112 protein-coding genes, 1 tRNA gene, 3 pseudogenes and 1 riboswitch (2 of these 117 running past the window's edge) are annotated in these 111,609 nt (G+C 71.1%); of the genes and pseudogenes, 50 read left to right on the forward strand and 66 right to left on the reverse strand.

The features are described from left to right. Positions 1-859 carry the 5' portion of an acyl-CoA dehydrogenase family protein gene (locus ACFY36_RS08140; RefSeq protein ID WP_499745202.1) on the reverse strand. It extends 284 nt beyond the left edge of the window, so only the first 859 of its 1,143 coding nucleotides appear in the window; the start codon lies at positions 857-859; its stop codon lies off the left edge, out of view. Between the two features lie 45 nt (positions 860-904). On the opposite strand from ACFY36_RS08140, the gene ACFY36_RS08145 reads away from it, so the two are divergent. Both ACFY36_RS08145 and ACFY36_RS08150 read left to right on the forward strand, forming a co-directional pair. Continuing rightward, entirely contained in the window at positions 905-3,844 is a 2,940-nt protein-coding gene (locus tag ACFY36_RS08145) for a glycine--tRNA ligase (RefSeq protein WP_499745203.1), read from the forward strand. A gap of 143 nt (positions 3,845-3,987) precedes the next feature. Then, a complete protein-coding gene (locus ACFY36_RS08150; protein WP_499745204.1) occupies positions 3,988-4,962 on the forward strand; it encodes a GNAT family N-acetyltransferase in 975 nt (324 codons plus the stop codon). Positions 4,963-4,988: 26 nt separating this feature from the next. On the opposite strand, the gene ACFY36_RS08155 is transcribed toward ACFY36_RS08150, so the two are convergent. Then, positions 4,989-5,618, reverse strand: a complete 630-nt coding sequence (locus tag ACFY36_RS08155; RefSeq protein ID WP_499745205.1) for an isochorismatase family protein — start codon at positions 5,616-5,618, stop codon at positions 4,989-4,991. 15 nt (positions 5,619-5,633) lie between these two features. Further along, positions 5,634-6,980, reverse strand: coding sequence for an FAD-binding oxidoreductase (locus ACFY36_RS08160; RefSeq protein WP_499745206.1), 1,347 nt, complete (start codon positions 6,978-6,980; stop codon positions 5,634-5,636). Between the two features lie 226 nt (positions 6,981-7,206). Here ACFY36_RS08160 and ACFY36_RS08165 point away from each other — a divergent pair, with 226 nt between their 5' ends. Next, on the forward strand, positions 7,207-7,785 hold the full coding sequence (locus tag ACFY36_RS08165; RefSeq protein WP_499745207.1) for a TetR/AcrR family transcriptional regulator: 579 nt from the start codon (positions 7,207-7,209) through the stop codon (positions 7,783-7,785). On the opposite strand, the gene ACFY36_RS08170 is transcribed toward ACFY36_RS08165, so the two are convergent. The 3 genes and pseudogenes from ACFY36_RS08170 to ACFY36_RS08180 all read right to left on the reverse strand — a co-directional run. Then, the gene (locus tag ACFY36_RS08170; protein WP_499745208.1) at positions 7,782-8,450 is read right to left on the reverse strand and encodes a DNA alkylation repair protein; all 669 of its coding nucleotides are present in this window, start codon (positions 8,448-8,450) and stop codon (positions 7,782-7,784) included. The two genes, ACFY36_RS08165 and ACFY36_RS08170, sit on opposite strands and share 4 nt — an antisense overlap. A gap of 24 nt (positions 8,451-8,474) precedes the next feature. Then, a complete protein-coding gene (locus ACFY36_RS08175; RefSeq protein WP_499745839.1) occupies positions 8,475-8,654 on the reverse strand; it encodes a mycothiol transferase in 180 nt (59 codons plus the stop codon). Next, a pseudogene (locus ACFY36_RS08180) lies at positions 8,637-8,981 on the reverse strand (mycothiol transferase); the annotation flags it as partial. The gene ACFY36_RS08175 and the pseudogene ACFY36_RS08180, both read right to left, overlap by 18 nt. Here ACFY36_RS08180 and ACFY36_RS08185 point away from each other — a divergent pair. Next, the gene (locus tag ACFY36_RS08185; RefSeq protein WP_499745209.1) at positions 8,901-9,740 is read left to right on the forward strand and encodes a S66 peptidase family protein; all 840 of its coding nucleotides are present in this window, start codon (positions 8,901-8,903) and stop codon (positions 9,738-9,740) included. The pseudogene ACFY36_RS08180 and the gene ACFY36_RS08185 overlap by 81 nt on opposite strands. Here ACFY36_RS08185 and ACFY36_RS08190 read toward each other — a convergent pair. Beyond that, the gene (locus ACFY36_RS08190; protein ID WP_499745840.1) at positions 9,703-10,017 is read right to left on the reverse strand and encodes a DMT family transporter; all 315 of its coding nucleotides are present in this window, start codon (positions 10,015-10,017) and stop codon (positions 9,703-9,705) included. The genes ACFY36_RS08185 and ACFY36_RS08190 overlap by 38 nt on opposite strands. Before the next feature lie 10 nt (positions 10,018-10,027). Further along, positions 10,028-10,091: riboswitch (guanidine-III (ykkC-III) riboswitch) on the reverse strand. Positions 10,092-10,201: 110 nt separating this feature from the next. On the opposite strand from ACFY36_RS08190, the gene ACFY36_RS08195 reads away from it, so the two are divergent. Then, positions 10,202-10,417, forward strand: a complete 216-nt coding sequence (locus ACFY36_RS08195) for a hypothetical protein (protein ID WP_499745210.1) — start codon at positions 10,202-10,204, stop codon at positions 10,415-10,417. Here ACFY36_RS08195 and ACFY36_RS08200 read toward each other — a convergent pair. From ACFY36_RS08200 to ACFY36_RS08215, 4 genes are read right to left on the reverse strand one after another with little or no spacing between them, the layout of a single operon-like run. Continuing rightward, positions 10,378-10,824, reverse strand: coding sequence for a hypothetical protein (locus tag ACFY36_RS08200; protein WP_499745211.1), 447 nt, complete (start codon positions 10,822-10,824; stop codon positions 10,378-10,380). The genes ACFY36_RS08195 and ACFY36_RS08200 overlap by 40 nt on opposite strands. Beyond that, positions 10,821-11,948 carry a tetratricopeptide repeat protein gene (locus ACFY36_RS08205; protein ID WP_499745212.1) on the reverse strand — a complete coding sequence of 376 codons (1,128 nt, stop codon included), beginning with the start codon at positions 11,946-11,948 and terminating at the stop codon, positions 10,821-10,823. The genes ACFY36_RS08200 and ACFY36_RS08205 overlap by 4 nt, the downstream gene beginning before the upstream one ends. After that, entirely contained in the window at positions 11,948-13,498 is a 1,551-nt protein-coding gene (fxsT, locus tag ACFY36_RS08210; protein WP_499745213.1) for an FxSxx-COOH system tetratricopeptide repeat protein, read from the reverse strand. Before fxsT ends, ACFY36_RS08205 begins: the two co-directional genes overlap by 1 nt. A gap of 55 nt (positions 13,499-13,553) precedes the next feature. Further along, positions 13,554-14,969, reverse strand: coding sequence for a tetratricopeptide repeat protein (locus ACFY36_RS08215; RefSeq protein WP_499745214.1), 1,416 nt, complete (start codon positions 14,967-14,969; stop codon positions 13,554-13,556). Positions 14,970-15,036: 67 nt separating this feature from the next. On the opposite strand from ACFY36_RS08215, the gene ACFY36_RS08220 reads away from it, so the two are divergent. Next, complete coding sequence (locus tag ACFY36_RS08220; protein ID WP_499745215.1) at positions 15,037-15,762, forward strand: helix-turn-helix domain-containing protein; 726 nt, start codon at positions 15,037-15,039, stop codon at positions 15,760-15,762. On the opposite strand, the gene ACFY36_RS08225 is transcribed toward ACFY36_RS08220, so the two are convergent. Both ACFY36_RS08225 and ACFY36_RS08230 read right to left on the reverse strand, forming a co-directional pair. Then, positions 15,729-16,439, reverse strand: a complete 711-nt coding sequence (locus ACFY36_RS08225; protein WP_499745216.1) for a Type 1 glutamine amidotransferase-like domain-containing protein — start codon at positions 16,437-16,439, stop codon at positions 15,729-15,731. The two genes, ACFY36_RS08220 and ACFY36_RS08225, sit on opposite strands and share 34 nt — an antisense overlap. Next, a complete protein-coding gene (locus tag ACFY36_RS08230) occupies positions 16,436-17,257 on the reverse strand; it encodes an SDR family NAD(P)-dependent oxidoreductase (RefSeq protein WP_499745217.1) in 822 nt (273 codons plus the stop codon). Before ACFY36_RS08230 ends, ACFY36_RS08225 begins: the two co-directional genes overlap by 4 nt. Before the next feature lie 62 nt (positions 17,258-17,319). Here ACFY36_RS08230 and ACFY36_RS08235 point away from each other — a divergent pair, with 62 nt between their 5' ends. Beyond that, complete coding sequence (locus ACFY36_RS08235) at positions 17,320-17,919, forward strand: TetR family transcriptional regulator (protein WP_499745218.1); 600 nt, start codon at positions 17,320-17,322, stop codon at positions 17,917-17,919. A gap of 18 nt (positions 17,920-17,937) precedes the next feature. On the opposite strand, the gene ACFY36_RS08240 is transcribed toward ACFY36_RS08235, so the two are convergent. Beyond that, entirely contained in the window at positions 17,938-19,044 is a 1,107-nt protein-coding gene (locus ACFY36_RS08240) for a glycerophosphodiester phosphodiesterase (RefSeq protein ID WP_499745219.1), read from the reverse strand. 192 nt (positions 19,045-19,236) lie between these two features. Between ACFY36_RS08240 and ACFY36_RS08245 the strand changes: the two genes are divergently transcribed. Both ACFY36_RS08245 and ACFY36_RS08250 read left to right on the forward strand, forming a co-directional pair. Further along, positions 19,237-19,623: a hypothetical protein gene (locus ACFY36_RS08245; protein WP_499745220.1), complete on the forward strand. Its 387-nt coding sequence runs from the start codon at positions 19,237-19,239 to the stop codon at positions 19,621-19,623. Positions 19,624-19,636: 13 nt separating this feature from the next. Then, entirely contained in the window at positions 19,637-20,314 is a 678-nt protein-coding gene (locus ACFY36_RS08250; protein WP_499745221.1) for a class I SAM-dependent methyltransferase, read from the forward strand. On the opposite strand, the gene ACFY36_RS08255 is transcribed toward ACFY36_RS08250, so the two are convergent. Beyond that, entirely contained in the window at positions 20,277-20,888 is a 612-nt protein-coding gene (locus ACFY36_RS08255) for a dihydrofolate reductase family protein (RefSeq protein WP_499745222.1), read from the reverse strand. The two genes, ACFY36_RS08250 and ACFY36_RS08255, sit on opposite strands and share 38 nt — an antisense overlap. A gap of 62 nt (positions 20,889-20,950) precedes the next feature. Between ACFY36_RS08255 and ACFY36_RS08260 the strand changes: the two genes are divergently transcribed. From ACFY36_RS08260 to ACFY36_RS08270, 3 genes are read left to right on the forward strand one after another with little or no spacing between them, the layout of a single operon-like run. Next, a complete protein-coding gene (locus ACFY36_RS08260; RefSeq protein WP_499745223.1) occupies positions 20,951-21,442 on the forward strand; it encodes a winged helix-turn-helix transcriptional regulator in 492 nt (163 codons plus the stop codon). 17 nt (positions 21,443-21,459) lie between these two features. Then, positions 21,460-22,230: a hypothetical protein gene (locus ACFY36_RS08265; RefSeq protein WP_499745224.1), complete on the forward strand. Its 771-nt coding sequence runs from the start codon at positions 21,460-21,462 to the stop codon at positions 22,228-22,230. Positions 22,231-22,283: 53 nt separating this feature from the next. Beyond that, positions 22,284-22,859, forward strand: a complete 576-nt coding sequence (locus ACFY36_RS08270; RefSeq protein WP_499745225.1) for a dihydrofolate reductase family protein — start codon at positions 22,284-22,286, stop codon at positions 22,857-22,859. A 165-nt stretch (positions 22,860-23,024) separates the two neighbouring features. On the opposite strand, the gene ACFY36_RS08275 is transcribed toward ACFY36_RS08270, so the two are convergent. From ACFY36_RS08275 to ACFY36_RS08295, 5 genes are all read right to left on the reverse strand, one after another. Beyond that, positions 23,025-23,684, reverse strand: coding sequence for a hypothetical protein (locus tag ACFY36_RS08275; protein WP_499745226.1), 660 nt, complete (start codon positions 23,682-23,684; stop codon positions 23,025-23,027). A 133-nt stretch (positions 23,685-23,817) separates the two neighbouring features. After that, positions 23,818-23,970 carry a hypothetical protein gene (locus tag ACFY36_RS08280; protein WP_499745854.1) on the reverse strand — a complete coding sequence of 51 codons (153 nt, stop codon included), beginning with the start codon at positions 23,968-23,970 and terminating at the stop codon, positions 23,818-23,820. Positions 23,971-24,265: 295 nt separating this feature from the next. Beyond that, positions 24,266-24,565, reverse strand: coding sequence for an SMI1/KNR4 family protein (locus ACFY36_RS08285; protein ID WP_499745227.1), 300 nt, complete (start codon positions 24,563-24,565; stop codon positions 24,266-24,268). Between the two features lie 123 nt (positions 24,566-24,688). Continuing rightward, complete coding sequence (locus ACFY36_RS08290; RefSeq protein WP_499745228.1) at positions 24,689-24,916, reverse strand: hypothetical protein; 228 nt, start codon at positions 24,914-24,916, stop codon at positions 24,689-24,691. A gap of 310 nt (positions 24,917-25,226) precedes the next feature. Beyond that, positions 25,227-25,352 carry a hypothetical protein gene (locus tag ACFY36_RS08295; RefSeq protein WP_499745229.1) on the reverse strand — a complete coding sequence of 42 codons (126 nt, stop codon included), beginning with the start codon at positions 25,350-25,352 and terminating at the stop codon, positions 25,227-25,229. Between the two features lie 72 nt (positions 25,353-25,424). Between ACFY36_RS08295 and ACFY36_RS08300 the strand changes: the two genes are divergently transcribed. Then, positions 25,425-26,150: a class I SAM-dependent methyltransferase gene (locus ACFY36_RS08300; RefSeq protein ID WP_499745230.1), complete on the forward strand. Its 726-nt coding sequence runs from the start codon at positions 25,425-25,427 to the stop codon at positions 26,148-26,150. On the opposite strand, the gene ACFY36_RS08305 is transcribed toward ACFY36_RS08300, so the two are convergent. The 7 genes from ACFY36_RS08305 to ACFY36_RS08335 form a co-directional block, all read right to left on the reverse strand. Further along, positions 26,147-26,470 (reverse strand): DUF3349 domain-containing protein, encoded by a 324-nt coding sequence (locus ACFY36_RS08305; protein ID WP_499745231.1) that lies wholly within the window; start codon positions 26,468-26,470, stop codon positions 26,147-26,149. The two genes, ACFY36_RS08300 and ACFY36_RS08305, sit on opposite strands and share 4 nt — an antisense overlap. Then, entirely contained in the window at positions 26,470-26,766 is a 297-nt protein-coding gene (locus tag ACFY36_RS08310; RefSeq protein WP_499745232.1) for a hypothetical protein, read from the reverse strand. Before ACFY36_RS08310 ends, ACFY36_RS08305 begins: the two co-directional genes overlap by 1 nt. 3 nt (positions 26,767-26,769) lie before the next feature. Further along, on the reverse strand, positions 26,770-27,993 hold the full coding sequence (locus tag ACFY36_RS08315; RefSeq protein ID WP_499745233.1) for an inorganic phosphate transporter: 1,224 nt from the start codon (positions 27,991-27,993) through the stop codon (positions 26,770-26,772). A gap of 158 nt (positions 27,994-28,151) precedes the next feature. Continuing rightward, positions 28,152-30,230, reverse strand: a complete 2,079-nt coding sequence (locus ACFY36_RS08320; RefSeq protein ID WP_499745234.1) for a PQQ-dependent sugar dehydrogenase — start codon at positions 30,228-30,230, stop codon at positions 28,152-28,154. Next, on the reverse strand, positions 30,230-31,141 hold the full coding sequence (locus tag ACFY36_RS08325; protein WP_499745235.1) for a sugar phosphate isomerase/epimerase family protein: 912 nt from the start codon (positions 31,139-31,141) through the stop codon (positions 30,230-30,232). Before ACFY36_RS08325 ends, ACFY36_RS08320 begins: the two co-directional genes overlap by 1 nt. A gap of 116 nt (positions 31,142-31,257) precedes the next feature. Continuing rightward, positions 31,258-32,556 carry an aspartate aminotransferase family protein gene (locus ACFY36_RS08330; protein ID WP_499745236.1) on the reverse strand — a complete coding sequence of 433 codons (1,299 nt, stop codon included), beginning with the start codon at positions 32,554-32,556 and terminating at the stop codon, positions 31,258-31,260. Positions 32,557-32,690: 134 nt separating this feature from the next. Then, complete coding sequence (locus tag ACFY36_RS08335; RefSeq protein ID WP_499745237.1) at positions 32,691-34,064, reverse strand: aminotransferase class I/II-fold pyridoxal phosphate-dependent enzyme; 1,374 nt, start codon at positions 34,062-34,064, stop codon at positions 32,691-32,693. 173 nt (positions 34,065-34,237) lie between these two features. On the opposite strand from ACFY36_RS08335, the gene ACFY36_RS08340 reads away from it, so the two are divergent. The 7 genes from ACFY36_RS08340 to ACFY36_RS08370 are packed head-to-tail and all read left to right on the forward strand — an operon-like array spanning position 34,238 to position 41,030. Further along, positions 34,238-35,077, forward strand: a complete 840-nt coding sequence (locus ACFY36_RS08340) for a nitrilase-related carbon-nitrogen hydrolase (protein ID WP_499745238.1) — start codon at positions 34,238-34,240, stop codon at positions 35,075-35,077. After that, entirely contained in the window at positions 35,074-36,474 is a 1,401-nt protein-coding gene (gene hydA, locus ACFY36_RS08345; protein WP_499745239.1) for a dihydropyrimidinase, read from the forward strand. Before ACFY36_RS08340 ends, hydA begins: the two co-directional genes overlap by 4 nt. 14 nt (positions 36,475-36,488) lie before the next feature. Continuing rightward, a complete protein-coding gene (locus ACFY36_RS08350) occupies positions 36,489-37,484 on the forward strand; it encodes a TIGR03842 family LLM class F420-dependent oxidoreductase (protein WP_499745240.1) in 996 nt (331 codons plus the stop codon). Beyond that, a complete protein-coding gene (locus tag ACFY36_RS08355; RefSeq protein ID WP_499745241.1) occupies positions 37,481-38,323 on the forward strand; it encodes an ABC transporter permease in 843 nt (280 codons plus the stop codon). The genes ACFY36_RS08350 and ACFY36_RS08355 overlap by 4 nt, the downstream gene beginning before the upstream one ends. Next, positions 38,320-39,099, forward strand: a complete 780-nt coding sequence (locus tag ACFY36_RS08360; RefSeq protein WP_499745242.1) for an ABC transporter ATP-binding protein — start codon at positions 38,320-38,322, stop codon at positions 39,097-39,099. Before ACFY36_RS08355 ends, ACFY36_RS08360 begins: the two co-directional genes overlap by 4 nt. Next, a complete protein-coding gene (locus ACFY36_RS08365; RefSeq protein ID WP_499745243.1) occupies positions 39,096-39,860 on the forward strand; it encodes an ABC transporter permease in 765 nt (254 codons plus the stop codon). Before ACFY36_RS08360 ends, ACFY36_RS08365 begins: the two co-directional genes overlap by 4 nt. Positions 39,861-39,893: 33 nt before the next feature. Continuing rightward, positions 39,894-41,030 carry an ABC transporter substrate-binding protein gene (locus tag ACFY36_RS08370; protein ID WP_499745244.1) on the forward strand — a complete coding sequence of 379 codons (1,137 nt, stop codon included), beginning with the start codon at positions 39,894-39,896 and terminating at the stop codon, positions 41,028-41,030. Here ACFY36_RS08370 and ACFY36_RS08375 read toward each other — a convergent pair whose 3' ends face one another. From ACFY36_RS08375 to ACFY36_RS08390, 4 genes are read right to left on the reverse strand one after another with little or no spacing between them, the layout of a single operon-like run. Further along, a complete protein-coding gene (locus ACFY36_RS08375; RefSeq protein ID WP_499745245.1) occupies positions 41,031-41,813 on the reverse strand; it encodes a hypothetical protein in 783 nt (260 codons plus the stop codon). Further along, positions 41,810-42,673, reverse strand: coding sequence for an SCO6745 family protein (locus ACFY36_RS08380; RefSeq protein ID WP_499745246.1), 864 nt, complete (start codon positions 42,671-42,673; stop codon positions 41,810-41,812). Before ACFY36_RS08380 ends, ACFY36_RS08375 begins: the two co-directional genes overlap by 4 nt. Continuing rightward, on the reverse strand, positions 42,670-43,161 hold the full coding sequence (locus ACFY36_RS08385) for a hypothetical protein (protein WP_499745247.1): 492 nt from the start codon (positions 43,159-43,161) through the stop codon (positions 42,670-42,672). Before ACFY36_RS08385 ends, ACFY36_RS08380 begins: the two co-directional genes overlap by 4 nt. Before the next feature lie 20 nt (positions 43,162-43,181). Beyond that, positions 43,182-45,452, reverse strand: a complete 2,271-nt coding sequence (locus ACFY36_RS08390) for a putative bifunctional diguanylate cyclase/phosphodiesterase (protein ID WP_499745248.1) — start codon at positions 45,450-45,452, stop codon at positions 43,182-43,184. Between the two features lie 88 nt (positions 45,453-45,540). On the opposite strand from ACFY36_RS08390, the gene ACFY36_RS08395 reads away from it, so the two are divergent. Further along, positions 45,541-45,918 (forward strand): Hpt domain-containing protein, encoded by a 378-nt coding sequence (locus ACFY36_RS08395; RefSeq protein WP_499745249.1) that lies wholly within the window; start codon positions 45,541-45,543, stop codon positions 45,916-45,918. Here the strand turns inward: ACFY36_RS08395 and ACFY36_RS08400 are convergent. The 4 genes from ACFY36_RS08400 to ACFY36_RS08415 are packed head-to-tail and all read right to left on the reverse strand — an operon-like array spanning position 45,915 to position 49,998. Continuing rightward, positions 45,915-47,114, reverse strand: a complete 1,200-nt coding sequence (locus ACFY36_RS08400) for a response regulator (protein ID WP_499745250.1) — start codon at positions 47,112-47,114, stop codon at positions 45,915-45,917. The two genes, ACFY36_RS08395 and ACFY36_RS08400, sit on opposite strands and share 4 nt — an antisense overlap. A 32-nt stretch (positions 47,115-47,146) precedes the next feature. Beyond that, positions 47,147-48,745: a sensor histidine kinase gene (locus ACFY36_RS08405; RefSeq protein WP_499745251.1), complete on the reverse strand. Its 1,599-nt coding sequence runs from the start codon at positions 48,743-48,745 to the stop codon at positions 47,147-47,149. Continuing rightward, positions 48,746-49,168 carry a response regulator gene (locus tag ACFY36_RS08410; protein ID WP_499745252.1) on the reverse strand — a complete coding sequence of 141 codons (423 nt, stop codon included), beginning with the start codon at positions 49,166-49,168 and terminating at the stop codon, positions 48,746-48,748. Between the two features lie 26 nt (positions 49,169-49,194). After that, positions 49,195-49,998: an SAM-dependent methyltransferase gene (locus tag ACFY36_RS08415; protein ID WP_499745253.1), complete on the reverse strand. Its 804-nt coding sequence runs from the start codon at positions 49,996-49,998 to the stop codon at positions 49,195-49,197. A 66-nt stretch (positions 49,999-50,064) separates the two neighbouring features. Here ACFY36_RS08415 and ACFY36_RS08420 point away from each other — a divergent pair, with 66 nt between their 5' ends. Continuing rightward, the gene (locus ACFY36_RS08420) at positions 50,065-51,993 is read left to right on the forward strand and encodes a hybrid sensor histidine kinase/response regulator (RefSeq protein ID WP_499745254.1); all 1,929 of its coding nucleotides are present in this window, start codon (positions 50,065-50,067) and stop codon (positions 51,991-51,993) included. Here the strand turns inward: ACFY36_RS08420 and ACFY36_RS08425 are convergent. Then, the gene (locus ACFY36_RS08425) at positions 51,990-54,704 is read right to left on the reverse strand and encodes an AAA family ATPase (protein ID WP_499745255.1); all 2,715 of its coding nucleotides are present in this window, start codon (positions 54,702-54,704) and stop codon (positions 51,990-51,992) included. The two genes, ACFY36_RS08420 and ACFY36_RS08425, sit on opposite strands and share 4 nt — an antisense overlap. Positions 54,705-54,758: 54 nt before the next feature. Then, positions 54,759-55,586 (reverse strand): hypothetical protein, encoded by an 828-nt coding sequence (locus tag ACFY36_RS08430; RefSeq protein WP_499745256.1) that lies wholly within the window; start codon positions 55,584-55,586, stop codon positions 54,759-54,761. Positions 55,587-55,714: 128 nt separating this feature from the next. On the opposite strand from ACFY36_RS08430, the gene ACFY36_RS08435 reads away from it, so the two are divergent. Next, positions 55,715-57,199 (forward strand): PP2C family protein-serine/threonine phosphatase, encoded by a 1,485-nt coding sequence (locus tag ACFY36_RS08435; RefSeq protein WP_499745257.1) that lies wholly within the window; start codon positions 55,715-55,717, stop codon positions 57,197-57,199. Here the strand turns inward: ACFY36_RS08435 and ACFY36_RS08440 are convergent. Both ACFY36_RS08440 and ACFY36_RS08445 read right to left on the reverse strand, forming a co-directional pair. Next, positions 57,186-57,563, reverse strand: a complete 378-nt coding sequence (locus ACFY36_RS08440; protein ID WP_499745258.1) for an ATP-binding protein — start codon at positions 57,561-57,563, stop codon at positions 57,186-57,188. The genes ACFY36_RS08435 and ACFY36_RS08440 overlap by 14 nt on opposite strands. After that, positions 57,560-57,901, reverse strand: coding sequence for an STAS domain-containing protein (locus tag ACFY36_RS08445; RefSeq protein ID WP_499745259.1), 342 nt, complete (start codon positions 57,899-57,901; stop codon positions 57,560-57,562). Before ACFY36_RS08445 ends, ACFY36_RS08440 begins: the two co-directional genes overlap by 4 nt. Positions 57,902-58,012: 111 nt before the next feature. Between ACFY36_RS08445 and ACFY36_RS08450 the strand changes: the two genes are divergently transcribed. Next, positions 58,013-58,732, forward strand: a complete 720-nt coding sequence (locus ACFY36_RS08450) for a laminin G domain-containing protein (RefSeq protein ID WP_499745260.1) — start codon at positions 58,013-58,015, stop codon at positions 58,730-58,732. Positions 58,733-58,784: 52 nt separating this feature from the next. Further along, positions 58,785-60,671: a protein kinase domain-containing protein gene (locus ACFY36_RS08455; RefSeq protein WP_499745261.1), complete on the forward strand. Its 1,887-nt coding sequence runs from the start codon at positions 58,785-58,787 to the stop codon at positions 60,669-60,671. 215 nt (positions 60,672-60,886) lie between these two features. Here ACFY36_RS08455 and ACFY36_RS08460 read toward each other — a convergent pair whose 3' ends face one another. Beyond that, positions 60,887-61,897, reverse strand: a complete 1,011-nt coding sequence (locus ACFY36_RS08460) for a LacI family DNA-binding transcriptional regulator (protein ID WP_499745262.1) — start codon at positions 61,895-61,897, stop codon at positions 60,887-60,889. Positions 61,898-62,013: 116 nt separating this feature from the next. Between ACFY36_RS08460 and ACFY36_RS08465 the strand changes: the two genes are divergently transcribed. Next, positions 62,014-62,502, forward strand: coding sequence for a GNAT family N-acetyltransferase (locus ACFY36_RS08465; RefSeq protein ID WP_499745263.1), 489 nt, complete (start codon positions 62,014-62,016; stop codon positions 62,500-62,502). A 3-nt stretch (positions 62,503-62,505) separates the two neighbouring features. On the opposite strand, the gene ACFY36_RS08470 is transcribed toward ACFY36_RS08465, so the two are convergent. From ACFY36_RS08470 to ACFY36_RS08495, 6 genes are all read right to left on the reverse strand, one after another. Next, positions 62,506-63,336, reverse strand: coding sequence for an ADP-ribosylglycohydrolase family protein (locus tag ACFY36_RS08470; protein ID WP_499745264.1), 831 nt, complete (start codon positions 63,334-63,336; stop codon positions 62,506-62,508). 440 nt (positions 63,337-63,776) lie between these two features. After that, positions 63,777-64,610: a hypothetical protein gene (locus tag ACFY36_RS08475; protein WP_499745265.1), complete on the reverse strand. Its 834-nt coding sequence runs from the start codon at positions 64,608-64,610 to the stop codon at positions 63,777-63,779. A gap of 309 nt (positions 64,611-64,919) precedes the next feature. Beyond that, on the reverse strand, positions 64,920-66,137 hold the full coding sequence (locus tag ACFY36_RS08480) for an MFS transporter (RefSeq protein ID WP_499745266.1): 1,218 nt from the start codon (positions 66,135-66,137) through the stop codon (positions 64,920-64,922). Further along, complete coding sequence (locus ACFY36_RS08485) at positions 66,134-66,598, reverse strand: MarR family transcriptional regulator (RefSeq protein WP_499745267.1); 465 nt, start codon at positions 66,596-66,598, stop codon at positions 66,134-66,136. The genes ACFY36_RS08480 and ACFY36_RS08485 overlap by 4 nt, the downstream gene beginning before the upstream one ends. A gap of 27 nt (positions 66,599-66,625) precedes the next feature. After that, positions 66,626-67,807 (reverse strand): GAF domain-containing sensor histidine kinase, encoded by a 1,182-nt coding sequence (locus ACFY36_RS08490; RefSeq protein ID WP_499745268.1) that lies wholly within the window; start codon positions 67,805-67,807, stop codon positions 66,626-66,628. 92 nt (positions 67,808-67,899) lie between these two features. Then, a complete protein-coding gene (locus ACFY36_RS08495; protein WP_499745269.1) occupies positions 67,900-68,370 on the reverse strand; it encodes an Lrp/AsnC family transcriptional regulator in 471 nt (156 codons plus the stop codon). A gap of 127 nt (positions 68,371-68,497) precedes the next feature. Between ACFY36_RS08495 and ald the strand changes: the two genes are divergently transcribed. Further along, positions 68,498-69,613: an alanine dehydrogenase gene (gene ald, locus ACFY36_RS08500; RefSeq protein ID WP_499745270.1), complete on the forward strand. Its 1,116-nt coding sequence runs from the start codon at positions 68,498-68,500 to the stop codon at positions 69,611-69,613. A gap of 117 nt (positions 69,614-69,730) precedes the next feature. Here the strand turns inward: ald and ACFY36_RS08505 are convergent, their stop codons facing one another. After that, on the reverse strand, positions 69,731-70,522 hold the full coding sequence (locus ACFY36_RS08505) for an SDR family NAD(P)-dependent oxidoreductase (protein ID WP_499745271.1): 792 nt from the start codon (positions 70,520-70,522) through the stop codon (positions 69,731-69,733). 72 nt (positions 70,523-70,594) lie between these two features. Here ACFY36_RS08505 and ACFY36_RS08510 point away from each other — a divergent pair, with 72 nt between their 5' ends. Continuing rightward, positions 70,595-71,179 carry a TetR/AcrR family transcriptional regulator gene (locus tag ACFY36_RS08510; RefSeq protein WP_499745272.1) on the forward strand — a complete coding sequence of 195 codons (585 nt, stop codon included), beginning with the start codon at positions 70,595-70,597 and terminating at the stop codon, positions 71,177-71,179. A 60-nt stretch (positions 71,180-71,239) separates the two neighbouring features. On the opposite strand, the gene ACFY36_RS08515 is transcribed toward ACFY36_RS08510, so the two are convergent. Next, positions 71,240-72,295: an aldo/keto reductase gene (locus ACFY36_RS08515; protein WP_499745273.1), complete on the reverse strand. Its 1,056-nt coding sequence runs from the start codon at positions 72,293-72,295 to the stop codon at positions 71,240-71,242. Between the two features lie 109 nt (positions 72,296-72,404). On the opposite strand from ACFY36_RS08515, the gene ACFY36_RS08520 reads away from it, so the two are divergent. Further along, positions 72,405-74,477, forward strand: coding sequence for a glycoside hydrolase family 15 protein (locus ACFY36_RS08520; protein ID WP_499745274.1), 2,073 nt, complete (start codon positions 72,405-72,407; stop codon positions 74,475-74,477). On the opposite strand, the gene ACFY36_RS08525 is transcribed toward ACFY36_RS08520, so the two are convergent. Further along, a complete protein-coding gene (locus ACFY36_RS08525; RefSeq protein WP_499745275.1) occupies positions 74,443-75,345 on the reverse strand; it encodes a helix-turn-helix domain-containing protein in 903 nt (300 codons plus the stop codon). The two genes, ACFY36_RS08520 and ACFY36_RS08525, sit on opposite strands and share 35 nt — an antisense overlap. Before the next feature lie 139 nt (positions 75,346-75,484). On the opposite strand from ACFY36_RS08525, the gene ACFY36_RS08530 reads away from it, so the two are divergent. Then, on the forward strand, positions 75,485-76,540 hold the full coding sequence (locus tag ACFY36_RS08530) for an alkene reductase (RefSeq protein ID WP_499745276.1): 1,056 nt from the start codon (positions 75,485-75,487) through the stop codon (positions 76,538-76,540). Here ACFY36_RS08530 and ACFY36_RS08535 read toward each other — a convergent pair. The 3 genes from ACFY36_RS08535 to ACFY36_RS08545 form a co-directional block, all read right to left on the reverse strand. Next, positions 76,537-76,938, reverse strand: coding sequence for an SRPBCC family protein (locus ACFY36_RS08535; protein ID WP_499745277.1), 402 nt, complete (start codon positions 76,936-76,938; stop codon positions 76,537-76,539). The genes ACFY36_RS08530 and ACFY36_RS08535 overlap by 4 nt on opposite strands. A 4-nt stretch (positions 76,939-76,942) precedes the next feature. Next, positions 76,943-78,265, reverse strand: a complete 1,323-nt coding sequence (locus tag ACFY36_RS08540; protein WP_499745278.1) for a ferredoxin reductase family protein — start codon at positions 78,263-78,265, stop codon at positions 76,943-76,945. A 1,120-nt stretch (positions 78,266-79,385) separates the two neighbouring features. Further along, the gene (locus tag ACFY36_RS08545) at positions 79,386-79,562 is read right to left on the reverse strand and encodes a hypothetical protein (RefSeq protein WP_499745279.1); all 177 of its coding nucleotides are present in this window, start codon (positions 79,560-79,562) and stop codon (positions 79,386-79,388) included. 775 nt (positions 79,563-80,337) lie between these two features. Between ACFY36_RS08545 and ACFY36_RS08550 the strand changes: the two genes are divergently transcribed. Continuing rightward, positions 80,338-81,414 carry a D-alanyl-D-alanine carboxypeptidase family protein gene (locus ACFY36_RS08550; protein ID WP_499745280.1) on the forward strand — a complete coding sequence of 359 codons (1,077 nt, stop codon included), beginning with the start codon at positions 80,338-80,340 and terminating at the stop codon, positions 81,412-81,414. Here ACFY36_RS08550 and ACFY36_RS08555 read toward each other — a convergent pair. After that, positions 81,409-82,185, reverse strand: coding sequence for an alpha/beta fold hydrolase (locus tag ACFY36_RS08555; protein WP_499745281.1), 777 nt, complete (start codon positions 82,183-82,185; stop codon positions 81,409-81,411). The two genes, ACFY36_RS08550 and ACFY36_RS08555, sit on opposite strands and share 6 nt — an antisense overlap. 101 nt (positions 82,186-82,286) lie before the next feature. Between ACFY36_RS08555 and ACFY36_RS08560 the strand changes: the two genes are divergently transcribed. After that, a complete protein-coding gene (locus ACFY36_RS08560; RefSeq protein ID WP_499745282.1) occupies positions 82,287-82,679 on the forward strand; it encodes a winged helix-turn-helix transcriptional regulator in 393 nt (130 codons plus the stop codon). Here the strand turns inward: ACFY36_RS08560 and ACFY36_RS08565 are convergent. After that, the gene (locus ACFY36_RS08565; RefSeq protein WP_499745283.1) at positions 82,633-83,526 is read right to left on the reverse strand and encodes a LysR family transcriptional regulator; all 894 of its coding nucleotides are present in this window, start codon (positions 83,524-83,526) and stop codon (positions 82,633-82,635) included. The two genes, ACFY36_RS08560 and ACFY36_RS08565, sit on opposite strands and share 47 nt — an antisense overlap. Positions 83,527-83,607: 81 nt before the next feature. On the opposite strand from ACFY36_RS08565, the gene ACFY36_RS08570 reads away from it, so the two are divergent. After that, positions 83,608-84,009 carry a RidA family protein gene (locus tag ACFY36_RS08570; protein ID WP_499745284.1) on the forward strand — a complete coding sequence of 134 codons (402 nt, stop codon included), beginning with the start codon at positions 83,608-83,610 and terminating at the stop codon, positions 84,007-84,009. On the opposite strand, the gene selB is transcribed toward ACFY36_RS08570, so the two are convergent. Both selB and selA read right to left on the reverse strand, forming a co-directional pair. Then, the gene (gene selB, locus ACFY36_RS08575; RefSeq protein ID WP_499745285.1) at positions 84,004-85,764 is read right to left on the reverse strand and encodes a selenocysteine-specific translation elongation factor; all 1,761 of its coding nucleotides are present in this window, start codon (positions 85,762-85,764) and stop codon (positions 84,004-84,006) included. The two genes, ACFY36_RS08570 and selB, sit on opposite strands and share 6 nt — an antisense overlap. A 3-nt stretch (positions 85,765-85,767) precedes the next feature. Further along, on the reverse strand, positions 85,768-87,096 hold the full coding sequence (gene selA, locus ACFY36_RS08580) for an L-seryl-tRNA(Sec) selenium transferase (RefSeq protein ID WP_499745286.1): 1,329 nt from the start codon (positions 87,094-87,096) through the stop codon (positions 85,768-85,770). Between the two features lie 64 nt (positions 87,097-87,160). Between selA and ACFY36_RS08585 the strand changes: the two genes are divergently transcribed. From ACFY36_RS08585 to ACFY36_RS08610, 6 genes are read left to right on the forward strand one after another with little or no spacing between them, the layout of a single operon-like run. Continuing rightward, complete coding sequence (locus tag ACFY36_RS08585) at positions 87,161-89,911, forward strand: AfsR/SARP family transcriptional regulator (protein ID WP_499745287.1); 2,751 nt, start codon at positions 87,161-87,163, stop codon at positions 89,909-89,911. A 5-nt stretch (positions 89,912-89,916) separates the two neighbouring features. Beyond that, on the forward strand, positions 89,917-90,972 hold the full coding sequence (locus ACFY36_RS08590; protein ID WP_499745288.1) for a class I SAM-dependent methyltransferase: 1,056 nt from the start codon (positions 89,917-89,919) through the stop codon (positions 90,970-90,972). Positions 90,973-91,018: 46 nt separating this feature from the next. Further along, positions 91,019-91,642: a dienelactone hydrolase family protein gene (locus ACFY36_RS08595; protein WP_499745289.1), complete on the forward strand. Its 624-nt coding sequence runs from the start codon at positions 91,019-91,021 to the stop codon at positions 91,640-91,642. Then, the gene (locus ACFY36_RS08600; RefSeq protein WP_499745290.1) at positions 91,618-92,304 is read left to right on the forward strand and encodes a phosphoribosyltransferase; all 687 of its coding nucleotides are present in this window, start codon (positions 91,618-91,620) and stop codon (positions 92,302-92,304) included. The genes ACFY36_RS08595 and ACFY36_RS08600 overlap by 25 nt, the downstream gene beginning before the upstream one ends. Positions 92,305-92,307: 3 nt before the next feature. Continuing rightward, positions 92,308-92,745, forward strand: coding sequence for a hypothetical protein (locus ACFY36_RS08605; protein ID WP_499745291.1), 438 nt, complete (start codon positions 92,308-92,310; stop codon positions 92,743-92,745). 15 nt (positions 92,746-92,760) lie between these two features. Then, positions 92,761-93,291 (forward strand): hypothetical protein, encoded by a 531-nt coding sequence (locus ACFY36_RS08610; RefSeq protein WP_499745292.1) that lies wholly within the window; start codon positions 92,761-92,763, stop codon positions 93,289-93,291. Positions 93,292-93,475: 184 nt separating this feature from the next. Here ACFY36_RS08610 and ACFY36_RS08615 read toward each other — a convergent pair whose 3' ends face one another. Further along, a complete protein-coding gene (locus ACFY36_RS08615) occupies positions 93,476-93,652 on the reverse strand; it encodes a hypothetical protein (RefSeq protein ID WP_499745293.1) in 177 nt (58 codons plus the stop codon). 37 nt (positions 93,653-93,689) lie between these two features. Continuing rightward, a tRNA-Sec gene (locus ACFY36_RS08620) sits at positions 93,690-93,783 on the reverse strand. Between the two features lie 41 nt (positions 93,784-93,824). Between ACFY36_RS08620 and selD the strand changes: the two genes are divergently transcribed. Continuing rightward, a complete protein-coding gene (selD, locus tag ACFY36_RS08625) occupies positions 93,825-94,817 on the forward strand; it encodes a selenide, water dikinase SelD (RefSeq protein WP_499745294.1) in 993 nt (330 codons plus the stop codon). Between the two features lie 34 nt (positions 94,818-94,851). Beyond that, positions 94,852-95,253, forward strand: a complete 402-nt coding sequence (locus ACFY36_RS08630; protein WP_499745295.1) for a MerR family transcriptional regulator — start codon at positions 94,852-94,854, stop codon at positions 95,251-95,253. Here the strand turns inward: ACFY36_RS08630 and nrfD are convergent. From nrfD to fdh, 3 genes and pseudogenes are all read right to left on the reverse strand, one after another. Further along, positions 95,230-96,159, reverse strand: coding sequence for an NrfD/PsrC family molybdoenzyme membrane anchor subunit (nrfD, locus tag ACFY36_RS08635; RefSeq protein ID WP_499745296.1), 930 nt, complete (start codon positions 96,157-96,159; stop codon positions 95,230-95,232). The two genes, ACFY36_RS08630 and nrfD, sit on opposite strands and share 24 nt — an antisense overlap. Next, positions 96,156-97,064, reverse strand: a complete 909-nt coding sequence (locus ACFY36_RS08640; protein ID WP_499745297.1) for a 4Fe-4S dicluster domain-containing protein — start codon at positions 97,062-97,064, stop codon at positions 96,156-96,158. The genes nrfD and ACFY36_RS08640 overlap by 4 nt, the downstream gene beginning before the upstream one ends. Beyond that, positions 97,063-100,275 (reverse strand): annotated as a pseudogene (gene fdh / locus ACFY36_RS08645) (formate dehydrogenase); the annotation flags it as partial. The pseudogene fdh and the gene ACFY36_RS08640, both read right to left, overlap by 2 nt. A 51-nt stretch (positions 100,276-100,326) precedes the next feature. Between fdh and ACFY36_RS08650 the strand changes: the two are divergent. From ACFY36_RS08650 to ACFY36_RS08660, 3 genes are all read left to right on the forward strand, one after another. Beyond that, positions 100,327-100,560 (forward strand): hypothetical protein, encoded by a 234-nt coding sequence (locus tag ACFY36_RS08650; protein WP_499745298.1) that lies wholly within the window; start codon positions 100,327-100,329, stop codon positions 100,558-100,560. Positions 100,561-100,569: 9 nt separating this feature from the next. After that, complete coding sequence (locus tag ACFY36_RS08655; protein WP_499745299.1) at positions 100,570-101,301, forward strand: hypothetical protein; 732 nt, start codon at positions 100,570-100,572, stop codon at positions 101,299-101,301. 1,049 nt (positions 101,302-102,350) lie between these two features. Further along, the gene (locus ACFY36_RS08660; protein WP_499745841.1) at positions 102,351-102,917 is read left to right on the forward strand and encodes an NUDIX hydrolase; all 567 of its coding nucleotides are present in this window, start codon (positions 102,351-102,353) and stop codon (positions 102,915-102,917) included. A gap of 64 nt (positions 102,918-102,981) precedes the next feature. On the opposite strand, the pseudogene ACFY36_RS08665 reads toward ACFY36_RS08660, so the two are convergent. Both ACFY36_RS08665 and ACFY36_RS08670 read right to left on the reverse strand, forming a co-directional pair. After that, positions 102,982-104,226, reverse strand: a pseudogene (locus ACFY36_RS08665) (helix-turn-helix domain-containing protein); the annotation flags it as partial. 106 nt (positions 104,227-104,332) lie between these two features. Continuing rightward, positions 104,333-104,455: a hypothetical protein gene (locus tag ACFY36_RS08670; protein WP_499745300.1), complete on the reverse strand. Its 123-nt coding sequence runs from the start codon at positions 104,453-104,455 to the stop codon at positions 104,333-104,335. 52 nt (positions 104,456-104,507) lie between these two features. Here ACFY36_RS08670 and ACFY36_RS08675 point away from each other — a divergent pair, with 52 nt between their 5' ends. The 6 genes from ACFY36_RS08675 to ACFY36_RS08700 all read left to right on the forward strand — a co-directional run bounded on the left by ACFY36_RS08675 (position 104,508) and on the right by ACFY36_RS08700 (position 109,306). Continuing rightward, the gene (locus ACFY36_RS08675) at positions 104,508-104,855 is read left to right on the forward strand and encodes an ArsR/SmtB family transcription factor (RefSeq protein WP_499745301.1); all 348 of its coding nucleotides are present in this window, start codon (positions 104,508-104,510) and stop codon (positions 104,853-104,855) included. After that, positions 104,845-105,309 carry an SRPBCC family protein gene (locus tag ACFY36_RS08680; protein WP_499745302.1) on the forward strand — a complete coding sequence of 155 codons (465 nt, stop codon included), beginning with the start codon at positions 104,845-104,847 and terminating at the stop codon, positions 105,307-105,309. Before ACFY36_RS08675 ends, ACFY36_RS08680 begins: the two co-directional genes overlap by 11 nt. Positions 105,310-105,364: 55 nt before the next feature. Beyond that, the gene (locus tag ACFY36_RS08685; RefSeq protein ID WP_499745303.1) at positions 105,365-106,075 is read left to right on the forward strand and encodes an ABC transporter ATP-binding protein; all 711 of its coding nucleotides are present in this window, start codon (positions 105,365-105,367) and stop codon (positions 106,073-106,075) included. After that, complete coding sequence (locus ACFY36_RS08690) at positions 106,072-107,391, forward strand: FtsX-like permease family protein (protein ID WP_499745304.1); 1,320 nt, start codon at positions 106,072-106,074, stop codon at positions 107,389-107,391. The genes ACFY36_RS08685 and ACFY36_RS08690 overlap by 4 nt, the downstream gene beginning before the upstream one ends. A gap of 80 nt (positions 107,392-107,471) precedes the next feature. Beyond that, on the forward strand, positions 107,472-108,659 hold the full coding sequence (locus ACFY36_RS08695) for a sensor histidine kinase (RefSeq protein ID WP_499745305.1): 1,188 nt from the start codon (positions 107,472-107,474) through the stop codon (positions 108,657-108,659). A gap of 2 nt (positions 108,660-108,661) precedes the next feature. Further along, positions 108,662-109,306 (forward strand): response regulator, encoded by a 645-nt coding sequence (locus ACFY36_RS08700; protein WP_499745306.1) that lies wholly within the window; start codon positions 108,662-108,664, stop codon positions 109,304-109,306. Here the strand turns inward: ACFY36_RS08700 and ACFY36_RS08705 are convergent. The 3 genes in view from ACFY36_RS08705 to ACFY36_RS08715 are tightly spaced (each overlapping or abutting the next) and all read right to left on the reverse strand, a layout consistent with a single transcriptional unit that may run on beyond the window. Next, entirely contained in the window at positions 109,301-110,803 is a 1,503-nt protein-coding gene (locus ACFY36_RS08705) for a tripartite tricarboxylate transporter permease (protein ID WP_499745307.1), read from the reverse strand. The genes ACFY36_RS08700 and ACFY36_RS08705 overlap by 6 nt on opposite strands. Continuing rightward, positions 110,803-111,243: a tripartite tricarboxylate transporter TctB family protein gene (locus ACFY36_RS08710; RefSeq protein WP_499745308.1), complete on the reverse strand. Its 441-nt coding sequence runs from the start codon at positions 111,241-111,243 to the stop codon at positions 110,803-110,805. The genes ACFY36_RS08705 and ACFY36_RS08710 overlap by 1 nt, the downstream gene beginning before the upstream one ends. Then, on the reverse strand, positions 111,244-111,609 hold the 3' portion of the coding sequence (locus ACFY36_RS08715; protein ID WP_499745309.1) for a tripartite tricarboxylate transporter substrate-binding protein. Its footprint extends 639 nt past the window's final position; the window shows 366 of its 1,005 coding nt (coding positions 640-1,005); its start codon lies beyond the right edge, outside the window — the gene reads right to left on this strand; it ends in the stop codon at positions 111,244-111,246.

Raw genomic sequence — 111,609 nt, forward strand, 5'->3', positions numbered from 1 at the left:
TGCCGACCATGCGGACGAGCAGGTCCTGCACGAGCTGGAAAGAGGCGATCGGCTTGCCGAACTGCAGACGATCCTTGGAATAGGACAGAGCGATTTCGTACGCCGCCAGCATGACCCCGACCGCCTCCCAGGCCACGCCGCTGCGGGTCTGGCGCAGCACCTTCGCGGTGTCCTTGAAGGAATTCGCGTTCTCGAGCTTGGAAGATGAAGGGACGCGAACACCTTCGAGAACGATGTCGGCGTTCTGGACCGTACGCAGGGCGATCTTGTTCTCGATCTTCGTCGCGGTGAGACCGGGCGTCTCCCGCGGCACCACGAAGCCCTTGACCTGGTCATCGTCGACGTCTCGGGCCCACACCACGATCAGGTCGGCGAAGGTGGCGTTGCCGATCCAGCGCTTCCGCCCGTCGAGGATCCAGGAATCGCCGTCGCGGCGGGCGGTCGTCCGCAGCCCGGCCGCCACGTCCGAGCCGCCGGTCGGCTCGGTCAGCGCGAACGCACCGACCTTGTCGAACGACGCCATCGCCGGCAGCCACCGCGCCTGCTGCTCCTCGGAACCGCACGTGCGGATGCTGCCCATGGCCAGCCCCGCGTGCACGCCGTAGAAGGTGGCCATCGACGCGTCGGCCCGGGCCATCTCCAGGGCGAGCCAGCCGCTGAGCAGATTCGAGCCGGGCCGGTCGGCGATGTCGAGGTCCGCGTACCTCTTGATCAGATGGTGGGGGAACTCGGCGCGGGCCCAGTGGTCGTTCGCGATGGGCACGACCTCGGCGTCGAGAAAGTCGCGGACGCGCCGCACGACGGCGGCCTCGTCGGTCGAAAGCAGGTCCTGAAAGGCGTAAAGATCACCGTCGAGCATAATCGCCTCCCTACCCTCATCGGGCGGGTCTTAGACTTTGCTCCCATGCTCACCATGCAGGACGCACTGGCCCGGTTGACCGCGTATTGGACCGCTCAGGGATGCCTGACCGTCCAGCCGATGAACACGGAGGTCGGTGCGGGGACGCTGAACCCGGCGACCTTCCTGCGCGTGCTCGGTCCCGAGCCCTGGCGGGTCGTCTACACCGAGCCCTCCGTGCGGCCCGACGACTCGCGCTACGGCGAAAATCCGAACCGCCTGCAGACGCACACCCAGCTCCAGGTGATCCTCAAGCCCGACCCGGGCAACCCGCAGGAGCTCTACCTGGGCAGCCTGGCCGCCATCGGCATCGACGTGAACGCGCACGACGTGCGCTTCGTCGAGGACAACTGGGCCTCCCCCGCGCTCGGCGCCTGGGGCCTGGGCTGGGAGGTCTGGCTCGACGGCCTCGAGATCACCCAGTTCACGTACTTCCAGCAGGCCGGCAACCTCAACCTCGACCCGGTGTCGGTCGAGATCACCTACGGCATCGAGCGCATCATCATGGCGCTTCAGGACAAGACCCACTTCAAGGACATCGAGTACGCCGACGGCATCTCGTACGGCGAGGTCTTCGGCCAGGGCGAGTACGAGATGTCCCGGTACTACCTGGACGACGCCGACGTGGCCGCCAACCGGCAGCTGCTGGAGATCTACGCGGGTGAGGCGCAGCGGCTGATCGACGCCGGCCTTCCGGTGCCCGCGCACACGTACGTGCTGAAGTGCTCCCAGGCTTTCAACGTCCTCGACTCGCGCGGCGCGGTCTCCACCGCCGACCGGGCCGCCGAGTTCGCCCGCATGCGCCGGCTCGCCGGTGAGGTGGCCAAGCTGTGGGTGGCCCGCCGCGAGGAGCTGGGCCATCCGCTCGGCCTGGCCGAGGCGCTGCCGCCGGCCACGCCGTTCTCCACCCCGGCCGAGCGGACCGAGCCGCGCACGCTGGTCTTCGAGATCGGCACCGAGGAGCTGCCGCCGTCCGAGGCCCGCGCCGCCCTGGCCTATCTCCAGCGCGCGGTCACCGACGGCCTGGCCGGCACCCGTCTCGAGCACGACGAGGTCCGGACCTTCGCGACACCCCGGCGGCTGGTCGCGGTGGTCGCCTCGGTCGCGGCCCGGGAGACCGATCATGTACGGACGGTGAAGGGCCCCAAGGTCGGCGCGCCCGCGAAGGCCGTCGAAGGGTTCGCCCGCAGCCAGGGCGTCGCCGTGGACGCTCTGGCGACCGGCGACGTCAACGGCGTACAGCACCATGTCGTGGAGAAGCACGAAGCCGGCGGCGCCGCCGCGACCGTGCTGGCCGGCGTGCTCGCGAAGGTCGTCGCCGGTCTGCGCGGGGCCAAGAACATGCGGTGGAACGACCCGCAGCTCTCGTTCAGCCGGCCGGTCCGCTGGCTGACCGCGCTGTGGGGCGACGACGTGGTGCCGGTGGCGCTGGGCACCCTGTCCGCCGGCCGGCAGACCCGGCTGCTGCGCACCTCTTCATCTCCGATCGCCGAGATCGCCTCGGCCGAGACGTTCATGGAGACCCTCGCCCTGGCCGGCATCGTGGCCGACCCGGAGGACCGGCACGACCTGATCGTGACCGGCGCCCAGGACCACGTCTATCCGGAGGGACGCATCGACGTCGCCGGCGAGGCTTCGCTGATCGAGCAGATCAGCTACCTGGTCGAGGCGCCGACGCCGCTGCTGGGCACCTTCGACGAGAGCTACCTGTCGCTGCCGGACGCCGTGCTGACCACCGTGATGCGCAAGCACCAGCGCTACCTGCCCGTGCGCGACGCCGACGGGCAGCTGCTGCCGATGTTCGTGACGGTCGCCAACGGCCCGGTCGACGTGGAGCTGGTGCGGGCCGGCAACGAGGCCGTGCTGCGGGCCCGGTACGAGGACGCGGCGTTCTTCTACCGCGCCGACCGTTCGGCGGATCCGGCCGCCATGCGCGAGCGCCTGACCCGGCTCACCTTCACCGACAAGCTGGGCTCGATGGCCGACCGGGCGGAGCGGATCGCCGCGCTGGCGCTCTCCGTCGCCGACGGGCTCGGCCTGGGCTCGGCCACGCTGGGCCGCGCGGCCCGGCTGGTGAAGTTCGACCTCGGCTCGCAGCTGGTCACCGAGATGACGTCGCTGGCCGGCGTCATGGCCCGGGACTACGCGCTGCACGCGGGCGAGCCGCGGGACGTGGCGGCGGCCGTCTACGAGGCCGAGCTGCCCCGCAACACCGGCGACGCCCTGCCGGCCTCGATCCCGGGCGCCCTGCTGTCGCTGGCCGACCGCCTCGACCTGGTGGCCGGCCTGGCCGCCACGGTGGGCCTGCCGACCGGCAGCAGCGACCCCTTCGCCGTCCGCCGGGCGGTCCTGGGCCTGCTCGCGGTGCACCGGGCCCACCCGGCCCTGTCCGACTTCTCGCTGACCGCGGGCCTGTCGGCGGCGGCCGCCCAGCAGCCGGTGCCGGTCTCGGCCGACGTGCTGACCGCGGCCGGCGAGTTCCTGGCCCGCCGCCTGGAGCAGGCCCTGACCGAGGAGGGCGCCGCGGTCGACCGGGTCCGCGCCGCCCTGATCCACTACGACCGCCCGTCGGTCGTCGACGGCCTGCTCACCCAGCTGTCCACTCTGGTCGGCAACCCCGACTTCGTGGCGGTGGCCGCGGCCATCCAGCGCGCCCGCCGCATCCTGCCGGACGGCACGGTGGCCGGCTACGACCCGGCGGCCCTGGCCGAGCCGGCCGAGCTGGCCCTGCACGAGGCGGTGTCCTCGGTGAAGGCCGACTTCGGCACCGACCTGACCGCCTTCACCTCGGCCGTCGGCCCGCTCGTGGAGCCGCTGGCCCGCTTCTTCGACGAGGTCTTCGTCATGGCCGACGACCCGGCTCTGCGCGCCGCCCGCCTGGGCCTGCTGGCCACGGTCCGCGACCTCGGCGCGGGCCTGCTCGACTGGCCGGAGCTGCGCCTCTGAACCCGGCACCGGTTCGTATCGGGCCGCGCTCGCCGGTTCACCTCGGGCCGCGCCCGCCGATCCGCATCGGGCCGCGCTCGCCCAGGGCGCGGCCCGGGGAAATGAGGCGACAGCCGGCACGCGCGGGAACTAGCCTCCGCCGAATGCATGAAGCATCGAGCACTCTCACGTGGCGGCCGCTCACCAGCGGGGACGCGAAGGTGTCGGCCGATCTCCTCAACGCGATGGAGAGCGCCGACCAGATCGGCGAGTACTACGACGAGGAGGACACCCTCCAGGAGCTGGTCGACCCGTACACCGATCTGGAGCGCGGGACGCTCGCGGCCTTCGACGGCGACGTGATGGCCGGCTTCATGAAGGTCAGATATCAGCCGGCCGCGGAAGAGGTCCACCGGATCGTCATGGACGGCGGCGTGGCCCCGGCCTATCGGCGCACCGGCCTCGGCACCCGGCTGGTGAGGGCCGGGGTGGCGGCGGCCAAGGAGCTGCACGCGCTGCACCAGCCGGCGCTGAAGCTCGCCATCGACATCCACAAACCAGAGACCATGGCCGGCCTGCCCGAGCTGATGCGCTCCGAGGGCTTCACGCCGGTGAGCTACTACCAGCACATGCAGCACCCGCTCGGCGACGCGATCCCCGAGACCGCGATCCCGGCCGGGCTGCGCCTCGAGCCGTGGTCGGAGCGGAACGACGAGGAGTTCCGGCTGATCCGCAACGAGGCGTTCCAGGACGACCGGCTGCGGGCGCCGATGACCGTGGAGTCCTGGAAGAGCAAGATCACCAACCAGACGTTCCGGCCGACGGTCAGTTTTCTGCTCCGCGACGTGGCCACCGGGGCACCGGCCGGCATGCTGGTGACGATGTCCTGGGACGCCGACACGGAGGCCACCGGCATCCGCGACGCGCGCTTCATGCTCATCGGGACCCAACCGGGCTATCGGAGGCGGGGCGTCGCCGGGGCGCTGATCGGGCACGCGCTGCGGGCCGCGGCCGGCGAGGGTTACGACCGGGCCCTGGTGGAGGCGGACTCGGAGAACCCCTACGAGGCGCTGAAGGTCTACGAGAAGGCCGGGTTCACGCCGAAGCTGCGCTTCGTGAACTGGACTCTCGAGGTCTGACAACGCACGGCCGCGGCCCTTGCCGGTTACCGCGTGGGTGAGAGGTCGGAGAGAACCTCGTTGAGACCGGCCGCGGTCAGGTTGGCGTCGAGGGCGAGGAGCTGCGGCAGGACACCCTTGCTGTCGTTGGCGTAGAGGCCGACCAGCTCGGTCGCCAGCGACATCCAGCTCGTGGTGGTGGCGCCGGCCTGCACCAGGCGGCCGATCGCCGCCTCGTGGGACGAGATCTCGGTGCCGCCGGTGGCGTCGACGACGATCGAGACCCCGTAGCCGCGGCGCAGGGCGCCCATCGCGGTGTGCAGGACGCACACGTCGGTGGTCAGGCCGGCGACGACCAGGTGCTTACGGCCGGTGGCCTCGATCGCCTCGGGGAAGCCGGGCGCGTCGAAGGCGTCGAAGGCGTCCCAGCGGGCCACGACCGGGTGGCCGTTCAGCTCCTCCAGCAGCTCCTTGTACATCGGCCCGCGCGGGTCGCCCTCGGGGCCGGCCGTGACGACCAGGGGGACGTCCAGGCCGAGGGCCGTCTTGGCCAGCGCCACGGCGCCGATCACGTTCGCCTCGGGGGTCTGGCTCTTGACGGTGTTCTTGAAGCTCTCGACGTAGTCGATCAGCACGATGGCGGTGTTCCCGGGGTTCCTGCGGTCGAGAAGGCTCATGTGGAGTCGTACCTCTCAGATCTCGTGGTTTGCTTGAAGGGTTTTGTGGGGGTCGACGCGGTGGCGCAGCTCCACCAGGCGCTGCCAGACGGCCGGGGCGAACGCGCGCGAGGTGTCACCCTGGGTCTGCTGGAAGTTCGTGTAGATGCGGTCGCGGGACCATTCGCGGAGCGAGCCGACGATCCGCTCGGACTCGGCGACGACGGCCGCCTGCACCTCGGGGCTGAAGACGACGCCCACGACGGCGAACAGATAGTGGCCGTCCAGGGCGGACAGTGCGCCGCCGCCGGCCGCCGGGCGGCCCAGCGCGCCGCCCAGGTGGCGCAGCTCGGTCGAGAAGAGCTGGTTGGTCGCGTCCGCTTCGAGGAGCCGGTCGGCCGCCTCCGGCGGGAGCGCGTCGAGCAGGCCGGTCGTGCCGTCGCCGGGGGTGGGCTCCTCCGGGTCCATGTGGATGCGGGAGACCACCGGCGAGGGCACCCGGGCGAACGTGTCGATCTCCGGCTTAAGCTCGCGCAGTGGCGCCAGGAGCTGCTCGGCCCGCTCGTCACCGGCCTGGACGGCCCCGTCGATCATCACCCAGTCGCGGCCCCGGAACGGCTCGGGCAGCTCGGGAACGGGCGGGAACCGCATGTGCCGATAGGCGGTGGTGACCTCGTCGGGCGCCTCGGCGGTCCACTCCAGCCAGCGCTTGAGCACCTGCGGCGCCTTGGTCAGATCCCAGGCCATGAAGCCCGCGTACGCCGTGGCGAAGTCCAGCAGGCGGAACTCCATCGCCGTCACCACGCCGAAGTTGCCGCCACCGCCGCGGACCGCCCAGAACAGGTCGGGCTCGTGGTCGGCGTCCACCCGCACCTGGGTGCCGTCGGCCAGCACGAGCTCGGCCGCGGTCACGTGGTTGGCGGCCAGCCCGTATTTGCGGCCGTACCAGCTCAGCCCGCCGCCGGCGGTGTAGCCGACGACGCTGACGTCGGGCGCCGACCCGTGCAGGGCGGAGTATCCGTGCCCGGCCGCCTGCTCGACGACCGGCGACCAGGTGGCGCCGGCCTGCACGCGGGCCCGGCGCGCGGCCGCGTCGATGGTGACGCCGGTGAGCCGCGAGGTGCGCAGCATGACCGTACGGCTGAGGTCGCGCAGCGGATGCGCGTTGTGGCCGGTGCCGACCGGCGTGACCCGCAGCCCGGCCTGACCGGCGGCCCGCAGGACCGCGCTGATCTCGTCCACACTCTCCGGGTGGACCACGGCCGCCGGCCGCAGGTCGGCCGCGAGGGACCAGGTGCTGCGCGCTTGGTCGTATCCGTCATCCCCCGGCAGGTGGACCGCCCTGGCGGCGGCCCGCAGAGATGCCGCCCCGTTGTCGTTCACGATTTTCCCCTTCCATTCCGGTCCGTCGAACGCGGCGACATTACTCAGGTTCGGAAGGGAATTGTTTGCGTGCAGAACTACTGTGCGGGTTCACCGGAGAGAGCGCACAAAAAAATGGCGGCCACACCATTTCGGTGGGCCGCTTTCCGGGAATGGCGAATGGCGCGGCCAGCTGACCGCGCAGTCACCACGCTACCGGCTACTATCCGTGTGTACAGTAGGAACTATGTCACACCCCGCACCGCGCCGGACCCGCGACCCCGTGCGCAAACAGGCCGCGATCCTGACCGCGGCCCGCGCCGTCTTCGCCGAGCGCGGCTACGAGAACGCCACGATCCGCGAGATCGCCCGCCGTGCCGGCGTCACCCACGGCCTGGTCGTGCTGCACTTCTCCTCGAAGGAGCAGCTGTTCGTCGCGGCCACCACGCCCGACCCGGAGGCCCTGTTCAAGGGTGTCCTCGACGACGATGCGGCCAAGCTGCCGGAGCGGATCGCGGCGTCGTTCGTGCGCCGCATGGAGTCGTCCGAGGGCGCCGACCCGGTCATCGCCCTGATCCGCAGCGCGGCCGGCGACCAGCAGGCGGCCAAGGCGCTGCTGCAGACCCTTCAGCAGACGGCGGTCGACGGTTACGCCCAGGTGCTGGACCTTCCCGATCTGGCGGCCCGCGTGAACATGATGGGCGCCCACCTGATCGGCGTCGCCTTCAGCCGCTACGTGCTGGCCGACGGCCCGGTCGCCACCATGCCCCCCGACGAACTGATCGACCGGCTGACGACGGCCATCCGCACCATCCTGTTCGATTAGGCGTTCTGCCGGCGCACCATTTCGGTGATCCAGATCGGCGCGAAAGGCGACGTGCAGTTGGGCGGCGCCGGATAGTCCTTGAGCACTTCGAGACGTTCACCGATCTCCAGGGCCCGGGCGCGCTGCTCCTCGTGCGAGATGCCGATCTGGGCCAGGCAGTGGTTCATCGCCCACTGGAGACGCTCGGGGGCGTCCTTCATCCGGGCCTCGATGACGTCGAGCAGGGCCGCCAGGTCGAGCCCTTCGGGCTTCCTGGCGACCCGCTCGGTGGTCAGCGCCCAGCCGGCGGAGGCGACCACCGGATCCGGGTCGGCCGTCCAGGCGACACGCAACTCCTCGGCGTACGGACTCTTCTTGACCACGTAGTTGACGAGCCAGTCGTGCACCTTGGCCGCCCGGGCCTCGCGCAGCATGGTGTCGAGCTCGTCGCGCGCGAACGCCTTGGGCCGGCAGATCAGCAGAGCGACGAGCCGGGCCGCGGTGTCGCCGGTCGCCCACAGCTGGACGGCCAGGTCCTGCTGGGTCTTGAGCTCTTTCGCGACCGCGCGCAGCTTGGTGAGGTTGACCCCGTGATCGTCACCGTGCTTCTCGTTGACGGCCCGCGTCTTCGGATCGTCAAGCGCCTTGAGCTCGGCCAGCACCGCGGCCACAGTCGTCCCGGTCACGGCCGTCAGCTTACGAGACGCCGACTACTGACCTACCCTTCCGTCGCTCCGTTCCCGCAGAAGGTCGGCATGACCATTGTGGCGGGCGTATTCCTCGATGAGGTGGACCAGCGCCTCGCGCAGGGAGATCCGCCCGACGCGCTCGACGTCGTACACCACGCCGAGGTCGGCGGGTTGCCGTTCCACCTCGGCCAGATGGCGCACCAGACCCAGCAGCGACATCGTGGAAGGTGGGACGGAACGGGCGGCGAGGTCATGCGGATCGAGCTCGCCGCACTTGACCTCGAGAGTCAGCCGCTGACCGCGAAGAAAGGCCACGAGCGTGGATCGTTCGTCGCCTTGGGTTAGACCCGCGCCACGCGGATCAGCCGCGGGGTCGGCGATGAACACGCCCGCCCGCTTGGAGTTCGCCATGCCCCGATCATGGGCCCCGGGCGCACAATCAGCGTCATGGACGACGTCTTGCCGTGGCCGCGGCTCCGGGACGGAGATCTCGTACGGATGGTGTCGCCGGCCAGCCCTCCGCAGCATGAGGGCTGGCGGCCATGGGCGGCCGGGCTCCTCGGCCAGTGGGGCCTCGACGTGGACTTCGGGCGGCACGCCGACGACCGCTACGGCGAGATGGCCGGGCGGGACGACGACCGGCTGGCCGATCTCGAGGACGCTTTCCGGGACCCGGCCGTACGGGCGATCATCGCGACCCGCGGCGGCACGGGCGCCCAGCGGATCGCGTCGCGGATCGATCCCGCCCTCGTCCGGGCCGACCCGAAGCCGATCGTCGGGTTCAGCGACATCACGTACCTCCATCTGGCCCTTCTCGGCCGCACCGGCCTGACGGGCATTCACGGGTCGCTCGACGCCGTGGGATGCCGGCAGCTGCTGTTCACCGGCGAGCCGGCCGTGCTGCGCGCCGCCCCGTCCGCGACGACGGTGCCCGGGGTGGCGACCGGCCGGCTGATCGGCGGCTACACCAGCGCCGTGGCCGCGATGATCGGCGCCGGCCTGCCGTCGCTGGCCGGGGCCGTCCTGTGCCTGGAGGGCCCCGGTTCCGGGGAGGTTCTGCGCCGCCCGGGCCTGCTCGAAGGTGTGCGCGGTGTGGCGCTCGGCGACCTGGCCGGGGAGGCCCCACCGGATCTGAGTGCTCTGGGCGTACCCGTGCTGGCCGGTCTGCCCTTCGGTCATCTCGACGACCCGGTGTGCATGCCGCTGGGCACCACGGCGACGATCGACACCGAGGCCGGAACGCTGACCGTCAGTGCAGGAACTTCAGCCCCGCCACGCAGCCGATGATGCCGGTCAGCAGCAGGATCTTGACGAGGGACACGGCCTCGGTCCCGGTGACCATCGCGTAGACCACGGTCAGAACCGCGCCGATGCCCACCCAGACGGCGTACGCCGTGCCGACCGGCAGATCGCGCATGGCGAAGGCGAGCCCACCCATGCTGGCGACGATGGCCACCCCGAAGACGACGGTCGGAAGGGGACGGCTGAAGCCCTCGGACCTACCGAGGGCGGTGGCCCAGACGGCCTCGAGAACACCGGAGAGGACGAGCACGAGCCAGGACATGGAATCCTCCATGGCGCCGTCTTTTCGCACACCGGGTACGGCACCGCTCGTCCGGGAGCCCACCAGGGCTCACCCCAGAAGAATCGCAAATGCCCAGCCCAGTGGCAATGTGCGCTATCTCTCCAGGATTACCTTTCCCCGCAAAAGCCCGATTCCCGTACGGAGTTTGGGTACCGTCCGCTTCGTGGACGACCCGGAGGACGACTCATCCTGGCCCTTCGAGGGCACCGGCACCGACACGCCGAGGGAGAGCCGCTTCGCGATCTGGCGCTGGATCCTGGGCATCCTCGTCATAGTCCTGCTGCTCTGCGGCGGAACCGTGCTGGCCCTGAACGCGTGGCTGGGCCACCAGGCCGACATTCACCGTGCCAGCGTGATGATCACAAGCGTGAGCCCATAAACGAAAATGCCCACATGGAGCCCGGTCCACAGGGCATGCAAGCGGACCCGGTGCAGGCGCGGATATCGCGCATAGTGCCGTTCCCGGAACTCGTCCAGGGTGTCCTGGTCGGCGAGGGCACCCATGTCTTTCAAGACGCGGGTGAGAGCGCGCGCCTGCGTCAGGTGGTACTCGGCACGCTCGTGGTACTTGGCGACGGATATCGCGCCGTAGACACCCACCAGAGCGATCAGCACGGACAGGGGCAAAGTCTCGGCCACGAACCGTTGCTGGACGACCAAGGCACTCAGGGCGGCTGCGATCACCAGAAGATAGTTGGTGAGGAGGGCGCGCTGGGTTTCCGATTGCCGGAGTTGATCGCGGTGCTCGCCCCAGTACGCCAGAACAGCGCTCTCCGACTGACTCACATCGACTCCTTCTCAGCAAGCAGGTGGCCCGTCCATTCGAGATTCCGGCGGACGATCCTGGTTGTGGGGTGGTCGGGGCCGAGGGTGGCCTCGGCGATAGCCATAGCCCGCGCAGACAACGCCCGAGCCTCCGACAAGTCACCAAGATCCCGCAGGATCGTCGCGAGGTTGTGCAGCCGGACAGCGACGGTGGGGTGATCGCGGTCGTAAGCAGCCTCATCGATCGCCAAAGCCCGCTCACACAACGACCGAGCCTCCGGCAACTCACCGAGACCCTGCCGGATCAGCGCGAGGTTGTTCAGCCGGATAGCGACGGTGGGATGGTCGCGGCCATAGGCAGCCTCAGCTATCGCCAAAGCCCGCTCACACAACGATCGAGCCTCCGGCAACTCACCAAGATCCCGCAGGATCAGCGCAAAATTGCTCAACCGGATGCCGACGGTGGGATGGTCACGGTCGTAGGCAGCTTCATCGATCGCCAAAGCCCGCTCAGATAACACCCGGGCCTCCGGCAACTCACCAAGGTTCTGCAGGATCGTCGCAAGATTACTCAGCCGGATAGCGACGGCAGGATCGTCGCGATCGAAGGCAGCCTCATCGATCGCCAAAGCCCGCTCACACAACGACCGAGCCTCCGGCAACTCACCAAGATCCTGCAGGATCGTCGCAAGATTGCTCAGCCGGATAGCGACGGCAGGATCGTCGCGATCGAAGGAGGCCTCGGCAATCGTCAAAGCCCGCTCGGCCAGCACCCGAGCCTCCCTCAAGTCACCGAGATCCTGCAGGATCAGCGCGAGATTGCTCAAATGGGTACTGACGGCCGGGTGGTCGCGGCCGTAAGTGGCCTCAGTGATGGCCACCGCACGCTGGGCCAGCGGGCGAGCTTCGCCGAGCCGTCCATGAACCTGCAGGTAGGTAGCGGCGCGGTCCAGCAGCCATGAGTAATTCGCCGCCATTTGCTCGCCGGCCTGCCCTGGCAGCGGCAGATCGGTTATTGCCAGCGCATGAGGGAGCAGGACCGCCCATCGCGGCCAGTCCTGCGGCACATCCATGATCGACGCCGGCGCGTCGGAGGTCAGGAGCTGCAACGCCGTCGCGTAGGGATCAAAACCCGGCGTCGTCATCAGGCGGTCAGCTCCTGGACGGCGTCGGGCTGTGAACGGCCCTCGGCCGGGTATCGCAGCCGCAGAGCGCCCTGCACCAGCCGATGCAGCAGTAGCCCGTCCCGTTCCCGCTTGGCCAAGGAGTAATCCACGATGGCGGCCAGGACGTCGTTGAACTCCAAAGGGTCGGTGACCTTGGCGGCCAGAGGCTCAGGCAGCTGATCCGGGTGGGCGGTGAACAGGTCGAGCGGGATCGGCACCGGCGCCAGGTAGGCGCAGATCGCCAGCAGTTGCAGCGCCGCCGGTTCCTCCTGGCCGACGCGGTCGAAGCTCAGCGCCCACAGCGTCGCGATGGTGTCGTCGCGGGTCGCGACCCTCCCCCGGCCGTACAGTTCCCGCGCCCGGGTTCGCAGCAGCCGCAGGTATTCATCGGGCGGAAGCTGCGACCGGGTGATGTAGGCGGACGCCTGCTCCAGCGCCAGCGGCAATCGGCCCAGCTGCTCGGCGATATCCCCGGCGGCGGCATCATCGATCTGCGGCACCCGGGCCCGGAGGATCTGCTTCGCCTCGTCCTCGTCGACGACGTCCAGGTCGTAGACCTCGCCGAGCGCGGTGAACCCGTCCCGGCGGGTCGTCACCAGCACGTGACACCGTGAGCCCGGTTGCGCCAGGGTGGGCGGCAGCCACGCACGGATGTCGAGGACCGTGTCGGCGTTGTCGAACACCAGCAGCCAGCCGGGCACGTCCCGCAATCTTTGGTGTACGGCCAGCCGTACGGCGTCGGCGTCCTGCCCGGGCTCCAGCCCCAGCTCGCCGGCGAGACCGGCGAACTGGTCGGGGATCAGCGTCGGCTCCTCCGCGGCGATCCACCACACGACGTCATAGTCGGAGGCGTGCCGGTGGGCGTACTCGTTGGCCAGCTGAGTCTTGCCGACGCCGCCCATGCCTCGCACCGACGTGACCGTCATCGTCCCGGCCGCCGCGAGCTCGCCCGCCAGTGCCTCCAGGGCGCTCGCCCGGCCGGTGAAGTTCGGGTTGCGGGCCGGAACGTTCCAGACCTGCGGCAACGCCCGCGGAAATCGGGCGCCGTGGGGAATCGCCCGCTGCGACGGCGGAAACGACGGCCTCTCCCCCGGTTTGGCCCTGCCCGCGGCGGCCCGGGCCACCATGGCCCGCAACCGCTCCCGCGCTTTGGCTTCCGCGACGCCGAACAGATCGATCCCGACGATCTGCCCGAGCAGACCGGGCCGGTCACAGTCCTCGACCCGGACCGTCAACAGCGACCGTCGCGCGCCGGACGGATCAGTGCCCCACACGGCCTGCCATTCGGCCTGCCCGAAAACCGACGACAGGTACGCCTCGGACAGAACCGCGATCATCCGCCGCGCACGCGTCACACCGTTCTGCATGCCCTGCACCCAGCTGGTGCCCGGGACGAAGTCCCACGCCTGGACGAGCACGCGGCTGCCGTTCTCCTCCAGCTCCCACGCGATCCACTCGGCCCACGACCGGTCGGCCTGCGTGTACGAGACGAAGAAGTCCCATTCGGTCGAAGCGTCTTCGATCGTCACGCACCACAGCGTTCCATAATGGTCACCATGGGCTATCGACCCAACGGGTGAATGCTCACCCCGACCGACGGCGCGAGAGCCGCTCCTGCTGAATGAAGTCCAAGTTGCGCCGGGAGGCATCAGTCCGTGGATGTCCGGCGCCGTACGTGCTCTCAGCGATGACCAGGGCGCGCTCGCTCAGCTTCTGGGCGACCGGCAGGTCTCCGATGTCCATGAGAATCAGGGCGAGGTTGTTCAGAGCGACGCCGACGTCGGGATGATCGGGGCCCCGAGTTGCCTCGGCGATGGCCAGGGCGCGCTCGCTCAGCTTCCGAGCGACCGGCAGGTCACCGATGTCCATGAGAATCAGGGCCAGGTTGCTCAGATCGGTGCCGACTGCGGAGTGGTCGGGGCCATAAGCGGCCTCTTTGATCGCGATGGCCCGCTCGGTCAGTGCCCGGGCGACCGGCAGATCACCCAGGTCATACAGTATCTGGGCCAGATTGTTAAGCGCGATGCCGACGGCGGGGTGGCCGGAGCCGTAAACGGCCTCGGCGATGACCAATGTCCGCTCGGCCATTGTCCGGGCGGTCGGCAGATCACCGAGATCCTTCAGGATCAGAGCCAGATTACTCAAGCCGATTCCGACGGCGGGGTGGTCGGGACCATAAACGGCCTCATCAATGATCAGGACCCGCTCCACCAATGCCCGGGCGCCCGGCAGATCACCAAGATCCCCCAGGATCAAGGCGAGATTGTTCAACCGGGTGCCGGTCGTCGGGTGGTCGCGGCCGTAAGCGGTCTCAGCGATGGCAAGAGCCTGCTCGGTCAGTGCCCGGGCCGACCGGATATCACCAAGGTCATGCAGGATCTGGGCCAGATTGTTCAAGTCGGCCCCAACGGCGGGGTGGTCGGAGCCGTAGGCGGCCTCGTCGATGGCCAGGGCTCGCTCGGCCAGTGTCCGGGCAGACGACAAGTCACCAAGGTCGCGCAGGATCATCGCGAGGTTGATCAAGGCGATGCCGACCACCGGATGGCCGGGCTCGTAAGCGGCCTCGGCAATGCTTAATGCCTGCTCGGTCAGCGCTCGGGCCGCTGACAGGTCGCCGAGGTCGTGCACGATCTGGGCCAGATTGCTCAGCCGGATGCCGACGGTATGGTCGTCAGGGCCATAGGCGACTTCGGCGACAGCAACGGCACGTTGGGCCAGTGGCCGGGCTTCAGCGGGCCGTCCGTGGACTTGCAGATAGGTCGCAGCACGATCCAGCAACCACGAGGAATTCCGTGCCATCTGCTTGTCGGACGGACGCGACAGCGGCAAACGGTCGTCATCACGGTTCGGATCGGTCACCGTCAGCACATGTGGGAGCAACACCACCCACCGGGGCCAATCTTCCGGCGCACCCACTATCGCGCCCGGAGCGTCGGCGCTCAACAGCTGTAGCGCCCTCGCATAGGGATCAAAGCCTGGATCCGTCATCAGCGGCCCCATGTCATCAGCCCGGCTGCACTATCGCTCGAGTATGACCGGGAACCGTACGCGGGCGTATTCTTCGCGCGTGGAGCTGCGGTTCGCTACTCGGCGGTCGGATTCGCCGTGGGTCGACGCGGTGTGGACGTGCACCAGCGAGCGCGTCTCCACGATGACCGCCGTGGCGGGTGTGCGGTGGGGGCTCGTCTTCTGGGAGCAGCAGGGCCGGGCGTACGCCAGCGTCACCGGGCCCGAGACCCGTACCAGCATCGCGCCCGTGCCCGAAGGGGCCGTCTTCACCGGCATCGAGTTCGCGGTCGGCACCTCGCTGCGCCGGCTGCCCACGCCCGGCCTGGTCGACGGCGGCGTCGAGCTGCCCGACACCGCGCGGCGGTCGTTCCGGCTCGACGGGGTCCGGTGGGAGACGCCGGGGGCCGATGACGCCGAAGCCCTCGTCGAGCGGCTCGTGCGGGCCGGCGCCGTGGTCCGGGATCCGCTCGTCGCCGGCGTGCTGCGCGGCGACCGGCCCGACGTGTCGGGGCGGACCGTCGAGCGGCGGTTCCGGGCCGCCACCGGGCTGACCCGGGGTGCCGTACGGCAGATCGAGCGGGCCCGGACGGCGGCCGAGCTGCTGGCCGGCGGCGGCACGGCGGCGGATGTGGTGGCCAAGCTCGACTATTTCGACGAGCCTCATCTGGCCCGGGCCCTTCGGTCGTACGTCGGGCGGACCGTCAAGCAGCTACGGGAGGGCGACGGCGGCGCGATCGGCCTCGACCTGGGTCAGCGCTCCTTCGAGGAGAACAACTTCCACTGACCCTCGGAGACGACCCGGGTCACGCCGCCGGACACGCTGATGGCCGTGCCGTCGTCGATGGCGTACGTGGGCGCGGGAATGTGGGACGCCCACGTCTCGGCGTTGGGCAGGGTCGCGTCGGCGTGGTGCGGGTGCTCCAGGTGGGGAATCACCGCGAAGTCGACCAGGCCCACGCCCTCTCCCGTGACCAGCATCCGGGCCACGTCGCCCTCGAAGACGACCGGCGTGCCCTCGCCCGGCCGGGGCGGATCGATGTACGTCTCCGCGAACGTCGTGGTCGCCGCGATGCTCCCGGCGCTCACCCCGACGTACACCGCCTCGGACCTCAGCGCCGGCAGCAGGGCCGCCAGGCCCGAACGCCTCATCCAATCGGCCAGATAGAGCGGGTCACCGCCGCCCACCAGCAGCGCGTCGGCCTCGCGGACCGCCGGCGCCCAGGCCGCCTCCTCGATGCTCGGCAGCGCCGTCAGCTCCAGCAGGCCCACCGACTTCCAGCCCAGGGCGCACAGCGGCCCGTGGATCGCCCGCCACACCATCTGGGTGCCGCCCGGGAACGGGTGGAGCCCGGTCGGGACGAACAGCGCGCTCGCCTCGGCGATCGGCTTGCCCAGCAGCGAGGTCAGCTCCTCACGGATGCTGTCGTTGGTGACGCCGGACGAGGTGAGCAGCACTCTCATGCCTGGGGATAGTAAACCCCGGTCAGCTTCTCGGAGAGCTCCCACAAGCGCCGCCCCGTCTCCGGGTCGGTGGCCGCGGGAGCGGGTTCGAGCACGACCGGCTCCCCACGAATCTCGCCCGGGCCGCCCGGCCCGATCAGCTGGCCGCCGGTGACGGACGGGTCGGTGGCCGCGTGCAGGATCGGGCGAGCACCCTTCTCGGCCGGGACCGCCAGCAGCGGGTTGCCGATCCGGGTGAGGAACAGGCGGTTCAGGCTCGGCCTCATGCCGGCCTGGAGGCCCGTCACGGCGTAGCCCGGATGGGCCAGCAGGCTCAGAACGGATGAGCCGGCCAAGCGCCGGTGCAGTTCCAGACCGAAGACCGCGTTGGCCAGCTTGGACTGGTTGTAGAGGACGGACGGGCTCCCGGCCCGCAGGTCGCCGAAGTTCAGGCGGCCCTTCTTGGCCAGCACCGAGGTCACGGTGACCACGCGCGTGGTGAGGCGGTCGAGCAGGAGGCCGGTCAGGGCGAAGTGGGCCAGGTGGTTCACGGCGAACTGGAGCTCGTGCCCCTGGGCGCTGTCGGTGCGGGCCGGCGCCATGACCCCGGCGTTGTTGATGAGGACGTCCGCGTGATCGACGGAGCCGGCGAAGGCGCGCACGGAGTCGAGGTCGGCCAGGTCGGCGTGGCGGATGTCCACACCGGACAGGCCGGCGGTGGCGTCGCGGGCCTTGCGTTCGTCGCGGACGGCCAGGATGACATGGGCGCCGGCGGCGCTGAGGGCGCGGGTGGCGGCCAGGCCGAGACCGCTGGAGGCTCCGGTGATGATGTACCTCATGTGACCCACGCTGCCATTGGTGGCACTGGGTGTCAACCATGGCATGACATATCCTGCGGGGCATGGATGAGGGGCGCGGCTTGACGATCGCGCAGCGCAAGCGGCAGGTCGTGAGCGACGAGCTGAAGGTGGCGGCGCTCCAGCTGATGGCCGCCCGGGGCTTCGACACGGTCACGGTGGACGAGATCGTGGCCGAGGCCGGGGTCTCGCGGCGGACGTTCTTCCGCTACTACGCCTCGAAGGAGGACGTGGTCATCGAGATGCTGGAGACGCTCGGCGACCAGATGCGGGCCGAGCTGGCGAGCCGGCCCGCCGATGAGCCGACGGCGGTGGCGTTGCGGCACGCGGTCGAGGTGGCCGTGCTCGACTGCAAGGACAACACCGGCAAAGCGCTTCCGGTGGTACGCCTCGTGCTGCGCACGCCCGCGCTCTATGCGCGCTCGCTGGAGCGGCAGGCGGCGTGGCGCGACGACATGGCGACGGTGCTCGCGGCGCGACTCGGCCGGGACAACGCGACCGACATGTACCCGGGTCTGGCGGTGGGAATCGCGCTGACCGCGCTGGAGGATGTGCTGCGCCGGTGGGCCGAGAGCGACGGGACCACGGATCCGCTGGAGCTGACGGCGCGGGCCTTTGAGGTGATCCGGCCGGCGCTCAAATGAGCGCCGGCCGGGAAAGACTCAGTCGAAAGCGAGCGTGCGGGAGAGCACGCCGATGTCGGGCTGGTCGGTGAAGAGACCGTCGATGCCGGTCTTCAGGAACGTGATCTGCTCGTCGATGGCCCGGCCGTAGGCGTTCGGGTCGGTGCCGACGCGGTAGTCGGCCGGCAGGAACTGGTTCTCGGCCCGGAACGTGTACGGGATGACCTTGAGGCCGGCCGCGTGGGCGTCCTTGACCAGGGTCGACGGCGTGCCGAGCGTGGCGTCGGCGTTGCGCGGGATGACCTGGCTCTTGTCGGGGCCGATGCCGTCCACGTAGGACGAGAGCTCCTTGAGGTCGGCCGGGGTCAGATATTGGGCGTACGTCCTGGTGTCGTTGAACGGCGAACCGGAGGCGGAGGTCAGGAAGACCAGGTTCACCTGCACCCGGTATTTGTTGTTGAGGTCCTTGAGGTTGGCCGCCTCGAACGACTGGATCCAGACCTTCGCGCCGCGCTTGTTGAGGCGGGCCCGGTCGAGCGCGCGCACCAGCGGCGTCTCGAGGTCGAGGCCGAGCCGGCGGAAGTACGTGGGGTGCTTGGTCTCCGGGATGACGCCGATGTCGCGGCCGAGCTCCTTGGACAGCTTCGCCCGCAGCTCCAGCACCTCGGTGAAGGTCGGCACCTCGAACAGCTTGTCGTAGAGGGTGTTCTCCTGGCGCACGGCGGGGAGGCGCTCGATCGCGCGCAGCGTCTTCAGCTCGGCCAGGGTGAAGTCGTTGGTCCACCAGCCGGTGACGCTGACCCCGTCGAGGATCACGGTCCGCTTGCGGTCGGCGAACTCGGAGCGTGTCGCCACGTCGGTCGTGCCGCTGATCTCCGGCTCGTGCCGGCAGACCAGCACGTGGTCCTTCGTCGAGACCAGGTCGGGCTCGATGTAGTCGGCGCCCATGCGGGCCGCGAGCTCGTACGACGCGAGCGTGTGCTCCGGGCGGTAGCCGGACGCGCCGCGGTGTCCGAAGATCTCGGCTCTCGTGCGGCCGTGGGCCTGCGCCGGGCTGGCTACGGCGGCGCCGGCTCCGGCTCCGGCGAGAGCGGGCGCTGCGGCGGCGACGGCGCTCATGCGCAGCACCTGACGTCGGTCGGGCACGGGGTCCTCCATGGGACTCGGTGCCGGCGACGGTCGCCGGTGGTCCCTCGCAGAGTCGATGCGACGCGATCAACGTTCCGGGAACAGTGACGTAGCGATCACGGAAACTGCATGAAAAGGACGTGGCATTCACCCGGGGTTCACTCAGAGTTAGAGGGCTGCGCTTACCGTTCGCGCCGAAGGAGGCCAGCGATGGCGAACGGTGACCTGACGCAACTGCTCGGCCAGAACCTGCTCGAAGGCCGGGCGCTGACCACCAGCCGGGAGTACGGGCTGATGGCCCGCCCCGGCGCCCGCTCCTACGAGTCCCGCGAGACCGGGGTCGAGGTGCTGGTGGACGACGACGACCGGGTGACCACCGTCGTCCTGCACTTCACCGGCGACCACGGGTTCACGCCGTTCTCCGGCATGATCCCCGGCCGGGGCGGCACGATCGGCCGCCGCAGCAAGCTGTGGGCCGCGCTGGGCCGCCCGATCGCCGGCGGCGCCGAGGACGAGTGGCCGTTCCCGTATTTCGTGATGCGTGCCCAGTACGCGCCCGACGGCGAGACGTTGCTGCGCCTGGTGCTCGGCCGGTAGGTAGGCTCGGGCGATGTTCTCGCCACAGGGACCGTCGCTCCGCGAACTGTTCGTCCAGGCGATGTCCTCGGTCGAGCGCGGCTACGACCTCCTCGCGCCGAAATTCGACTACACACCGTTCCGTACGCCGCCAGGCGTGCTCGAAGCGACAGCGGCCGCCCTTCCCGGACCGTTCGAGTCGGGCCTCGACGTCTGCTGCGGCACCGGCGCCGGCCTGTCGGTGCTGTCGTCGGTGGGCTGCGCCCGGATCACCGGCGTCGACTTCAGCGCCGGCATGCTCGACGCGGCCCGCCGAGCCCACCCCGCGTCGACGTTGGTGCGGGCCGACGCCCGGGCCCTGCCCTTCGCCGCCGAGTTCGACCTCGCGGTCACCTTCGGCGCCCTGGGCCACTTCCTGCCCGAGGAGAGACCGGCCGTCTTCGAGGGCGTGCGCCGCGCCCTGCGCCCCGGCGGCCTGTTCGCCTTCCCGCTGGGCGACGTGCCACCCGTGGCCTCGGCCGCGGGCGTGGCCACACTCGGCTTCGACGTGGCGATGCGCGTACGGAACGCGGTGTGGCGCCCCCCGTTCGTCATGTACTACCGCACCACACCGCTGCCCGCTCTGCGCGCCGACCTGGCCGCGGCCGGCTTCACCGTCGTCTCGACCGACCTGATCACCCCGGGCTGCCGGCTTCTCCTCGCACGTAGGTGATGTGGGTGACCAGCGAGGCGGCGCGCGCCGACACCTGCTTGAAGTGCAGCGGGGGCACGCCGGCGAAGAGGCGGTCGCCGGCGCCGACGGTCACCGGCGCGATGTGCAGGCGCAGCTCGTCGATCAGGCCGGCCCGGAGGAACTGGTTGACCGTGGTGGCGCCGCCGGCGATCGAGATCGTGCCGTCGCCGGTGACCTCGACGGCCCGTTTGTAGGCTTCCTCGGCGCCGCCGGTGACGAAGTGGAACGTCGTGCCACCCTCCATCGGAAGATCGTCACGCTCGTGATGGGTAAGGACGAAGACCGGCTTGTGGTACGGCGGGTCGTCGCCCCACCAGCCCTTCCAGCCCGGATCCCAGTCGCCCCGCCCGGGGCTGAACATGTTGCGCCCCATGATGAAGGCGTCGGCGGCCACGATCGCCGCGATCTCCTCCGCGTTCTCGTCGGCGGTCTCGAACATCCACTTGTGCAGCATGTCGACCGGGCCGTCCCCGAACGGGCTCTCCAGCCTCTGGTTCAGGCCCGAGGAGAATCCGTCCATGGAGATCGCCAGGTCACAGGTGATGTAGGCCATGAGCACACACGCTAGGGCGACCGGTTGTAAACTGCAAGCGGTTCCGCGAAAGGACGTACGACGTGACAGCCGATCACCGTTCCGGGTGCCCCATCAACCTCTCCCTGGAGGTCCTCGGTGACAAGTGGTCCCTGCTGATCATCCGGGACATGATGTTCGGCAACCGGCGCCACTTCCGCGCCCTGCTGACCGAGTCGGAGGAGGGCATAGCCTCCAACATCCTGGCCGACCGCCTGGCCCGCCTCACCGACCAGGGCATGATCACGTCAGCCCCCGACCCCACCCACAAGCAGCGCATCCGCCTGAGCCTGACCGAGCCCGCCATCCAGCTGGTCCCGGTCCTGGCCCACCTGGGCGCCTGGGGCCGCCGCCACCTCCCGGTGACCCGCGAGCTGGCCATCCGGGCCGAGCTCCTGGAACGGGGCGGCCCGCCGCTGTGGGACGACTTCATGGACGAGCTGCGCGAACTCCACCTGGGTCTCCCCCGCCCGCCCGGCACGCCGTCGGTGCTGGGCGCGTTGACCGAGGCTTACCGGGCCGAGATCGGCCGCTGATCGTCTACTGTGCCCCGGTGTTGTCACGGGCCTCTCTGCTGCTGATCGCGACAGTCCTTCTCGCCGGGTGCACCGGCCCTGAAGCCACCGCCGCCGCACCGTCACCCTCGCCCTCGGCCGCCGCGCCCTCGGCCGCCGCGCCGTCGCCCACTCAGCTGCCGCCCAAGGAGGCGGTGAAGGCTGCCCTGCGGCGCCTGTCCGCCTCGACGTACACGTACACCGTCAGCGGCGATTACTGGACCGGGCAGAAATACCGCGCCTCCGGCGCTCACGACCCCCAGGCGCGCAAGGACAGCCGCACCTTCACCATCTCCGGCGGCGACGACGCGAAGACCCGCAAGGTCATCCTGATCGGCGACGAAAGCTACGAGAACCGTGACGGCAACTCCTTCTGGACCCACGCCTACCCGGTCCGGCTCAAGCCGGCGAACCCTTACCGCTACGCCGACCCGAAGGATCCCGGCGGTCTCGCCCGCTTCACCGCCGCCATCCACAACGCGCGGCGGCTGACTCCCGGCACCTATCAGGGCGAGGCCCGCCTGGAGACCAAACCGTCCGAGCTCACGTACGTGCCCCTCGGCGCTCCCGTGTTCCGCTTCGCGAAGGTGTCGACATGGGTGAAGTACACGGTGAACACCGACGCTAAGGGCGACGTCTCCGCCATCACGCTCATCTTCGGCGGCGACCGCGGCCCCATCGCCCTCACCACCACCTACAGCAAGATCGGCCAGCCGGTACGGATCAGCGAGCCCACGTCCGTACGAGAGCTGCGCCGCTCCCTGTACTGACCCTGTCGTTTCCGTCCAAGACAGCAACCGCGGCCACGCTCTAGCGTCGCCCCATGCGCAAAGTCGTCTACACCGGTTTCATGTCGCTCGACGGCGTCATCGACTCCCCCGGAGGCCCTTCCGAGGGCCACCGCAGCGGCGGCTGGGTCTTCAAGGACCTGGAGTTCGTCCCCGAGGCGTGGTCACTGAAGGGCGAGGAGCTCGCCGACACAACGGCCTTGATGTTCGGCCGCCGCAGCTACGAGGCGTTCGCCCCGGTCTGGCCAACCTCGGAGGACCACGTCAACTACAAAGACCTTCCCAAGTACGTCGTCTCATCCACCCTTCCCGACGACGCCCTGGTCGACGGCTGGGGTCCACAGACCATTCTGCGCTCCACAAAGGACGTCGCAGCCCTGAAGGAAAACGAGGGCGGCGCCATCTTCATCCACGGAAGCGCCGAGTTGGCCCGCCGCTTGTCCGACGCCAACCTGATCGACCAGTACAACCTCCTCGTCTTCCCAGTCCTGCTGGGCGCCGGCAAGAGCCTGTTCGACCGAGCCGACCGCGACAAGCACATGCTGACCCTGCGAGACTCGGAGACATACCCGAACGGCATCGTGAAGCTGGTCTACGACGTCAAGCGCTGACGTTTCCGCAACTGCTATGACGGCCCGCCTCGACACGTCGGGCCGATCGCCGCGCAGCACCCGGGCGACGCACGGTATGCCGTGAAAGGCAGTCATCAATGAAGCATCAGCGGCACGCTACAGCCGACGGCTTAAATCACCCTGTCGCCATTCCGGTGCCGCCGATCATTTCGTGATGCCACTGCCATTCCGCGTGCGTCCACCATCGCACGCCACCGGCAAAACGACACGATCCGCCCGATCCGAACGACCCGACCGGCGCCTACGAGCGACGCGAGAGAATCCACCCATCCCAGCAACTCGGCCCCCGCAAAAAGCCGGCTCGGCCCGTGCTGCCTGCCCGGCCGTGGCGATTGGCTCGGCCGGGACTGCCTGCTCGGCCGGGACTGCCGGCTCGGCCGGGACTGCCGGCTCGGCCGGGACTGCCGGCTCGACCTGGGCGGCCTGCTCGACCTGGGCGGCCTGCTCGACCTGGGCGGCCTGCTCGACCTGGGCGGCCTGCTCGACCTGGGCGGCCGGCTCGACCTGGGCGGCCGGCTCGACCTGCACTACCGTGTCGGCCCCGACCGGCCTCTCCGCACTGGACCGCGCAGCCCGCGGCACACCGTCCGAGCCGGAAGCCGCCATCGCCTGCTCAACGGACCCGCCCCGCACCCAGTTGATCTCGTCATCCCAAATTAACGGCGGTATCCGCTCGGTCGAATCATGCAGACCCAACTCCCCACACAACCGAGAACAACCATGCAAGCGACACAACTTCAACGCATGGCGTCGTTTAAGACCCCATTGCCGCCGCTCGTCCTGACCACGCCGGAACTCCACCATCTCGGGCGAATGACTAGGCACGCCCGACCAATCCCGCATAGAAGCAATAACCGACCTCGAAAAGAACCCCAGCTGCGCCATGAACCATTATCCCGCACCCCGGAGATCGACAGCAAAGAAACGATCACGCCAATCAAAATAAAGCGCGCTGATTGTGCCAGCGAATGCAGTCACCGATCGCCGCGTCTTGCTCTTCGTGTGACAGGTGGTCGGTGCCGTTGAGGGCGAAGTAGCGCAGGGCGGCGAACTCGGCCTCGATCCAGTTCAGCCAGGAGCTCAACATCATTGGCCTGGCACCAGGCCCGGACGGTGGGATGTTCGTGCGGGGAGAAGTTGTCCAGGATCAGGTGCAGCGTCTGGTCGGGCCAGCGACGGCGTAGGCCTTTGACGAAGTCGAGAGACTCGCCCGAGCGTTTCCGGTAGTGGATCTTCGTCCCCGGCCATCGACAGTGCCCGCACGAACACTTCCGGGCGTCGGCCTACCCGGCACCACCTCCCACACAACAGCGAGAGGGATTGCCTGCCCGAAACGTGCTCAGAACCGACGAATTACACGGCCAACGTTCAAAGATGAGGCACTACTATCCACCGAGCATGGTGAGGAATCCGGTGAAGTCCGGCGCCAGTGGCACAACGCCCCAATCCACGCTCCAGAAGACGACCGACGGGCGATCCTCGTCAGCCCGGTAGTCGAAGCAGAAGAAGTCGCCGCCCACGTCGGCGGCGAACGGGATGATCCCCTCGTCCAGCACATCGAGGAGAGGAAAGATCGCCGCGACGATGTTGCTCACGAACGGCGCATCCTCGAAATGCAGTAGATGATCGACCGCGATGCCGAAGCCGTCGGGCAGGTCGATCGAGGCCGGGACCCGGGGCGGCACCCTGATGGATCTGTGCGACTGCCAGGAACTCCACCGCGGTGTCCGGCGCCGGCCGCGGATCGTCGATCGCCCCGTCCACCCAGCTCACCATGGTGTCGCTCTTTCCATGTTCGTCCGCGGGTCCTAGCGGCCCCGGTTGCGGGGGTGGTTCCTGGCCGTGCGCTCGTTGCCGTGCCGGTAGTTCCCGGTTATGCGGGCCATCAACTCCTGCGGGTCGCCGCTTTCCACGTCCTGCAGGAAGCGGGCCGCGGCCGCTCCTCGCAACACCGAGGCGGGGCGGCCCTGATGCAGCACCTCCACGTCCCCGTTCTTGCGGAGACGGTAGGTGAATCCCTCAGGCTTACCGGACATCACCGCATCTTCGTCAGGCGCGGATCCGGGCGCCACCGATTTACCGGGCCCACTTCACGACGGTCCGGAAACCCTCGGACTGTCGCATCCAGAAGTAACCGTAGGCCGGGACGCTGCCCAGGTGCCGGCCGATCGCGACGAGCAGCTTCTGGGTGCCTCGGCCGGGACCCGGGCTGCCGCGAACATCTCCTCATGCGAGCCGTACCACTTCTCGCAGAGGAAGGTCACCGCCGTCAGGGTGGTACGGGTCCCGGGCGGTCGCCCGGCCAGTTCCCTCAGGCCCTCGGCCCGCAGGATGGCGACGTTCGCGTCACCCCACCCACTGCGGCACGTGCCCGGCGGCGATGCCCAGCACCGCCAGCCGCCGGCTGCGCAGCTGCACGGCCGCGGCCCAGTCGCCGTCCATCGCCCGGTCGCGCGCCTGGCGCAGCCGCACGTCGGCCTGGGTGTGGTCGTTGTCGGGGATGAACTTGCGGAAGCGTTCGAACGTCCGGCGATCATAGAGGCGATGGAGAAGGTCTTCGACGCCGTTGAGGCGTATCGGGTCGCGTTCGGTTATCGGGACATCTCGGCCGAGGCTGACGTGCTGTGTGCGTGGTTCGCCCGGCATCGTGGTGGCTCGCCCGGGCAGGTGCTCGAAGTGGCCTCGGGGCCCGGGGACCACGCTCTCGAGTTCGCTCGGCGTGGAGCCTCGGTCACCGCGCTCGACCTCTCCCCCGCCATGTGTGCCGCTGCCCGTGAGCGGGCTCGGGCGGCCGGGCTGGCCGTCGACGTCGTTCGGGGCGACATGACCGCTTTCCGGCTCGCCGGGCGGTTCGATCTGGTGCTGCTTCTGCTCGACTCGGCTTCGCTGCTGCTCACCGATGAGGCGATGGGCGCCTTCCTCGGGCGGGCGGCCGAGCATCTCGTGCCGGGTGGGCTGCTCGTCGTCGACCTGGCCTCCGGTGGAGCGCCTCCCGATTGGACGGTGGTGAGCGACGGGACGGCCGTACGGACTCAGTGGGGCTCGCCGCAGGACATCTACGACCCTGTCACTCGCGTGGAGCAGGTTCGCGTGCGTATGACGGTCGGCGCGGAGCTTGTGGTGGACGAGATCGTTCCGGCCCGGAGATGGCGCTCGGCGGAGCTTCCCGCCCTTACCAGCGCCTTCGACATGGTGGCGCGCTACGACTCGATGACCGGCGGCACCGGGCGGGACATTCCCGTCCTGCGCCGCCGGCCCTCGGCGGTCTAATCGCGCGGTGGGTCGGCCAGGGGCCAGCCGCCCGCGGCCAGGTGGGCCGAGACGCGGACGATGTCCTCCGGGGTGGCGGCCTGGAGGACCTCGTCGTTGATCATGGCTTCGATGTCGGCGGCGGTGATCGGGTCGCTGCCGCCCGTGGTCTCGGACTGGGCCGCTATGTCGGCGGCGATCTTGCGGACCTCGTCCTCCGTCAAGGTCCGGCGCAGCAGGCCCAGCAGGGCCACGTAGTCCTGTCTCGGCACACCCGTGGGATATCCGGCCCGCAACCAGTCGATGGCTCGGCTCAGGAAGTTCTGGCGGGAGTCGGTCATCACTTGTCCACGATCGTCGGGTAGATGTGGTCGAAGCTGATCGTCTTGCCGAAACCGCTCGCCACGATGAACGTGATACCCAGCAGCACGCCGAGGATAACGATCGTGAACAGGACGTAGCCCAGCACCGTTCCGAACGGGTTCGGGCGGGCGTGCGACTCCTCCGCCTCGCCGCCCGCGCCCCAGGCCAGGGAGCGGATGCCGAGCGCGAAGAGCGCGGGCAGGCCGGCGCCGAGGATGAGGCCGGCGGCCAGGACCTTCCAGGCGCCCTCGAGGGCGAATCCCAGGTTGCTCATCGGTCAGGCCCCCGTCTTCGCCGGCTCGCGGGTGTCTTCCGCGGAAGACGCGTCCCACTCGTCGTTCACGTTGTTGTGGTCGATCGGTGTCTGCTTCGAGCGCAGGTACATGAAGCCGGCGGCGGCGAGCAGGAGCACGAAGATGACGATGGCGCCGGTGAGGCCGCCGATCACGTCGCTGACCCACCACATCAGGGCGCCCACGATCGCGGCCGAGGGCAGCGTGATCAGCCAGGCCGCGACCATGCGGCCGGCCACCCGCCAGCGGACCTGGGCGCCGGGCTTGCCGACGCCGGAGCCGAGGATGGAGCCGGTGGCCACGTGGGTCGTGGAGAGCGCGAAGCCGAGATGGCTGGAGGCGAGGATGACCGCCGCCGAGGACGATTCCGCGGCCAGGCCCTGCGGAGGGGCGATTTCGACAAGACCCTTTCCGAGGGTACGGATGATCCGCCACCCGCCGAGGTAGGTGCCCAGCGCGATGGCTATCGCACAGGACGCCTTCACCCAGAACGGAATGTTCTTGGTGTCCGTCCAGTCGCCGGTGGCGATCAGCGCGAGGGTGATGATGCCCATCGTCTTCTGCGCGTCGTTGGTGCCGTGCGCCAGCGAGACCAGGGAGGCGCTGCCGATCTGGCCCCACCGGAAGCCGTTGTCGGTGAAGCGCTTGGCCACCCCGATGGTGAACTTGTAGATCAGCCAGGTGCCGGCCGCGGCCACGACGCCCGCGATGACCGGGGAGAGCACGGCCGGCAGGAGGACCTTGCCGACCACGCCGTCGAGCTTGGTGCCGTTGCCGTTCCAGTTGACGCCGGCCCAGCCGAGGCCGGCGATGGTGGCGCCGATGAGGCCGCCGAACAGCGCGTGCGAGGAGCTCGAGGGCAGGCCGAGCAGCCACGTGAGCAGGTTCCAGATGATGCCGCCGATCAGGCCGGCCAGGATGATCAGCAGGAGCGCTTCGCCGCCGTTCGCGGTGAGCGACTCCTTGGGCGTACCGTCCGAATTCTGGATCTTGACAACGGCGTTGCTGACAGTGAGCGCGACCTCGACCGAGAGGAAGGCTCCAATCAGGTTCAGGATGCCCGAGAGGGCAACGGCGACCTTCGGCCGCAGCGCTTTGGTGGCGATGGAGGTGGCCATCGCATTGGCGGTGTCGTGGAACCCGTTGGTGAAGTCGAACCCGAGGGCGGTGACCACCACCAGCACCAGAATGACCGTTGACTCTGTCACGAAGCCAGATTCGCCTGAGCCGCGCGATCACGGAAGGTTCGTGTGATCAGCATCTAAATGTTGCGTCGTCGTTAACCTGTCGTACACCTGGAGTTTCGGACCGGAAAACACTTCACCCGGCCGGGCTATACAGCCCGGCCGGGTGAAACGCCAACTTCTTACGCTGTGGGCTGGAGCACGACGGTCGCCGTGCCGGTCTGAGCCGGGTCGCCGGTGTCGGTGTACGACGCCACGAAGACCGCGGTCAGGTTCGAGGCGCCGGCGTGACCGGCGTCCAGGAACGTGGTGATCGAGCCGGTGCAGCCGGACGCCGTGGACAGCGGGTGTCCGTGCTGGTCGTGGCCGAGGACGTAGGTCACCGTGACCCGGGCGCAGTCGACCGGCTGGTCGTCGGTCACCTGGACCTGGAAGTTCACCGTGTCACCGAACTGGAACGGCTGGCCCGCCTGCGGGCTGGTGAACGTGACCGTCGGGGCCGCCGTGCCGACCGGCAGGATCACCTCGGCCGAGGAGGACCGGCCGGTGCTGTCGGTGACCTTGAGGGTCGGGCGGTAGTTGCCGTTCGCCGTGAAGGTGAACGTCGGGTTCGGCGACCGCGAGTCGACCCGGTTGTCGTTGTCCAGGTACCACTCGTACCGCAGGGCGTCGCCGTCCGGGTCGGCCGTGCCGGCGCTGGAGAACTGGACCGTCAGCGGCGCCTGGCCCGAGGTGGGCGTCGCGGCGACCTTGGCGATCGGGGTGCGGTTGCCCCGCACGTAGTCGAACCGGGACAGCTGCGCGTCCGGGTTCTCGGCGAAGTAGCCGTCGCCGTACTCGAGGACGTAGAGCGCGCCGTCGGGGCCGAACTCGAGGTCCATCGGGTTGTCGAAGACGAGCTCGGGCAGGACCGACTCGATCTTCGTGACCTGGTTGCGGCGGTCGAGCGTGAGCGCCTTGACCCAGTCGCGGGTCCACTCGGCGAACAGGGGCTTGCCGTCGAACGCCTCGGGCCACTTGGTCCGCGAGTTCAGCCGCTTGTCGTAGTCGTAGGCCGGTCCGCCCATCGGGCCGATGCCGCCGGTGCCGAGCTCGGGGAAGGCGGCCGTGACGCCGTACGAGTAAGCGATCTCCGCCTTCTCGACCGGCGGCAGGTTGCGCAGACCGGTGTTGTTGGGCGACTCGTTCACCGGCTTGGCGCAGTTGAACGGCGCGCCCGAGACGCCGGTGGCGAAGTCGTAGTCCACGTACGGCTTGTCGGCGTCGGCGCAGTAGGGCCAGCCGTAGTTGGCCGGCTTGTCGATCGCCAGCCAGCGGCCCTGTCCGGCCGGGCCACGCGCCGGGTTGGCGTTCTGCGCGTCCGGCGAGTAGTCACCGACGTAGATCACGTCGGTCTTGGGGTCGATGGTGAAGCGGAACGGGTTCCGCAGGCCCATCGCGTAGATCTCGGGCTTGGTCTTGGCCGTGCCCGGCTTGAAGAGGTTGCCCTTGGGGATCGTGTAGCCGCCGCTCTTGCCGACCTTGATCCTCAGCACCTTGCCGCGCAGGTCGTTGGTGTTGGCCGCGCTGCGCTGGGCGTCGAAGACCGGGTTGCGGTTGGCCCGCTCGTCGATCGGCGCGTAGCCGTCGGAGGCGAACGGGTTGGAGTCGTCACCGGTCGACAGGTACAGGTTGCCCTTGCTGTCGAAGTCGATCTTGCCGCCGACGTGGCAGCACTGGCCGCGGTCGACCGGCACCCGCAGGATCTTCTGCTCGGTGTTCAGCCGCAGTGTGCTGCCGTCCAGCTTGAAGCGGGACAGCTGGAGGTGGCCCTTGAACGGCGCGAAGTCGGCCGCGGTGCCCTCGGTCGGAGCGTCGCCCTCGTTGACCTGGGGCGTGGTGGGGTCGTCGGCCGGCGTGTTCAGCACCGGCGAGTAGTAGACGTACACCCACTTGTTGTGCTTGAAGTCGGGGTCGATCGCGATGCCCTGCACGCCCTCCTCGTCGTGGAGGTAGACCGGGATCGTCGCGGCGAGCACGTTGCGGCCGGTGGCCGGCTCGTGGATGCGCACCTGTCCGGTGCGGGCCGTGTGCAGCACGCGCTTGTCCGGCAGCACGGCGATGGCGATCGGCTCACCCGGGAAGTCGTTGAGGGTGACCTTCTGGAAGTCGGAGGAGGGCGGCAGCGGCTGGGCCGGCTGCGACGGATGGGCCACGGCGGCGCTGGGCGCCACCAGGGCCACGGCGCTGATCGCGCCGAGAACGGACAGCTTACGAATCATCAGAACCTCAATCCGGCGAGGTAGTCGAAACCGCGCTCGGCGGTCACGAGGGCCTGCTCGGGCGTACGCGGCGGAGAGCCGGCGTCGTCACGCTCCACGATGTATTCGATGAGTCCCGCTTCCTTCGAGTGGTCGAAGATGCGGCCGAAGTCGATGAGCCCGTCGCCGGGGTCGGCGAAGCTCGCGTTCACGTCGAGGTCCTTGACGTGAACCTGCTTGATGCGGCCGCGGTTCTCCTTGATGAGGTCGACCGGGTCGTGCGCGCCCCGGAAGGCCCAGTAGAGGTCGACCTCGAAGTGCACCAGGCGCGGGTCCGTCTCGCCGAACAGGATGTCCATGCCGGTGCGGCTGGTCCCGTTCTGCCGGAAGAACTCGGCGTGGTGGTTGTGGTAGCCGAACTGGAGCCCGGCCTTGCGGGCGAGCGCCCCCGCCTTGTTCAGGTCGGCCGCGAACGCCCGGTAGACGGCGGCGTCGCGGATCGGGCCGTTGGCGCCCTGCCCGAAGAACGGGTGGACGATGAACTTGTTGCCGACGATGGCCGCGTCCTCGAGAGCACGCTTCCAGGTGTCGGCGTTCCACGGCTGCGGGATGCCGACGTGGCCCGAGGTGGCACGGATGCCGGCCTTGTCGAGGGCGGCGCGGAACTGCGCGGCGGTGCGGCCGACGAAGCCGGCGTGCTCGACGCGCTTGTAGCCGATCTCGGCAAGCTCGGCGAGGCTCGCGTCGAGGTCGATCGCGAGCTGGTTGCGCAGCGTGTAGAGCTGCACGCTGATCTGGTCCAGCGGGACACGGCTGAGGTGGCCCCCGTGGGAGCCGCCCGCCTGAGCGGCTCCGGGAACGGCGATGGTCGCCGCGGCGCCGGCCGCCGCAGCGGCGCCGAGGAGTTGACGACGGTTCAGTGACTGCGGCATTGCGATCTCCCTATCGAACGACGTCGTTCGATAGGTTACCGATCTGTTTCGTCGAAAGTGAAGCTAAGTTTCTTCAGATCTAGCAAAAGTTCGCGCTGTCCGGACAAAACACAGTTTTAGATGCGGCTCTCCGCATCTACCAGGCGCAGCGCGGCGGACAAGATGGACAGACCCTCACGTGCTTCGGCCTCGGTCAGGGTCAGAGGCGGGCCCATCCGGAGCACATTGCTGTAGAGTCCGCCCTTCCCCACGAGCAGACCACCGGCCCGGCACTCGTCGAAGACACGCAGCGTGGCCGCCGCGTCGGGCTCGGTCGTTCCCGGATGGACGATCTCGACGCCGATCATCAGGCCCTTGCCGCGCACCTCCCCCACGATCGGAAGATCGAGCGCGCGCAGGCCGTCGAGCACAATGCCGCCCGTACGGGCGGCATTGGCCTGAAGGTCGTGATCGAGCACGTAGTCGAGCACGGCGTTGCCGGCGGCGGCCGAGAGAGGGTTGCCGCCGAAGGTGGAGAAGCTGATGGCCGGCACCGCGTTCATCACCTCGGCCCGCCCGGCAACGCCGCCGAGGGCGAAGCCGTTGCCGATGCCCTTGGCGAACGTGATCAGGTCGGGGGTGACGCCGTGCGCCTGATAGCCCCAGAAGTGCTCGCCGGTGCGGCCCCACCCGGTCTGCACCTCGTCCGCGATCAGCAGGATCCCGGTCTCGGACAGGACTTTCTGGTACGCCCCGAGCAGGCCGTCCGGTCCGGCGACGAACCCGCCGACACCCTGCACCGGCTCGGCGATCAGCGCCGCCACGTCACCCGAGGTGACGGTGGCGAGGACCTCGCGCAGGTCGTCGACGGCGGCGTCGAGGATCTGGTCGCCGCTCAGGCCGGCCATCCGCCCGCGCATCCGGTCACCGGAGGCCAGCCAGGAGACGTTGAGCGGGGTGAGGGCGCTGGAGGACCAGCTGCGATGCCCGGTGACGGCCATGGTGGCGAAGGTCCGCCCGTGATAGCTGTTCTTGATGGCCAGGATCTGGTTGGAGCGGCGCAGGTTGGTGGCCATGAGCAGCGCGGTCTCGTTGGCCTCGGTGCCGGAGTTGGTGAAGAAGACCCGAGCGTCGGGGATCCCGGAGAGCCGCGCGATCTTCTCGGCCAGCTCGACCTGCTGCCGGATCAGATACAGGGTCGAGGTGTGTACGACACCAGTGGCGAGCTGCCGCTGAACAGCCTCATTGATCTCGGGGATGTCGTAGCCGACCATCGTGGTCAGCACCCCGCCGAAGAAGTCGAGATAGGACCGGCCGTCGCTGCCGGTGACCCGCCGGCCGTCACCCGAGACGATCTCGAGGGCGTCATCGCCGTAGTAGGTCGGCATCCAGCTCGGCAGCACAGCTTTGTGGCGGGCCAGCAGGTCGTCGCTCATGGTCGCTCCTTCACGAGGCGATAAACCGGATAAATCCGAAATGCGAAATGGGTGGGGCCAGGCTGGCGGCGGCGCGGCGCGGCGCGGTGCGGGCGGCGCGGTGCGGGCGGCGCAGTGCGGTGCGGGCGGCGCGGTCATCGCCAGCCGCGCGGGTGGGGGCGGGTGCGCGGGCCGCTGCCTCGCGTGTCCAGCAAGGCCGCGGCGGCCAGGGCGTCGGCCAACGGGGCGACGTCGGCGGCGACCAGGCCGGCGGTGATGCGGACGTGGTCGGAGGGCAGGGGGGTCACGCAGAAAGGGGTGCCGGGGGCGACCGCGATGCCGTGGGCGGCCAGCGAGACCATCGCGATCTGCTGGTCGTCGACGGCCATCCACAGGTTGATGCCGTCGTCGGCCGTGGCGGTCACTCCCCGGGCGTGCAGGGCCGCCAGCAGGGCCGAGCGCCGGGCCGTGTAGGCGTCGCGGGCGTCGGCCACCTGGGCCGTGGCCGTGGGGTCGGTGAGCAGGTCGAGCAGGACCGCCTGGAGCAGGCGCGACGACCAGCCCGGGCCCAGCAGGCGGCGGTCGGCCACCGCCGCGATCAGCCGGGCCGGGCCGCCCACCGCCGCCAGCCGCAGGTCGGGGCCGTGCGACTTGCTGAAGCCGGCCACGTGCACGGTCTGCGGCGTGCCCAGGCTGACCGGCGGGGCCGACGCGATGTCGCCCGCGTGGTCGTCCTCGACCACGAGCACCGACGGGAACGCCTCGATGATCTTCGCCAGGGCGGCGGCCCGGGAAGCCGTCATGCTCACCCCGGTCGGGTTGTGCGCCCGCGGCTGGAGGAAGACGGCGACGGCCGGGTGGGCCGACAGCGCCGCCTCGAGTCCCTCGGGCGACATCCCCGATTTGTCGACCGGCACGCCGATCACGGTCGCGCCCACGGTCTGCAACAGGTCCAGCAACGGCGGGAAGGCCGGGTTCTCCACGATCACGTGATCACCGAAGCGAACGGCGGCCCCGATCACCCGGTCGATCGCGTCGAGCGCGCCGTCCACCACGGTCAGCGCCTCGGGCCGGAACGGCCATCGCGCCCGCAGCACCTCCTCGAGGCCCGGCAGCACCGGCGCGCCGAGATAGCTCGACGTCAGCCGCCCGTCCCCGATCCGCTTCAGCGCGTCGGTCAGATCCGGCAGCAGATCATGGTCGGGAACACCCGTGGAGAGGTCCCGCTCGGCCACCCCGGCCGACCCCATCTGCTGATAACGACGTGGCATGACCCGCGCGGCGACGAACGTCCCGGCCCGCCCGCGCGTCTGGAGGACCCCGGCCCGGGTCAGGCTCCGCCACGCCTCGCTGACGGTCGTCGGGCTGACCCGGAGCGACCGCGCGACGTCGCGGACCGTCGGCAGGCGCTCCCCCACCGGCAATTCCCCGGCCGTGATCATCCGGCTCACGGCCGCAGCGATTCCCCGGGCGCTGCGGTCGTCCACAGCGTCCAGTAATGGCCCGATCAAATTACCTCTCCGAAACATTCCGTTACGTACGGGCAATTGTTCGCATGAATCTGTGTCGTTAGTGTCCTACGGCATCAGAGCGAGACAAGCAAGCCCTAGCGCAGGGGCTATAGCAGGGAGTAGACACACGATCACAGGCCTGTTTCGGCCGTGTGAACGCTCATAAAGATCAATTGAGAGGGGCAGCAGTCATGTCCGACGTCGTTCGCGCCGCCCTCGTCCAGACCAATTGGACGGGCGACAAGGAATCGATGATCAAGGCCCACGAGGACTATGCCCGCGACGCCGCAGCACAGGGCGCCAAGGTGATCTGCTTCCAGGAGCTCTTCTACGGGCCGTACTTCTGCCAGGTGCAGGACGCCGCCTACTACGAGTACGCCGAGTCGATCCCCGGCCCGACCACCGAGCGCTTCCAGGCCCTCGCGGCCGAGCTGGGCATGGTGATGGTGCTGCCCATGTACGAGAAGGAGCAGGAGGGCGTCCTCTACAACACCGCGGCCGTCGTCGACGCCGACGGCTCCTACCTCGGCAAGTACCGCAAGCACCACATCCCGCAGGTCAAGGGCTTCTGGGAGAAGTTCTACTTCCGTCCCGGCAACCTCGGCTACCCGGTCTTCGACACCGCGGTCGGCAAGGTCGGCGTCTACATCTGCTACGACCGGCACTTCCCCGAGGGCTGGCGCGAGCTGGGCCTGGGCGGCGCGCAGATCGTCTTCAACCCGTCGGCCACCAGCCGCGGCCTGTCCAGCTATCTCTGGCAGCTGGAGCAGCCGGCCAGCGCGGTCGCCAACGAGTACTTCATCGGCGCCATCAACCGGGTCGGCATCGAGGAGCTCGGCGACGACGACTTCTACGGCCAGAGCTACTTCGCCGATCCCGAGGGCAAGTTCGTGGGCGAGGTCGGTGACACCCACAACCCCGAGCTGATCGTACGGGACCTCGACCTCAGCCTGATCAAGACGGTCCGCGAGCGCTGGCAGTTCTACCGTGACCGCCGGCCGGAGAGCTACACGCGGACGGTGGAGCTGTGAGCACGCTGATCAAGGGTGGCACCGTCATCGGGACGACCGGCCCGTACGCCGCCGATGTCCTGATCGACGGCGAGACGATCGCCGCGATCTTCGCCCCCGGCCGCGCCCCCGAGGGCCCGGAGATCATCGACGCCACCGGGAAGTACGTGATCCCGGGCGCCATCGACGCGCACACCCACATGCAGATGCCGTTCGGCGGCACCGAGGCCAGCGACACCTTCGACACGGGCACGCGGGCCGCCGCCATCGGCGGCACCACCACGATCATCGACTTCGCCATTCAGCGGTACGGCGAAGTGGTGCAGGACGGACTGGCCGCGTGGCACACCAAGACGGCGGACACGTGCCACATCGACTACGGCTTCCACATGATCGTGGGCGGGGTCGACGACGAGTCGCTCAAGGCCATGGACCAGCTCGTCACCAGTGAGGGCATCACCAGTTTCAAGCTCTTCATGGCGTATCCCGGCGTCTTCTACTCCGACGACGGGCAGATCCTGCGGGCCATGCAGAAGGCCCGCGACAACGGCGCCCTGATCATGATGCACGCCGAGAACGGCCCGGCGATCGACGTCCTTGTCAAGCAGGCCCTGGAACGCGGCGAGACCGATCCGATCTTCCACGGCATCACCCGGCCCCAGGAGCTGGAGGCCGAGGCCACCAGCCGGGCCATCTGGCTGGCCAGTGTGGCCGCCGACTGCCCGCTCTACATCGTGCACCTGAGCGCCTCCAAGGCCCTGGAACAGGTGAAGGCCGCCCGCGACCTGGGCCGCAACGTCTTCGCCGAGACGTGCCCGCAATATCTGTACCTGACGCTGGAGGACCAGCTGGGCGCGCCCGGCTTCGACGGCGCCAAGTGGGTCTGCTCCACTCCCCTGCGCAGCAAGCACGAGAACCACCGGGCCGACCTGTGGCAGGGCCTGCGCACCAACGACCTGTCCGTGGTCTCGACCGACCACTGCCCCTTCTGCATGAAAGATCAGAAGGAGATGGGCCTGGGCGACTTCTCGAAGATCCCGAACGGCATCGGCAGCGTCGAACACCGGGTCGACCTGCTCTACCAAGGTGTGGTCGACGGCAAGCTGTCCCTCGCGCGATGGGTCGAGACGATCGCCACCACCCCGGCCCGCATGTTCGGCATGTACCCGAAGAAGGGCGTCATCGCGCCCGGCTCGGACGCCGACATTGTCGTGTACGACCCGAACGGGCGTACAAGAATCAGCGTCGAGACCCACCACATGAACATGGACTACTCGGCCTGGGAGGGCTGGGAGATCGACGGCAAGGTCGACACTGTCCTGTCCCGCGGCGAGGTCATCGCCCGTGGGGGCGAATACCTGGGCCGGGCCGGCCGCGGCAAGTACGTTCCCCGCTCGCTCTCCGACTACCTGGTCTGAGGGGAGGAATGCCCATGGACATCGGAGTGGTACTCCAGAACAACCCGCCCGCCATGCAGGTGGTCGAGCTGGCCAAGCAGGCCGAGGCGGCCGGTTTCAGTCACGTGTGGACGTTCGACTCGCACGTGCTGTGGCAGGAGCCGTTCGTCGTCTACTCGAAGATCCTCGACGAGACCGAGCGGGTGATCGTCGGCCCGATGGTCACCAACCCGGGCACCCGCGACTGGACGGTCCTGGCGTCGCTGTTCGCGACCCTCAACGAGATGTACGGCAACCGCACCATCTGCGGCATCGGCCGGGGCGACTCGGCCCTGCGGGTGCTGGGGGCGACGCCGCAGACGCTCGGGCAGCTCCGCGAATCGGTCCAGGTGATCCGCGGCCTGGCCAACGGCGAAAAGGTGATGCTGCGCGGCAAGGAGCAACAGCTGGCGTGGGCGCCGGACAGCCGATTGGAGGTCTGGGTCGCGGCGTACGGGCCGAAAGCCCTGGCCCTGACCGGCGAAGTGGGTGACGGTTACATCCTCCAGCTCGCCGACCCCGACATCGCGGCCTGGATGATCGGCGCGGTCCGGCGGGCGGCCGAGGCGGCCGGGCGGGACCCGATGGCCATCAAGTTCTGTGTGGCCGCGCCGGCGTACGTCGGGAACGACCTTGACCATCAGCGGGAACAGACCCGGTGGTTCGGCGGAATGGTCGGCAACCACGTGGCCGACATCGTGGCCCGGTACGGCTCGGACGGCACGGTGCCGCAGGTCCTCACCGACTACATCAAGGGCCGTGAGGGCTACGACTACGCCGAGCACGGGCGGGCCGGTAACACGCACACCACGTTCGTGCCGGACGAGATCGTCGACCGGTTCTGCGTCCTGGGGCCGGTCGAGCAACATCTCAAACGCCTGGAGGAGCTGCGCGCGCTCGGCGTCGACCAGTTCGCGGTCTATCTCCAGCACGACGCCAAAGAGGAGACCCTCCGGGCGTACGGCGACCACATCATCCCGGCGCTCTCGTGAGGAAGGTTCTGTACGCCGTCCTCGGGCTCGCCGTCGCCGTCGTGCTCTGGGAGGGCTACAAGGTCGTCGGAAACCCCGAGGGGACAGTGCTTTTCGGGGTACGGGTCCTGCCGCGCGCCGACGACCTCTCCATGCCCCACCTGTGGACCGTCCTCGAACGGCTCGGCCGCCCGGAGCTCACGGGCGGCCGGCCGGTCTGGATCGTGGTGGTGCGGGCGTGCCTGTTCACGCTCGGCATCACGGCCGCCGGCTTCGTCATCGGCGCCCTGATCGGGCTGCTGCTGGCGGTCGCCATGGAACGGTTCCGGATCGTCGAGCGCGGCCTGCTGCCGTACGTCATCCTCAGCCAGACCGTCCCGTTGGTGGCCCTCGCCCCGCTGGTGGCCGGCTGGGGCGGCACGATCATGCCGGCCTGGGCGGTGGTGTCGGTGATCGCCGCCTACCTGGCGTTCTTCCCGGTGGCCGTGGGCATGCTGCGCGGCCTGCAGTCCCCGTCGGCGAGCGGGGTCGAGCTGATGCGCAGCTACGCCGCCGGCTGGTGGCGCACCCTGGTCAAGCTGCGGTTCCCGTCGTCGTTGCCGTACCTGTTCCCGGCCCTGCGCCTGGCCGGGGCGGCGGCGGTGGTCGGCGCGGTGGTCGGCGAGATCTCCACCGGCACCCGGGGCGGCATCGGCCGCCTCATCATCGAATATTCCCGCGAGGCCACCTCGGACCCCGCGAAGGTCTACACCGCGATGCTCGGCGCCGCCCTGCTCGGCCTCGTCGTCGCCGGTCTCGTCAGCCTGCTGGAGCTGCCGCTCATGCGGCACCGAAGGCACGTGGAGGTGGTCACCTTATGAGCGCGGTCGTCGTTTCTTCCGTGACAAAGATCTTCAATCGCGGCCGTACGGACGAGGTCACCGCACTGTCCGACGTGGACCTCACCGTGGGCGACGGCGAGTTCGTGTCGCTCATCGGCCCGTCCGGCTGCGGCAAGAGCACCCTGCTGCGGCTGATCGCCGATCTCATCGAGCCGTCCACCGGCACGGTCACCGTCGCCGGCAAGCGCGCCGGCCAGGCCCGCAAGGAACAGGCGTACGGCATCGCCTTCCAGCAGGCCGGGCTCTTCGAATGGCGGACCGTGCTCCGCAACGTCGAACTGCCGCTGGAACTGCGGGGCATGGGCAAGGCGGATCGCAAGGCCCGGGCCGAGGAGATGCTGGCCCTGGTCGGCCTGTCCGATTTCGCCGGGCACTATCCGGCCCAGCTCTCCGGCGGCATGCAGCAGCGGGTGGCGATCGCGCGGGCTCTGGCCGTACAGCCGCCTCTGCTTCTCATGGACGAGCCCTTCGGGGCCCTGGACGAGATGACCCGCGAACGCCTGCAGTCGGAGCTGCTCGCCATCTGCGCCAAGACCGGCACGAGCACGGTCTTCGTCACCCACTCCATCTCGGAGGCGGTCTTCCTGTCGGACCGGGTGGTCGTGATGTCGGCCCGCCCGGGCCGGATCACCGCCTCGGTCACCGTCGACCTGCCCAGCCGCGACGACGCGGGCCGCCAGTCCCCCGCCTTCTTCGACAAGATCACCGAGGTCCGGCAGGCGCTGCGCGGCACCGAACTGAAGACCGTCTCATGAGGTGGCTGCGCGCTGTCCTCCCACCCGTGGCCGTCGGGGTGCTGGCGATCGTGGCCTGGGAGCTCGTCGTCTCACTGGGGCGGATCGCCCCGTTCATCCTGCCCGCGCCGTCAGCGATCTGGCGCGAGCTGGTCGCCCAGAAGCAGAACGTGTGGGAGGCCGCCCTGGCCAGCGGCACGAACGCGCTGATCGGCCTGGCCGCCGGAGCCGTGCTGGGCGTGCTGGCGGCCATGGTGGCGAGCCGTTTCACGCCGCTGACCGAGATCTCCATCCCGTTCGCGGCGGTGCTCAACGCCCTGCCGATCATCGCCCTGGCCCCGATCCTCAACAACATGTTCGAGTCGACGAGCAGCATCCCCCGCCGCCTGGTCACCGCGATCATCGTGTTCTTCCCGGTCTTCGTGAACACGCTGCGGGGCCTGCGCGAGGTGGACCCGATCCACCGGGAGCTCATGCACACGTACGCCGCCGGAGGCTGGACCTTCGCCCGCAAGGTCCGGCTGCCGGGCGCCCTCCCGTACGTCTTCACCGGCCTGCGCCAGGCTTCGTCGCTGGCCGTCATCGCCGCCGTGGTCGCCGAATATTTCGGCGGCCTGCAAACCGGCCTGGGCTCGCGGATCACATCGGCGGCGGCCTTCACCGCGTACCCCCGGGCTTGGGCTTTCGTCGTCGGCGCCTGCTTGCTGGGCCTCGTCTTCTACTTGACCACGCTCCTGCTGGAACGCCTGGCCATGCCCTGGCGAACCCGCCTCATCGCCTGACCCCCGCATTTCACGCAAACTTCGGAGGTATCCATGCGACGAATCCGGATATTTACTGCTATTGCCGCCGCGTCCGCGTTGATCCTGACCGGCTGCGGAACGGCCGACGAAGATTCGGCCACGCCGGCGGCCAGCGGCGCCCTCACCCCGATCAAGCTCCAGCTTCAATGGTTCTACCAGGCCCAGTTCGGAGGCTACATCGCCGCCGTGGACCAGGGTTTCTACAAGGAGCAGGGCCTCGACGTACAACTGCTCGAAGGCGGCGTCGACATCGTCCCCCAGACCGTCCTCGCTCAGGGCAAGGCCGACTACGCCGTGGCCTGGGTCCCCAAGGCCCTCGCCTCCCGCGAGCAGGGCGCCGGCATCACCGACGTCGGGCAGATCTTCGGGCGTTCCGGCACCTATCAGGTCGCCTGGAAGGACAGCGGCATCAAGACCGCCGCCGATCTCAAGGGCAAGAAGGTCGGCAACTGGGGCTTCGGCAACGAGTACGAACTTTTCGCCGGCATGACCAAGGCCGGCCTCGACCCCGGCAAGGACGTCACCCTCGTGCAGCAGCAGTTCGACATGCAGGCGCTGCTCAAGAAGGAGATCGACGCCGCTCAGGCGATGAGCTACAACGAGTACGCCCAGCTCCTCGAGGCCAAGAATCCGCAGACCGGCAAGCTGTACACCGCCGACGACTTCTCGATCATCGACTGGAAGGCCGAGGGTTCGTCGATGCTCCAGGACGCCGTCTGGGCGAACACCGAGAAGCTCAGCGACCCCGCCTACCAGCAGCAGACCGTGAAGTTCCTGACCGCCACCATCAAGGGCTGGGCGTTCTGCCGGGACAACGCCGAGAAGTGCCGCGACCTTGTCGTGGCCAAGGGGTCCAAGCTCGGCAAGAGCCACCAGCTGTGGCAGATGAACGAGACCAACAAGCTGATCTGGCCGTCCACCGGCGGGATCGGCGTCATCGACGACGCCGCCTGGAAGCAGACCGTTGACATCTCGATGACCACCAGGAACCAGACCGGCGACACCGTGCTCACCAAGGCGCCGGAGGGGCTGGCCTACACCAACGACTACATCAACCAGGCGATCACCGCGGCCAAGGCGGCCGGCGTGGACGTCAACGGCACGTCGTTCCAGCCGGCCACCGTGACCCTCACCGAGGGCGGCGCGTGACTACTCAGTGATCAAGCGGGCCGCCAGGGCGACCGAGGTCAGGTCGCCCTGGCGCAGCTTGCCGGCCGCGTCATGCTCGCCCAGGTTCTCCAGGCGGTGCGCGGACGAGTCGACGAGTTGCTCGTCGCCGGCCAGCAGCCGCTTGGCGATGCGGGCCTGGGCCGGGCTCAGGTCGGCGTACGCGCACTGGTCGAGCGCGGTGATCGTCTCGGCGTCGAGCGTGCCCGCGATGGCCCGCTCGGTGACCACCTTCAGCAGCCAGGTCGGCCACCAGCCGTACTTGCCGACGGCCAGGCCGGACCGTACGGCCATCTCGGGCCGCTGCCCGGCCCGCAGCAGCCGCAGGGCCAGCGCCGAGTCGAACTGCTCGAGCCGCAGCGCGTGCACGAAGACCTTCATGAGGGCCTGGGTGCCGACCACCGGCTCGATCTCGGCGGCCGCCTCGGCGAAACGGCCTTGCAAGGCATGGACCAGGGCGTACGCCTCGGTGGTGCCGGCGTCCCCGGTCGAGCGCTCGTTGAGGCGCTCGACCGTGGCCACCAGCCGTTCGGTGCCCTTGGCGGCCCGCTCGGCGAGCTCCTCGCTGGCCGGCTTGTTGAGGTGACGGACGACCACCTCGGCCGCGATCTCGGCCTCGCGGCGCAGCAGCGGCGAGGCGATCTTCGGCGTGATCGCGTCGGAGAGCCCCTCTGCCGCGGTCGCGGCGTCGAAACGCTCGGAGACCTCCTGGAACTGCGCCCACCACGAGGCGGGATGTCCGACGGTCACAACCCCGGTGCTCACGATCGTCCCTCCGTGTAGACCGCCGGGCTCAGCATCCCGGCCTTCACCAATGTGCGGCTCATCGGCCGGGTCAGCTCGGCCAGGCGTACGCACGCGTCGATCCCGATCGCGTCGTACGCCGGCTGGGCCAGCCGGTCGGTCACCGCCTCCACCGACGCGCGCAGTTCACGGCCCGCGTCGGTGAGCACGTCACCGTCTTCGTCAAGCAGGCCCCTGTTCCTTAGGGCATCGGCGGCGCCGGCCCAGTGATCCCGGCCCCATCCGCGGCTCAGGCGCAGGAAGCGCTCGTCCATCTCGCCCGAGGCGACGTGCAGCACCAGCGCCTCGAGGCCGCTGATCCCGGCGGCCAGCAGCGCCGCCACGTGGCCGTCGCCGCGGAACTCGCGCAGCAGCATCTGCGCGTGCCAGAGCACCAGGTGCGGCTCGCCGGGCCAGTCCAGGCCGAGGTGGGCGGCGAACAGCGGGCGCCCCTGCGGCCACGCGGCCGCCGCCTCGGCCGCCCGCCGGGCCAGCCCGGCCGCCTCGGCCATCTCGGGTGAGGCGAGCGTCTCGGCACCCAGCCCGCGGGTCAGCGCGGCGCCGGCCGCCTCGAGCCGGGCCCGCACCATCGCGGCCGGATCGGCCTTCGCCCAGACCGCGGGCAGGGCCCGGGCGATCAGGCTGGGGTTGAAGTTGTAGAAGGTGGCGGTGACCAGTTCGGGGCCGGTGGGGCCGAAGACGGCGCCGCGCGAGGCGAAGTAGCCGTCGGACGGCCCGACACCCAACGTGGCGTACCGCGAAGGGGCCTCGGGAACGAAATAGATCATGGCGTGGATCGGCTCGGTGACGCGCCAGGCCCGCCGCTGCGGCGACTCGCTCACTGGTCCCTCCCAAATCCGGGCAGCTCCGCCGGGGCGGAGGGCTCTATCGTGGCGGCCGAGTGCCGCGGCGGTGGAAGCTCGGCGACGGTGGACCAGGCGCCCGACTTGCGGACCGCCGGGCGGGTCACCATGTGCACCGGCAGCGGCGGCGGGGTGAACGGGCCCGCGCCCCAGCGGACCCAGATCGCCACCCGCCCGGCCGCCGCCTCGGCGAGCAGCTTGTCCACCGTGCGGGGCCGGTCGAGGCGGTCGACCTCGATCGCGATCGGCGCCGCCGACGGGCGGGCGCAGGCCACGTCGAGCACCGAGTTGCCCTTCAGCGGTGGCGGCAGCGGGAAGACGCTCGGCGCCCGCCGGTAGACCCGCCAGCCCGAGGACGTCGCCCAGTCGGTGATCGCCTCGATGACCCGGGCCGTCGCCTGGTCGTTGCTCAGGTCGGTGAAGCGCAGATCGGCGAGCCAAGCTTGCAGGGAACGCGCGGTGTCCATCGCCGTACATTAAGCCCCCCTCACGCGGCCGCCGCCAGCTCCACCCGGCCGGCCAGCAGGCGCGTCATCGCGTCGGCCGGCATCGGGCGGGCCAGGTGATAGCCCTGGCCGAGCGTGTAGCCGAGCCGCTGGAGCCGGTCGGCCTGTTCCTGGTTCTCGATGCCCTCGGCCACCGTGTCCAGGCCCAGGGCCCCGGCCAGCTGGATGACGGCACGGGCCACCGCCTGCCGGGCCTCGGCCTCCGGTGTTCCCAGCTCGTCGAGTTCGATGCCGTCGACGAACGACTTGTCGAGCTTGATGATCGAGGCCGGGAACGAGCGCAGCAGGCTCAGCGACGACTCGCCGGTGCCGAAGTCGTCGAGCGCCAGCCGTACGCCCATCTCGTGCAGCTCGCGCAGCGTCCGCGAGACCTGCGGGCCGCGCAGCACGGCCGACTCGGTCAGCTCCAGCACCAGCCGGTCGTGGGGCAGGCCGGAGTCGGTCAGCGCCGCCCGCACGTCGGCCACGAAGTCCGGGTCGTGCAGCTGGCGCACCGACACGTTGGGGCCGAGCTTCTGCATGCACTCGGGGCCGAACTCGGCCAGCCAGGCGGCGGCCTGCCGGCACGACTCGCGCAGCACGTGGCGGCCCAGCGGCACGATCAGTCCGGTGCCCTCGGCGGCCGGGATGAACTCGCCCGGCGGGACCAGGCCGCGGGTGGGGTGCTGCCAGCGGACGAGCGGCTCGACGCCGACGATGCGGCCCGTGGCCAGCTCGACCAGCGGCTGGTAGTGCACGCGGAACTCGCCGGCGTCCAGGGCGCGGCGCAGCTCGCCGCCGATCTGGGCGTGCGCGAGGACCGGCTGTTCCATGCCGTCGTGATAGCGGACCCAGTTGCCCTTGCCGCGCTGCTTGGCCGCGTACATGGCCACGTCGGCGTGCCGCAGCAGCGGGTCGAGGCCGTCGCCGGCGCCGGCGGTGGCGATGCCGATGCTGGCGTGCACCAGCAGGCGGTGGTCGCTCAGCGGCTTGGCGAACTCGTCGAGCACGCGCCGGGCCACGGTCTCGCCGTCCGCGCCGGGGCACAGCAGCACGGCGAACTCGTCGCCGGCGAGGCGGACCGGCAGGCCGTCCGGGCCGACGGCGGCGCTCAGCGCGCCGGCCACGGCGATCAGGAGCTGGTCGCCCACGTCGTGGCCGAGGGAGTCGTTCACGGTCTTGAAGTCGTCCAGGTCGACCAGGAGCACGGTGGTGTCCCGCTGCTCCAGGGCGCCGGCCACCCGCGTACGGAACAGGCCCCGGTTGCCGAGCCCGGTGAGCCCGTCGTGGGTGACCTCGTGGCGCAGGCGGTCCTCGGAGGCCCGCTGGGCCCGCAGCAGGCGGGCGTTCTCCCGCAGCGCCATCATCTGGCGTACGGCGACCAGGCCGGTGAGCAGCACGGTGGCCACCACGACCACGCTCTCGGCCCAGCTCTTGCCGGGGCCCAGCACGGACAGCAGGGACACGTCGGCCGCGGCCAGGGCCAGATAGGGCAGCAGGGTGCCGGAGCGGCGCGGGGGCGCGCCGGTCGAGATCGACTGCCGGTACGCCCCGGTCGCCACGAAGATGTGCGTGACCGGCATGACGATCGCCTGGGCGAGCAGGACGCTCTCGTCGCCGCCGAGCGACAGCAGGGCCACGCCCACGCCGGTCAGCGCGGTCGCGGCGATCAGCCGGATCGCGCTGCGGTCGACCGGGCCGCCGTCGATGTAGGAGACCTTGGTGATGCCGCCGAGACCGAGCAGGAAGGAGATGCCGATCAGCGCCGTCGACTGCGCGCTCCAGCCGTCCGACGAGGTGATCATCGGGGCCAGGCCGAAGGTCCAGAGCAACGTGCCGACGCCGACGAAGGCGATGGTGCGGTCGATCAGCTGCCGCCGGCGGGCGCCCGGCCCGGTGTTGCCGAGCGGCACCCGCATGACGCCCCACATGGCGGTGAGCATGCCGACGCCGGCGAGGGCGGCGGCGGGCAGCGGGATGTCGGGCAGCGTGGGCGAGGTGCGGAACGCGACCACGGCCAGGATGAGATAACCGACGCTGAGGACCGTCATGCCGGCCAGGATGTGGTGCCAGAACCGCCGGGTGACCGGGTCCAGCCGCCGCCCGCGCAGCAGGGCGAGGACGGCGAGGATGCCGGCGGTGCCGCCGGCGGGCATGAAGACGTACGCCACGGCGTCCGGGCCGGGGCGGGTCACGAACCAGAGCGCGCCCAGCAGGGTGACGGTGACGGCCGCGACGACGTAGCGGATCGGCGTACGGGAGTCGGTGGCCACCCCGGAACCATCGGCGCGGGTGGGCGAAACCATAGGACTTTTCACGACCGGGCACCTCCTCCGGCCGTCAGCCAGCAGGATTGAACACATGGAGCGAAGCCGGGAGGACGAGGTCCGGGACCGGATGCGGGACATCGCCGGAGGCGACCCCGGAGACGCGGAACGCGCGCTGATGAGCCGGCTCATCCGCTCGTTCCTGGCCAAGACGCCCGGCGCGGTGGACCGGCTCGGTGAGCTGCTGCGCGGAGGCGAGGTCTCGGACCTGCGCGATCACGCGCACACGATGAAGGGCTCGGCCGCCAACATCGGCGCCGGCACCCTGGCCGCGATCCTGGCCGAGGTCGAGAGCTCGGCCCGGGAGGGCTACGTCTGCGACCCCGACGTGACGCTCGGCCGCGTCGCCGCCGAGCAGGCCCTCGCCTTCGAGGTCCTGGAGCGGTACGCGGCCGAGCTGGAGAGTTCCTAGCCGGCCACTTCGAGGGCGGGACGCGGCTCCGGCTCGGGCAGGAGCATGTCCGCGTCGAAGCGGCGGCCGCCGGGGATGGCCAGCACCGGCTCGACGATCTCGATGGTGCGGGCGAAGTTGGTGAGCCGGTCGAGCAGCAGCTCGGTGACGAGCATGCCGCGGCCGATCAGGACCAGGCCGTTGACCGCGACGATGTCCTCGGCCACCCGCATGTTGACCTCGAGATCGACCACGCGCAGGCCGCGGACCTTCTCGGCCACGTGCACGACGCCCTTGAGCTGGCGCAGCGCGGCCAGCACGGGCATCGCGCTGTCCTCGCGGCACTCGAGCACGGCGATCGCGCTGTCCACCTCGAGGCCGCGGCTCTCCAGCGTCTCGTAGTCGATGGCGGTGCGCACGACCGCGACCGCGGCCTCGACCAGCGGGCTCGGGTTGCGCGGCGGCCTGGTGCCCAGGCCCAGGACGATCTGGATGACGTCCTCGAGCATCGGGATGTTCTTGAGCAGCTGCACCGCGACCTCGGGCATGTGGTCGATCATGACCTGCTCCTCGGAGGTGCAGGGCATGCCCTTGTCGAGCTTGGCCAGCACGCTGGGCGGCAGGGTGACCGCGCCCAGCTGCGACGCCATCGCGGCGACCTCGATCTCCCACAGCGAGTCGAGCTGCATGCCGTGGCAGAGCTCGCCGACCAGCGTGCGGATGCGGCCGCCGCGGGCGAAGGCGAGCGGGCTGGCCAGCTCCAGACAGCCGAAGAGCGCCTCCAGGCTGCTCTTGAGGGTCTTGTCGAGCAGCTGACGGTCGGCGGTCGAGCGGCCGTGCAGCTCCACCGCCTCCCGCACGGTCGAGCGCAGCTCGTCGGTCCTGACCGGCTTGGCGAGGTAGCGGTAGACGCCACCGTCGTTGATCGCGGCGATGGCCGAGTTGAGGTCGCTCTGCGCGGTGTGCAGCACGCGGGTGGTGTCGGGATATTCGACCTGGATCCGGCGCAGCAGCTCGACGCCGTCCATCTCGGGCATGCGCAGATCGCTGATGACCGCCGCGACCGGGCCGTTCTCGGCCAGCAGGCGCAGCGCCTCGGCCCCGCTCTCGGCGACCAGGACCGTGTGGTCGCGGCGCAGCTGGAGGGCCAGCGTCTCGAGGATGGTGGACTCGTCGTCCACGAGCAGCACGGTCGGTCGCGCCAGCGTGTCAGTCATACCGCCACTATCGGCATCACTCAGACCGGCCTTTAGGGTCTGCGGGTGGGCAGGCGGACGTGGACGGTCGTGCCGTGCGGGAGATGCCCGGTGAGGCTGATGGTGCCCCCGTGCAGGCCGACGATCGTACGGGCCAGGCTCAGTCCCAGGCCTTTGCCGGCGATGCCCTGGTGGCGCACGTTGCTGGCGCGGTAGAAGCGTTCGAAGACGCGGTCGCGTTCCCCGGCCGGGGTCCCGATGCCGTGGTCGGTCACGGTCAGCTCGATCCCGGCGCCGTGCTCGCGCAGTCCCACGTGCACGTCGCCGCCGCGCGGGCTGTATTTGACGGCGTTGGCCAGCAGGTCGTCGACCACCTGGCGGAGCCGGTGGGCGTCCCCGTCGAGCGGCAGCGGAGCGGTGCGGTCGGTGTCGAGGCGCACGCCACCGGCGGCCGCGGCCGGCGTGGCGGCGGCGATGGCGGTGGTGACGACCGAGGCCAGGTCGACCGGGCCGATGGTGAGGGCGACGTGCCCGGAGTCGAGCCCGGCCAGGTCGAGCAGGGTGTCGACGACGCCGCGCAGCGCGGTGGCGTTGCGCTGGACCGCCTCGACCATCGCCTGGCTCTCGCCGTCGAGCGAGGCCGTCGCCTCGGCGAGCATGGACGAGCTGGCCACGATGGTGGTCAGCGGTGTGCGCATCTCGTGGCTGACCAGCGCGATGAAGTCGTCCTTGGCCCGGGTGAGCTGGCAGGCCAGCGCCTCGGCCCGGCGCAGCGCCACGTAGACGCCGATCTGGGCCGCGACACCGTCGAGCAGCACGGCCAGCAGGTCCTCGTGCGGCTCGGGCATCGAGGCGTAGCAGGTGAGCACGCCGAGCACGGTGGAGCCGTCGCGGACCGGCACCGACAGGACCGACCGGATGCCGTGCCGCAGGCAGGCGGCGGCCCGGGAGCGTTCGAGCGGGCTGCTCAGGTTCACCGTGTGGGCGATGTCGGGCACCCAGAGCGGTTTGCCGGTGACCCAGACCCGGCCGGTGATGCCGGAGCCGCGCATCGGCACGAAGCCGAGCACCGCCTCGAGCCCGCTACCGGGGGCGCACCATCGGCCGCCGAAGGTCAGTTCCCCGTCGTCCTCGCCGGCCAGCCAGAGCTCGGCCGCGGGCCAGCCGAGCGTCTCGCCGAGCGCGGCCAGCACGCCCGGCGCCGCGTCGACGATCGAACCGGAGGACTGCAGGGCCCGTTCCACGGCCCGGTGGCAGTCGCGGAAGCGCTCGGCCCGGCGCAGCGCGGTGACCTCACGGGCGATCGCGACCGCGCCCACCTGGCCGCCGCCGGCGCCGAAGATGGGCCGCGCGGTGACGGCGACGACCCGTTCGCGGCGGCCGGGGATCCGCACGATCATGTCGGCGTCGACCGCCTCGCCGCGGACCGCGCGCTGGACCGGCGCCTCGGCCCAGGTGATCGGGCTGCCGCCGGCGTCGAACAGGACGCCGTCGGCGCGCTGCGGATATTCGCGCAGGGCGGTCTGCTCGTCCAGGCTCATCAGCTCGCGGACGGGCCGGTTGACCAGGACCACCTCGCCGTCGGCGTCACAGGCGATCACGCCGACCGTCAGGCTCTCCAGCAGCGCGTCGAGGAAGGCGTCGCGGTCCACCTAGGCCGAGACCGGCCAGCGGGCGGGGCAGCCGACGTCGGCGCCGTGGTGGCCGTGCGGGCCCAGGTCGGCCAGATCGCCGATCACCTCGCGCAGCTTGTCGTTGGGGCAGGGCTTGAGCAGCACGGCGCAGGCGCCGGCGGCGATCGGGGCGTTGTCGCCGGGGTGCAGGTGGCCGCTGAGCATCACTATCGGCGTCTTGCCGAGGTCGGCGTGCTCGCGGATGGCCCGGGTCAGCTCGATGCCGTCCATCCGGGGCATGCCGAGGTCGGTCAGCACCACGTCCGGATGCTCGGCGATCACCATCTCCAGCGCCCGCATCCCGTCGGGCGCGTGGCTGACGGTGTGCCCGGCGCGTTTGAGCAGCCTGGTGAGGATCAGGGCGATGTCCTCGTCGTCCTCGGCGATAAGCACGCTTGCCATCCTTCAAGCATGCGGCAATAAGTCCGTCATGTACCGATTTTGCGCGACATCCCAACCACGAAGGCTCCTCGGGCCACCTCATCCAGGCCCTGCTCCCCCATCCATTCGCCGACCAGGGTCACGCCGGGGTCCAGCAGTTGCCAGTCACCGAGGAAGGCACGGACGTCCTCCTCGTCGCGCATCACCATCGGGGCGGTGGTGTTGTTGTAGATCCGCCGGACCCGCTCGATGCGGCCGGACGCGCCCTTGCGGGACCCGTGGGTGAGGGCCAGGACGCTGCCGGGGGCCAGCGCCCGGCGATAGTCGTCCAGCGCCCGGGCCAGCCGCTCGGTGTCCGGGATGAAGTGGGCGACCGCCACCAGCAGCAGGCCGACCGGGCGGCCGAAGTCGATCAGGTCCCGGACCACCGGGGCGCCGAGCACCGCGCCGGCGTCGGTCAGATCGGCCAGGACCATTCCGGCGTACGGATCGTCGCCCGTCACGCAGCGCCCGTGCAGATAGGCCGACGCCTCGACGTCGACGCCCACGATCGGCGCGCGCGGGTCGAGCTCGCGCACCACCTCGCGCCCGTCCCCGGCCGAGGGAATGCCGCAGCCGAGGTCGAGGAACTGGCGGACACCGGACTCGTAGGCCCGCTCGACGGCCCGGCGCAGGAAGCGCCGGTTGAGCCGGACGATGGCCGGCAGCTCGGGCATCACGGTCAGCGCGGCCGCCGCGGCCTCCCGATCGGCCGCGAAGTTGTGCCGGCCGCCGAGGAAGTAGTTGTACATGCGGGCCACGCTGGGCCGCTGCATGTCGACCTCCGGCACGGCCTGAGCCTCGGCGATCATGATGCGAGCCTAGGACCGAATCGTTAACGTAGACGTCATATGGGAGTATCGCGCGATAATTCCGGGTTGCCCGAGCAGGTCGGCCTGCTGCGGGCCATCGTGGGTTCGGTCCACGACGCGATCTACACGGTCGGCCGCGACTACACCATCCTGTCCTGGAACCCGGCCGCCGAGGCGCTGCTCGGTTATCCGCCCTCCGAAATCGTCGGCCGCGACCTCGACCTGCTGGTGGCGCCCGACCGGCGGGCCGACCAGCGGGAGATGTTCGCGCTGATCGAGGCCGGCGCCCGCCTGGAGCGTTTCCGCACCCGGCGCCGGCACCGCGACGGCCACTGGGTCCCGGTCACTCTCAGCATGTCGCCGCTGGCCGGCGACGACGGCGTTCTGCTCGGCTTCACCGTGATCGCCCGCGCCACCAGCGCCCGCGAGCGGCTCGAGTCGAGCCTTCAGGCCCTGCTCGAGGCCGCGCCGGACGCGTTCGTGGGCGTCGGCGACAACGGGCTCATCACCCTCTCCAACACCCAGGCCGAGCTCCTGTTCGGCCTGACCCGCAACGGGCTGATCGGCCGCGACGTGGCCCAGCTGCTCTCGCCCTCGCTGCCGGACGACCCGGCGCCGCCCCGGGACGCCGACGAGTCGCCGGCCGAGCTGCTCGCGCCCGGCACGCCGCCCACACCCACCCTGGCCCACCGCATCGACGGCAGCACCGTGCCGGTCGAGGTGTCGATGAGCGTGCTGCCGACCGAGGAGGGCCGGATGCGGTGCGCGGTGATCCGCGACATCACCGACCGCATCCGCGCCGACGACCGCTATCGCCAGCTCCAGGCCGAGGCCGACCGGGCCCGCATGGAGGCGCAGCTGCAGCGGGCCCAGCGGCTGGAGGGCCTGGGCCAGCTCGCCGGCGGCGTGGCCCACGACTTCAACAACCTCATCGCGGTGATCGCCAACTACGCCACCTTCATCGCCGAGGCGGCCGTCGACGCCGGCCTCACCGAGATCGCCGGCGACGCCGAGCAGATCTCCAAGGCCGCCCAGCGCGGCGCCGACCTGACCCACCAGCTGCTCGCCTTCGCCCGGCGCGAGGTGGTACGCCCGCGGCCGCTCGACATCAACGACGTGGTCACCGACATCGAGCAGATGCTGCGGCGCTCGATCGGCGAGCACATCGCCCTGTCCGTGCGCCTGTCGGCGGACCTGCCGTCGGTGACCGCCGACCCCGGCCAGCTCGACCAGGTGCTGGTCAACCTGGCGGTGAACGCCCGCGACGCGATGCCGCGCGGCGGCGAGCTGACCCTGGAGACCGAGGTGCTGGACGTCGACGCCGACTACGCCTCGGGCCGGCCCCACCTGCGCCCCGGCCGATATGTGCGGCTGCGGGTCAGCGACACCGGCACCGGCATGCCGCCGGAGGTGATCGAGCGGGCCTTCGAGCCGTTCTACACGACCAAGCCGGCCGGCAAGGGCACCGGCCTCGGCCTGGCCACGGTCTACGGCATCGTCACGGCGGCCGGCGGCGACCTCAACGTCTACTCCGAGCCCGGCATGGGCACCACGTTCACCATCCTGCTGCCCACCACCGACGCCGCGCCGGCCGAGGCCGAGCCACCGGCCGCGCCGCCCACCGACTACCGCCGCGGCACGATCCTGGCCGTCGAGGACGAGCCCGCCCTGCGTGACGTGCTGCGCCGGATCCTGGCCGGCGCCGGCCACAACGTGCTGATCGCCTCGGACGGCCCGGCCGCGCTGGCCCTGGCCGAGGCGTACGAGGGACCGATCGACGTTCTGCTCACCGACGTCGTCATGCCCCACATGCTCGGCAAGGACCTGGCCGAGCGCTTCGCCGAGGCCCGGCCCGGCACCGCCGTGCTGTTCATGTCCGGGTACGCCCGCCCGGTCCTCGCCTCGCAGGGCACCCTCGACCCCGACGTCACCCTGGTCGAGAAGCCGTTCAGCAAGAACCAGCTCCTGACCGCCCTGCGCCAGTCCCTCGATTAGTTGTGGCGGCCCTCGGCGGCCGTGGCGAAGTCGTCGAGCAGGCGGGCCAGGCCGCTCACCGACTCCTCGGGCAGGACGGCGGTCACCGCGCGGCGGAAGTCGTCCTCGCCCAGGGCGGCGCGCAGGCGGGCCAGGTCGGCGACCTCGAGACGGGCGTCGGGCAGGCCCAGCGCGATCTCGATGGCCAGCGCCTGGCAGTGCAGGGCGACGGCCTCGCTGAGGCGGTTGGTGAGCGTGCAGAGCAGGGCCAGCCGGTGCTGCCCGGCGGCCAGGCCGGTCCGGTTGCCGTTCTCGGCGTCGAGCAGCAGCGCCTGCCGCAGGCGCCGCTCGGCGGCGGCGTGGTCGCCGCGGTCCTCGGCCAGCCGGCTCAGCTTGTGGCAGATCGTCGCCTGCTGGGCGCGGTCGCCGGCCGTCTCGGCCACCGACAGGGCCCGGCCCAGCAGCCGCTCGGACTCGGCCGTCTCGCCCCGCCGGTGGGCCAGCAGACCGAGGTAGTGCAGCAGGCCGGCGGCGTCGCGGCTGCCCGGCTCGACCCACCCGAGGGTCTCCTCGCACACCGCGCGGGCCCAGTCCCAGGCCGACCACATGTCCAGGCGCTCGCGGACCAGGAAGCTGAGCCGGATCGCCTCGTCCACCCGGCCGGCCCGGAACAGATGCTGCCGGGCCTCGATGAGGTCGTCCAGGTCGGCGACCGGGTCGCTGTCTCTCGGACGTACGCGGTGACGGTAGTAATCGGCCGCGCGGCCGTGCGCCGCCGCCGTCTGAGCGGGATGGAGCCGGGCGACCGACGCCGCGGTCCACGGATGGACGGTGTGCCGCACCCCGTCCTCGTCGGCCACCTCGCTGACCAGCCCGAGCCCGGCGAGCGTGTCGAGGCCGTCGGGCAGGCCGGGCAGCGCGCTCTGGCGCACCAGCGCCGGCTCGTCGGCCGGGCGGCGATAGACGGCGGCGCCGACCAGCAGCCGCCGGCAGTCGTCGTCGAGCAGCCCGAGCAGATCGCTCAGCACGGCGTCGTTGACGGTGGTGGCGATCGCCTCGGCCAGGGCCAGGCCGGCCCGGCGGTCGTCGTCGTTCGCCGAGCGCAGGTCGTCCGCCCAGCGGCCCGGCTCGGGCACGCCCTGCCGGGCCAGCAGCGCCTCCAGACGGCCGGCCACCGAGGCGAACCCGGCCGGGCTGCGCCGCAGCAGCGCGTCGAGGTGTTCCAGGGTGCGCGGATGGCCGCCGGTGCCGGCCCAGGCCCGGTGCTGCTCGGCCGGCGTGAGACCGGCCAGCGCGGGCAGGCGCGAGCTCAGCACCCGGGCCTCGGCCTCGGTGAGCGGGCCGAGGTGGTGCTCGGTGAGCCGCTTGTGGAGGTTGCCGGGCAGGGTGAACGGAAGGCGGCTGGTGATCAGCACCCGGTGCGGCCCGGGCTCGCGGATCCAGCGGGCCAGGAACGCGGCCAGGCCGGGGTCGGCGGGCTCGGCCCGCGACCCGGCCCGGCGCGCCCGCTCGTCGACCGCGAAGTCGTCGACGACCAGGGTCACCGGCCGCGATCCGAGCACGGCGAACGCCGTGGCCAGCCGGTCGCGCCAGAATTCGTCCGGCGTGCGCAGATAGGCCGCGAGGCGGCGCCGCCGGTCCTCGGCCGCCGTCCGGGACGCCGACGGCTCACCGGCCAGCAGCTTGCCGAACGTGTCGAGGATCTGCTCCCCGGTGTCGGTGCCGCTGACCCGCACCACGAGGCCGGCGTCGTCGCCGAGCCGGCGCACCAGCTCGCCGGCCAGGCTGCTCTTGCCCATGCCGCCGAGGCCGTGCAGCACCACCCCGGCGTGGCCGGGCCGGCGCACGGCCTCCAGCAGGGTTCGCAGGTCGTCGCGGCGGCCGACGAACCCCTCGGGCTCGTCCATATCGGTCACCGTAACTCCATGCAGCGGCGCGGGTGCACCCAGGCAGTACAGAACGGGCGCGGTCCACTCGGTGCCGCCGGTGAGCCGGCGTGCGCCGGCGACCGCGTCCGGCACCGACGGAAAGCCCGTGAGCAGCTGGTAGAAGTGGCCGAGGAAACGCGTGGCGTCACCGCCGGTCAGAGCCAGGACCTGGGGCACACCGGCCGTCAGCAGCTCGGCGACCCGGCCGTGGCCGGCGACGACGACGAGCCCTGGGCGGTTCTCGCCGGGCAGCCACTCCTCGTCGCCGAGGTGGACCACGTGCACCGGCTCGTCGCCGTCCCGGTCGAAGATGCGCAGGCGGGCGCTGGGCTCGACCACGTCGAGCAACCGCTCGAGATCGCCCGCGGCGAGGATCCTCAGCGGACCGGGCACTGTGCCGGTGGCGTAGGCGCGGCCCGGCGCCGAACGGTACATCCGCACGTTCGGATGAAGCCCGAGCGGCTGCCCGGCGCCCGGGACGACCAGCGCCTCCCAGGGCAGGTCCTCGTCGGACCGCACCTCGAGCAGCAGATCGCCCCGCTCGACCAGCTCGCGCAGGGCCTCGCCGGCCTCGCCCGGCGCGTACGACCGGGCCAGCTCCACCCCGGCCGCGCGCAGGGCCTCGCCGACCGGCGCGGCCGACCGCGCCACCACCCCGGTGCCGGCGAGCCGGCGGGCGCGGCGCAGGTCGCGGAGCCGCTCGGCGAGCCGTCCGTCGCGCACCACGGGCGCGGTCACGACCCGGCCGTCGCCGGATCCCACCTCGACCGTGCCCGAGTCGACCCGCAGCCTCCCGGTCTCCACACTCTCAGTGAACCCCGGAGGCCGGGAGAGAAGAACTAACCCGAACGGTCAGACCTACCGCTCGGCCTGGGCCTCGTCGTCCTCGTCGACCTGGTCCTCCTCGCTGTGGCGCTGGGCCGGGACCGCGTCGTCGCGGTCGTCGGGGGCGCCGTGGCGGGGGCCGGCCTCGGCCTGCTCGGGCAGCTCGCCGGTGACCTGGGGCTGGTCGACCCAGAGGGCGCGCAGCTGGCCCTGCATGAAGGTGGTGAGCCGCGAGCGGTACTCACGGTCGAACAGCTCCAGCGCCTCGATCTGCTGCTGGAGCGCCTCGCGCTTGCTGCCCAGGCTGCCCACGACGTCGTCGTAGCGCTGGCGGGCCTGCTGGTTGAGGTGGTCGGCGTTGGCCTGCGCGTCCTGGGCGACCGACTCCGACTGCGAACGGGCCTCGGAGAGGATCTTCTCCGCGTTGCGGCGGGCCTCCTCGGTGCGGGCGTGCGAGTCGCGGGCGATCTGCTCGGCGGCGGCGCGGGCGTCCGAGAGGATCTTCTCGGCCTCGCGGCGGACGTTGTGGGCGTGCACCTGCGCGTCGCGGGCGATCTGCTCGGCCGCGGCCAGCGCGTCCGTACGGATCTTGTCGGCCTGGTGGTGGGCCCGGGCGACGTGCTCCTCGGCCGTGCGCTGGGCCAGGGTCAGGACCTGGAGGGCCTGGTTGGGGTGCTGGCCGGGCTGGCCGGGCTGGGCCGGCTGACCCGGCTGGGCGGCGCCGTTCTGGGCCTGGGCCTGGGCGGCCTGCTGTGCCTGCTGCGTCGGGGCGACGAGGGCGTGCTCCGAGGTCTGGCTGTCCGTTGACGTCCCATTGAGCAGCACTTTGACACGATCCTTCATGCGGTTGTTGTCGGACACGGGGTAAGACCTCCGAACCTCGAGAGTCGCGGGATGCTACCAAGCTGAACTGGTGGTTCGCGAGGTCTTGTCACCGTCGGATGTCCCCGGCGCACCGGGCGTGCGTCGCCGCCCTCTACCCTGAGCGCATGGCCGGCGACGAGGTGGCCCGGGTCGTCCAGGAGATGCTCGCCGTCATCCCGGCGGGATGCTCCTGGCTGCTGCCCGTGCTCGCGGAGGACGGCGCCGTCCGGGACTTCCGGGTCGGCGCGACGAGCGGGCGGGGCCGCGACATCTACCGCCGGGGCACCAGCCGGGTCGACCGTCTGCTCAGCGAGCTCTACCCGAGCATCGTCGGCGGCGAGCTGTGGCAGATCTACCTCGACGTGCTGCGCACCGGCGAGCCCCGCGAGCTCGAGGAGTTCCGCTACGACGAGAAGAAGGCCGGCGTCGTCGCGCACTCCCTGTTCGACGTCACCGTGCACCCCGTGCTCGGCGGCCTGCTGGTCTGGTGGCAGCGCCTCGACGAGGACCGCCGCCGTGCGGCCAACACCGAGCTGCTCGGCAGCCTCGGCTGGACCGAGTTCGACCTGATGACCGGGGCCGGCGACTGGTCGCCCGGCATGTACCGGATCTTCGAGCGGGACCCGGCGCTCGGCCCGATGTCGCGGGCGGAGCAGGCGGCCGCGATGCTCCCCGAGGACCGCGGCATCGCCGAGACGGCCTGGCAGAGCATGGACAGCGGCGGGCCGGCCGACGTGACGGTCCGCTTCACGGTCGGCCGCGGGGTCAAGCACCTGCGGATCCTCTCGGACGTCACCACCGACGCCGCCGGGCGGCCGCTGAAGATCAACGCGGTGGTGCAGGACGTGACCGCCCGGGAGAGCTCGCGCACGGCCATCGAGCGGCTCCGCGACCAGCTGCGCACCCGCGAGATGACCGCGATCGCCGAGCATCGCCTGGCCGGTCAGCTCCAGCAGATGATCCAGCCGGTGCCGCGCGAGCCGTTCCCGCTGCCCGGCCTGCGGGTGCGGGTCGACTATCTGCCGGCCGAGAGCACGGCGCAGGTCGGCGGCGACTGGTACCACGCGCAGGAGCTGAGCGACGGGCGCGTGCTGCTGGCGGTGGGCGACGTGGCCGGGCACGGGCTGGCCGCGGCGAGCGGGATGGCGCATCTGCGGTTCGCGCTGATCGCCTGGCTGTCGATCGGGGTGCACGAGCCGGCGCTGCTGTTGCGCCATCTGAACCGGCTGTGCGGTCAGCTGCGGCTGACCGGGACGGCCGTGCTCGGCGTCTTCGACCCGGCGAGCCGGTCGCTGGTCTGGGGCCGGGCCGGGCACGCGCCGCCGCTGCTGGCCCGGGGCGGGTGCGCGCGGCCGCTCGATCTTCCGGTGGGCATGCTGCTCGGCGCCGACGGCGAGGCGGCGTACGAAATCATGACCCTGGCCCTTGACCCTGGCGATCTTCTCTTGCTCTACACGGACGGCTTGGTGGAGCGGCGCGACGGCCCGCCGCTGCTGCCGGGGGTGCTCGGCGCGCTCGCCGCGGCCACCGGCGCGCTGCCCGCGGTGACCGCGATCAACCGGCCGAGCCCGGACGACGACACCTGCACGGTGCTGATCAAGGTTCTTTGAGATCGAGGGCCAGCCGTACGCGTGTTCCCCGCTCCGCCGACTCCACATCCACCTCGTCGCAGATGCGCTCGACGATGGCCAGGCCCCGCCCGCGCGGCGCGTCGGCGGCCGGCATGGCCCGCCCGAACGCCCGCGCCGGCCCGCCGTCGATCACGTCGCAGTAGACCCGGCCGTTCTCGGCCCACAGGCGCACCACACCGCCGCCCACAGTGTGTTGCAGCGTGTTGGTGGCGAGCTCGCTGACCGCGAGGGTGAGCAGGTCGGCCCGGCGGCCGGGCAGGCCCAGCGCGGTGGCGTGCAGCCGGACGAAGTCGCGCAGCGGGGCCAGGTCGCCGGGCTTGTCGTACGTGATCTCGGCGTTCATCCGCCGGGCCTGCGGTCCACGGCGGGCGGTGCGGGCTCGGCCAGGAGGCCGGCGACGCCGGTGATCTCGAGGACGGTGGCGACCGCGCCCCTCGCGTTGACCACGATCAGGCGGCCGCCGCGGGCGAGGGCGGCGTGATGGGCGGTGACCAGGCCGTGGACGCCGGTGGAGTCGAGGAAGCCGACCTGGGCGAGATCGACCACGACCCGCGGGTGACGGCCGACGGCGGCGTTGAGGGCGGCGAGCAGATCGTCCCGTACGGAAAGGTCGCAGTCGCCGGAGAGGACCACGCGGGCCTCGCCGGCCTCCTCGAACGTTCGTGCCCCGAAGCGCGCCATCCCGCACATCATGTCATCCGGGCGCTTGTTGAAGCTTCACCCTCGGGGATGGCTCGCGCATGCGTACACTCAACCCGTCAAAACGGATATAGAGCGCCAACGGGGATTACCATGAAGAAACGGCACTTTTGGATGATCTCCGTGGCGGCCCTCGGGGCCGTCGCCTCCGTCGCGGCGCCGGCCTCCGCCTCGGCTCAGCACGAGATCGCCTTCTGGGGCATGAACGAGGCTCCCGGTACCTCAACGATGCGCGACGGCAGCGGGCACGGCTTCCACGGCCGGATCGGCCGCGACATCGGCGTCGGCCTGCGCACCGACAACAGCTACGGATATCGCTTCGACCGCCTCGAGCCGGACACCCCGCCCACCCACCCGGGCCACCTGGCGCTCGTGCCCGACAGCGCCGAGCTCGACCCCGGCACCCGCGACTACGCGATCACGGTGCGGCTGCGCACCCGCGAGCACTTCGGCAACATCATCCAGAAGGGCCAGGCCACCGTCTCCGGCGGCAGCTACAAGATCCAGATCCCGAACGGCAAGGTCCAGTGCTGGTTCCGGGGCTCCTCGACGGCCCTGCTGGTGACCGCCCCACGGGCGATCAACGACGGGAGCTGGCACACGGTGCGCTGCGAGCGGACCGACGACGGCGTGTTCCTGGCCATCGACGGCCGCACGGTCGCCGGCCGCTACGGCTGGACCGGCGCCATCGCCAACTCGTGGCCGGTCGCGATCGGCGGCAAGACGGACTGCGACCAGGTCGACGTCGGCTGCGACTACTACGCCGGGGACATCGACTACGTAGCGCTCGAGGTCGAGCAGCACGCCTGGTAGTCGCCGGATCACACGAGTTGACACCCGCCGGAATCCGGGCGAATGTTCCCTCGTGAGCGAAGAGTGGCCGATTGCGGGAAGCCTGCTCGCTTCGCGGTACCGCCTGGCCGAGCTCCTCGAGATCGGCGGCATGTCGCAGATCTGGCGTGCGGACGACGAGCTGCTGGCGCGCCCGGTCGCGGTGAAGCTGCCGCTGGGCGCGCAGGTGGTGTGGCGCGAGGCCCGCATGGCGGCGAAGCTGCAGCACCCGAACATCGCGGCGGTGCACGACTACCGCGAGGCGGTGCGCCCGGACGGTTCGGTGACGCCGTTCGTGGTGATGGAGCTGCTGGCGGGCGAGTCGGTGGCGGCCCGTCTGGAGCGCGAGCCGATCGGCTTGCCCGAGGCGGCCCGCATCGGCGCGGCGGTGGCCGACGCGCTGGCCGCGGCGCACGCGTCCGGGGTGGTCCACCGCGACATCAAGCCCGGCAACGTGATGCTCACCCCGACCGGCGTGAAGATCCTCGACTTCGGCATCAGCGCCACGGCCGGCGAGCCGGACGACGACGAGTCGGGATCGACGTTCGGCACACCGGCGTACGTGGCCCCGGAACGCCTGGACGGCATGCCGTCCGAGCCGGCCACGGACGTGTACGGCCTGGGCGTGCTCCTGTTCGAGATGGTGACGGGAGACCCGCCCTACCCGGTGGACACGTGGGAGGAACTGGCCGAGGCCCGGGCCGGCGACGGCCCCAGCCCGTTGCCGGCCGGCCTGCCCGCGGCGTTCCGCGAGCTGGTCGCCCGGTGCCTCGACGAGTCACCGGCGGACCGGCCCACGGCGGCCGAGGTCCGCTTCGACCTGACCGCGCTGTGGCTCAAGCCGGAGCCGGCGTATTTCGGTCCCGCCCCCACCAGCGACTGGTCCACCCCGAGCGAGCCTTCCACCGCCGGCTCTTCCCGCTCGGCCAAGGCATCTGCTTTCCCCGCTTCCCACCTCGACCCGTCCACGCCCTCCGCCACCCCCACGTCCTCGCCCTCCGCCACCACGGCCGGGCGACAGACACCTTCCTCGACTGCCCGGTACGACGCTTTTGTGCCCGGCGAGACCCGCGAGTCGTCGACGGGATACGCGCCAGGTCGAGCCGTGCCCTCCGCGCGCCGCGCGACCACCGCGGCTGCGGCGTCCGCAGCGTCCGCGGCGTCCGCGGCGTCCGCAGCGTCCGCGGCGTCCGCGGCGTCTGCGGCGTCCGCGGCCGGAGCTGGCGCGAACCGAACAGGTGCGGGCGGAACAAGCGCGAACCGATCAGGCGCGGGCGGAACAAGCGCGAACCGATCAGGCGCGGGCGGAACAAGCGCGAACCGATCAGGCGCGGGCAGAACGAGCGCGAACCGAGCAGGCGCGGGCGGCGCGGGCGCGGGCCGAGCGGGGGCCCGGGGGCGCGCGTCGGCCACGACTCTGGCGCTGACCAAGCCACCGCCGCGCCGGCTGGCTCTGATCGTGGGCGTCACCGCTCTCGTCGCGGCCCTGGTCGGCTCCTTCGCCGTGATCAACTGGCCGGCGAACGACAAGATCGACGCCAATCCGGAGCTGCCGCCACCGCCCGTGGTCGTCACGTCCACGCCGGAGGCGACCGCGCCCACCACGACCACGCCGCCACCGACGTCGTCCTCGCCCACGCCGAAGCCCACCCCGACGCTCAGCTTCGACGACGCCGTGAGCCGCTTCCGGACGGCCGTCGAGCGCGGCGCCGCCGGCGGCGACATCCGTTCCGACGTGGCGACCGACCTGCTGAACCTGCTACAGCCCCTGACCCGCCCCGGCGACAACGCCGGCGACCAGGTGGACGCCCTGCGCCGCAAAATCAACGACCGCGTCGGCGAGGGCAGCGTCTCCTCGGGCCAGGCCGCCGTGCTCCGCTCCCGCCTGGCCGACGTCGACCGGGCCGCCCGCACACTGTGACCCCGTAGGCCGCGCCACCGCGCCCCAGCAGACCGCGCCCCAGCCGACCGCGCGCCCGGCGACCGCGCGCCCGCTGACCCGTGCCCATCAACCCGCGCGAGCGACCACACCTATCGCGCGCCCATCAACCCGCGCGAGCCACCACGCCTATCGCACGCCCATCAACCCCGCGCCGAGCGACCGCGCGCATGCCCTCCAAGACCGGGCCGGTGGGGTCAGGCTGAGCCGCGGATGACCAGGCGGGTCGGGAGGACGATCTGCGTGTCGGCCGGCTCGTCGCCGTCGATCTTGGCCAGCAGCAGGCGGACCATCTCCCGGCCCATCTCGGCTATGGGCTGGTCGACGCTGGTCAGGGACGGCTCGGTGTGCCTGGTGATCACCGAGTCGTCGAAGCCGATGACCGCCACGTCGTCCGGCACCCGGCGGCCGTGCTGGCGCAGCACGCGCAGGGCGCCGGCCGCCATCATGTCCGAGGCCGCGAAGACCGCGTCCAGGTCCGGGTACTGCTCCAGCAACCGGTACATCGCCGCGGCGCCGCTCTCCTCGCTGAAGTCGCCGAACGCCACCGGCCCGTCGCCGACCACGTCGCGGTAGCCCTCCAGGCGCCCTATGCCGGCCGCCATGTCGAGCGGGCCGGTGATCGCCGCGATCCGCCGCCGGCCCCGGGACCAGAGGTACGACACCGCTTCCCTCGCGCCGCCCCGGTTGTCCGCGTCGACGTAGGAGCCCCTGTCGGCGTACGTCGGGCGCCCGGCCCGGACCGTGGCCACACCTCGCTCCTCGAGCACCGCCGGCAGTGGGTCGTCGCCGTGCAGTGACAGCAGCAGCGCCCCGTCCACGTGCTGGCGGGTCAGGTAGCCCTCCAGGCGGCGCCTCTCCTCCGGCGCCTGCGCGATCATCAAAACCATCTGCAGGTTGCGGGCCACCAGCACCGACGACGTCGCCTGCACGATCCGCCCGAAGAACGGCTCGGCGAAGAACCGCTCCCCCGACTCGAAGATGACCAGCGCGATCGAGTCGGTCCGCTGCGTGACGAGCGTGCGGGCGGCGCGGTTGGGCACGTAGCCCAGTTCCTGGATCGCCTCCTCGACGGCCTGCCGGGCGCGCGGGCTCACCTGCGCCGAGCCGTTGACCACGCGCGACACCGTCCCGCGGCCCACACCGGCCCGCGCGGCGACCTCTTCCAGCGTCGGCCGCCCCGTCGCCCTGTTCCGCTCGGTCGTCATCGCCTGGCACCTTCCTCCGCGCGCGATCGGAGGTCGCGCCCGACACAAAGTACCTGTCCCGCGCAGCCTGCCCTAATGCGGTCGCGGCGCGGTGGTGACGCCGTTACCGTCGTCGCGTGCGAGTGCGAGACTTCGAAGATCACGACTGGCCCGCGGTCTGGCCGATCATCCGCGAGGTGGTCAGGGCGGCCGACACCTTCACGTACGACCCGGCGATGTCCGAGGAGACGGCCCGCGCCGTCTGGATCGAGCCCTCACCGGGCCGCACCGTCGTGGCCGTCGACGAGGGCCGGATCGTCGGCACCGCCAAGATGGGCCCCAACCGTCCCGGCCCGGGCGCGCACGTCTCCACCGCCAGCTTCATGGTCGCCGCCGAGGCGCGAGGCCGCGGGGTGGGCACGCTTCTCTGCCGCGACGCGCTGTCCTGGGCGCTTTCCCAGCCGTACGCCGGAATGCAGTTCAACGCGGTGGCCGAGTCGAACCACGCCGCCGTCGCCGTCTACCAGCGCCTGGGTTTCGAGATCCTGGGCACTGTGCCGGGCGCGTTCGCCCACCCGGTCGAGGGCCGGGTGGGCCTGCATCTCATGTACAAGAGTTTCGATTGACGCTCAGGCCACCGGCTCGGCCGCGGCCAGCCACTCGGCGGGCAGGGCGTCCACGCCGGTGCGGGCGCCCACCACACCGCCCGCGATCGCGCACGTCGTGTCCACGTCGCCGCCGGCGCTCGCCGTGGCCCACAGGGCCGCCTCGAGATCCTCCGGATGCCGGGCCGCGCACCACAACGCGAACGGCACCGTGTCCGGCGCCGACATCCTTCGGCCGCAACCCACGACCGCCGCGACCTTCCTCGGCTCCGTGTCCATGCCGGCGACCCGCAGCAGGCCCCGGCCCACCTCGGTGCCCTCCACCCGGCCGGCCACCGCCGCCAGGTCCAGCGACCCCCGCACGTTCAGCGCCGCCGCCACCGCGACCGCCACCGCCCCCGCCGCCGCCTCCGGATGCGCGTGGGTCACCTGCGCCGACCGTACGGCCTCGCTCCCCGCCCGCTCGGGATCACCGGCGAAGAAGGCTCCCAACGGCGCCACCCGCATCGCCGCGCCGTTGCCCCACGAGCCTTTGCCGTCGAACTGCCGGCGGGTGACCTCCTGCCACGGCTCGCCCTCGCCGATCGCCGCCAGCACGTCGTGCATCCCGGCTCCGTAGTGCCGGTACGGATCCTCGGCGTACGCCCGGGCGAACCCGGCCGCCAGCGCGTCCTGGTCGACCCTGCCGTGGTCCTCCAGCACGCGCAGCAGAACGATGGCCATCGCCGTGTCGTCGGTCCACCGCCACGGGCCGGGGCGCAGGTTGTCCTCCGCGAAGCGGCGGCGGAACCACGTGCCCCCGAAGGCGTCACCCATCGCCAGACCCTGTAACGCTGCCGCCGCCCTGTCGATCACCCGTGAATGCTCGCCGAAACGGGCCCCGACGGCCAGCCGTTTTCAGAGCGGCCCGACGATCGCGTGGTCGCCGGCCAGCTTCGCCGCGACGCTGGCCGCCTGCGGATGTGATCGGCCGATCGGCGGCACATCGCCACCGCCTCGTGGTGCCGTCCGAGCTGCCCGAGGATCCAGCCCGCGTAGTTCAGCGCCGATGTCCCACCGCGTCGAACAGCCGCTCCGCCTTTCCGGGCCAGATCAAGGGCGACGACCGGGTTCCCGTACGAACTGTGCACCGTGCACAACTGCACGGTGGTCTGCGCCTCCCCACCGCGTCACCCGCCCGCCGGTGGAGCTCCCCCGCTTCGGCCAGCCCGGCCAGCACGTCCTCGTGCTTGCCGTCCACTGTGCTCACGAACGCCGGCCCGCGCAGCGCCATCCCGTGGACGGCGCGGCCCCGCTCAGGAGGGCAGGCCGAGCAGTTCGCGCCAGGAGTCCGGATAGAGGTCGCCGCCCCACAGGACGCCCTGCCCCGACGTGGCGGCGACGGTGGCCGCCGTGCGGACGAAGGACAGGGTCAGGGCCGGCCACTCCAGTTCGCCCGGCATGCGTGACGGCTCCTTGTGGTAGCCGCCGAAGGCAGCCGACGCGGCCTCGAAGGTGGGCTCGTAGCGGGGCAGGTCGAGCCGGTCGAGGCGGGCGGCCAGGTCGGCGGTCTCGGCCGGGGTGAGCCAGCCGTAGGTGCCGGCGGTGCGCTCGAACTCGTAGCCGAGCACCGCGCCGCGCACGTCGAGCGCGGTCAGGTGCAGGCGGATCGGGTCGTTCGCGGGCACGCCCAGATGCTCGAGCAGGGACTCGAAGTCCGGCGGCCGGGCCGAGCGCCCGACGAACTGCCCCTCGCCCAGGCACCGGAGGGTGACCCAGGCCGCGTACAGGAATCCGAGGTCGTCGGCGTTCGCCTGCGTGGCCCCTTCGTGGAACGAGCACCGGGAGCGCTCGGGACAGGTCGCCGACGGGCATCGCATCCACGGGCGGCCGCCCTCGGGCAGCGTCACCGGCTGATTGCCGAGATAGGCGAGGTCCTCGCCGAGCCACAGGCAGTACGCGGCCAGGTCGACCGGCCCGGCGCGCAGCCGGCCGGCCAGCTCCAGCCACATGTCGCCCCATTCGCTTCCCGGGAGACCGGCCAGCCACCGCGGCACCGGATCGCCGCGGAACAGCGCCAGCATCCCGGGCACGACCTCGGTCCGGTAGCGCTCGTAGTCGAAGACGTAGATCCTCGCGTCTGATCCCACGCCGAGGATGGTGGCACGGCGGTCAAGCGGGAATCCGTTGACATCCTCTTCGCCCTGAAGGACGAGGATTCCCTCCACGCCGCGCGTGGACCGCGCGGCGGTGCTGCCGGTCGCGCCTTCGTGCCGTCCGACAGCACGGCGAAGTGCGTCAACCCGAGGTCGATCCCGGCCTCGGAATCGACCGGCGACAGCGTCTCGTCCTGCTCGCTCGCCACGACGAACGAGGCGAAGTCGCGGTACGCGCCAGAGCGGCCGTGGCCCGACTGGTCAACAGCCTCAAGGGCGTCTCCTCACGGCGCATGCGCAGCACTAGCCCGCAATCCGGTAGCGGCGCAGGGCCGGGACGGAGAGGGCGATCAACGCCGTTCCCAGCACGCCCAGCGCTCCGCCGATGGCCAGGGCGGCGCCGCCCGAGGTGAGCGAGGCGACCAGGCCGGCCCGCAGGTTGCCGAGGTGGGGGCCGGCCGCGCCGGCGATGTGTTCCAGGGCGGCCACCCGGCCCCGGTAGGCGTCCGGTGTGGAGCCCTGCACGACGGTTCCGCGCGACACCACGGCCCAGGTGTCGGCGAAGCCGGCCACGGCCAGGAAGGCCAGAACCGCGTACAGGCTGGTGCTGAGGCCGGCCAGGCCGAGGGTCACGGCCCACACGGCGCCGCAGGCCAGCAGCATCCGGCCCGGGTGGGCATATCGGGTGGCCAGGCCGGAGAGCACCGAGGCGAGCACGCCGCCGACCGCGACCGCCGTGGCGAACAGGCCGAGGACCTCGGGGCGGCCGCCGAACTTCTCCGCGTTGATGACCGGGAACAGGGCGAACGGCATGGCGAGCACCGTGGCCGCGAGGTCGGCCAGCAGCGCCCCTCGCACCTGTGGGGTCCTGACGGCGTACGACAGACCGGCCCGGACCGCCCGCACGCCGGACCGGCCCTCGGAGACGGGGGCGCCGGGCGGCAGACCGGCGACCCCGAACAGCGCGAAACCGTAGGTGAGCGTGTCGAAGGCGAGGCACCAGCCGACGCCGGCCAGGGCGGTGAGCGCGCCCGCGGTGGCCGGGCCGGCCAGCATGGCGAGCTGGAACGACAGGTGGTTGAGGGCGAGGCCGGCAGCGAGGCGTTCCCCGCTCAGCAGGGCCGGCACGAAGGTCTGGCGGGCGGGCGCGTTGAGGCCGCCGATGGCCGACTGGACGGCCGTGAGCAGCAGGATCGCGGGCACGCCGCCGGCGTCGGTGAACACCACGAGGGTCATTGCCGCGCTCACCACGATCTGGGCCACGGTGCAGCGCATCGTGAGCAGCCGCCGGTCGACGTGGTCGACGAAGGCGCTGCCGGCCAGGGCCAGGACGATCAGGGGTACGCCGATGGCCAGCCCCACGAGACCCACGACGGCCGCGCTGTGGGTGCGGTCCCAGATGTAGTAGACGATCGCGAACGAGCCGAGCTGCCCGCCGAAGCCGGAGGCGGTGGTGCCCAGCCACAGCCGCCGGAAGGTGCGGTTCTCGCGCAGCGGGCTGAGGTCGGCCAGCGCCCTCATGCGAGGTGGTCCCGCAGGCGGCGGGCGAACGAGCGCCGGGCCAGCAGCTCACGCAGGTCGGCGGTGACCTGCGTGAGCGAGTACGGCAGCTCGGCGTCGAGCTCCCGCACGGCGGCCTCGGTGGCCCGCCACTCGGCAACGAGAAACGGCATGATCCCCTCGGCCCGGGCGGTGAGCCGGATGGGCCGGGTGCGCCCGTCGTCGCCGGGTACGGCCTCGACCAGCCCGGCCTTGGTCATGGCGGCCGCCGTCTGGCTCATCGCCGAGTGGCTGACGTCGCGCTTCTCGGCCAGAGCACGAATCGTCATCGGCCCGAAGCGGTGCAGCGCGATGAGCGGCCCGACGAAACGCGTCCGCACGCCCTCGACCCCGGCCTCGCGATAGAGATCCGAGATGTCGGAATCGAGGCCTGCGAGCACGGCGTGCAGGTCGCTCCAGTGGTTGCTGTCGAGAAGGTCCACCCCGGCAATGTAACAGTACTTATATATCTACGCCCGTGGCAGCGTCACCACGATCGTCGTGCCGCGATCGGGCTCACTGTCGATGTGGATGCGGCCCTGGTGGCCGTCGACGATCGCCTTGACGATGCTCAGGCCCAGGCCGGCGCCCTGCACCTCGTGCCGCTCGGCGGCGGCCGAGCGCCGGAACGGGGCCAGCGCCCGGGCGCTCTCCTCGGCGCTCATGCCGATGCCGGTGTCGCGCACCTCGAGCACGGCGTCGTCCCCGCGCACGGAGGCACGCACTGTGATGCGACCGCGTCCAGTGAACTTGACGGCGTTGAGTAACAGCCGTTCCAGCACCTGGCCGAGCCGTTCCTCGTCGGCCTCGACCATCACCGGCAGCGGCGCGTCGGCGTAGATGTCCAGGCACCGGGTCAGGGCCAGCCCGACGTTGCGGCGCACCGCGGCCCGGGCCATCTCGGCCAGGTCCAGCTCGCGCTTGTTCAGCACGAGGTCGCTGCGGCCGGTCTGCGCCGCCAACAGCATGTCGTCGACCAGGGCGGTCAGCCGCTCCGAGTTGCGCCGGATCCGGGCCACGAACTCGCCGTCCGCGGCCACGCCGTCGCCGAGCAGCTCCAGGTAGCCGTTGATCGAGGTCAGCGGCGTCCGCAGCTCGTGCGTGACCCGGGACAGGAACTCGTCGCGGACCCGGTCGGCGTCGCGCAGCCGCGCGTTCAGCCCGCGGGCGTACTGCCGCAGCTCCAGCTGGGCCATCACGTGCCGGGCCAGCGTGCGCAGGCCGGTGGCCTCGGCCGGCGTGAGCAGCCGGGGCTCGTGCCCGATCACGCAGAGCGCGCCCAGCGCCTGCCCCGAGGCGGTGACGAGCGGCGCGCCCGCGTAGAAGACGACGTTCGCGTCACCGGTGACGGCCGGGTTGTCCCGGAACCGGGGGTCGAGCCGGGCGTCGGGCACCTGCATGACCCCGTCGCTGAACATGGCGTGCGCGCAGAACGACCGGTCGCGGGCCACCTCGCACACCTCGATGCCGATGCGCGACTTGAGCCACTGCCGCTCGCCGTCGATCAGGCTGATCGCCGCCATGGGCGCCCGGCAGAGCTGGGCGGCCAGCGTCACGATGTCGTCGAAGTCGCTCTCCGGCGCGGTGTCGAGCACGCGGTAGCTGTGCAGCGCGGCCAGGCGCTCGCGCTCCGCGACCAGGGTGTCCGGCATCTCGCCCGTCCTCTCAGCTCAGCTGACTCGGCTATGAGAAGGGTCGGCGGGCTCCGTGACTTGTTGAGTGATGGCCCCGGTGCAGGCCGGGATCATCCCTGCCCGCGGCGATGCTCGAAGATCAGATAGGTCTCGGTGCCGGCGATCAGCCGCGTTCCGCTCAGGCGCTCGGTGATCACCGCACGGAGGTCCTCGACGTCGGCCGTCGCCACGTGCAGGAGGAAGTCGTACGAGCCGGACACGAAGTAGACATCTCGTACGGCCGGGATGTCGGCCAGCGACGAGGCGAATTTGCCGATCGCGTCGCGGGACTCGGAGCGGATCTTCACCGCGATCATGGCTTCGATGGGCCGCCCGATCCAGGCCGGGTCGACGTCGGCGTGGAAGCCGCGGATGGCGCCGATCTCGCGCAGCCGGCGGACGCGGGTCAGGCACGTGGAGGGGGCGATGCCGACCCGCTCGGCGAGCGCGTTGTTGGGCATGCGCCCGTCGGCCTCGAGCAGCGTCAGCAACTCGCGGTCGATGTGATCCAGGCCTCGAAGATCCTTCGGTTGATCGGTCACCACGAGGCTCCTCGTCTCATTTTGTTTCTGTCGATCGCGCTATCCAGAATCTTATTCGGCCATATTGCGCGACAACAGCACATCGTTTCACGCTGAAGCCCACAACGGCGTGACGAAGGAGACAGCCATGCGGATCGGTGTGCCGACCGAGGTCAAGAACCACGAGTACCGGGTGGCGATCACGCCGGCCGGCGTCGCCGAGTTCGTCCGCCGGGGCCACGACGTGATCATCCAGGCCGGCGCCGGCGTGGGCTCCGCCATCACGGACGAGGACTACGTCGCCGCCGGCGCTTCCCTGGTCGCGGACGCCGACTCGGTCTGGCAGCAGGCCGACCTGCTGCTGAAGGTCAAGGAGCCGATCGCCTCCGAATACCACCGCCTCCGCGCCGGCCAGACCGTCTTCACGTATCTGCACCTGGCGGCCGACGCCGAGGGCACGAAGGCGTTGCTGGCCAGCGGCACGACCGCCATCGCGTACGAGACGGTGCAGCTGCCCGACGGCTCGCTGCCGCTGCTGGCCCCGATGTCCGAGGTCGCCGGTCGCCTGGCCCCGCAGGTCGGCGCGTACAGCCTGATGCGCAACAGCGGCGGCCGCGGCGTCCTGCCGGGCGGCGTGCCCGGCGTCAGCCCGGCCAAGGTGACGGTCATCGGCGGCGGAGTCTCCGGCGTCAACGCGGCCACCATCGCCCTGGGCATGGGCGCCGACGTGACGATCCTCGACCTGTCGATCCCCCGCCTGCGCCAGATCGACGCCCAGTTCGGCGGCCGGGTGAAGACGCTGGTCTCGTCCGCGTACGCCATCGAGCAGTCACTGCTGGAGGCCGACATGGTGATCGGCGCCGTGCTGGTGCCTGGCGCGAAGGCCCCCAAGCTGGTCTCGAACGACCTGGTGAAGCGCATGAAGCCGGGCTCGGTGCTGGTCGACATCGCGATCGACCAGGGCGGCTGCTTCGAGGACTCGCATGCGACAACCCACGAGGACCCGGTCTACAGGGTCCACGAGTCGGTCTTCTACTGCGTGGCCAACATGCCCGGGGCGGTCCCCAACACGTCGACGTACGCCCTGACCAACGCCACCCTGCCGTACGCCCTCAAGCTGGCCGACCTGGGCTGGCAGGTGGCCCTGAAGGCCGACCCGGCCCTGGCCCTGGGCTTGAGCACCCACGCCGGCCAGCTGACGAACGCCGAGGTCGGCACCGCCCTGGGCCTCCCCTCGGTCGAGATCGCCTCCGTGCTCCACTGACCAACGGCCGGCGTGGGCCCGTCGTCTCGGGTCTATGCCGTGTCCGGGTCCCGGGCTCGCCGTCGCCGGCCGGGCGGTCTTTGCCTCGACTGTGGGCCGGCCGGTGACGGCGAGGGATCAGAAGGCGCCTCGGACGGTGCCGCCGTCGACGCGGATCGTGGCGCCGCTGATGTACTCGGCGTACGGGCCGCAGAGGTAGGCCACGGCGCCGGCGATCTCGTCGGGGCGGCCGTAGCGGACGCGGTCGTTGGGGACGATCTCGCGGACCGAGTTGTACTCGATCTCGTCCCAGGTCTCGCCCCAGCCGCGCTCGGGCGACAGGCGGGTCAGGAAGTCCTGCACGGCCGGGACGAGGATGGCGCCGGGGGCCACGATGTTCGAGGTCACCTTGGTGCCGGCCAGGTCGCGGGCCAGTGAGACGGCCAGGTTGTGCCGGGCGGCCAGGGACGCGTTGTAGTGCGGGTGGTTGTCGAACGGCTGCATGCTGAGCCCGCCGCCGATCGTGACGACCCGGCCGTACGCCTTGTCGCGCATCGCCGGAACCAGGCGCTGGATCATGCGTACGCCGGAGACGACGTTGATGTTGTAGGTGTGCAGCCAGATGTCCGCGGTGGCCTCGGCCCAGGGCAGGTGCTCGTACGCCCCGGCGTTGTTGACCAGGATGTCGACGTCGCCCGCGGCCGCGGCCACCTGGTCGGCGCCGGCGTCGGTGCCCAGGTCGCCCAGGGCGATGGTGGCCTTCCCGCCGTCCTTGACGATGGAGTCGGCGACCTCGCGCGCCCGATCGCCGCTGCGGCCGTGGATGACGACCTCGGCGCCTTCGGTGGCGAGCAGGCGGGCCGTGGCCTCGCCCAGTCCGGAGGTCGATCCGGTGATCAGGGCGCGGTGTCCGGTGAGCTGGAGATCCATGGTGTGCTCCTCAGTTTTTGTCTACACACGTAGACTACGGCGACTAAGTTGCCACCTGTAGACTTACCGGCTATGACGCGCAGCACACCCCGTCCCCGCAACGCGGCCGCCACCCGGCAGGCCATCCTCGACTCGGCGGTCGTGGCCTTCACCCGGCACGGCTACGACGGCGTGGGGGTGCGGGACATAGCGGCCGAGGCCGGAGTGACCGCGATGCTGGTCAACCGCTACTTCGGCTCGAAAGAGGGGCTGTTCACCGAGGTCGTGGACCTCGTCTTCGCCCGGCGCACCATGGTTCCGGGCGACACCGACGACCTGGCCGGCGACACGGCCCGCGCCCTGGTGGACCGCACCGCCGCCGGCGCCGAACATCTCGGGCCGTTCGAGCTGATGCTCAAGTCGGCCGCCAACCCCAAGGCGGCCGAGATCATGCGGGACGCGATCGGCCGGCACGTCGGCGCCCGTTTCGAGGCGGCGCTGGAGGGGCCGGGCGCCGGGGAGCGGGCCGAGCTGGGGCTCGCCCTACTGGCCGGCGCTTGGCTGATGCGGCGGATCATCGGCACTCCCGGGCTTCAGGAGGCCGATCCCGAGCGGCTGGCCACCCAGGTCGCCCGGATGCTGGCGGTGATCGTCGATCCCGACACCGACCCGGCCTGACCCGGACGGACACGCCTGTGCCCGCGGCCGTGATCGGCCGCGGGCACAGGCGTGTGTGGATCAGAGGTGGCGCTGGATCTGGGTGAGGTCGGCCGCCGAGAGACGGTCCGAGCTCGTGTTGCGCTGGTGCCAGAACGGGTAGCGCAGGGGCTCGCCGCTCACGTCGTCGAGGGCCTTGACCTCGTCGGCGGTCAGCTCCAGGTCGGCCGCGGCCAGGTTGTCGCGCAGCTGGGCCGGGGTGCGGGAGCCGACGATCAGCGAGGTCACGCCGGGCTTCTGCGAGATGTAGGCCAGGGCGACCTGCGCCGCCGACACACCGTGGGACTCGCCGATCTTCACGGCCAGCTCGATCGTGTCGTACAGCTTGTCCTCGTCGTTGACCGGCGGTTCGTTCCACTCGGTGAGGTGGCGGCTGCCGGCCGGGGCCTCGACGCCGCGCCGGTACTTGCCCGAGAGCAGGCCGCCGGCCAGCGGGCTCCAGACCAGGATGCCCAGGCCCTGGTCGACCACGGCCGGGACGATCTCGGCCTCGACGTCGCGGTTCTGCAGCGAGTAGTAGACCTGCGTGCTGGCGAAACGCTCGAGGTGGCGGGCGTCGGAGATGGCCAGGGCCTTCATCATCTGCCAGGCCGCGTAGTTCGAGCAGCCGATGTAGCGCACCTTGCCGCTGCGGACCAGGTCGTCGAGGGCGGTCAGGGTCTCCTCGAGCGGGGTGTGCCCGTCCCACTCGTGCACCTGGTAGAGGTCGATGTAGTCGGTGTTGAGGCGGCGCAGGCTGGCCTCGGCCGCCCGCACGATGTGGTGGCGGGACAGGCCCGCGTCGTTCGGCCCGTCGCCCATCGGCATGCGCGCCTTGGTCGCGATGAGCACCTGGTCGCGGTCGGAGCCGAGCGCCTCGCCGAGGATCTCCTCGGACAGGCCCGCCGAGTAGACGTCGGCGGTGTCGATGAGGTTGACACCCGCGTCCCGGGCGATCGCGATCTGCTCGCGCGCGCCGGACACGTCGATCTGGCCGACCGGGGTGGCCCAACCGGTGCCGCCGAAGCCCATCGTGCCCAGGGTGAAGGTGGAAACCCGGAGGCCGGTGCGGCCGAGCTGCCGGTACTGCATTGTCATACCTCTTTCCGGTTCGGTATAGCCATGACCAGCCTTCCCCTCCGCGGGCGGCCTGTCCACCGGAACGCTCAGCGTGCACGACGCGGCTACCAGGGGTATACCCGTCAATATGATGTCGCTGACGCTGCCCGTGGTCCTCACCGCCGCGCTGGGCCTGGCGGCGCCCGGCGCTCCGGGGATCGACGAGCAATACCTGCCCGCCGACAAGTCGGGCCTGCTCACCTCGCGGACCACCGAGAGCCGGGTCTGGGCGACCGTGCAGAAGGAGGGCGGCCTCGGCGAGATCTTCTATCCGACGATCGGTGGCCCGAGCGCGCGGGCGCTGACCTTCGCCGTCGCCGACGGCCACCGGATCCTGCCGCCGTCCCGCGTCACCACCGAGCAGAGCGACCCGGACAGCCTGAGCTTCCGGCAGACCTTCACCGGCCGGGCCTGGCGGCTCGTCGCCTCCTACACCGTCGATCCGCGGCGCTCGACGGTCCTGATCCGGACCGATTTCTCCGGACAGGGCCGGCTGTACGCCATCTACGACCCCGCGCTCGGCAATTCCCGCGGCGGTGACGCGGGCTCGACATCCGGTGACGCATTGACGGCACACGATGGGAATGTCGCCAGCGCCCTCGCCGCCACCCCGCCTTTCCGGGCCACGTCGAACGGTTTCGCCGGCGTCAACGACGGCCACACCGATCTGCGCGACGGCCGCATGGACTGGCGCTATTCCGAAGCCGGCCCCGGCAATCTCGTGCAGACCGCCGCCATCGGCCACCGGCACACCACCATTGCTCTCGGCTTCGCCGATTCGCCGTCGGGCGCCCTGACGGCCGCGAGGCAATCCCTGGGTCGCGGTTTTGCGTCTGTCGCGCGTTCTTACGCGTACGGCTGGAAGCAGTATCTGAAGGGTCTGAAGCCACCGCCGCGCGGGTTGAGCGGCGCCGAGCAAACCCTCTACCGCACCTCGGCGATGGTGCTGGCCGCCAGCGAGGACAAGGCGAATCCGGGCGCTTACGTGGCCGCGCCGGCCGCCCCATGGGCATTCGGCACCGACGATCCGTCGGGCCCGTATCACCTGGTGTGGTCGCGTGACCTCTATCAGATCGCGCTGGCCCTGATCGCCGCCGGTGACAGGGCCGGAGCCGGCCGGGCCCTCGATTTCCTCTTCGACGTGCAGCAGAAACCGGACGGCTCGTTCCCGCAGAATTCGCAGGTCGACGGCACCCCCGTGTGGGGCGGCCTGCAACTCGACGAGGTGGCGTTGCCGCTGGTGCTGGCGTACCGGCTCGGCCGCACCGACGCCGATACCTGGTCGCATGTGAAGCGGGCGGCCGATTTCCTGCTGTCGTACGAGCAGGCGCCGGCGACGCCGCAGGAACGCTGGGAGAACCAGTCCGGCTATTCCCCCAACACCATCGCCACCGAGATCGCCGGCCTGGTCTGCGCCGCTTCCCTGGCCCGCGCCAACGGCGACACCGCGTCGGCCACCCGTTATCTGGCCACGGCCGACGAATGGCGCGCCCGGGTCAAGTCCTGGACGGTCACGTCGACCGGCCCGTACTCGCCGAAGCCGTACTTCCTGCGCCTGACAAAAGACGGAAACCCGAACGCCGGAACCACGTACAACATCGGCGACAGCGGCCCGGCCAACGTGGACCAGCGCCGGGTCGTCGACCCTTCTTTCCTGGAGCTCGTACGCCTGGGCGTGCTGCCCGCCGACGACCCCGACATCCGCAACACCTTGCGCGTGGTCGACGCCCAGTTGGGCGTACGGACCCCGAATGGTTTCTTCTGGCACCGCGCCTCGTTCGACGGTTTCGGCGAAAAACTGGACGGCACCCAGTGGGAGTACAACCTCCCCGACGGCTCCCTGATCACCCGGGGCCGAGCCTGGCCGTTGCTGAGCGGCGAACGAGGCGACTACGAACTGGCCGCCGGCGACCCGCGAACGGCCCGCACCCGCCTGGCCGCCATGGCCCGCGCCACCGGCCCCGGAAACATGCTCCCGGAACAGGTCTGGGACCAGAAACCGCCACCCGGCCGCACCCCCGGCACCCCGACGTATTCGGCCACCCCACTGGTGTGGTCACACGCCCAGTTCATCCGCCTGGCCCAGAACCTGGCCGCCGGCCGCGTCCTCGACACCCCAGCCGCGGTCACCGACCGCTACGCGACTCCCGCGGGTCGATAGGCGCCACGTCCGTCTCGAACCGGGCTTTCACCGCCGCGACGCGGAGGAAGTCGAGCTGCTCGGCGGCCCGGGTGCCCGGGGCCGCGGTGAACACGATGATCCGGATGTCCGATCCCGGGACGGTGAGGACGTCGCAGTCGACCATGATCTCGCCCGCGATGGGATGAGCGATCCTCTTGCGGTCGTGGCCGAACTCCCCCGCCGCCGGGTGCCGCGCCCACAGGTCGGCGAAGCGTTCACTGCTTCGGGAGCATTCCGCTATCAGCCGTCGCAGCGCCGGCTCATCGGTGTATTTGCTGTGGGTCACCCTCAGATCCGCCACGAGGGCGGCTTCGAAGGCTTCCGGCCCGTGTTCGGCCTCGACGGGCCATCCGGAAAGAGCGACCCCGGGCATGAACGTGTCGAGCACCAGATTGCGTTCGCCCGGTGGAAGCCGCCCGGGATCGCCGACGAGCGACGCCCACAGCGGAGTCCACGTGATCAGCGTCCAGTCCGCGGCGAAAACCCCGAAAGCCTGATCGGACAGACCTGCGAGCAACCGTTGCACGCTCGGCGGAATGTGCGCCGATATCCGCCCGGGACCGGGAATCGCCAGGCGCGCCAGCCGGTAGAGGTGTTCACGCTCGGCCGCGTCCAGGTGCAGAGCACGCGCGAGCGCCTCGGCCACCGACTCCGACGGCCGGGCCGAACGCCCCTGCTCGAGGCGCACGAGATAGTCCACCGACACGCCCGCGAGCTGCGCGAGCTCCTCCCGGCGCAGCCCGGCCGCCCGGCGCCGCCCGATCGCGGGCAGGCCCAGATCGGCCGGGTCGAGCCGCTCCCGCCAGCGGCGGATGGCGACGCCGAGGGATTGGTGTTCGTCGGGCACCGGCCCATTATCACCGCCGGGTTCCGGGCGAGCCTGGTAATGCGATTCCTACCGTCACTCACGCACTGGTTGCCGTCTCGCCGCCTCGTGAGACTCGCATTCGAGAAACGCGAAACCGCGAATCACGAAACGAGATGACATGAAACTCTGGACCCCCGCCAAGGTCGGCTCCCTCGAACTGCCGCACCGCCTCGCGATGGCCCCGATGACCCGCAACCGGGCGCGGGCCGACGGCGTTCCCACCGATCTCAACCGCGAGTACTACCGTCAGCGTGCGTCAATGGCCCTGATCATCGCCGAGGCCACCCAGATCTCCGACGACGCGCAGGGCTACATGTCGACGCCCGGCATTTACACCGAGGCGCACGTCGCCGGCTGGCAGGAGATCACCGGCGCTGTCCACGCGGCCGGCGGGCGCATTGTCGTTCAGCTCATGCACTCCGGCCGCATCGCACACCCCGGCAACACCCCGCACGGCCGTCGGCCGGTCGCCCCGTCGGCCGTCCGGCCCAAGGGCGCGATGTACACGCCCACCGGCCTCGAAGACATGCCCACGCCGCGAGCGCTCACCACCGGCGAGGTCACCGGCGTGGTCGACGAATACCGCCGTGCGGCGTCCGCGGCGATCGCGGCCGGCTTCGACGGCGTCGAGATCCAGGGCGCCAACGGCTACCTGGTGCACCAGTTCCTCTCGAACAACGCCAACGAGCGCACCGACCAGTACGGCGGCTCGGTCACCAACCGCATCCGCTTCGCGGCCGAGGTCGCCTCGGCGGTGGCCGGCGAGATCGGCGCCGACCGTACGGGCCTGCGCGTCTCGCCGGGCAACCCGTACAACGACATCAACGAGAACGACACGCACGAGGTGTACCCGGCGCTGCTCGCCGCCCTGGCCCCGCTGAACCTGGCCTACCTGCACGTGATCCACGCCGGCGACGAGGACCTCGTGACGAGGCTGCGCCGGGAATGGCCGGCGGCGCTGCTCCTCAACCGGGCCGGCGCTCCCCTCGAGGCGCGCTTCGCCGAACTCGACGCCGGGCGGGCCGACGTCGTCACCGTCGCCGCGGCCGCCCTGGCCAACCCGGACCTGCCGGCCCGCCTCCGGGCCGGCTCGCCGCTGAACGAGGCCGACCCGGCCACCTTCTACGGCGGCGACCACACCGGATACACCGACTACCCGGCCCTCGGCCGCTAGCGGGACTCCACGATCGACTTGAGCCGGGCCAGGTCGGCTCGGACCAGGCCGGTGTCGCGGGCGAAGTCCTCGTCCGAGGTGCCGGGGGCGCGGCGGACGGAGAAGACGATTTCGGAGCTGTCGTCGCCGTACGGGACCACACGCAACGGGTTGAGGAAGGTCTGGCCGTCGGGGAACGTCGCCCAATGGTCGAGGATGCCGAAGTCGTTCGGTGGGGCGAAGACGACCTTCACGCGGCCGGCGTCGGTGAGGACGAACCAGTCGCCGCCGGTCTGTTCGACGCCCTTGCCCAGGCCGGGGGCCCACTCGGGGAGGTGGGCCGGGTTGGACGCGTAGGCGTAGACCTCGGCGGCGGGGCGGTCGACGCGTTCGGCGAGATGCGCGGTGTCCGATGGCATGCCTTCAGCTTGCCAGGCGGAACGTCTCGGCGTGGCGCTGGCGGGCCGGGACGCCGAGCTGGCGCAGGCCGCGCAGCACGGCGCTGGTCATCGCCGACGGGCCGCAGACGAAGACGTCGCGCTGGGCGATGTCGGGCACCAGGCCGAGCAGGTTGCCGGCGCTGAACGGCTGGTTCCCCTCGCCCGTACGGCCGGTGAGCAGATGCAGGCGCGCCTGCCGCAAGCGGGCCAGGTTCTGCAACTCCGGGAGCAGCACCGCGTCGGCCGGGGTGCGCGCACGGTAGAGGACGACGATGTCTCCGGTCAGGGTCTCGTCCTCGAGCAGCGCCCGGATCGGGGTGATGCCGATGCCGCCGGCGATCAGGACCGCGTTCTCGCGGACGCGGCGTGTCGTGGTGAACGCGCCGTACGGGCCCTCGGCGAACACCCTCGTGCCGAGCGGCAGCTCCCGCAGGCCGGCGCTGGTGGTGCCGATGCCCTTCGCCGTCAGTCGCAGGGAGCGACCGTCCGGTGCGGCGGAGAGGGAGAACGGGTTCACCTGCCACCACCGGTTGTGACCGGGGAACCGCCACAGGAAGAACTGGCCGGGACGGGCCCGCAGGCGTTCGAGGTCACGGCCGGTGACGTGCACGGAGACGACGTCGGGCGATTCGGAGATGACGGCGGCGACCCGCAACTGGTGCCGCAGGTTGCGGACCAGGGGGACGACCACCCGGCCGGTGATCAGGGCGCCGACCGCGAACGCCCACAACCCCCACCAGTAGAGCTGGGTGAACCCGTTCGTCTTGAACGCGCTCCCCTCGTACACCTGGTGGATCAGCGCGAGCACGACGATGACATAAACCAGAAGATGAACGGCATGCCAGGCTTCGTACGAAAGGGTGCGGCGAGCCAGACGTACGGAAGAAACCGCAATGACCCCCACCAGGCCGGCGGCGATCATGCCGAGCAGAACGGGCATCTGTTTGGCCAGGTTGGGAATCTCGGCGAGGAAAGAGATGCGGTCGAGCTGTGAATATCCGAGCAGCACGAAGGTCGGATGCAGCACCACGAGCCAGAAGATCGTGAAGCCCGTCCACCGGTGCCAGGTGGTGAGCCGGTCCATCCCGATCCGCCGGTCGAGGAACGGCAGCCGCGCGATGAGAAGCAGCTGAAGCGCCATGACAAAACCGAGATGAAGCCCGAGGAACCGCCCGATCGAGGTCAAAGTGTTGTGCGCCGGCGTCGCCGGATTGAGGAACATCAGCTCCACGATCGCCAGGTTCAGGATCAAAAACGTCCAAAGCATGACGTACGCGGTGAGCACCGAACCGACTCGTCGCGTCACAGCGGGCTCAGTGGCGGCAGTCATCCCTCACAGGTAGCGGTGAAGGGGCACCGCGCGCAATCACCCGAACGAAAGGTGGCGCGCTCCGGCAATACTTGCCGGACGCCCGGGCACCCGGGACCGGAAGGAGAGAGATGACCCACCCGCCGAAGCCGACCGACGAGACCCGCCCGCTCTCGCGGGAGAACGAGGGCCCCGCCGAGCCAAAGGCTCCGGCCCAGCGACAACCAGAGCCCAAGGTGTACGGAGGTCCCAGCCCCACATCGCCGGAAGCGCCTGCCGGTTCGAGCGCTCCCCCGCCCACCGCGAAGCCGGAGCCCGGGGCCGGCAGCGACGCGAACCAGCCGTTCGGGATCTCTTCCCCGAAGCCTGAGCCCGGGGATGACGCCACCCAGCCGTTCGCCGACTCTCCCCCGCGTGCCCAGGGCGCGAAGCCCACGCCCGATGAGGACGCAACCCAGCCGTTTGCCGTCCCCGCGCCGGCCGCCGCGCCGGCCGCCGCGCCAGCCAAGCCGGCCACGTCGGCAACCTCGGCCGCGCCTGAGGAGGTCGCCAAGCCGACGCCGCCTGCCGACGCCACTCAGCCGATCAGCACGGCCAAGCCCGCGCCCGGCGCGACAAACAGCGCAAATGCTCCAGCTGCGCCCATCATGCCGTCGCTTTCGGGGACAAAAGCCGCATCGCCGTCGAAAAACGACGATCAGTCAAGCGCGCTTCCTTCGGGTCAGTCTCCGGCGCCGACCTCGGCCTCCCCCGCGGCATCCACCGCCGTTTCATCCGCGCCGTCCAGCCAGACGCCGGCTGCGGCAGCCGCGCCGGCCTCGCCGTCAGCGCCCACCCCAACGTCGGCCTCGACACCCGCCACCCAGGCCCAGCCGTCAGCGCCCGCCCGGACGCCGCGCCCCGAATCTGCCGCCTACACCCCGCCGTCAGCGCCCGCCCAGACGCCGCGCCCCGAATCCGCCACCCAGGCCCAGCCGTCAGCGCCCGCCCAGACGCCGCGCCCCGAATCCCCCGCCCAGGCCCCGCCGACAGTGCCCGCCCAGACGCCGCGCCCCGAATCCGCCACCCAGGCCCCGCCGTCAGCGCCCGCCCAGACGCCGCGCCCCGAATCCGCCGCCTACACCCCGCCGACAGCGTCCGCCCAGTCGCCGGGCTCCGCGTCCGCGGCCCAGATGCCGGCCTCGCCGGCTGATGCGGATAAAACCCAGCCGCTGACCGCAACTTCGGCGCCCCCGACCGCGCCCATCCCGACCACGCCGAAGCAAGCGCCGCCCTCGACCTCCCCAGCGAACACCGCGCAACCCGCGGCACAGGCTGCGATGCCCTTGTCCCGGCCCTCGGCGCCTTCCAAGCCGCAAGCCGCGACTCCCCCGGCTCAGGTCACCCCGGGCCGAGACCAGGCCGCCCCTGCCGCACAGGTCGCCTTCCCGCTGGCGCGACCCGCGACGCCGCCCACGGCGCCACCTGCCGCACGGAACGCGACACCGCCTACCGCGCAACCCACAACGCCGCCACCCGCATGGAGCACGACGCCGCCCTCCGCCCCTCCCGCGTGGAACACGACGTCGCCCTCCGCCCCTCCCGCGACGTCGCCTCCCGCGTGGAACACGACGCCGCCTACCGCTCCGCTCACGACGCCGCCCGCCGCACGGTCCACGGCACCTCCCGCCGCGTGGCCCGCGGTGCCGCCGGCGGGGCGTACCGCCGAAGCCGATCTCACTCAGCCGATGATCGCGACGCCCCCGAATCCCGCCGGTGCGGCACCTCTCATCGCGGGCAGTGCGGCGCCCCCGGTTGCGGGCAGTGCGCGGCCGCCCGTCACTGGCAGTGCCAAGCCTGCCGTTACGGTTCCCGCCTCTCGGCCTGCCCCCGTCACCCCGCCGCCTCCTCATCGGCCCGGGTCCACTGTCTACGGGGGTGGCCGGCCTCCCGCTCCCCAGGCTCGCCGCCGACGACTGCCCGTACTCATCGCCCTTGTTCTGCTTGTTGTTCTGCTCGGCGGTGGAGCCACCCTCCAACTGACCCGGTCGCTGCCCGCGGCCACGCTGACCACCACTGTCGCGGCCAGCATGAAGATTCCGGGTGCCGCTCCGAACCTTCCCTGGCCCGCCACCGGCAGCGCCGAGCTCATGATCGAAGGGCTCGGGCGTATCGGCGGCTCCGGCAGCACCGCGGCCGCGCCCATCGGCAGCGTGGCCAAGGTCATGACCGCCTATGTGATTCTGCGCGATCACCCGCTCAGTGGCGACGAGGAAGGGCCGACACTGACCGTTACCGCGGCCGATGTCGCCGATTACGAGGGGCGGATTGCCAGCAACCAGTCCCTCGTACGGGTCGAAGTGGGCGAACAACTCACCGAGCGTGACGCCCTCGAGGCTCTGATGTTGCCCTCCGCCAACAACATCGCGCATCAGCTGGCCGTCTGGGACGCCGGGTCGGAGGAGGCCTTCCTGGCCAAGATGAACGCCGCCGCCACCGATCTCGGCATGAAGGACTCGAACTACACCGACGCCAGCGGCTATCTGCCGACCACCACCAGCACCGCCTCCGATCAGGTCATTCTGGCCCGCGCCGCGCTCAAGAGCGCCGTCTTCGCCGAGATCGTGGCTCTGGCCGAGGCCGAGATCCCGGTCGTCGGGACGATCAAGAACTACAACGATCTGCTCGGCGTCAACGGTGTCTTCGGCATCAAGACCGGCTCCACCGACGAGGCCGGCGGTAACCTGGTGTTCGCCTCTCATCTCACGGTCGGTGGTCGCAAGCTGACCCTGGTGGGCGCCGTCTTCAACCAGCCGGGCGCGCAGACGCCGCAGCAGCTGGCCAAGGTCAACCGTGAGGTCAAGAAGTTGCTGACCGCGGTGGCCAAGGTCGTCAAGGAGTACACCCTGCTGCCCGCCGATCCGGTCGGCCAGGTCGAGACGGCATGGGGCGCGACCACCCCGGTCCGGCCGGCCAAGGCTCTCAAGGTTGTCGGCTGGCCCGGCCTCACTGTGCCGCTCAAGGTCACCACGGTCGCGCCTTCGGCCGAGGTCACCGCGGGCCAGCCGGTCGGGACGGTGCAGGCTTCGGGCGTACGAGTGGATCTCCGCACCGACGCGGCGACGGAGTCGCCGTCCCTGTGGTGGCGCCTGACCCGGACCTCATAGCCAGGCGAGCAACTCCCGCGGCCGATCGAGCGGGATGATGTGGCCGCACTCCTCGTTCACGTGCCCGGTCAGGTCGTCGGCGATCGGTTTCAGCTGCTGGTGCAGCCGATCGCCGACGGGCCGGGCGCCGAGCGCCGTCACCGGCATGGTCAGCCGCCCTTTCTCGGCCGCCAGTTGCCGGGCCGTCTCGGGCATCGCGCGATAGTGCTCGAAAGCGCAGCGCAACGCCTCCGTCCCGACGTACGAAGCAATGAACGCCTCTCGGATTTTCGGGTCGATGCCTTGGCCGCTGTGGGTGCCGGCGCGGAGGAAGAAGTCGAGGTAGTCGGCCTCGTGACCGGCGAGGACGCGCTCGGCCAGTCCGGGCGTCCGGTGGAAACCGAACCACCACGGGGGCGCGGCCGGCGGTTCGAGGAAAGCCTCCATCACGACGAGGCGGCGGACCCGGTCGGGGTGGCGGAGGGCGAGCAGGACCGCCGGTTGTACGCCCAGATCGAGCGCCACCACGTCGGCGGTGCGCTCGCCGAGCGCGTCGAGCAGCGCGCGGGCGTCCTCGGCGATGGTGGCGCCGTCGTACCCCCGAGGAGCGCGAGTGGTGGCACCCAGCCCGCGCAGATCAGGCGCGATGACGCGGCGGCTGCGGGCCAGCTCGGGGATGACGGCCGACCAGACCTGCCAGGTGTGCGGGAAGCCGTGCAGCAGGAGGATCGCCGGTCCTTCGCCCTCGACGGCCACGTTGATCTCGATGCCATTTGCCGCGATGCGCAGCATGCGTACGCCTCCCTCGTGGTAACCATTAGTTACCAAGTCACCGTAGGAAAGGCTAGGGTGGGCCGGAAGACCGCACTTTCCGGGAAGGTGGTTACGCGGTGGTGACCACGCGCCGAGGTGATCTGTTCGATCCGGCCTGTCCGACGCGCCGGCTGCTCGACCGGGTCGGGACGAAATGGGTGGCCATGGCGGTCAAGGTGCTCGCCGAGGCCGCTCCCGGGGACGTCGGCTTCGCGGAACTCGAACGCCGCATGCCCGGCGTCTCCCACAAAATGCTGTCGCAGACGCTGCGCTCGCTCACCGAGGACGGCCTGGTCACCCGGCACGTCGAGCCGTCCGTGCCGCCACGCGTGCGGTACCGCCTGACCGAGCTGGGCCTTTCCCTGGACGAGCCGCTGGCCGCTCTGCGCGACTGGGCCGAGCGGAACATGCCGGTCATCGACGCGTTCAGATCCCCGGAACGGCGTGCTCGAGAAAGCGCAGGAACTGACTGACGGCCGGTGGCACCGAACGGCCGGCCATGGTGGCCGCATAGACGCGCCGGGTCGGTTCGTCGTCGCGGTGCAGGCGTAACAGCGCGATGTCGGGTGGCGTGCTCCGCAAAGCGAGCGCGGGCACCAGGGCCACGCCCAGTCCCGCCGCCACACATCCCAATTTGCCGGTCCATTCCGCCGCCACGATGTCGATCCGCGGCCGGAACCCGCTCGGCAGACTGGCTCGCAACAATGTCTCCTCGGCATCGGCCGATCCCGCGATGAACGGATCGTCGGCCAGTTCCGCCAATCGAACCGTCCTGCGGGCGGCCAGTGGATGCTCCAGCGAGACCGCCACGAGCAGGCGCTCGTCCAGGATGTGCCGCAGCTCGAAACGATCGGAATCGATGTTTTCCCTCGGCGATGAGCTCACTACGGCCACATCGGCATCGCCTTCGGCGAGCCTTTCCAAAAGCGTCGGGGTGAGGCCTTCGACCAAAGCCAGGGCCACTTGGGGGTACGCCTTCCGGAAGCCCGCGAGCGCACGCGGAACCAGCGCCGCGACGGCCGTGGGAAACGCACCTACGCGCAGTCTTCCGCCGTCGAGATCCCGCAGTTCCTGGACGGCGGTCCGGGCATTCGAGAGCCGATTGAGAACGGCGTCCGCGTGCGGCAGGAGAACGCGGCCCTCCTCGGTCAGCGCCACCCCACGCGGCAGCCGGTCGAAGACCTGAGCTCCCCATTCCGCTTCGAGCGCGCCGATCTGCCGGGACACCGCGGACTGGGTGAACCGGAGCTCTTTCGCGGCCGCGGTGATCGACCCCAGCCGGGCCACCGTCCGGAACACTTCCAGCAGTTGGGTCTCCATGCCGCGCCATGCTAGCCAGGCATGGCGCCCATGCCAGACATTCGCTGGTGGCATGCGTCAACCCTCCGTAACGTCGCCCCCATGATTCTCGACAACCCCGCCACAGTCGCGGCGCCCTTCGGAGACCGATTCGCCCACGTGGCCCGGGCCGACCTGCCCGGCGGCGGAGCCTTGCTGCTCCTGTCCGGCCAGGTGGGCGTCGACGACTCCGGCGCCGTGGTGTCTCCCGGCGATGCCGGGGCCCAGGCCACCCGGGTCTTCGACATCATCACCGGCCTGCTGGCCGCCCACGGCGCCGCCCTGACCGACGTCATGCACATCCGCACGTTCATGACCAGCCTCGACGACCTGCCCGCCTACGGGGCCGTCCGCCGCCGCTTGTTTCCCGCGAACCCACCCGCGAGCACCACGGTGGAGGTCAGCCGGCTGTTCCTGCCCGGCGCGGTCCTGGAGGTGGAGGTGACGGCGATCGCCCGCCTATGACGCGACGGTCCGCCGGTCGTCCGCCTCCCGGCGGGTGTGCCCCTTGCGGTCGAGCAGTTCCAGCAGTGGCACGGCCACCCGGCGGGTCGTGCCGAGGGCTTGGCGCGCCTCGCTCAGCGTGAACGGTTGCGGCAGCCCGGCCAGCACTCGTACGGCTTCCTCGACGGCTCCGGCCCGCAGCACCACTTGCGGCGTCAGCCGGAGAAGCAGCCCGGTCCGCTCCGCCGCCGCGATTTGGCGCGCCCCGAGCCCGAGCGCCGCCAGGTCGTGGGCCTCCGGAGCGGCAAACGCCCCGAGCCCGTCGAACGCCTTGCCCACCAGCGTCACAAGCTCATCCGGCGCCCCGGCCGGCCCGGCGACGACCCGCCCATTCCGAATCACAACGGGAGGTACGACCAGAGCGGTGACCAGCCCGCGATCCGGCAGCCCGAGCCGGTGACGCAGGGCTTCCACGGGCATGCCCGCCTCAAGCGGATGCTCCTTGCCGTAGGCGGCGACTTCTTGGACGAGTCGCTCGCCGAGCCCAGCCCAGTAGGCCGGGTCGGCGTACCAGTCCCCAGCCACAGGCTGCTCCTCAGCCACTCTCCCGGCTGCCGGGAGGGGGACGCCCATGGCGGCCAGGTCTGTTCCTCTGATCAGGAGGCGGCGGGTCAGTTCTGAGCGGAGCGAAGGGCGGCCGTCCATGGTGACGAGCTGGGCCGCGCGGGCTGCGGCGGCGCCTCGGCGTTTGAGGCCGGGGGGTGCCACGTCCAGGACGGTCACGCCGCCGGCGACGTGGTGGCGGCCGGGGTCGCGGAGGAGGGCACGGTCGCCCACGCGCAGCGGGAGGGGGTGTGACAGGCGCAGGCGGGCGGTGCCGGTGCCCAGCGGGCGGATGTGGACCGGGACGGCGGCGGAGCCTACGTGCAGGGTGGCCTCGGCCGGGAGGTCGGCTACGGGGTCGCCTTCGACGCGGACGTCGATGAGGTCGGCGAAGCGGAACCGGCCCGGTGTGAGCAGGGCGTCGCCTCGGCTCAGGTCGTCGCGGGGTGTGCCGCGCAGGTTCACGGCGACGCGGGCCACGGCGGTCACCTCGTCCACCTGCCGGCCCATGCTCTGCAGGCCTCGCACCCGGACCGTGGTGTCGCCCAGGGTCAGTTCGTCGCCGGTGCGGAGCCGTCCCGCGCCCAGGGTGCCGGTGACCACCGTACCGGCGCCCTTGACCGTGAAGACCCGGTCGATCCACAGGCGGACCGGCGCCCGCGGGTCGGCGGCGGGCAGGCGGCCGACGAGCCGGTCGAGCGCCGCTCGCAGGTCGTCGAGCCCGGCCCCGGTGGCGCCGCTGACCGCTACCGCCTCGACCTCGCCGAGCGACGTCCCGGCGATCTCGGACCGGGCGAGCTCGATCGCGGTCTCCGGCTCGGCCAGGTCGCTGCGGGTCACCACCAGCAGCCCGTGCCGCACGTCGAGAGCGTGCAGGGCGGCCAGGTGCTCGGCCGACTGTGGCATCCAACCTTCGTCGGCCGCCACGACGATCATCGCCGCCGGGACCGGCCCCACCCCGGCCAGCATGTTGGGCACGAAGCGTTCATGCCCGGGTACGTCGACGAACGCCACCGTCTCCCCCGACGGCAGCCCGGTCCACGCGAAACCGAGATCGATCGTCATCCCCCGGCGCCGCTCCTCCGCCCACCGGTCCGGCTCCATGCCGGTCAGCGCCCGGACCAGCGTGGACTTCCCGTGGTCGACGTGCCCAGCCGTGGCAACGACGTGCACGCCCTACTCCACCGCCCCCGGCCGCACCGCGCCACCCTGGAGGGACGCGGCGGCCAGGATCGCGGCTGTCAGGGCGGGGTCGGCTTCGGCCGGGACGCAGCGCAGGTCCAGGAGCAGGTGGCCCCGCTCCACTCGGCCCACTACCGGGGTTGCGCCGGTGCGCAAGGTCGGGGCGTACGACTCCGGCAGCGCGAGGGACCACGACGCAAGGGTGACCTCGGGTGCGCCGCCTCCTCCCACCACCGCGACCGACTCCGTCAGCGTGACCGGGATGTTCTGGGCCGCCAAGTGGGCGCGGACCGCTTCGGTTCGGGCGCGCAGGGACGGCAGGTCGGCGCGTAAGGCCTGCCACGTCGGAGTGGTCGGGCCCGACAGTGTGGCCTGCAACGCGGCCAGGGTCAGTTTGTCCACGCGCAGCGCTCGGGCCAGCGGGTGGCGGCGCAGGCGTTCGATCAGCAGGGCCTCGCCCAGCAGCAGTCCGGCCTGCGGGCCGCCCAGGAGCTTGTCGCCGCTCGCCGTGACCAGGGTGGCGCCGGCGGTCAGCGTGGTCGTGGCGTCGGGCTCGTCGGGGAGCAGCGGGTCCGGGCTCAGCAGGCCCGAGCCGATGTCGGCCACCACCGGCGTGTCCAGCGTGGCCAGGGCCGCGATCGGCGTGTCGCTGGTGAAGCCCCGGATGACGAAGTTGGACGGGTGGACCTTCAGGATGAAGCCGGTTCGCGGGCCGATCGCGCGCTCGTAATCGCTGAGCGTGGTGCGGTTGGTCGTCCCTACCTCGCGGAGGCGGGCGCCGGTCGACTCCAGCAGGTCGGGCAGGCGGAAACCGTCGCCGATCTCCACCATCTCGCCCCGGCTGACGATGATCTCCTTGTCGGCGGCCAGGGCCGTGGCCGCCAGGACCAGGGCGGCGGCGCCGTTGTTCACCACGTGGACGTCTCCGGCGGCGGGGACCGCGGCGGCCAGGGCGGCCAGCGCGGCCCGGCCCCGGCGGGCGCGGCGGCCCGTCTCCAGGTCCAGTTCGACGTCGGTGTGGCCGGCCGCGGCGGACACCGCCTCGCGGGCCGCCGACGACAGGGCGGCCCGGCCCAGGTTGGTGTGCAGGACCACGCCGGTGGCGTTCAGGACCGGGCGCGGGCCCCGGGGCAGGGCGGCCAGGGCGGCGGCCACGGCGGCGTCCGGTGGGATCTCGCCGTCACGGACCCGTTGCAGCGCGGCGGTCACGGCGGCCTTGACGGCCGCGCGGCCCACGGTCTCGGCGGCGGCTCTGAGTTGGGGATCGGCCAGGATCGCGTCCGTACGCGGCACTCTCCGGCGCGGGTCCACGTGAACGCCCATGCGACCAACCTACCGCCGGGAAAGTGTCTTGGCCTGACATGGGTGTGCGGCCGAGAATGGGCGCGTGAGCGTCGAAGTGGGGCTGCTCGGGCCGGTCGAGCTGCGCGTCGACGGGCGGGTCGCGGCGCTCACGGGAGCGCCCCAGCGGATTCTGCTGGCCCGGCTGGCGCTGGCCGGTGGGCGGGTCGTGCCGGTCGGTGAGCTGATCGAGGCGCTCTGGGAGGACGAGCCGCCGGGCAACGCCGTGGGCAACCTGCACAGCTACGTGTCCCGGCTGCGGCGGCACGCCGGCGGGGAGGCGGTCCGGCGCGAGCCGGGCGGCTACCGGCTCGTTCTGCCCGACGGGGCGATCGACGTCAGCCGGGTCGAGCGGCTCGTCGCCGTCGCGCGGGGGCAGGCCGACGAGCAGGCCGCCGGCACGCTGGCCGAGGCGCTCGGCGTGTGGCGGGGTGATCCGCTGTCCGGTGTGGGCGATCGGCTGGCCTTCGCGCCGGAGGTGGCGCGGCTGGCCGAGTGGCGGCGGCACCTGCGCGAGGAGTGGCTGGACCGGCGGGTGGCGGCGGGGCGCGGGGCCGAGGCGCTGCCCGAGATCGAGGCTTGCGCGACGGCCGAGCCGATGCGGGAGCGTCCCCATCTGCTGTGGATGAGGGCATTGCATCAGACCGGCCGTACGGCTGAGGCCCTCACCGTGGCGCGAGGGTTCCGCGAGCGGGTCGTGGACGAGCACGGCATCGACCCGTCGCCGGCTCTGGACGAGTTGCGGAGGCGGATTCTCGGTGAGGATCCGGCGCTGCGGCCGGCCGTCCGGGCCCCACGGGCCGCGCGGGCCGACCGGTTCTTCGGGCGGCGCGACGAGATGGCCGTACTGCGGAAGGCTCTGGAGGACAGCCGGGTGACCACGCTCGTCGGGCCCGGCGGGGTGGGCAAGACGCGGCTGATGAGCGAGGCCCTGGCCGGGGACGAGCTGCTGGTGGAGCTGGCCGAGCGGTCCGTGCCGGACGACGTCGCGGCGGCCGTGGCGGGAGCGGTCGGGTTGCGGGCGGCGCCGCGCGGCGCGGTGGCGGCGATCGTGGAACGGCTGGGCGGGTCGGCGGCGGTGCTGGTGCTGGACAACTGCGAGCATCTGCTCGAGGCGGTCCGCGACCTGGTCGGCGAGATCGTGCGGCGCTGTCCCCGGGTGCGGGTGCTGGCCACCTCCCGGCAGCGGCTCGGCGTGGCCGGTGAGCGGGTGCTACGGCTGGGGCCGCTGCCCGACGAGGACCGGGTGGCGCTGTTCTGCGACCGGGCGGCGCTGCTGCGCAGCGGGTTCCCGGCCGACGCGCGCAGCCGGGAGCTCGCGGCCGAGGTGTGCCGGCTCGTGGACGGGCTGCCGCTCGCGGTCGAGCTGGCGGCCCGGCGCGAGGCCGTGTTCGGGCTGGCCCACCTGCGGGACCGGCTCGGTGAGGGGCTGCAGGTGCTCGACCCGGCCCGCGGCGGCGACCGGGCCACCGCGGTCGCGGCGACCGTCGAGTGGTCGTACCGGCTGCTCGATCCGGCCGCGCAGCGGCTGCTCGACCGGCTCGCGGTGTGCCGGGGCGGGTTCGGGCTCGAGGCGCTGCCGTACTTCGCCGACGACGCCGAGCCGCTGCTGGCCGAGCTGGTGGACGCCTCGCTGGTCGTCTGTGACCTGGAGGCGGAGCCACCGCGCTACCGGCTCCTCGACACCGTACGACATGTCGGACTCGCCCATCTCACCGACGACGACGCCAGGGACGCACACGCGCGCTGGATGCTCGACTTCGTCACCGGCCTCGTGGAACGTCAGCGCCGCCGCAATCCGCACACGACCCCGGCCCTGCGGCGTGAGCTCGGAAACCTTCAGGAGGCGCTGGCCTGGCTGGGCGATCGGGACGAGGGGGCGCGGCTGGCCGCCTGGGCCGCCGCAGCCGGCTCCGACGCGCCCGATCCAGGGCTCACGGCCCAGCTCGTACGATCGGCGCCGGTGTCCGTGACCTCCGAGGCCGACGCGCTGCGGGCCCTCGCGGCCGGCACCGGCCACTGGCTCGACAGCAATCTGCCCGAGGCGGAACGGCTGCTCGACGCCGCCCTGTCCGTTCTGCCGCACGGTCATCCGCTGCGCGGATCGGCCATTCTCATCCGCATCTCCAACTCGATGTTCGCGGGACGGGCGGATGACGTACGGGCCGACGTGCTCCTCCTGCGCGACGAGCCGGGCGCCTCGGGATGGGTGCGGGTCACCGGATTGTGCTGCGCGGCCCTGATGGACGCCTACAACGGGGACACCGCCGCCGGAATGCGCTGGCTCGAGACGTACGAGAAAGAACTGACCGCCGACCGGGGCGACGGATTCGAGCCCTTCACCCGGGGTGAACTGCTGGCCGGAAGCGACCCGGTGGCGGCCTTGGCCTGTTATGAGGAATCGCTGCGCCGGACCACTTATGCGGGGCTGGTCTACACGGCCAACATCGCCCGGATCGGCCGCGCCGCCGTGCTGATCCGGCTGGGCCGGCACGCCGAGGCGGCGGCCGCCTGCGCGGAATCCATCGTCGCCGTCCGCACCGCCGGAATGACCGGCCAATTGTGGACGGTTCTGCGGCTCAGCGCGGAATTGCTCGCGGCCCGGGGCGACGCCGGCGCGGCCGCGTCGATCGTGGCGGCGGCCGACCTGGACCCGTACGCCCCGGCCGTCATGGGCCCCGACCGTGACCGTCTGGAAAAGCTGCGTGTGGCCGGAACGCCGCCGCAGCCGGACACGGCCGATTTCGTGCTGGCAAGGCTTCAGCAAGAAGCCGGCAAGGACCGGGCCGCACCTTAGGCGGCATGACTGACACCCACATTGACGAAGCCCGCGTCGAAGCGTTCGCGGGACAGCTCCTGACCGATTTCGCCGGGGCCGGCAGCACCGCGCTCACGGTGATCGGCGACCGGCTCGGGCTCTACCGGGCGATGACCGGCGCCGGGCCGGTGACCCCGGCCAAGCTGGCGGCGGCCACCGGGCTCCATCCGCGGCTGGTCACCGAATGGCTGCGGGCGCAGACCGTCTCCGGATACGTGACCAGCGACGGCGAGACCTTCGAACTGCCGATCGAGCACGCGCTCGCGCTCTCGGTCGTCGACTCGCCGGCCTACGTGGTGGGCGGCGGTGAGATCATCGCCGGCTACTTCCTCACCCTGCCCCAGCTCGAGGCCGCCTTCCGCGGCGACGGCGGCCTCCCCTACGCCGACATGCCGGGCTGCCTGCATCACGGCATCGAGCGGTTCTTCCGTACGGCCTACGTCAACCACCTCGCGCAGACCTGGTTCCCGGCCGTGCCCGGCCTCGTCGAGAAGCTCGAGAAAGGCGCCCGCGTGGCCGATGTGGGCTGCGGGCACGGCGTCGCGACCCGGCTGATCGCCTCGACCTGGCCGGCGTCCACGGTGACCGGTTTCGACAACCACGAGCCGTCGATCGTGAACGCCCGCGCGGCCCTGGCCCCGGGGGTCGGCTTCCACGTCGCCCCGGCCTCGGAGATCGACCGGCACGGCCGGTTCGACGTGGTGGTGTTCTTCGACTCGCTGCACGACCTCGGCGACCCGCCGGCGGCGCTGCGGTCGGCCTACGAGGCGCTCGCGCCGGGCGGCATCGTGGTCGCGGTCGAGCCGTGGTCGGCGGACGACTTCACCACCGTCGTCGGCAACCCGGTCGCGCGGGCCAACTACGCGGCCTCGACGGCGCTGTGCACGCCGGGGTCGCTGAGCCAGCCCGGCGCGTACGGCCTCGGCACCCAGGGCGGGCCCACCGCGCGGCTCTCGCTGCTCACCGACGCGGGCTTCGAGGGCGCGACGGTTGCCGCCGACACAGGCTTCAACCTCGTGCTGGCCGGCTTCAAGAGCTGACAAGTCGGACGTATAGGGCGCCATGTTCCCGGGTATTCCCGGGGGCATGGCCACCGTGACGCACGAACGCACGTTCAACGCGGCCGGCACCGAGCTGGCCGGAGACCTCACGCTGCCCGACGGGGCGTACGGGGTGGTGCTCTTCGCCCATGGCAGCGGCAGCTCCCGGCACAGCCCGCGCAACCGGGCCGTGGCCGCGCACCTGAGCCGGCACGGCCTGGGAACGCTGCTCACCGACCTGCTCACGCACGGCGAACAGGACCGGCGCTTCGACATCGGCCTGCTCGCCGACCGCGTGATCGGCCTGGTCGACTGGCTGGTCGCGGCCCACCCCCAGCTCAAGATCGGCCTCTTCGGCGCCAGCACCGGCGCCGCCGCCGCGCTCGTCGCCGCTGCGGCACGGCCCCGGCCCGTACGAGCGGTGGTCTCGCGAGGGGGCCGCCCCGATCTGGCCGGTCCCGCGCTGATCCAGGTGACGGCGCCGACGCTGCTGCTGGTCGGCGGCGAGGACCAGACGGTGATCGAGCTGAACGAGGAAGCCCGCAACGCCATGACGGTCACCGCCGAGCTGCGCATCGTGGCCGGCGCCACCCACCTCTTCGAGGAGCCCGGCGCCCTCGACACCGTCGCCGGGGAGGCCGCGACATGGTTCGCGACACACCTGCGCTGATCTTCGAGAACCGCGACGACGCCGGCCACCACCTGGCCGACGCGGTGGCCGCCCAGCTCCCGCGCCATCCCGGCCCGGCCCCGCTCGTGCTGGCGCTGCCCCGCGGCGGCGTGCCCATCGCCGTCCACGTGGCCGCCCGCGCCGGCGCCGAGCTGGACGTGGTGATCGCCCGCAAGATCGGCGCTCCGGGCCACCCCGAGTACGGCATCGGCGCCATCGCCGAGGACGGCCCACCGGTCTTCGACGAGGCGGCCCTGGCCGCCCTGGGCCTGTCACCGTCCGACCTGTCGGCCACCATCGCCGGGGAGCGGGCCGAACTGGCCCGCCGAACCCGCGAATACCGGGCCGGCCGCCCCGCCCCCGACCCGACGGCCCGCGAGGTCGTGGTCGTCGACGACGGCCTGGCCACCGGCGTCACCGCCCGGGCCGCCCTGCGCTGGCTGCGCGGCCGCCACCCGGCCCGTCTGGTCCTGGCCGTCCCGGTGTGCTCCCCGCAGGCCCGGGACGCCCTGACCGGCGAGGCCGACGCGGTCATCTGCCTGAGCGCCCCACCGGAGTTCCGCGCCGTGGGCCAGTGGTACCAGGACTTCACCCAGCTCACCGACTTCGACGTCGCCCGGGCCCTGCGAGGTTTCGCCCCGACCGGACCGGGCAGACCTTGAGGCATGCGTACGGGCATCCTCGCCGGCGCCGCCGGCACAGCGGCCCTGAACGCCGCCACCTACCTCGACATGGCCCTGCGGGGCCGCCCCGCCAGCCCCACCCCCGAGGACTCGATAGAGGCCCTGCCGGTCTCGATCCCCGGCGACCCGGAAACCCGCGACCACCGGGTGTCCGGCCTGGCCAGCCTCACCGGCATAGCCACCGGCGTGGCGATCGGCGCCACCTTCGGCCTCCTGCGACGGGCCGGCCTGCGCCCCGGCCCGCTGGTGGGCAGCGCCCTGATCGGCGCCACCACGATGGCCTCGACAAACGCGTCGATGATCGCCCTGGGCGTCACCGACCCCCGCGACTGGTCATTGACGGACTGGCTCAGCGACGCCCTCCCCCACCTGGCCTACGGAGCCGTGACCGACGCGGTACTGAGAGCACTCGATCGCTGATAGGATCTGCCCACGATGGAGCAGACGCTGTTTCGCACCCGCCCCGCGCTGGCTCCGATCGTGATGTTCGGCGCCTTCGCGCTCGCGCTGACAGTGGCCCTGGTGACCCTGGGCCTGATCTTCGATTTCTGGCCCACGCCCGACGCCGACTTCCCGTTCGTCGCGGGCCTTCCCCTCCTGATGGTCCTCGCCGGCAGCCTGCACACGGCCCGGCGCTGGCAGCAGAACCCGGAGTGGGTCCGCGTCTCCGACGCCGGCATCGAACTGGCGAACGGCACCGCCCCGGTCTTCATCGCCTGGGCGAACGTGGCCACCGCCGAGGTGCACCGCCCGGCCCTGACCGCGGTGCTCGACGTCATCCCCATCGACCCGTCGCAGGTGACAAGCCCCGCCCCGCACGGCACAGTCCCCGCCCTGCACCAGCTGCCGGCCGGCCCCGGCTTCCGCGTGCAGGTCGGCCACCTGCTCCCCGGCCCGGCCGCCCTCCGCCGAGCCCTGTCACAGCACGCCCCCGAGCGCACACAGCCGGGAGCCACATCCGCCTGACCGGCGACTGACGCGATTCGCTACCGCGAGCCGAACAAGTCCTCCAGCATCGCCGCCGACCTGGGCGGCAGCGGCTCATCCGGAAAGAAGCGAGCGCAAAGCCCGAGAGCGGCGCCGACGCTGTCGACTCCCGTAAGCCGAGCGGCCCGCTCGAGTTCGGCTCGGCCCAGCGGTCCATCGTTGCTCATGCGGCTTCCAGATCCCGGGCCGACAGATAGACGCCGTGTTTGCGGAACGCGGCCGGCGCCCAGACGAGGGCCTCCATCCGCTTCGACGGGAGCGACGACGGGAACCACGGCGTCGTCAAGATCCGGGAGCGTGACCAGTCGGGCGGGGCCATTGTCATCGGCTCGTACGCCACCGTCGCCCCCTCTCGCGCCGCGCACCCTCAAGACTCAGCGGAGGCGGACGGGAATCGAACCCGCCTGACCCGGATGCCGGGTCACACCGGTTTTGAAGACCGGGAGGGGCACCAGCCGCCTTAACGCCTCCGCCGACGAGCCTAGTGGGTCACGGCGTGCCAGAGTGGGCGGGTGACTCGTCTTACGCAGTACGCGCACGGTGGTGGATGTGCCTGCAAGATTCCGCCCGGAGAGCTCGAGAGCGTCGTGGCAGGGCTTGTCGGGGTCACGACGCCCGACGGGCCCGGGGAGCTGCTGGTCGGGCTCGACGACGGGGACGACGCCGCCGTGGTGCGGATCGCCAACGGTACTGCCATCGTCGCCACCGCCGATTTCTTCACGCCGGTGGTCGATGACGCGTACGACTGGGGTCGCATCGCCGTGGCCAACGCCCTCTCCGATGTCTATGCCATGGGCGGCACCCCCGTCGTCGGGGTGAACCTGCTGGCCTGGCCCCGTGAGGTTCTTCCCATGGAGCTCGCGGGCGAGGTGCTGCGCGGCGGGCTCGCCGTCGCCTCCGAGGCCGCCTGTCATGTCGCCGGTGGGCACAGCGTGGACGATCCCGAGCCCAAGTACGGCATGGCGGTCACCGGTGTGGCCGATCCGGCTCGGCTCATGCGCAACGACGCCGGGAAGCCCGGCGTGCCCCTGACGCTGACCAAACCGCTGGGGATCGGGGTGCTCAACAGCCGGCACAAGGCCACCGGTGAAGTGTTCGCCGAGGCCGTCGCCGCCATGACCACGCTCAACGCCGGCGCCTCGCGGACGGCCCTCGCGAACGGGGCCGTCTGCGCCACCGACGTCACCGGGTTCGGGCTGCTCGGACATCTGCACAAGCTCGCCCGGGCCAGCGGTGTGACCGCCCGGATCGACGCCTCCGCCGTCCCCTACCTCGACGGGGCACGGCAGGCCCTGCGGGACGGGTACGTCAGTGGGGGCACCCGCCGCAACCTCGACTGGGTGCGGCCGCACCTGGAGGCGGCTGTCGACGAGGACGAGCTCCTCCTGCTCGCCGATGCTCAGACCTCGGGTGGGCTGCTCGTCGCCGGTGAGGTGCCGGGCTATCCGATCATCGGGGAGCTGATGGCAGCGGAGGACGGGAAGACCGTCACGGTAACCGCTTGACTTCGAGTGCACTCGAAGGGGGAAGCTGGGAGCCATGGCGAACGGACTCACAGTCGGCGAGGTCGCGGATCGGGTCGGGCTCACCGTGCACACGCTGCGGTGGTACGAGCAGGAGGGCCTGGTCGATCCGGTCGAGCGGGACACGGCCGGGCACCGTCGCTACAGCGAGGCCGACCTGGGCTGGCTGCAACTGCTGATCCGGCTGCGGTCGACCGGGATGCCGGTGCGGGACATGCGGCGCTACGCCGACATGGTGCGGGCCGGCGACGAGACCGTCGGCGACCGGTTGCGGCTCTTCGTCGAGCACAAGGAGCGGGTGCTGGCCCGCATCGCCGAGTTGCAGGGCGACCTGGCCATGCTCGACATCAAGATCGAGATCTACGCCGAGCTCGAGCGCCAGCAGCAGGACGCCTCAGTCGGCGCCTCGGCGCTCTAGCCGTTCCCGCTGCGGCACGACCGTATATTTCGGGTCCTTGGCCGAGGCCACCCCGGCCTCGAAGACCCCGAAGCGGGTCAGGGCCGACCCGGCCAGCAGGGACAGGCCCGACAGGGCCGACACCACCCGCGAACGGCGGCCCAGCACCGCGCCGACCGCCCCGGCCGCGGTGAGCAGGCGGGCCGCCTTCAGCAGCGTTCCCGGGCGGCCCTGCCGGTAGGGCTCGCTGAGCAGCCCGTGGCCGTGCTCGACCCGATGCCCGGCGGCCAGCTCGATCCCGGCGCCGAGCACCGCCATCCGCCGGGCCGGCCGGCCCGGGGCCGCGATCAGGCCCACGCCGGCCCCGCTGGCCAGGGCGCTGCCCGCGAACATGAACGGCAGCTCCGGATGGACCGCGTGCCAGCTCGGCACGGCGGTGTCGGCGAAGAGCACGGCGGTGTACGTCGCCAGGGCCGGAGCAAGCGCGGCGGCGCCGTAACCCGCGACGTCGCCCACCGGCGGCAGCACCCGCCGCAGGAACCGCGACGGCAGCAGCGGCGCGAACTCGGCCGCCCCGGCCACCGCCGCCACCCCGCCGAACGTGGCCAGCACCCACGTGCCGACCGACATGGGCGAGGTCGGCTTGGCCACCCGCAGCATGTGGTGGAAGCGTTCCGGCCGGCCCAGGTCGATGATCAGGAAGTACGTGCTGGCGCCGAGCGCGCCCAGCGTCGCGAGACGCCCCGTGCGGCGCAGCGCCGTGTCCCCGGTCGCCGTCGCTCCCGCCGCCAGCAGCGACGAGCCCGCGGCCAGGCCTCCGGTGAACAGGTACGCGGCGATGTCGTGGGTCCACACCGGCGGCCGGACGATCGGCCGCCCGTAGTACGACTGGAACTCGGCCTTGGGGACCATGGAGCGGTCTTTCACCCGCGCCTCCCGGCGAACGCCACGACGGCCGAGGCGGCCATGGCCAGCGCGGCCAGGCCGGCCCGCTTCCACATCTTCGGCAGGTCGCGGGTGGCCACGATCGGGTCGGGCGGCAGCCCGTACACCTCAGGTTCGTCCAGGAGCAGGAAGAACGCTCCGTCGCCGCCGACGCCGTTCTCTTCGTCGTGCCCGTAGAGCCGCGCCGCGGGGACACCCTGCTCGTGGAGGTCCGCCACACGCTGCGCGGCCCGCGAGCGCAATTCCGACAACTCTCCATATTGAATAGACTCGGTAGGACACGCCTTGGCGCAAGCCGGCGTGAGCCCGTCCCCGATGCGGTCGTAGCAGAGGGTGCATTTCCACGCCCTGCCGTCGTCCTCGCGACGGTCGATCACGCCGTAAGGGCAGCCGGAAACGCAATAGCCACAGCCATTGCAGATGTCCTGCTGCACCACAACAGTGCCGAATTCAGTGCGGAACAAAGCCCCGGTCGGGCAGACATCGAGGCACCCGGCGTGCGTGCAGTGCTTGCACACGTTCGACATCATCAGCCAGCGGAAATCGGACGTGGGCCCGGGCGACGCCTGGCCCGGAAGCTTCGAGGTCGGCATGCCCAGGAACTCCGGACCGGAAGCGGAACCGAGGACGTCACCGGTGACCGGCTGCTCGATGAACGCGACGTGCCGCCACGAGTTGGCGGACAGGCCGCCCGTGTTGTCGTACGACTGACCCAGAAGGTTGAAACCGTCGTCCGGGACCGCGTTCCACTCCTTGCACGCGACCTCGCACGCCTTGCATCCGATGCAGACGGACGTGTCGGTGAAGAAGCCCATCCGCGGCGGCGCGTCGACATAACCGGCGTCGGCCGCCGGGTCGATCGGGCCGTACAGGCTGTTACTTCCCACGGTCGTCCTCCAGCCCCGCACGGCGACGGTAGTCCTGCACGTAGGCGAGCAGACCCGGACCGCCGGGCCGGCGCCCGGCCCGGATGTCGCACGTGCCGACCTTGCTCTCCTGGATGAGCACGTTCGGGTCCAGGGTGATGCCGATCAGGTCGTTGGCCGAGTCGCCGGTGACCACGCCCTCGCTGCCCCAGTGGTAGGGCATCCAGAGCTGATGGACGGTACGGCCCTCGATCCGCAACGGTTTCAGCCTGTCGGTGACCATGACGCGGGCCTCGATGGCCGCGCGCGCGGTCACGATGTGCGCCCATCCCATGTGGGTCAGGCCGCGTTCCGCGGCCAGGGCCGGTGAGACCTCGACGAACATCTCCGGCTGCAGTTCCGAGAGGTACGGCAACTGGCGGCTCATGCCGCCGGCGGTGTGGTGCTCGGTGAGACGGCTCGTGCTGAAGACGTACGGGAAAACCTCGGCGTGCCGATCGGGCGCGCTGGGGTTGGTCAGGTTGTCGCCGCGGTCGTACACCTTGCGGGTCGGGTTGGCCTGCTGGCCGTAGAGCGAATTGCGCACCCCGGACTCGGCCGGCTCGTAGTGCGTGGGCATCGGGCCGTCGATGAGGCCGCTCGGGGCGTACAGCCAGCCCTTTCCGTCGCCCTGCATGATGAACGCGTCGTCGCCGGAGATCGCCTCGACGCCGGAAGCACCCTCGGGCGGGCGGTAGGACGGCGGCTTGGTCTTCTCGAAGTCCGGGACATCGACACCCGTCCATTCAGAAGATGAGGGGTCCCACCAGACGTACTTCTTCCGCTCCGACCACGGGTTGCCCTCCGGATCGGCCGAGGCGCGGTTGTAGAGCGTGCGGCGGTTGGCCGGCCAGGCCCAGCCCCACTCGGGCGCGACGTAATTCTGCTCGCTGCCCGGCTTGCGCCGCGCGGCCTGGTTGACGCCGTCCTTGTAGACGCCCGTGTAGATCCAGCAGCCGCCCGAGGTGGACCCGTCGGGCTTCATCTCGGTGAACGAGCTGAGCAGTTCGCCGGTCGATAGGTCGTACCCGTTGATCTCCTTGAGCACCAACGACGCGTCCGGTTCGTCCGAGGAGCCGTACTCCCAAGTCAGGTTTTGAATGGCCTTATCTCGGGATTTGTCCGAATCGGCCAAGCGGGCGCGGAGGCGCCGGCCGAGATGGTAGAAGAACCAGAGCTCACTGCGGGCGTCGCCCGGCGGCTCGACCGCCTTCTCGCGCCACTGCAGCAGGCGCTGGGTCTGGGTGAACGTGCCCTCCTTCTCGACGTGCGAGGCGGCCGGCATGAAGAAGACCTCGGTCTTGCACTGCTCGGGCACGATCTCGCCGGTCTCCACCTCGGGACCGTTCTTCCAGAAGGTGGCGCTCTCGATCATGAAGAGGTCGCGGACGACCAGCCAGTCGAGGTTGGCCATGCCGAGCCGTTGCGCGCGGCCGTGGGCCGAGCCGACCGCGGGGTTCTGCCCGAGCAGGAAATACCCCTTGATCTTGCCGTCGATCATGTCAAGGACCTGCTGGTACGTCCCGTGGTCGCCGGTCAGCCGGGGAAGCCAGCCGTATCCGTAGTCGTTCTCCTCGGTCGCCGCGTCACCCCAGTAGGACTTGAGCAGGCTCACCGCGTACGACTTGGCGTTGGCCCAGAAGCCCGCCTGCTCCGGATGCCGGATCGCGTCGATCCACTGGTCGAACGTCTCGTGCTGCTGGAAATGCGGCATCGGCAGATAGCCGGGCAGCAGGTTGAACAGCGTCGGGATGTCGGTCGAGCCCTGGATGCTGGCGTGCCCGCGCAGCGCCATGACCCCACCGCCGGGCCGGCCCATGTTGCCCAGCAGCAGCTGGATGATGGCGCCGGTCCGGATGTACTGCACGCCCACGCTGTGCTGCGTCCACCCGACCGAGTAGACGAGCGCGGTCGTGCGCTCCCGTCCCGAGTTCGCGGTCCAGGCCTCACAAACTTCCAGGAACTTTGCTTGGGGTACGCCACATAGCCGCTCCACGACCTCAGGCGTGTAGCGGGCGTAGTGCCGCTTGAGGACCTGATAGACGCAGCGCGGGTCCTGCAGCGTCGGATCACGCGGCACGTCGGCCGGGATCGGCGGGCCGTGCGACTCCTGCTCGAGGCCGGAGGCGGTCTCCCGGTCGACGTGCGACTCGCCCTCCTCCTGACCCTCGTCCTGCTGGCCCGCGTACTGCCAGCTCGACTGGTCGTACGCCCGGGTCTCGGGGTCGAAGCCGGAGAACAGCCCGTCCAGGTCCTCGGTGTCCTGGAACTCCGCACTGACGATCATGGACGCGTTGGTGTACGCCAGGACGTACTCCCGGAAGTCCTTCTCGTTCTCGAGAATGTAGTTGATCACGCCACCCAGGAACGCGATGTCGGCCCCGGCCCGCACCGGCACGAAGCTGTGCGCCAGCGCGCTGGTCCGGGTGAACCGCGGATCGACGTGAATGATCTTCGCGCCGCGCTTCTTGGCCTCGATCACCCATTGGAAGCCCACGGGGTGCGCTTCCGCCATGTTCGAGCCCTGGATGATGATGCAGTCGGCGTTGGCCAGATCCTGGAGGAATCCGGTGGCCCCGCCACGGCCGAAGGAGGTTCCCAGACCGGGAACGGTGGCGGAGTGTCAAATACGGGCCTGGTTCTCGATCTGGATGGCGCCGATCGCGGTGAAGAGCTTCTTGATCAGATAGTTCTCTTCGTTGTCCAGCGTCGCGCCGCCCAGGCTCGAGATGCCCATGGTGCGGTTGAGGGGACGCCCGCCGGCGTCCGCGTCCTCCCAGGTCTGCTCGCGCACGGCGAGCACCCGGTCGGCGATCATGTCCATCGCCGTGTCGAGATCGAGAGACTCCCACTCGGTCCCGTACGGCTTGCGGTAGAGCACTTTCTGCTGCCGGCGGTCGCTGGTGACGAGGCTCTTGCTGGCCGAGCCCTTGGGGCAGAGCCGCCCCCGTGAGATCGGGCTGTCCGGGTCGCCCTCGATCTGGACGACCTGGCCGTCCTTGACGAAGACCCGCTGCCCGCAGCCGACGGCGCAGTAGGGACACACGGACTTGGCCACGGAGTCGGCCGTCTCGGTGCGGGCGGTGAGCGCCTTGGACCGATCGGACTGCGCGGCCGCGCCACGCCCCAGCGGGTCGGTCCCGGTCAGCTGCCGGTAGACCGGCCAGCCCTCGATCCAGGTCCGAACTCCCACGAGTCAGACCTTAACCCCCACCATGAAGATCCGCACGTGATACTGGAGCCGATGGTTCCACCCGACGCTCCCGTGATGCGCCGCTGCCCACGCTGCGGCCATCTGACCCGTGCCGACCGCATGGTGAAGGGCTTCGGCCGCGACTGCGCCACCCAGCTGGGCCTGACCGGCCGCTCGGTCGACACCGGCCACGAGGGCCCCGACCTGCTCGACATCCTCCGGGAACAACAGGACGAGGAGGACGCCTGCGACGGCTGGGACCGCCCGGCCGACCGCCCCCTGTAAGGTGCCGCCGTGTACGCGCCCGCAGAACAGGTCATCGATCTCATCCTTGGCGACGCCGCCCGCTGCACGCTCCCCTTCGCGGAGGGGACGGGAGACCGGCAGCACGCCACGGCCTTCTGGTACAACCACCTCGTCGAGGCCTCCCCCGACCGCGAGGTGTACGTCCAGTATCTGCTGACGGCCGAGGCCATGACCTCTTTCGACATGGCCACCTGGACGATGCGGCCCGATCTCGCCGATCCCGGGCCGAGCGCCACGAACGTCCTGATGACCGACTTCGCCGCCGGCTGGAAACGCCTTCCGCGCCTCGGCGTCGCCGCCATGCCGGCGGCGCACCTCCACGACTACGCCGGCCGCAAGGGCTGGCGCTGGACCACCGACGAGATCACCGACGGGCTGGCCGCGCTCGAGGAGGACGTCGCGACGATCGGGCGTACGCCCGTGCCGGCGTACGTCCTCGGTCATGACGCCGGCGGCCAGCGCGACCAGGTCGTGCTGGCCGGCTCGGCGGGCGTGGACACCCGGGGCCGGCTGCGCTGGACCGCCACGATGCCATCGGGCTGCGTCGGCGCGCCGGTCTTCACCGATATCCCCCGCGCCGACGGAAGCTCCAAGCTGGTCTGTCTGGGCCTCGTCCTGCCCGGCGAGAAGCACAACGAGATCGCCTCCTTCGACCGGATCCGCCGGGAGATCGCCACTTTGATTCCCCGGCCGGCCCGCCGCTGGTGGAAGCGCGGCTGACTACTCCACCGGCACTTGAGGCAGCAGGGGTCCGGCTACGGCCGGGCCGGGGGTACACCTCGGCCACCGCGGCCAGGCGCTGCGCATGATCACGCTGGCGCTGCCAGTGGCCGTACAGGACACCGCGCTGCGAAACCGGTTCGCATGTGCGCAACGAGGTCCGTCCTCGCGGGTGGTGTATTCGCCCCGCTCTGGTCGGTCGAAGCGCGTGGAGACGTGTCGAACCAGCCGAGGATGCGGTCGTAGACCCCGTCGTCACGGCCGCTGGCTCGATCTCCGTCAGCGCGGTCGTCGATCATGTTGATCACGCAGGACTCCAGGTAGAGCCGCAGCGATCGGCGATGCACTACGCCTTGTCCGGCCAACTCGAACTTGCCGGGTGTGCACGGCCACGGCTCGCCGCAGGCGAGGCAGTCCCATGTCGGCCGGTCGGGCTGGTGCGGCGTCCTCGGGACCAACATCAATGGCCGCCGTTCGCACGGCGTCGTTGAGCTGGGGTAAGTGCTCCGGCTCGCCCGACCTGGTTATAGGACTGCGTCGGCAGCGCCGACCAGCTCGGTGCGCTCGGCGTGGGTGGCGGGGTGGTCGGTGTGGGCAGGTGGGCGGTGGTCATCGCGCCACAGTGCGGGCACCACCGGCTCTTGACCTTGAAGCTGATCAGGCCCGCGAGGAAACCCACCAGGAGCGCGCTCGTCGCCGCTATCGCCACCACTGGGGTTCACCTCCGCAGACGCGGCGGTTCTTGATCGTCGCCATGCCCTGCCTTCCGTGATGTCGAGGGCACGCCGACCTGCGACGTACTGTCACGGTGGTCATGCCGGTCCGCAGGTTCGTTTGTAGTGCGGCCGGGCCGCGTGCCCGGTCTCGATTCCAGGGGTGGCGGCCGGCGTGGTGCGATGGCCGCCGCGGGCTTCGCTGTTGTTCACCAGGCGTTTCGGTCACAGCGTGGCGGTCCGGTGACCAGAATTTGAAGGCGACAGGCGTCAGCCGCTGTCAGCCGACGCTGCAGGTGTTGGAGTACAGCCCGGAAGGCGTACGGCTACTGTGCGCTGATGAGCGTTGAGCCCAAGCGAGCTAGCGAATGGACCATCCACGGCGAGCGCGTCGTCGACGACACCCGCCGGGCGGTGCTGAGCATCGCGGACGTGGAGCTACCCGACGGCGTCCGCTTCGAGCAGTACGTTCTGCGTATCCCGGCCGCCGCAATGGTCATCGTGCTCGACGACGACGAACGCGTGCTGATGATGTGGCGGCACCGCTTCATCGTCGGCCGCTGGGTCTGGGAACTGCCCGGCGGCTACCTCGACCCGGCCGAAGACTCCCTGACCTGCGCAGCCCGCGAGGTCGAGGAAGAGACCGGTTGGCGGCCACGCAGCATCGAGAAGCTGATCAGCTTCCAGCCGATGGTGGGCACCATCGACCAGGAGAACATCGTCTACCTCGCTCGCGGCGCCGACTCCACCGGCGCGGTCCCGGACATCAACGAAGCCGAACGCCTCGGCTGGATCCCCCTCGACGAGATCCAGCAGCACATCGACAACGGCACCATCGTCGGTGCCGGCTCCGTATCCGGGCTGCTCGCCCTGCTGTTGCGGAAGGCGACCGGAAAGCTTTAGGCACTGGCCAGGACCGGCCGGGCACGCTCGGCGAAGTCCTGCACCGCTGGTAGAGCCCTTCCGCGGCTTCGACCGCGTCGATTCCGACACGCGCGGCTTCCTCCGGCTCGCCGTTCTGGGCATGCGCCACGGCGAGCAAAACGAGGTTGAACTGCCGTCCCCGCGCGTACTGCCGGCCATCCATGTCCAGCGACCGGGTGGCAAACCGTGTCGCGATGTCGCCCCGGCCAAGTGCGGTAAAGCAGTGGCCGAACTTGGCGGCCAGGTAGGACTCGTCGAAGTATCCGATCCACTGCGGCTCACTGGTCCGGTCAGCCTTGTCGAAGATTGCTTCGGCCCTGTTCAGCGCCGTCGCGCAGGCCTTTTCGTCGCCGCCAACGGCATAACCTTGCGCTTCAAGCACAGCTGATTCCGCCTCGATCGCGGCGATACCCGCCTCGGCCGCCGCGCGGCTGGCGGCCTTGGCCAGATCCACCGCCTCACCGGGGGCCCTGAGGAAGGCGGCCTGATGGCTCATCGCCGCCAAGATCTCGGCTCCGAGCGCCCGGTCCCCGGCACCGGCCGCAAGGCGTAGAGCCTGGATCAGGTATCGCTGGGCCAGCCCGTGCATCCCGGCGTCGTAGGAAGCCCAGCCCGCGAGCTGGGTAGTCTCCGCGACCGCGGACAGGAGCTGGCGGCCAGTCGCCGCGTCGTAGCGGCCGTTGATCAGCTCGGTGACATCGGCGTTGAGGAACCGGACCAAGCTGTCGCGGATGTGGCCGCCGCCGAACTGGTTGTCCAGCGTCCGGTACGTCGAGGTCATCCGGCGCACCGTCTCGACATCGGCGGCGCCGATCAGCCGCTCACCGCTGCCGGCCGGGCGCTCGTCGAGCGACGACATCAACCATCGCATCGCCGCAGGCAGGAAGGCCGTCGCGCTGAAGCCCACCTGCCGAAGAAGGTTCCGCCGCTGCATATCGCCTCGCCAAAGATCAACAGCGACATCTATGCCGTGCCGCCAGTCCGGCGCGAACTCCAGCCCGGACGGCATGGCCACCACCGCTTGTTCGACCGCGGCAGGCCGGGTACCGCTGTCGGCTGACACCTCGGACACCATGGCACACAATTGCCCGCCCGCTTCGAGCGCCTGATCGAGCAGAACCGCGACGGACAGGCTCGGCCGTTTGATTCCAGATTCGAGATCCCACAGATGGCCGTGCGAACAGTGGATCATCCCGCCGAGCCGGCGCAGCGACAGTCCATGCTGCTCACGCAGCTCCTTGAGCTTGCGGCCGAAGTCGGGATGGGCAACAACAATTCGCCGTGGCATCGGCCACCCCTAACATTCCGATGAACGGTGATCCCGGCTATCCGAACCGGGCATCAACGGACACCATAGCCCTTAGCCGGACGTTTCCGGAGGGCCGCACAATCTCTTAGCCGCTACGGGCTGGAGCATCCACATCAGCAGGCGCACGGATCTGCCGCGGCGCTCCGAGCAGCACGTGGAAGCCGTACGTCACCGCCTTGCGGTACCGCAGCACGAGGATGAGATCCACACCGCGATTCGAAACATTGAACCCTTCGGTTCAGTGTCGTATGGTGAACCGCATGGTTCAGCAAGCGGTTCTCAGTCGCGTCTTCGCCTGTCTGGCTGATCCGGTTCGCCGGGATGTGCTGATTCGGCTCGGGGAAGGGCCGGCTACCGTCGGGCAGCTGGCCGGGCCGGCCGAGATGAGCCTGACCGGCATGAAGAAGCACCTGCACGTGCTCGAAGAAGCCGGCCTCATCGTGACCGAGAAGGTCGGGCGGGCCCGGCAGTGCCGCCTCGCGCCGGCGCCGCTCGATGACGCCATGAGCTGGATCAGCTTCTACCAGCAGCTCTGGGCCCGGCGCCTGGACGGCCTGGACGTCTACTTCACTTTGCGGAAAGGCACGGAATCCGACCATGACGCTTGACATGCGAGTGACGCGACAGCTGCCGGCGACCCCCGAGGAGGTCTTCGACGCCTACACCGACGCCGAGAAACAGAAGATCTGGTTCACCATCCTGGACGAGCAGCCGGGCATCGTGGAGATCGAGGTCGACCTGCGGGTCGGCGGGCAGCAGACCGCCGTCTGGGGTCCCAGCCGCGACGTCCTGTTCCGGGAGACGCAGACCTTCGTCGAGATCGACCGGCCGCACCGGCTGGTCACCGACTCGCTCGGGTCGGGCCCGGACGGCACCACCATGGCGACCCGCATCGAGATCACCTTCGAGGCGCGGGACGGCGGAACTCTCATGACCGTCGTGCAGAGCGGCTTCCCCGCGCCCGAGGTTCGCGACTTCTTCGTCGGCGAGGTCTGGGCCGGCGCCTTCGACCGGATCGAGGCCTTCCTCCGGGCACCGGCCGGTTCGGTTAACCGCACCTGAGGACTCAAGCCAGCACCGATGCCCCACACCCCCGGTGGCCGCGAGGCTCGACGGCATGGAAAACGTCTTGGCACTCGAGAACGTGGGCCGTGTCTTCCCGCGCGGGATCGTCGCCCTTCGGGAGGTGTCATTGGCCGTACGGGCCGGGGAGTTCGTCGCCGTCATGGGGGCCACCGGGTCGGGCAAGAGCACGCTGCTGCACTGCGCCGCCGGGCTGGACCGGCCCAGTTCGGGCTCGGTGCGGCTGGCCGGGCGCGAGATCAGCCGGATGCGGGAGGGGCCGCTCACCCGGTGGCGGCGGGACCGGGTGGGCTTCGTCTTCCAGTCCTACAACCTGCTGTCCGAGCTGACCGTCGGGCAGAACCTGCGGCTTCCGGGGCGGCTCGGCGGGCCCCGTCGACGCGACGTCGGCGAGGTGCTGGCGGCGGTGGGGCTGCAAGCGACCGAGCGGCGGCCGGTGGGTGAGCTCTCCGGTGGGCAGCGGCAGCGGGTGGCTATCGCCCGGGCGCTGATCACCGGGCCGTCGGTGATCTTCGCGGACGAGCCCACGGGGGCGCTCGACCCGGCCACCGGCGGTCAGGTGCTCGGCCTGCTGCGCCGGGCCGTCGACCGGGACGGGGTGACCGTGCTGATGGTGACCCACGATCCGGTCGCCGCGGCCTGGAGCGACCGCCTCGTGCTGCTGCGGGACGGCGCGGTGACCACGGATACGGCCACCCCGGACGCCACCACGATCGCCGAGCGGCTGCAGGAGGTGGCGGCGTGATCCGGCAGGCGCTGCGGCGCAATCCGTGGTCGTTCCTCGGTCCCTTCTCGACCCAGTTGCTGGCCGCGGCGCTCGTCGCGGCCGGGCTCGGCATCACCACCTCGTTCGGCCGGGCGCCGCTGGACGCGGCGGCCCGGCGGGCGCTGACCGACAGCGGCCTGGCCGACGTGGCGATCATCTTCGTGCTGGTGGCGATCTACCTGTCGATCATCATCGTCGGTGTGACGATGGCCGCCACCATCGCCCAGCAGGCCCGCGACATCGCCCTGGTCCGGGCGATCGGCGCCACCCCGGGCCGGGTGCGCCGGGCCGTGGCCGCCCAGGCCGCGATCGTCGCCGTGCCCGCCGCCCTGCTCGGGGTGGTGCTCGGCGGTCTCGGCGGCCGGGCCTGGATCGACGGGGTCGTCGCGCACGGTCTCGCCCCGGCCGCGGTGACCTTCCACGCGAGCCCGGCCGCCCTTCCCGTCGCCCTGGCCGTCACGGTCGGCACGTCGCTGGCCGGTGCGCTGATCGCGGCGATCCGGCCGTCGCGGATCCGGCCCGCCGCCGCGCTGGCCGAGTCGGGTGTCGCCCGGCGGCGGATCGGTGCCGTACGGACCGTCGCCGGTCTCGTTCTGGTGGCCGGTGGCACGGGCCTGTCGGTCGCGATCGCCGACCTGGACGCGGAGACCACCGACCAGCTCGGGCTGATCGTCATGCTCGCCCTCTGCGTCGGGGCCGGTCTGCTCGGCCCGGCCCTGCTCAAGGTGGCCGCGCTGGCCGGGCGGTTGTTCGGCGACACCGGGCGGCTGGCGGGAGACACCATTGACGTACGGGCGAAAGCGCTCTCCGGCGCACTGGTGCCGCTCACCCTGGCGATCGCCTTCACCGCCGTCAAAGTGATCATCCTGAAGACCACCGAGCACGCGACGGGCACGGCCCCGCCCGCCGCGGATCGCTGGCTCGAATATTCCGGCACGGCCGTCTACGTGGGGTTCGCGGCCGTGGCCGCGGTCAACACGCTGGTGACGGTGGTGCTGGCACGGCGCCGGGACCTCGCGGTGACTCAGCTGGCCGGAGCGACGAGGGGGCGCGCGCTGCGGGTCGTCATCTGCGAGGCTCTCCTCGTGACCGGAACAGCCCTGGCGGTCGGTGCGGCGGTGGCCGCGACGACGACCGTGCCCTTGCTGCACACCGCCCTGGGCACGTGGACCCCGTGGGTGCCGGCGAGCTGGGTGCTCGGCGGCGTCCTGGGCACTGCGGCCCTGGTGCTGACCGGCACCGTCCTGCCCGCGGCGCTCGCCATGCGCCGCCCGCCGATCGAGGTCGTCTCCTGAGCCGAATGCCGCCCGACGGCCACGCGGTGGCTCGACCGGCGGATCGGCGAGACGCCGGGCTCGGTCGTCTCCTGTGGAGAGTGCTGACGGCCTGGGCCACCGGGCGGGCCTGGCGGGAGCTGGCCTACGTGGTCAGTGGCGTGTTCGTGGGCCTGCTGCCGTTCGTCCTGGCCCTGGTCGGCATCGTCGCCTCCGTGGCGTCGGTGCTGACCGTCGGCCTGCCGCTGCTGGTCGGTGTGCTGGCCACGGCCCGGCTCATGCCCCGCTGGTTCCGGTGGCCGGCCCGCCGGATGCTCGGCTGGGAGTGGGGCAACCCTCCCCCGCTGACGGCCCGCAGCCGGTGGGGCCGGATCCGGGCGCTGCCCAGCGATCCGACGGCGTGGCGGGCCCTCGGCTACAGCCTGGCCCACTGGCCCGTCATGGTCGTGGGTGCCTACGCGGGGCTGGCCGGTGTCGTTCTCGCTCCGGTGGGCCTCACCTATCCCCTGTGGTGGCTCCTCGTCCCCCAGCGGTTCTTCGACAACGACTCCTGGGGCAGCACGTGGTGGATCGCGGTGCAGGGCTTGGCCATCCTGCTGGTGACACCCTGGTGGCTGCGGCTGATCGTGCTGATCGAGGGCGTTCTCGTACGAGGCCTGCTGCATCCCAGCCGCGCGCAGCAGCGCATCGCCGACCTCGAGGCGGGCCGGGCGGCCCTGCAGTCCGACGCGGCCGCCCTGCTGCGCCGGGTGGAGCGCGACCTGCACGACGGCACGCAGGCCCGGCTGGTCGCGCTCGGCCTGACCCTGTCCCGGATCGAGGCCCGCACCGAGGACCCGCTGGTGGTGGACGCCCGTCACGCGGTCACCGACGCGCTGGCCGAACTGCGCGACATCGTTCGTGGCATGCATCCGCCGGCTCTGGACGACGGCTTGGAGGTCGCTCTCACCACGCTGGCCTCGCGCAGCGCCGTGCCCGTCGAGGTGACCGTGTCGCTGCCGGAACGCCCGCCGGACGCGACCGCGTCGGGGCTGTACTTCGCGGTGGCCGAGCTGCTGACCAACGTGGCCCGGCACTCGGGGGCCACCCGGGCCCGCGTCGAGCTGCGTTCCGAGGGCCGCCGGCTGCGCCTGACCGTGACCGACAACGGCCGCGGAGGAGCCACAGAGACCGGGACCGGAACCGGGCTCGCGGGGCTGGCTCGGCGGGCGGCGGCGCTCGACGGGGAACTGACCGTGGACTCGCCGCCCGGCGGGCCGACGACCGTGACCATGATGATCGGAGGCTGACCGTGCGCGTGGTGATCGCCGAGGACAATCCGCTGCTGCGGGACGGTATCGCGCTGCTGCTCGGCGAGCACGACATCGAGGTGACCGCCGCCGTCGCCGATGCCGAGGCGCTTCTCCAAGCCGTCGCCGCCGATCCGCCGGATGCCGCCGTCGTCGACGTGCGCATGCCACCTACGCACACTGACGAGGGCCTTCGCGCGGCGTTGACGATCCGGGAGGCGTACCCCGCAATCGGGGTCCTGGTCTTCTCGCAATGGATCGAGACCGGCTATGCGCGCCGCCTGCTCTCCGAGAACGCCGGCCATGTCGGCTATCTGCTCAAGGACCGGATCGTCAGCACCCGCGAGTTCATCGGCGCCCTGCGGCGTGTGGCCGACGGCGGCACCGCCCTCGACCCCGAGGTCGTCCGCCAGCTGCTGGCCACCCCGGCCGTCGACGCCGGGCTGGCCCGTCTCAGCGAGCGCGAACGCGAGATCCTGGCCCTTCTGGCCGAAGGCCGCTCCAATGTGGCCATCGCCGAACACCTGCACGTGGTCGAGCGCAGCGTCGAGAAGCACGTCACCGCCATCTTCACCAAACTCGACCTGCCACAGGCCCGCACCGACCACCGGCGCGTCCTGGCCGTCCTGCGCTATCTGCGGTCATGAATCCTCCACGAAGACCACCTCGCGGCGGCGGCGGATCGCTGGGAGGGCCGCGATGATCAGGGCCGCCGCGGTCAGGGCCAGCAGGGACGCGGAGATGGGACGGGTCAGGAAGACCGACGGGTCGCCGCGGGAGATGATCAGGGCCCGCCGCAGGTTGTCCTCCAGCAGCGGGCCCAGCACGAAACCGAGCAGCAGCGGGGCCGGCTCGCAGCCGCATTTGATCAGGACGTAGCCGAGGACGCCGAAGAAGGCGATGGCGTACACGTCGAACGGGTTGAAGCTCAGCGAGTACGTCCCGATCACCGCGAACAGCACGATCATCGGGAAGAGCACCTGGTACGGGATGCGCAGCAGCCGTACCCAGACGCCGATGAGCGGCAGGTTCAGCACCAGCAGCAGCGCGTTGCCGATCCACATCGAGGCGATCAGGCCCCAGAACAGGGCCGGCTCGTCGTTGATGACGTTCGGGCCGGGGGTGATGCCGTGCACGATGAACGCGCCGACCATCAGCGCCATCACCGGGTGCGCGGGCAGGCCCAGGGTGAGCAGCGGGATGAACGATGTCTGGGCGGCCGCGTTGTTGGCCGACTCCGGGCCGGCCACCCCCTCGATCGCCCCGTGCCCGAACTCGTCGCGCCGGCGGGAGATCCTTTTCTCCACCGCGTACGAGGTGAACGAGGCCAGCACGTGGCCGCCGCCGGGCAATACTCCCAGCGCCGCGCCCAGGCCCGTGCCGCGCAGGATCGGGCCGCGCGAGCGGCGGCGGTCCTCGCGGGTCGGCCAGACCTTCCCGACCGCCGCGATCGGCGAGCCGCCGCGCTCGTCCTCCAGGTTGCGCAGGATCTCGGCGATGCCGAACATGCCCACCGCGACGGAGACGAAGTCGATGCCGCCGTAGAGCTCGCGCTGGTCGAGCACGAACCGGGGCGTGCCGGTGTAGATGTCCTGCCCAACGGTGCCCAGCAGGACGCCGAGCGCGATCATGGCCAGGGCCTTCAGGGCCGAGCCGCGGGCCAGCGCGATCGAGATGATCAGGCCGAGCAGCACCAGCGAGAAGTAGTCGGCCGGGCCGAACTTCAGCGCCACGGCGGCCAGCGGCGGCGCGGCCACGGCCAGGGCGACGGTGGCCACCGTGCCGGCGAAGAACGACCCGATCGCCGCGACGGCCAGGGCCGGTCCGGCTCGGCCCTGGCGGGCCATCTCGTGGCCGTCGAGGGCGGTGACCGCGGCCGACGACTCGCCGGGCAGGTTGATCAGGATGGCGGTGGTCGAGCCGCCGTACTGGGCCCCGTAGTAGATGCCGGCCAGCATGATCAGCGCGGTCACCGGCTCGAAGCCGAAGGTGATCGGCAGCAGCATCGCCACCGTCGCGGTCGGGCCGATGCCGGGCAGCACGCCGACCGCCGTGCCGAGCAGCACCCCCACGAAGCAGTAGAGGACGTTCTGGACCAGCAGCGCGGTGGAGAAGCCGAGGACCAGGTTGTCGAGAAGATCCATCAAAAACCCCACAAGGGGGTACGGAGTTGGAGCCCGGCCACGAAGATGAGAGTGGCCGCCGCGGTCAGCCCGGCCGCCACGAGCACGGCCGTCAGCAGGCGCACGTGCTTGCTGGCCAGCGTCGTGAGCAGGGCCGTCACCGCCGACGTGGGCACGAATCCGAGGCGCCGGACGAAGACGCCGAAGAACACGATGGCCACCACGATGAAGGCGACCGCCCGCCACGGCACCGCCCCGAACGGTTCCGGGGAACCGGCGACGAGACCCTTGACCACGATGGCCAGGCCCAGGACGGTCACGATGGCGCCGGCCAGCAGCGGGAAGTAGCCGGGTCCCATCTGCAGCGCGGTCCCCCGGTCGTAACCGAGGGACCCCACGATGAACGCGCCGCCGATCAGGGTGAAGATCCCCCCGGCCAGCACGTCCGGAAAGGACCGCATCTACGAGGCCTGGACGCCGGCGTCGGCGATGACCTTCGACCAGGTCGTGAGCTGTTCCTCGAGTTGGGCGCGGTGTGCTTCGGGTGTCGCGTCGGCCGCGGAGACCGGGGCGGTGCCGAGCTTGGCCATCTGGTCGACGACCGCCTGATCGGCCAGCGCCTTCTGCAGCGCGCCGGTCAGCTTCCGCACCACCTCGGGCGGGGTGCCGGCCGGGACGTACAGTCCGTGCCAGACGCTGACCTCGAGCTGGGGCATGCCGGCCTCGGCCGTGGTGGGCAGGTTGGGCAGGCTCTTGACCCGCTCGGGGGTAGTCACGGCGTACGCCTTGACCTTGTCGGCCGAGATCTGGCCGGTGGTGTTCGTGGT

The organism is Actinoplanes sp. NPDC000266 (assembly GCF_042899005.1).
In the GTDB taxonomy this organism is placed as follows: Bacteria; Actinomycetota; Actinomycetes; order Mycobacteriales; family Micromonosporaceae; genus Actinoplanes.

Bases quoted from the DNA above. Each gene is read 5' to 3' on its own strand.
- selA (WP_499745286.1), bottom strand. From the start codon at position 87,096: ATGGGCGTTCACGTGGACCCGCGCCGGAGAGTGCCGCGTACGGACGCG.
- ACFY36_RS08215 (WP_499745214.1), bottom strand. From the start codon at position 14,969: ATGGGGCCGCTGATGACGGATCCAGGCTTTGATCCCTATGCGAGGGCG.
- ACFY36_RS08310 (WP_499745232.1), bottom strand. From the start codon at position 26,766: ATGAGCAACCTGGGATTCGCCCTCGAGGGCGCCTGGAAGGTCCTGGCC.
- ACFY36_RS08350 (WP_499745240.1), top strand. From the start codon at position 36,489: ATGGACATCGGAGTGGTACTCCAGAACAACCCGCCCGCCATGCAGGTG.
- ACFY36_RS08145 (WP_499745203.1), top strand. From the start codon at position 905: ATGCTCACCATGCAGGACGCACTGGCCCGGTTGACCGCGTATTGGACC.
- ACFY36_RS08185 (WP_499745209.1), top strand. From the start codon at position 8,901: ATGGACGACGTCTTGCCGTGGCCGCGGCTCCGGGACGGAGATCTCGTA.
- ACFY36_RS08685 (WP_499745303.1), top strand. From the start codon at position 105,365: ATGGAAAACGTCTTGGCACTCGAGAACGTGGGCCGTGTCTTCCCGCGC.
- ACFY36_RS08365 (WP_499745243.1), top strand. From the start codon at position 39,096: ATGAGGTGGCTGCGCGCTGTCCTCCCACCCGTGGCCGTCGGGGTGCTG.
- ACFY36_RS08245 (WP_499745220.1), top strand. From the start codon at position 19,237: ATGGCGAACGGTGACCTGACGCAACTGCTCGGCCAGAACCTGCTCGAA.
- ACFY36_RS08250 (WP_499745221.1), top strand. From the start codon at position 19,637: ATGTTCTCGCCACAGGGACCGTCGCTCCGCGAACTGTTCGTCCAGGCG.
- ACFY36_RS08330 (WP_499745236.1), bottom strand. From the start codon at position 32,556: ATGAGCGACGACCTGCTGGCCCGCCACAAAGCTGTGCTGCCGAGCTGG.
- ACFY36_RS08205 (WP_499745212.1), bottom strand. From the start codon at position 11,948: ATGACGACGCCGGGTTTTGATCCCTACGCGACGGCGTTGCAGCTCCTG.
- ACFY36_RS08335 (WP_499745237.1), bottom strand. From the start codon at position 34,064: ATGTTTCGGAGAGGTAATTTGATCGGGCCATTACTGGACGCTGTGGAC.
- ACFY36_RS08650 (WP_499745298.1), top strand. From the start codon at position 100,327: ATGGTTCCACCCGACGCTCCCGTGATGCGCCGCTGCCCACGCTGCGGC.
- ACFY36_RS08150 (WP_499745204.1), top strand. From the start codon at position 3,988: ATGCATGAAGCATCGAGCACTCTCACGTGGCGGCCGCTCACCAGCGGG.
- ACFY36_RS08550 (WP_499745280.1), top strand. From the start codon at position 80,338: ATGAAGATTCCGGGTGCCGCTCCGAACCTTCCCTGGCCCGCCACCGGC.
- ACFY36_RS08320 (WP_499745234.1), bottom strand. From the start codon at position 30,230: ATGATTCGTAAGCTGTCCGTTCTCGGCGCGATCAGCGCCGTGGCCCTG.
- ald (WP_499745270.1), top strand. From the start codon at position 68,498: ATGCGGATCGGTGTGCCGACCGAGGTCAAGAACCACGAGTACCGGGTG.
- ACFY36_RS08450 (WP_499745260.1), top strand. From the start codon at position 58,013: ATGAAGAAACGGCACTTTTGGATGATCTCCGTGGCGGCCCTCGGGGCC.
- ACFY36_RS08490 (WP_499745268.1), bottom strand. From the start codon at position 67,807: ATGCCGGACACCCTGGTCGCGGAGCGCGAGCGCCTGGCCGCGCTGCAC.
- ACFY36_RS08600 (WP_499745290.1), top strand. From the start codon at position 91,618: ATGGTTCGCGACACACCTGCGCTGATCTTCGAGAACCGCGACGACGCC.
- ACFY36_RS08190 (WP_499745840.1), bottom strand. From the start codon at position 10,017: ATGTCCTGGCTCGTGCTCGTCCTCTCCGGTGTTCTCGAGGCCGTCTGG.
- ACFY36_RS08270 (WP_499745225.1), top strand. From the start codon at position 22,284: ATGCGCAAAGTCGTCTACACCGGTTTCATGTCGCTCGACGGCGTCATC.
- ACFY36_RS08415 (WP_499745253.1), bottom strand. From the start codon at position 49,998: ATGATCGCCGAGGCTCAGGCCGTGCCGGAGGTCGACATGCAGCGGCCC.
- ACFY36_RS08230 (WP_499745217.1), bottom strand. From the start codon at position 17,257: ATGAGGTACATCATCACCGGAGCCTCCAGCGGTCTCGGCCTGGCCGCC.
- ACFY36_RS08435 (WP_499745257.1), top strand. From the start codon at position 55,715: ATGGCCGGCGACGAGGTGGCCCGGGTCGTCCAGGAGATGCTCGCCGTC.
- ACFY36_RS08460 (WP_499745262.1), bottom strand. From the start codon at position 61,897: ATGACGACCGAGCGGAACAGGGCGACGGGGCGGCCGACGCTGGAAGAG.
- ACFY36_RS08155 (WP_499745205.1), bottom strand. From the start codon at position 5,618: ATGAGCCTTCTCGACCGCAGGAACCCCGGGAACACCGCCATCGTGCTG.
- ACFY36_RS08520 (WP_499745274.1), top strand. From the start codon at position 72,405: ATGATGTCGCTGACGCTGCCCGTGGTCCTCACCGCCGCGCTGGGCCTG.
- ACFY36_RS08370 (WP_499745244.1), top strand. From the start codon at position 39,894: ATGCGACGAATCCGGATATTTACTGCTATTGCCGCCGCGTCCGCGTTG.
- ACFY36_RS08165 (WP_499745207.1), top strand. From the start codon at position 7,207: ATGTCACACCCCGCACCGCGCCGGACCCGCGACCCCGTGCGCAAACAG.
- ACFY36_RS08325 (WP_499745235.1), bottom strand. From the start codon at position 31,141: ATGCCGCAGTCACTGAACCGTCGTCAACTCCTCGGCGCCGCTGCGGCG.
- ACFY36_RS08305 (WP_499745231.1), bottom strand. From the start codon at position 26,470: ATGACCGACTCCCGCCAGAACTTCCTGAGCCGAGCCATCGACTGGTTG.
- ACFY36_RS08225 (WP_499745216.1), bottom strand. From the start codon at position 16,439: ATGAGAGTGCTGCTCACCTCGTCCGGCGTCACCAACGACAGCATCCGT.
- ACFY36_RS08440 (WP_499745258.1), bottom strand. From the start codon at position 57,563: ATGAACGCCGAGATCACGTACGACAAGCCCGGCGACCTGGCCCCGCTG.
- ACFY36_RS08400 (WP_499745250.1), bottom strand. From the start codon at position 47,114: ATGACTGACACGCTGGCGCGACCGACCGTGCTGCTCGTGGACGACGAG.
- ACFY36_RS08590 (WP_499745288.1), top strand. From the start codon at position 89,917: ATGACTGACACCCACATTGACGAAGCCCGCGTCGAAGCGTTCGCGGGA.
- ACFY36_RS08445 (WP_499745259.1), bottom strand. From the start codon at position 57,901: ATGGCGCGCTTCGGGGCACGAACGTTCGAGGAGGCCGGCGAGGCCCGC.
- ACFY36_RS08555 (WP_499745281.1), bottom strand. From the start codon at position 82,185: ATGCTGCGCATCGCGGCAAATGGCATCGAGATCAACGTGGCCGTCGAG.
- ACFY36_RS08290 (WP_499745228.1), bottom strand. From the start codon at position 24,916: ATGTCCGGTAAGCCTGAGGGATTCACCTACCGTCTCCGCAAGAACGGG.
- ACFY36_RS08510 (WP_499745272.1), top strand. From the start codon at position 70,595: ATGACGCGCAGCACACCCCGTCCCCGCAACGCGGCCGCCACCCGGCAG.
- ACFY36_RS08275 (WP_499745226.1), bottom strand. From the start codon at position 23,684: ATGGTGGAGTTCCGGCGTGGTCAGGACGAGCGGCGGCAATGGGGTCTT.
- ACFY36_RS08710 (WP_499745308.1), bottom strand. From the start codon at position 111,243: ATGCGGTCCTTTCCGGACGTGCTGGCCGGGGGGATCTTCACCCTGATC.
- ACFY36_RS08595 (WP_499745289.1), top strand. From the start codon at position 91,019: ATGGCCACCGTGACGCACGAACGCACGTTCAACGCGGCCGGCACCGAG.
- ACFY36_RS08535 (WP_499745277.1), bottom strand. From the start codon at position 76,938: ATGCCATCGGACACCGCGCATCTCGCCGAACGCGTCGACCGCCCCGCC.
- ACFY36_RS08385 (WP_499745247.1), bottom strand. From the start codon at position 43,161: ATGGACACCGCGCGTTCCCTGCAAGCTTGGCTCGCCGATCTGCGCTTC.
- ACFY36_RS08300 (WP_499745230.1), top strand. From the start codon at position 25,425: ATGGAGAAGGTCTTCGACGCCGTTGAGGCGTATCGGGTCGCGTTCGGT.
- ACFY36_RS08255 (WP_499745222.1), bottom strand. From the start codon at position 20,888: ATGGCCTACATCACCTGTGACCTGGCGATCTCCATGGACGGATTCTCC.
- ACFY36_RS08610 (WP_499745292.1), top strand. From the start codon at position 92,761: ATGGAGCAGACGCTGTTTCGCACCCGCCCCGCGCTGGCTCCGATCGTG.
- ACFY36_RS08530 (WP_499745276.1), top strand. From the start codon at position 75,485: ATGAAACTCTGGACCCCCGCCAAGGTCGGCTCCCTCGAACTGCCGCAC.
- ACFY36_RS08630 (WP_499745295.1), top strand. From the start codon at position 94,852: ATGGCGAACGGACTCACAGTCGGCGAGGTCGCGGATCGGGTCGGGCTC.
- ACFY36_RS08395 (WP_499745249.1), top strand. From the start codon at position 45,541: ATGGAGCGAAGCCGGGAGGACGAGGTCCGGGACCGGATGCGGGACATC.
- ACFY36_RS08565 (WP_499745283.1), bottom strand. From the start codon at position 83,526: ATGGAGACCCAACTGCTGGAAGTGTTCCGGACGGTGGCCCGGCTGGGG.
- ACFY36_RS08340 (WP_499745238.1), top strand. From the start codon at position 34,238: ATGTCCGACGTCGTTCGCGCCGCCCTCGTCCAGACCAATTGGACGGGC.
- ACFY36_RS08410 (WP_499745252.1), bottom strand. From the start codon at position 49,168: ATGGCAAGCGTGCTTATCGCCGAGGACGACGAGGACATCGCCCTGATC.
- ACFY36_RS08680 (WP_499745302.1), top strand. From the start codon at position 104,845: ATGACGCTTGACATGCGAGTGACGCGACAGCTGCCGGCGACCCCCGAG.
- ACFY36_RS08505 (WP_499745271.1), bottom strand. From the start codon at position 70,522: ATGGATCTCCAGCTCACCGGACACCGCGCCCTGATCACCGGATCGACC.
- ACFY36_RS08605 (WP_499745291.1), top strand. From the start codon at position 92,308: ATGCGTACGGGCATCCTCGCCGGCGCCGCCGGCACAGCGGCCCTGAAC.
- ACFY36_RS08515 (WP_499745273.1), bottom strand. From the start codon at position 72,295: ATGACAATGCAGTACCGGCAGCTCGGCCGCACCGGCCTCCGGGTTTCC.
- ACFY36_RS08235 (WP_499745218.1), top strand. From the start codon at position 17,320: ATGGATGAGGGGCGCGGCTTGACGATCGCGCAGCGCAAGCGGCAGGTC.
- ACFY36_RS08360 (WP_499745242.1), top strand. From the start codon at position 38,320: ATGAGCGCGGTCGTCGTTTCTTCCGTGACAAAGATCTTCAATCGCGGC.
- ACFY36_RS08705 (WP_499745307.1), bottom strand. From the start codon at position 110,803: ATGGATCTTCTCGACAACCTGGTCCTCGGCTTCTCCACCGCGCTGCTG.
- ACFY36_RS08570 (WP_499745284.1), top strand. From the start codon at position 83,608: ATGATTCTCGACAACCCCGCCACAGTCGCGGCGCCCTTCGGAGACCGA.
- ACFY36_RS08280 (WP_499745854.1), bottom strand. From the start codon at position 23,970: ATGATGTTGAGCTCCTGGCTGAACTGGATCGAGGCCGAGTTCGCCGCC.
- ACFY36_RS08480 (WP_499745266.1), bottom strand. From the start codon at position 66,137: ATGAGGGCGCTGGCCGACCTCAGCCCGCTGCGCGAGAACCGCACCTTC.
- ACFY36_RS08675 (WP_499745301.1), top strand. From the start codon at position 104,508: ATGGTTCAGCAAGCGGTTCTCAGTCGCGTCTTCGCCTGTCTGGCTGAT.